The organism is Dethiosulfovibrio faecalis, from assembly GCF_021568795.1.
In the GTDB taxonomy this organism is placed as follows: domain Bacteria; phylum Synergistota; class Synergistia; order Synergistales; family Dethiosulfovibrionaceae; genus Dethiosulfovibrio; species Dethiosulfovibrio faecalis.
Genome location: NZ_JAKGUE010000003.1, coordinates 1 through 115,343 on the forward strand (window position 1 = coordinate 1; position 115,343 = coordinate 115,343).

At 55.8% G+C, this 115,343-nt stretch carries 103 protein-coding genes (1 of these 103 running past the window's edge); 33 read left to right on the forward strand and 70 right to left on the reverse strand.

Going from position 1 to position 115,343, the window contains the following annotated elements; genetic code table 11:
* Positions 1-64 precede the first annotated feature (64 nt).
* Complete coding sequence (locus L2W58_RS03580; RefSeq protein WP_236101646.1) at positions 65-364, reverse strand: hypothetical protein; 300 nt, start codon at positions 362-364, stop codon at positions 65-67.
* Positions 365-384: 20 nt separating this feature from the next.
* Complete coding sequence (locus L2W58_RS03585) at positions 385-1,197, reverse strand: 4Fe-4S binding protein (protein WP_236101647.1); 813 nt, start codon at positions 1,195-1,197, stop codon at positions 385-387.
* Positions 1,198-1,286: 89 nt separating this feature from the next.
* On the opposite strand from L2W58_RS03585, the gene L2W58_RS03590 reads away from it, so the two are divergent.
* From L2W58_RS03590 to L2W58_RS03600, 3 genes are all read left to right on the forward strand, one after another.
* Entirely contained in the window at positions 1,287-2,564 is a 1,278-nt protein-coding gene (locus L2W58_RS03590) for a cation:proton antiporter (protein WP_236101648.1), read from the forward strand.
* Positions 2,565-2,598: 34 nt separating this feature from the next.
* Positions 2,599-3,687: a prephenate dehydratase gene (gene pheA, locus L2W58_RS03595; RefSeq protein ID WP_236101649.1), complete on the forward strand. Its 1,089-nt coding sequence runs from the start codon at positions 2,599-2,601 to the stop codon at positions 3,685-3,687.
* 65 nt (positions 3,688-3,752) lie between these two features.
* Entirely contained in the window at positions 3,753-5,849 is a 2,097-nt protein-coding gene (locus L2W58_RS03600; protein WP_236101650.1) for a diguanylate cyclase domain-containing protein, read from the forward strand.
* Between the two features lie 26 nt (positions 5,850-5,875).
* Here L2W58_RS03600 and L2W58_RS03605 read toward each other — a convergent pair whose 3' ends face one another.
* The 18 genes from L2W58_RS03605 to L2W58_RS03690 form a co-directional block, all read right to left on the reverse strand.
* The gene (locus L2W58_RS03605; RefSeq protein WP_236101651.1) at positions 5,876-6,352 is read right to left on the reverse strand and encodes a putative PDDEXK endonuclease; all 477 of its coding nucleotides are present in this window, start codon (positions 6,350-6,352) and stop codon (positions 5,876-5,878) included.
* A 204-nt stretch (positions 6,353-6,556) separates the two neighbouring features.
* A complete protein-coding gene (locus L2W58_RS03610; RefSeq protein ID WP_236101652.1) occupies positions 6,557-9,733 on the reverse strand; it encodes a type I restriction endonuclease subunit R in 3,177 nt (1,058 codons plus the stop codon).
* On the reverse strand, positions 9,730-10,863 hold the full coding sequence (locus L2W58_RS03615) for an abortive infection family protein (RefSeq protein ID WP_236101653.1): 1,134 nt from the start codon (positions 10,861-10,863) through the stop codon (positions 9,730-9,732). The genes L2W58_RS03610 and L2W58_RS03615 overlap by 4 nt, the downstream gene beginning before the upstream one ends.
* Complete coding sequence (locus L2W58_RS03620; RefSeq protein WP_236101654.1) at positions 10,860-12,095, reverse strand: restriction endonuclease subunit S; 1,236 nt, start codon at positions 12,093-12,095, stop codon at positions 10,860-10,862. The genes L2W58_RS03615 and L2W58_RS03620 overlap by 4 nt, the downstream gene beginning before the upstream one ends.
* Complete coding sequence (locus tag L2W58_RS03625; RefSeq protein ID WP_236101655.1) at positions 12,085-13,635, reverse strand: class I SAM-dependent DNA methyltransferase; 1,551 nt, start codon at positions 13,633-13,635, stop codon at positions 12,085-12,087. The genes L2W58_RS03620 and L2W58_RS03625 overlap by 11 nt, the downstream gene beginning before the upstream one ends.
* 26 nt (positions 13,636-13,661) lie before the next feature.
* Positions 13,662-14,666: a virulence RhuM family protein gene (locus L2W58_RS03630; protein ID WP_236101656.1), complete on the reverse strand. Its 1,005-nt coding sequence runs from the start codon at positions 14,664-14,666 to the stop codon at positions 13,662-13,664.
* Between the two features lie 289 nt (positions 14,667-14,955).
* A complete protein-coding gene (trpA, locus tag L2W58_RS03635) occupies positions 14,956-15,732 on the reverse strand; it encodes a tryptophan synthase subunit alpha (RefSeq protein WP_236101657.1) in 777 nt (258 codons plus the stop codon).
* Positions 15,729-16,916 carry a tryptophan synthase subunit beta gene (trpB, locus tag L2W58_RS03640; protein ID WP_236101658.1) on the reverse strand — a complete coding sequence of 396 codons (1,188 nt, stop codon included), beginning with the start codon at positions 16,914-16,916 and terminating at the stop codon, positions 15,729-15,731. The genes trpA and trpB overlap by 4 nt, the downstream gene beginning before the upstream one ends.
* Before the next feature lie 2 nt (positions 16,917-16,918).
* Positions 16,919-17,542, reverse strand: coding sequence for a phosphoribosylanthranilate isomerase (locus L2W58_RS03645; RefSeq protein WP_236101659.1), 624 nt, complete (start codon positions 17,540-17,542; stop codon positions 16,919-16,921).
* Positions 17,539-18,285, reverse strand: coding sequence for an indole-3-glycerol phosphate synthase TrpC (locus tag L2W58_RS03650; RefSeq protein ID WP_236101660.1), 747 nt, complete (start codon positions 18,283-18,285; stop codon positions 17,539-17,541). Before L2W58_RS03650 ends, L2W58_RS03645 begins: the two co-directional genes overlap by 4 nt.
* Positions 18,282-19,307 carry an anthranilate phosphoribosyltransferase gene (trpD, locus tag L2W58_RS03655; RefSeq protein WP_236101661.1) on the reverse strand — a complete coding sequence of 342 codons (1,026 nt, stop codon included), beginning with the start codon at positions 19,305-19,307 and terminating at the stop codon, positions 18,282-18,284. Before trpD ends, L2W58_RS03650 begins: the two co-directional genes overlap by 4 nt.
* A complete protein-coding gene (locus L2W58_RS03660) occupies positions 19,288-19,899 on the reverse strand; it encodes an anthranilate synthase component II (protein WP_236101662.1) in 612 nt (203 codons plus the stop codon). Before L2W58_RS03660 ends, trpD begins: the two co-directional genes overlap by 20 nt.
* Positions 19,896-21,368, reverse strand: coding sequence for an anthranilate synthase component I family protein (locus L2W58_RS03665; RefSeq protein ID WP_236101663.1), 1,473 nt, complete (start codon positions 21,366-21,368; stop codon positions 19,896-19,898). The genes L2W58_RS03660 and L2W58_RS03665 overlap by 4 nt, the downstream gene beginning before the upstream one ends.
* A 309-nt stretch (positions 21,369-21,677) precedes the next feature.
* Positions 21,678-22,826, reverse strand: a complete 1,149-nt coding sequence (locus L2W58_RS03670; RefSeq protein WP_236101664.1) for an RNA-binding domain-containing protein — start codon at positions 22,824-22,826, stop codon at positions 21,678-21,680.
* Positions 22,814-25,462 (reverse strand): TrlF family AAA-like ATPase, encoded by a 2,649-nt coding sequence (locus L2W58_RS03675; protein ID WP_236101665.1) that lies wholly within the window; start codon positions 25,460-25,462, stop codon positions 22,814-22,816. Before L2W58_RS03675 ends, L2W58_RS03670 begins: the two co-directional genes overlap by 13 nt.
* Positions 25,463-25,572: 110 nt before the next feature.
* A complete protein-coding gene (locus L2W58_RS03680) occupies positions 25,573-26,532 on the reverse strand; it encodes an SPFH domain-containing protein (RefSeq protein WP_236101666.1) in 960 nt (319 codons plus the stop codon).
* Between the two features lie 8 nt (positions 26,533-26,540).
* On the reverse strand, positions 26,541-27,035 hold the full coding sequence (locus tag L2W58_RS03685) for an NfeD family protein (RefSeq protein WP_236101667.1): 495 nt from the start codon (positions 27,033-27,035) through the stop codon (positions 26,541-26,543).
* 44 nt (positions 27,036-27,079) lie between these two features.
* Positions 27,080-27,589, reverse strand: a complete 510-nt coding sequence (locus L2W58_RS03690; RefSeq protein WP_236101668.1) for a GAF domain-containing protein — start codon at positions 27,587-27,589, stop codon at positions 27,080-27,082.
* A 77-nt stretch (positions 27,590-27,666) separates the two neighbouring features.
* Here L2W58_RS03690 and L2W58_RS03695 point away from each other — a divergent pair, with 77 nt between their 5' ends.
* Both L2W58_RS03695 and L2W58_RS03700 read left to right on the forward strand, forming a co-directional pair.
* Complete coding sequence (locus tag L2W58_RS03695) at positions 27,667-28,983, forward strand: Na+/H+ antiporter NhaC family protein (protein ID WP_236101669.1); 1,317 nt, start codon at positions 27,667-27,669, stop codon at positions 28,981-28,983.
* A 46-nt stretch (positions 28,984-29,029) separates the two neighbouring features.
* Complete coding sequence (locus tag L2W58_RS03700) at positions 29,030-29,242, forward strand: type II toxin-antitoxin system TacA family antitoxin (protein ID WP_236101670.1); 213 nt, start codon at positions 29,030-29,032, stop codon at positions 29,240-29,242.
* A gap of 151 nt (positions 29,243-29,393) precedes the next feature.
* Here L2W58_RS03700 and L2W58_RS03705 read toward each other — a convergent pair whose 3' ends face one another.
* Both L2W58_RS03705 and L2W58_RS03710 read right to left on the reverse strand, forming a co-directional pair.
* Positions 29,394-30,893: a right-handed parallel beta-helix repeat-containing protein gene (locus L2W58_RS03705; RefSeq protein WP_236101671.1), complete on the reverse strand. Its 1,500-nt coding sequence runs from the start codon at positions 30,891-30,893 to the stop codon at positions 29,394-29,396.
* Positions 30,894-30,973: 80 nt separating this feature from the next.
* On the reverse strand, positions 30,974-31,129 hold the full coding sequence (locus L2W58_RS03710) for a hypothetical protein (protein WP_236101672.1): 156 nt from the start codon (positions 31,127-31,129) through the stop codon (positions 30,974-30,976).
* A 269-nt stretch (positions 31,130-31,398) separates the two neighbouring features.
* On the opposite strand from L2W58_RS03710, the gene L2W58_RS03715 reads away from it, so the two are divergent.
* Positions 31,399-32,613 carry a dicarboxylate/amino acid:cation symporter gene (locus tag L2W58_RS03715; protein ID WP_236101673.1) on the forward strand — a complete coding sequence of 405 codons (1,215 nt, stop codon included), beginning with the start codon at positions 31,399-31,401 and terminating at the stop codon, positions 32,611-32,613.
* Between the two features lie 185 nt (positions 32,614-32,798).
* On the opposite strand, the gene L2W58_RS03720 is transcribed toward L2W58_RS03715, so the two are convergent.
* The 4 genes from L2W58_RS03720 to L2W58_RS03735 form a co-directional block, all read right to left on the reverse strand.
* Positions 32,799-33,230 (reverse strand): hypothetical protein, encoded by a 432-nt coding sequence (locus L2W58_RS03720; protein WP_236101674.1) that lies wholly within the window; start codon positions 33,228-33,230, stop codon positions 32,799-32,801.
* A 310-nt stretch (positions 33,231-33,540) separates the two neighbouring features.
* On the reverse strand, positions 33,541-34,677 hold the full coding sequence (locus L2W58_RS03725) for an AAA family ATPase (RefSeq protein ID WP_236101675.1): 1,137 nt from the start codon (positions 34,675-34,677) through the stop codon (positions 33,541-33,543).
* Positions 34,678-34,832: 155 nt separating this feature from the next.
* Positions 34,833-36,005, reverse strand: a complete 1,173-nt coding sequence (gene iadA, locus L2W58_RS03730; RefSeq protein ID WP_236101676.1) for a beta-aspartyl-peptidase — start codon at positions 36,003-36,005, stop codon at positions 34,833-34,835.
* Positions 36,006-36,743, reverse strand: a complete 738-nt coding sequence (locus tag L2W58_RS03735; protein ID WP_236101677.1) for a GntR family transcriptional regulator — start codon at positions 36,741-36,743, stop codon at positions 36,006-36,008.
* 169 nt (positions 36,744-36,912) lie between these two features.
* On the opposite strand from L2W58_RS03735, the gene yfcC reads away from it, so the two are divergent.
* Entirely contained in the window at positions 36,913-38,433 is a 1,521-nt protein-coding gene (yfcC, locus tag L2W58_RS03740; RefSeq protein ID WP_236101678.1) for a putative basic amino acid antiporter YfcC, read from the forward strand.
* Between the two features lie 63 nt (positions 38,434-38,496).
* Here yfcC and L2W58_RS03745 read toward each other — a convergent pair whose 3' ends face one another.
* The 10 genes from L2W58_RS03745 to corA form a co-directional block, all read right to left on the reverse strand.
* The gene (locus L2W58_RS03745) at positions 38,497-38,937 is read right to left on the reverse strand and encodes a MarR family winged helix-turn-helix transcriptional regulator (RefSeq protein WP_236101679.1); all 441 of its coding nucleotides are present in this window, start codon (positions 38,935-38,937) and stop codon (positions 38,497-38,499) included.
* Positions 38,928-39,401, reverse strand: a complete 474-nt coding sequence (locus L2W58_RS03750) for a methyltransferase family protein (RefSeq protein WP_236101680.1) — start codon at positions 39,399-39,401, stop codon at positions 38,928-38,930. The genes L2W58_RS03745 and L2W58_RS03750 overlap by 10 nt, the downstream gene beginning before the upstream one ends.
* A 98-nt stretch (positions 39,402-39,499) precedes the next feature.
* On the reverse strand, positions 39,500-41,227 hold the full coding sequence (locus L2W58_RS03755) for an ABC transporter ATP-binding protein (protein ID WP_236101681.1): 1,728 nt from the start codon (positions 41,225-41,227) through the stop codon (positions 39,500-39,502).
* The gene (locus L2W58_RS03760) at positions 41,221-42,969 is read right to left on the reverse strand and encodes an ABC transporter ATP-binding protein (protein ID WP_236101682.1); all 1,749 of its coding nucleotides are present in this window, start codon (positions 42,967-42,969) and stop codon (positions 41,221-41,223) included. Before L2W58_RS03760 ends, L2W58_RS03755 begins: the two co-directional genes overlap by 7 nt.
* 54 nt (positions 42,970-43,023) lie before the next feature.
* The gene (locus tag L2W58_RS03765; protein ID WP_236101683.1) at positions 43,024-43,500 is read right to left on the reverse strand and encodes a MarR family winged helix-turn-helix transcriptional regulator; all 477 of its coding nucleotides are present in this window, start codon (positions 43,498-43,500) and stop codon (positions 43,024-43,026) included.
* A 145-nt stretch (positions 43,501-43,645) separates the two neighbouring features.
* A complete protein-coding gene (locus L2W58_RS03770; protein ID WP_236101978.1) occupies positions 43,646-44,269 on the reverse strand; it encodes a transglutaminase-like domain-containing protein in 624 nt (207 codons plus the stop codon).
* Positions 44,270-44,302: 33 nt separating this feature from the next.
* Positions 44,303-47,383, reverse strand: a complete 3,081-nt coding sequence (locus L2W58_RS03775; protein WP_236101684.1) for an efflux RND transporter permease subunit — start codon at positions 47,381-47,383, stop codon at positions 44,303-44,305.
* Entirely contained in the window at positions 47,368-48,531 is a 1,164-nt protein-coding gene (locus tag L2W58_RS03780; RefSeq protein ID WP_236101685.1) for an efflux RND transporter periplasmic adaptor subunit, read from the reverse strand. Before L2W58_RS03780 ends, L2W58_RS03775 begins: the two co-directional genes overlap by 16 nt.
* A complete protein-coding gene (locus L2W58_RS03785) occupies positions 48,506-49,123 on the reverse strand; it encodes a TetR/AcrR family transcriptional regulator (RefSeq protein WP_236101686.1) in 618 nt (205 codons plus the stop codon). The genes L2W58_RS03780 and L2W58_RS03785 overlap by 26 nt, the downstream gene beginning before the upstream one ends.
* Before the next feature lie 178 nt (positions 49,124-49,301).
* Complete coding sequence (gene corA / locus L2W58_RS03790; RefSeq protein WP_236101687.1) at positions 49,302-50,381, reverse strand: magnesium/cobalt transporter CorA; 1,080 nt, start codon at positions 50,379-50,381, stop codon at positions 49,302-49,304.
* Positions 50,382-50,482: 101 nt separating this feature from the next.
* Between corA and L2W58_RS03795 the strand changes: the two genes are divergently transcribed.
* Complete coding sequence (locus L2W58_RS03795; RefSeq protein WP_236101688.1) at positions 50,483-51,826, forward strand: NAD(P)/FAD-dependent oxidoreductase; 1,344 nt, start codon at positions 50,483-50,485, stop codon at positions 51,824-51,826.
* 250 nt (positions 51,827-52,076) lie between these two features.
* Here L2W58_RS03795 and L2W58_RS03800 read toward each other — a convergent pair whose 3' ends face one another.
* The 7 genes from L2W58_RS03800 to ord form a co-directional block, all read right to left on the reverse strand.
* Complete coding sequence (locus tag L2W58_RS03800) at positions 52,077-53,138, reverse strand: alanine/ornithine racemase family PLP-dependent enzyme (RefSeq protein WP_236101689.1); 1,062 nt, start codon at positions 53,136-53,138, stop codon at positions 52,077-52,079.
* An 18-nt stretch (positions 53,139-53,156) separates the two neighbouring features.
* Positions 53,157-54,521, reverse strand: coding sequence for a GlmL-related ornithine degradation protein (locus L2W58_RS03805; protein ID WP_236101690.1), 1,365 nt, complete (start codon positions 54,519-54,521; stop codon positions 53,157-53,159).
* 4 nt (positions 54,522-54,525) lie between these two features.
* A complete protein-coding gene (oraE, locus tag L2W58_RS03810; protein ID WP_236101691.1) occupies positions 54,526-56,730 on the reverse strand; it encodes a D-ornithine 4,5-aminomutase subunit OraE in 2,205 nt (734 codons plus the stop codon).
* A 4-nt stretch (positions 56,731-56,734) separates the two neighbouring features.
* Positions 56,735-57,097 (reverse strand): ornithine aminomutase subunit alpha, encoded by a 363-nt coding sequence (locus L2W58_RS03815; protein WP_236101692.1) that lies wholly within the window; start codon positions 57,095-57,097, stop codon positions 56,735-56,737.
* Positions 57,098-57,181: 84 nt separating this feature from the next.
* Positions 57,182-58,591 carry a 2-amino-4-oxopentanoate thiolase subunit OrtB gene (gene ortB, locus L2W58_RS03820; protein WP_236101693.1) on the reverse strand — a complete coding sequence of 470 codons (1,410 nt, stop codon included), beginning with the start codon at positions 58,589-58,591 and terminating at the stop codon, positions 57,182-57,184.
* Positions 58,588-58,896, reverse strand: coding sequence for a 2-amino-4-oxopentanoate thiolase subunit OrtA (gene ortA / locus L2W58_RS03825; RefSeq protein ID WP_236101694.1), 309 nt, complete (start codon positions 58,894-58,896; stop codon positions 58,588-58,590). The genes ortB and ortA overlap by 4 nt, the downstream gene beginning before the upstream one ends.
* A 37-nt stretch (positions 58,897-58,933) precedes the next feature.
* A complete protein-coding gene (gene ord / locus L2W58_RS03830) occupies positions 58,934-59,983 on the reverse strand; it encodes a 2,4-diaminopentanoate dehydrogenase (protein WP_236101695.1) in 1,050 nt (349 codons plus the stop codon).
* Positions 59,984-60,512: 529 nt separating this feature from the next.
* Between ord and nhaC (L2W58_RS03835) the strand changes: the two genes are divergently transcribed.
* Positions 60,513-62,012, forward strand: coding sequence for a Na+/H+ antiporter NhaC (gene nhaC, locus L2W58_RS03835; protein WP_236101696.1), 1,500 nt, complete (start codon positions 60,513-60,515; stop codon positions 62,010-62,012).
* A 3-nt stretch (positions 62,013-62,015) separates the two neighbouring features.
* Positions 62,016-62,480, forward strand: a complete 465-nt coding sequence (locus tag L2W58_RS03840) for a hypothetical protein (protein ID WP_236101697.1) — start codon at positions 62,016-62,018, stop codon at positions 62,478-62,480.
* A 54-nt stretch (positions 62,481-62,534) separates the two neighbouring features.
* Here the strand turns inward: L2W58_RS03840 and L2W58_RS03845 are convergent, their stop codons facing one another.
* The 3 genes from L2W58_RS03845 to L2W58_RS03855 are packed head-to-tail and all read right to left on the reverse strand — an operon-like array spanning position 62,535 to position 66,356.
* The gene (locus tag L2W58_RS03845; RefSeq protein ID WP_236101698.1) at positions 62,535-63,824 is read right to left on the reverse strand and encodes a nickel-dependent lactate racemase family protein; all 1,290 of its coding nucleotides are present in this window, start codon (positions 63,822-63,824) and stop codon (positions 62,535-62,537) included.
* Entirely contained in the window at positions 63,821-64,909 is a 1,089-nt protein-coding gene (locus L2W58_RS03850; RefSeq protein WP_236101699.1) for an Ldh family oxidoreductase, read from the reverse strand. The genes L2W58_RS03845 and L2W58_RS03850 overlap by 4 nt, the downstream gene beginning before the upstream one ends.
* Positions 64,910-64,925: 16 nt before the next feature.
* Positions 64,926-66,356, reverse strand: a complete 1,431-nt coding sequence (locus tag L2W58_RS03855; RefSeq protein WP_236101700.1) for a sodium:solute symporter family protein — start codon at positions 66,354-66,356, stop codon at positions 64,926-64,928.
* A gap of 500 nt (positions 66,357-66,856) precedes the next feature.
* On the opposite strand from L2W58_RS03855, the gene L2W58_RS03860 reads away from it, so the two are divergent.
* The 3 genes from L2W58_RS03860 to L2W58_RS03870 are packed head-to-tail and all read left to right on the forward strand — an operon-like array spanning position 66,857 to position 69,697.
* The gene (locus L2W58_RS03860) at positions 66,857-67,744 is read left to right on the forward strand and encodes an ABC transporter ATP-binding protein (RefSeq protein WP_236101701.1); all 888 of its coding nucleotides are present in this window, start codon (positions 66,857-66,859) and stop codon (positions 67,742-67,744) included.
* 1 nt (position 67,745) lies between these two features.
* On the forward strand, positions 67,746-68,417 hold the full coding sequence (locus tag L2W58_RS03865) for a hypothetical protein (protein ID WP_236101702.1): 672 nt from the start codon (positions 67,746-67,748) through the stop codon (positions 68,415-68,417).
* Positions 68,417-69,697 carry a DUF4857 domain-containing protein gene (locus L2W58_RS03870; protein ID WP_236101703.1) on the forward strand — a complete coding sequence of 427 codons (1,281 nt, stop codon included), beginning with the start codon at positions 68,417-68,419 and terminating at the stop codon, positions 69,695-69,697. Before L2W58_RS03865 ends, L2W58_RS03870 begins: the two co-directional genes overlap by 1 nt.
* Before the next feature lie 71 nt (positions 69,698-69,768).
* Here the strand turns inward: L2W58_RS03870 and L2W58_RS03875 are convergent, their stop codons facing one another.
* The 9 genes from L2W58_RS03875 to L2W58_RS03915 form a co-directional block, all read right to left on the reverse strand.
* A complete protein-coding gene (locus L2W58_RS03875) occupies positions 69,769-70,671 on the reverse strand; it encodes a hydroxymethylglutaryl-CoA lyase (RefSeq protein WP_236101704.1) in 903 nt (300 codons plus the stop codon).
* Between the two features lie 2 nt (positions 70,672-70,673).
* Positions 70,674-71,645 (reverse strand): shikimate dehydrogenase, encoded by a 972-nt coding sequence (locus tag L2W58_RS03880; RefSeq protein WP_236101705.1) that lies wholly within the window; start codon positions 71,643-71,645, stop codon positions 70,674-70,676.
* Positions 71,646-71,665: 20 nt separating this feature from the next.
* Positions 71,666-72,688, reverse strand: a complete 1,023-nt coding sequence (locus tag L2W58_RS03885) for a TRAP transporter substrate-binding protein (RefSeq protein ID WP_236101706.1) — start codon at positions 72,686-72,688, stop codon at positions 71,666-71,668.
* Between the two features lie 121 nt (positions 72,689-72,809).
* A complete protein-coding gene (locus L2W58_RS03890) occupies positions 72,810-74,102 on the reverse strand; it encodes a TRAP transporter large permease (protein WP_236101707.1) in 1,293 nt (430 codons plus the stop codon).
* A 2-nt stretch (positions 74,103-74,104) separates the two neighbouring features.
* Complete coding sequence (locus L2W58_RS03895; protein ID WP_236101708.1) at positions 74,105-74,593, reverse strand: TRAP transporter small permease; 489 nt, start codon at positions 74,591-74,593, stop codon at positions 74,105-74,107.
* A 76-nt stretch (positions 74,594-74,669) separates the two neighbouring features.
* On the reverse strand, positions 74,670-76,091 hold the full coding sequence (locus L2W58_RS03900) for an aldehyde dehydrogenase family protein (RefSeq protein WP_236101709.1): 1,422 nt from the start codon (positions 76,089-76,091) through the stop codon (positions 74,670-74,672).
* A 34-nt stretch (positions 76,092-76,125) separates the two neighbouring features.
* A complete protein-coding gene (locus L2W58_RS03905) occupies positions 76,126-76,953 on the reverse strand; it encodes a sugar phosphate isomerase/epimerase family protein (protein ID WP_236101710.1) in 828 nt (275 codons plus the stop codon).
* A 20-nt stretch (positions 76,954-76,973) separates the two neighbouring features.
* Positions 76,974-77,750: a type I 3-dehydroquinate dehydratase gene (aroD, locus tag L2W58_RS03910; RefSeq protein ID WP_236101711.1), complete on the reverse strand. Its 777-nt coding sequence runs from the start codon at positions 77,748-77,750 to the stop codon at positions 76,974-76,976.
* On the reverse strand, positions 77,747-79,522 hold the full coding sequence (locus L2W58_RS03915) for a thiamine pyrophosphate-binding protein (RefSeq protein ID WP_236101712.1): 1,776 nt from the start codon (positions 79,520-79,522) through the stop codon (positions 77,747-77,749). Before L2W58_RS03915 ends, aroD begins: the two co-directional genes overlap by 4 nt.
* A gap of 344 nt (positions 79,523-79,866) precedes the next feature.
* On the opposite strand from L2W58_RS03915, the gene L2W58_RS03920 reads away from it, so the two are divergent.
* Together L2W58_RS03920 and L2W58_RS03925 are read left to right on the forward strand one after the other, a co-directional pair.
* Positions 79,867-80,595, forward strand: coding sequence for an IclR family transcriptional regulator (locus L2W58_RS03920; protein WP_255700382.1), 729 nt, complete (start codon positions 79,867-79,869; stop codon positions 80,593-80,595).
* A gap of 22 nt (positions 80,596-80,617) precedes the next feature.
* Positions 80,618-82,063 carry a sensor domain-containing diguanylate cyclase gene (locus L2W58_RS03925; protein WP_236101714.1) on the forward strand — a complete coding sequence of 482 codons (1,446 nt, stop codon included), beginning with the start codon at positions 80,618-80,620 and terminating at the stop codon, positions 82,061-82,063.
* Here L2W58_RS03925 and L2W58_RS03930 read toward each other — a convergent pair.
* On the reverse strand, positions 82,060-83,682 hold the full coding sequence (locus L2W58_RS03930) for a Na/Pi cotransporter family protein (RefSeq protein ID WP_236101715.1): 1,623 nt from the start codon (positions 83,680-83,682) through the stop codon (positions 82,060-82,062). The genes L2W58_RS03925 and L2W58_RS03930 overlap by 4 nt on opposite strands.
* Before the next feature lie 170 nt (positions 83,683-83,852).
* Here L2W58_RS03930 and L2W58_RS03935 point away from each other — a divergent pair, with 170 nt between their 5' ends.
* The 14 genes from L2W58_RS03935 (at position 83,853) to L2W58_RS04000 (ending at position 96,693) form a co-directional block, all read left to right on the forward strand.
* Positions 83,853-85,025 (forward strand): MalY/PatB family protein, encoded by a 1,173-nt coding sequence (locus L2W58_RS03935; protein ID WP_236101716.1) that lies wholly within the window; start codon positions 83,853-83,855, stop codon positions 85,023-85,025.
* A 38-nt stretch (positions 85,026-85,063) separates the two neighbouring features.
* A complete protein-coding gene (locus tag L2W58_RS03940; protein WP_236101717.1) occupies positions 85,064-85,321 on the forward strand; it encodes a (2Fe-2S) ferredoxin domain-containing protein in 258 nt (85 codons plus the stop codon).
* A complete protein-coding gene (locus L2W58_RS03945; protein WP_236101718.1) occupies positions 85,318-87,078 on the forward strand; it encodes a [Fe-Fe] hydrogenase large subunit C-terminal domain-containing protein in 1,761 nt (586 codons plus the stop codon). The genes L2W58_RS03940 and L2W58_RS03945 overlap by 4 nt, the downstream gene beginning before the upstream one ends.
* Positions 87,075-88,250 (forward strand): SpoIIE family protein phosphatase, encoded by a 1,176-nt coding sequence (locus tag L2W58_RS03950; protein ID WP_236101719.1) that lies wholly within the window; start codon positions 87,075-87,077, stop codon positions 88,248-88,250. The genes L2W58_RS03945 and L2W58_RS03950 overlap by 4 nt, the downstream gene beginning before the upstream one ends.
* Positions 88,251-88,316: 66 nt before the next feature.
* Positions 88,317-89,033 (forward strand): fibronectin type III domain-containing protein, encoded by a 717-nt coding sequence (locus tag L2W58_RS03955; RefSeq protein WP_236101720.1) that lies wholly within the window; start codon positions 88,317-88,319, stop codon positions 89,031-89,033.
* Between the two features lie 188 nt (positions 89,034-89,221).
* Positions 89,222-90,373 carry an ABC transporter substrate-binding protein gene (locus L2W58_RS03960; RefSeq protein WP_236101721.1) on the forward strand — a complete coding sequence of 384 codons (1,152 nt, stop codon included), beginning with the start codon at positions 89,222-89,224 and terminating at the stop codon, positions 90,371-90,373.
* An 87-nt stretch (positions 90,374-90,460) separates the two neighbouring features.
* Positions 90,461-91,342, forward strand: a complete 882-nt coding sequence (locus tag L2W58_RS03965; protein WP_236101722.1) for a branched-chain amino acid ABC transporter permease — start codon at positions 90,461-90,463, stop codon at positions 91,340-91,342.
* A gap of 2 nt (positions 91,343-91,344) precedes the next feature.
* Positions 91,345-92,205 carry a branched-chain amino acid ABC transporter permease gene (locus L2W58_RS03970; protein ID WP_236101723.1) on the forward strand — a complete coding sequence of 287 codons (861 nt, stop codon included), beginning with the start codon at positions 91,345-91,347 and terminating at the stop codon, positions 92,203-92,205.
* Positions 92,202-92,972: an ABC transporter ATP-binding protein gene (locus L2W58_RS03975; protein WP_005659993.1), complete on the forward strand. Its 771-nt coding sequence runs from the start codon at positions 92,202-92,204 to the stop codon at positions 92,970-92,972. Before L2W58_RS03970 ends, L2W58_RS03975 begins: the two co-directional genes overlap by 4 nt.
* Entirely contained in the window at positions 92,969-93,700 is a 732-nt protein-coding gene (locus L2W58_RS03980; protein WP_420827983.1) for an ABC transporter ATP-binding protein, read from the forward strand. The genes L2W58_RS03975 and L2W58_RS03980 overlap by 4 nt, the downstream gene beginning before the upstream one ends.
* Positions 93,701-93,870: 170 nt before the next feature.
* Positions 93,871-94,212, forward strand: coding sequence for a hypothetical protein (locus L2W58_RS03985; RefSeq protein WP_236101725.1), 342 nt, complete (start codon positions 93,871-93,873; stop codon positions 94,210-94,212).
* A 2-nt stretch (positions 94,213-94,214) separates the two neighbouring features.
* The gene (locus L2W58_RS03990; protein WP_236101726.1) at positions 94,215-95,225 is read left to right on the forward strand and encodes a helix-turn-helix transcriptional regulator; all 1,011 of its coding nucleotides are present in this window, start codon (positions 94,215-94,217) and stop codon (positions 95,223-95,225) included.
* Positions 95,226-95,289: 64 nt separating this feature from the next.
* Positions 95,290-96,300 (forward strand): helix-turn-helix transcriptional regulator, encoded by a 1,011-nt coding sequence (locus tag L2W58_RS03995; protein WP_236101980.1) that lies wholly within the window; start codon positions 95,290-95,292, stop codon positions 96,298-96,300.
* A gap of 48 nt (positions 96,301-96,348) precedes the next feature.
* On the forward strand, positions 96,349-96,693 hold the full coding sequence (locus L2W58_RS04000) for a hypothetical protein (RefSeq protein WP_236101982.1): 345 nt from the start codon (positions 96,349-96,351) through the stop codon (positions 96,691-96,693).
* Between the two features lie 79 nt (positions 96,694-96,772).
* On the opposite strand, the gene L2W58_RS04005 is transcribed toward L2W58_RS04000, so the two are convergent.
* From L2W58_RS04005 to L2W58_RS04020, 4 genes are all read right to left on the reverse strand, one after another.
* Positions 96,773-97,147: a PH domain-containing protein gene (locus tag L2W58_RS04005; protein WP_236101727.1), complete on the reverse strand. Its 375-nt coding sequence runs from the start codon at positions 97,145-97,147 to the stop codon at positions 96,773-96,775.
* Between the two features lie 45 nt (positions 97,148-97,192).
* On the reverse strand, positions 97,193-97,981 hold the full coding sequence (locus L2W58_RS04010; protein ID WP_236101728.1) for an ABC transporter ATP-binding protein: 789 nt from the start codon (positions 97,979-97,981) through the stop codon (positions 97,193-97,195).
* A complete protein-coding gene (locus L2W58_RS04015; protein WP_236099084.1) occupies positions 97,960-98,796 on the reverse strand; it encodes an ABC transporter permease in 837 nt (278 codons plus the stop codon). Before L2W58_RS04015 ends, L2W58_RS04010 begins: the two co-directional genes overlap by 22 nt.
* A 72-nt stretch (positions 98,797-98,868) precedes the next feature.
* Positions 98,869-99,954 carry an ABC transporter substrate-binding protein gene (locus tag L2W58_RS04020; RefSeq protein WP_236101729.1) on the reverse strand — a complete coding sequence of 362 codons (1,086 nt, stop codon included), beginning with the start codon at positions 99,952-99,954 and terminating at the stop codon, positions 98,869-98,871.
* A gap of 34 nt (positions 99,955-99,988) precedes the next feature.
* Here L2W58_RS04020 and L2W58_RS04025 point away from each other — a divergent pair, with 34 nt between their 5' ends.
* Positions 99,989-100,693: a DNA-3-methyladenine glycosylase gene (locus L2W58_RS04025; protein ID WP_236101730.1), complete on the forward strand. Its 705-nt coding sequence runs from the start codon at positions 99,989-99,991 to the stop codon at positions 100,691-100,693.
* Here L2W58_RS04025 and mdoH read toward each other — a convergent pair.
* The 8 genes from mdoH to nhaC (L2W58_RS04065) form a co-directional block, all read right to left on the reverse strand.
* A complete protein-coding gene (gene mdoH, locus L2W58_RS04030; protein WP_236101731.1) occupies positions 100,677-102,791 on the reverse strand; it encodes a glucans biosynthesis glucosyltransferase MdoH in 2,115 nt (704 codons plus the stop codon). The two genes, L2W58_RS04025 and mdoH, sit on opposite strands and share 17 nt — an antisense overlap.
* Before the next feature lie 4 nt (positions 102,792-102,795).
* Complete coding sequence (locus L2W58_RS04035) at positions 102,796-103,143, reverse strand: hypothetical protein (protein WP_236101732.1); 348 nt, start codon at positions 103,141-103,143, stop codon at positions 102,796-102,798.
* The gene (locus tag L2W58_RS04040) at positions 103,127-104,758 is read right to left on the reverse strand and encodes an OpgD/OpgG family glucan biosynthesis protein (protein WP_236101733.1); all 1,632 of its coding nucleotides are present in this window, start codon (positions 104,756-104,758) and stop codon (positions 103,127-103,129) included. Before L2W58_RS04040 ends, L2W58_RS04035 begins: the two co-directional genes overlap by 17 nt.
* A gap of 160 nt (positions 104,759-104,918) precedes the next feature.
* A complete protein-coding gene (locus L2W58_RS04045; protein ID WP_236101734.1) occupies positions 104,919-105,356 on the reverse strand; it encodes a sulfurtransferase in 438 nt (145 codons plus the stop codon).
* Between the two features lie 72 nt (positions 105,357-105,428).
* Positions 105,429-106,775: a Na+/H+ antiporter NhaC family protein gene (locus L2W58_RS04050; protein ID WP_236101735.1), complete on the reverse strand. Its 1,347-nt coding sequence runs from the start codon at positions 106,773-106,775 to the stop codon at positions 105,429-105,431.
* A 13-nt stretch (positions 106,776-106,788) separates the two neighbouring features.
* Positions 106,789-107,856: a uroporphyrinogen decarboxylase family protein gene (locus L2W58_RS04055; RefSeq protein ID WP_236101736.1), complete on the reverse strand. Its 1,068-nt coding sequence runs from the start codon at positions 107,854-107,856 to the stop codon at positions 106,789-106,791.
* Between the two features lie 168 nt (positions 107,857-108,024).
* Positions 108,025-109,197 carry a beta-aspartyl-peptidase gene (gene iadA, locus L2W58_RS04060; RefSeq protein ID WP_255700372.1) on the reverse strand — a complete coding sequence of 391 codons (1,173 nt, stop codon included), beginning with the start codon at positions 109,195-109,197 and terminating at the stop codon, positions 108,025-108,027.
* On the reverse strand, positions 109,197-110,600 hold the full coding sequence (gene nhaC, locus L2W58_RS04065) for a Na+/H+ antiporter NhaC (protein WP_236101738.1): 1,404 nt from the start codon (positions 110,598-110,600) through the stop codon (positions 109,197-109,199). Before nhaC (L2W58_RS04065) ends, iadA (L2W58_RS04060) begins: the two co-directional genes overlap by 1 nt.
* A 165-nt stretch (positions 110,601-110,765) precedes the next feature.
* Here nhaC (L2W58_RS04065) and L2W58_RS04070 point away from each other — a divergent pair, with 165 nt between their 5' ends.
* Positions 110,766-111,713 carry a hypothetical protein gene (locus L2W58_RS04070; RefSeq protein WP_236101739.1) on the forward strand — a complete coding sequence of 316 codons (948 nt, stop codon included), beginning with the start codon at positions 110,766-110,768 and terminating at the stop codon, positions 111,711-111,713.
* Positions 111,714-111,770: 57 nt separating this feature from the next.
* On the opposite strand, the gene hcp is transcribed toward L2W58_RS04070, so the two are convergent.
* On the reverse strand, positions 111,771-113,438 hold the full coding sequence (hcp, locus tag L2W58_RS04075) for a hydroxylamine reductase (RefSeq protein WP_236101740.1): 1,668 nt from the start codon (positions 113,436-113,438) through the stop codon (positions 111,771-111,773).
* Between the two features lie 142 nt (positions 113,439-113,580).
* On the opposite strand from hcp, the gene L2W58_RS04080 reads away from it, so the two are divergent.
* Complete coding sequence (locus tag L2W58_RS04080) at positions 113,581-114,279, forward strand: Crp/Fnr family transcriptional regulator (protein ID WP_236101984.1); 699 nt, start codon at positions 113,581-113,583, stop codon at positions 114,277-114,279.
* A 67-nt stretch (positions 114,280-114,346) separates the two neighbouring features.
* Here L2W58_RS04080 and L2W58_RS04085 read toward each other — a convergent pair whose 3' ends face one another.
* Positions 114,347-114,763, reverse strand: a complete 417-nt coding sequence (locus L2W58_RS04085) for a hypothetical protein (RefSeq protein ID WP_236101741.1) — start codon at positions 114,761-114,763, stop codon at positions 114,347-114,349.
* A gap of 173 nt (positions 114,764-114,936) precedes the next feature.
* Here L2W58_RS04085 and L2W58_RS13155 point away from each other — a divergent pair, with 173 nt between their 5' ends.
* On the forward strand, positions 114,937-115,343 hold the start of the coding sequence (locus L2W58_RS13155; RefSeq protein WP_236101742.1) for a winged helix-turn-helix domain-containing protein. The gene runs 2,095 nt beyond the window's last position; 407 of the gene's 2,502 nt are visible here — the first part of the coding sequence; its start codon is at positions 114,937-114,939; its stop codon lies beyond the right edge, outside the window.

Here is a 115,343-nt window from a genome sequence, read left to right on the forward strand (position 1 = left end):
GACACCGCAGGAGATCTACTTCGGAAAGGAAGACCTATAGCAGTCTGACCTAAACTAATCTAGGCTAAAAAATGGTCTTGACAATGGGGTCCACCATAAAGTAACCTCCTCCTAATGCGGAAAGCGCGGTAACGCCGCCTACTAAAATAGCTAACACCCACGATACTGATTTATTCTTTTGGAACACGATCATCGCAGCCACCGATGCGAAAAAGAGGATAAACTGGGCTGTCGTCGCAGCTTCGTGCATATGAACACCTGCGACAGCCAAGATTACGACGTAAAAATTACCTCCTCCCTTTCCCACCATGGTCATAACGACAGCGACAATCAAGATAAAGAAACTTACGACAGGCAAGCTCATCGCCTAAAACTCCTTAATTATTATTTTTTCGACGGTGTCGGCATAAAAAACTCGGGCTCTCGACGGGAGGAAAAGTTGTCCCACATCTTCTTTCCCAGAGAGGCCACAGGCTCCAGCCTCAGCACCCTGGCACCGGTAGGACAGGCCTTCACGCAGGCGCAGCAGAAGGTACAGGCCACTCCGTCGGTTGCGTTGGGGTCCTTCGGATCCACCGCCCCTACGGGGCAGACCGCGGCGCATTTTCCGCAATGGACGCACGTCTCCACGTCGGTTACGGGAGAGCCCTCCGGCATGGTGGAGGGAACCTTGTAGGGCCTATTCCCCGGCAGATCCACCTCTGGCAGCTCGGAGACGGAATCGGCGGCGCCAAGCATCTTGGCCACCTTGGCCCCGAATGACCGTATCACGGGCAGATCGTAGCCGTCCGGCCTGCCTATGGCGGTCGGATATTTTTCGTCGGCGAAGGAATGCTCTCCGATGAAGGCCGCTCCGGCTATCACCTTGAACCCCTTCTCCCTCAAGATATCCCCGAGCTCCAACAGTGCGTCGTCGTAGTGTCTGTTGCCGTAGACCACCACGGCTACGGCGGGCCGTCCGTCTCCCCGGAGTTTCTCCAGCAAAGCCCGCCCCTCTTTGGCGATCCTGCCGGAATATACCGGCATCCCCACCAGCAGGACGTCTCCCTCGGGAAGCACGGCCGTCTTTCTAACCTTCGGCGATGTTACGTCCACAAGGGAGAGGTTCGATTTCATCCCCTCCACGATCCCCTTCAGGACCCTCGTGGTCGTCCCGGTGGGAGAATAGCTTACGACAGTCGCTGTATCGAACTTCAAGATAAAGACCCCTCTCTTGTTGATAAAGATTCTCCAGTATCCTACACCCTGAAGGTCCTATCGTCACCATCGTCCTTCCATGATGTAGAATGGTCGGCAAAACCACGAGAACGGAGGACGGCTATATGGACTTTCCCTTTATGCAGGACCCCTTGCTCGGCATGGGACTGGTGATCTTCTTCGGCTACTTCCTGGGACACCTGGCTGTGAAGGCCGGGCTTCCCAAGATAACTGGCTATCTCGCCGCGGGATTGATACTGAACCCCACCGTCTTCGGCCTGGTTCCCCAAAGTGCCATAGCGGGAACTAACACGATGGTGAACGTGCTACTGTGCGTCATAACCTTCGAGATCGGGGGATCTCTGGCTATAGATAAAATACGCTCCCTCGGCAAAAGCATCGTGGCAATGACGGTTCTGGAGGCGGAAGGGGCCTTTCTGGCGGTGATACTCGGGATGATTCCCTTCTGCGTGCTCTTCGGGTCCCATTTCGGCATCTCCGGAACCCCAGCGGTGCTGGCCTTTTCCATACTGATGGGTGGTTTGGTCTCTCCTACCGACCCGGCGGCGACGATAGCCGTGGCCCACCAGTACGGAGCGAAGGGACCTGTGACCTCGACCATACTGGGAGTATCCGCCTTCGACGACGGCTTCGGAATAATAAACTTCGGTCTGGCTCTGGCTCTGGCCAGGACGATAATGGGAGGAGGAGAACTCTCCCTTTTCTCGGTGGTGATCTCGCCTCTCTGGACTATACTCCTCTCCGCCGCCGTGGGATGCGTCTTCGGCATAATGGTCGACCGAATGAGCTCGAAGGCCCTGGACAGCGAGGGAGGCGGAGGACTCACCATAGTGCTCGTAGGAGGGCTTATGGCCTGCTTCGGTGTAGCGGAAGCGCTGAAAGCCGACGAACTTCTGGCCACCATGGTCATGGGAATATGGGTGGTCAACGCCAACAATCGCTCCGACGAGATCTTCGACTTCGTCCAATCCACCCTGGAGGAGCCGGTATTCCTCATCTTCTTCTGCGTGAGCGGAATGACCCTCGACATGCCGTCGCTTCTGTCCTCCCTGGCCTTCATTCCGGCGGTCGTGCTCCTAAGGGTGTTGGGCAAGGCGGCGGGAATCTACGGAGGGGGCGACCTCACAGGGGTGGACGGCAAAACCTGTCGATACGTGATAGGAGGGCTAATCCCCCTGGGCGGCATAGTGATCGGCCTGGCGTTGACCCTAAAGAGATTTCCAGAGATGGCCCCATTTGCGGACACTCTGATAAACGTCATCATAGGCTGCACGGTAATACACGAATTCATAGGCCCGATGACGGCCCGATGGGCACTGAATAGCTCCGGCGAGATAGACAAATAGATCTCGTAGACGCGAAAAACTCCGGAAAGAACAGGTGATAGAGTTGAAGGACAGGCTGGACGAACTCAGGACGACCATAGACGAACTGGACAAAGGCATAGCGGAGCTGCTGGCGAGACGGGTGGAGACGGCAAAAGAGATAGGCAGAGCCAAAGGAGACGGCCCCGTCTACGACCCGGCCAGGGAAGAGCGGATCATACGCCGTTTCAGCGATATGAACCCCGACTTGGACCGGGAGTCCCTGTCCACCATACACAAAGAGATAATATCCCTCTGTCGATCGGTCCAGGGCAGGCCGACCGTGGCCTGTATGGGCCCCGAGGGATCCTACTCTCAGCAAGCCATGGAGAGAGCCCTGGGATCCTCTATAGACCCTCTGTTCGTGTCCGGTCCCAGAGAGGTGTTCAGGGCGGTCGAGACCGGCAGGGCCTCCCTCGGGCTCGTGCCGGTGGAGAACACCGTGGAGGGAACGGTCTACGCGACCCTGGACGGATTCTCCGAGACAGGACCGGAAATGACGGTGATCCAGGAGGTGAGCCTTCCTATAAGACACGTCCTTGCCTCGGCCTCGCCTCTCTCGGAGATAAAACGGGTGGTCTCCCACCCCCAGGCCCTGGCCCAGTGCAGACTCTGGCTGGAGGAAAAACTACCGGGGGCGAAAAAGGAACCGGTGGCCACCACCAGCCACGGAGCGGCCATAGCCTCGTCCGAACCGGGAACGGCGGCGGTGTGCAGCGCCAAGGCGGCGGAGGTAAACCGAATAGATATACTTGCCAGGGACATACAGGACAGATCCCACAACAGGACCAGGTTCTGGGTGGTAGGCCCCAAGGGTTCGACCAGATCCGAGGGGGAGAAAACCTCCATACTCTTCTCCGTTCCCCACAGGCCGGGATCCCTCCTGGGAGCGCTGGACCCTCTTCGTACGGCAGGGGTGAACCTGACTGCCATACAGTCCCGCCCAATGCAGGGCAACCCCTTCGAGTACCTGTTCTTTCTGGACATGATGGGCAGTTCCTCCAATCCGGAGATATCCGACGCCCTGGAAGCCATGAGGAAGTCCTGTTTATCCATGAGGGTGTTAGGATCCTACCCCTCCGATGTCATCGTACCTAAAGAATAATAGGTGTAGAATAAAACTAGAACGAATATTGCCAGAGAAAAAAGAAAACCATTAGGAGGAATCCTATGTTCATCCTATCTAGAAGCGTAAAAAACACCTTTATAGTGATAATGGTCATTCTGATATTAGTGACAACCTTGCCTATCGCGATATTCGTAAAAAACGAAAGCGACAGAGAGACCGACCTGGCGCTAACCACTTTAAATAACGCCCTGGAACTCCAGACGAACTATATGACCCGCTGGTTCGACCTAAACATAATGGAGGACATAAAGGCAGCATCGAAACTCCGTTCCGTCCAATCCCTCGATCTCGATGCCATGGCGGAAGACCTAAAGGCAATGGCCGAAGACAGAACCGACCTGGCCAAACTGCTCTATTTCGATCGAGACGGGAACCCCGTATTGGACAGCGAGAACGGAGATATCTCCGAAGAACAGTTCAATATATCGGACCGAGAATATTTCAAGGCGGGACAGGAAGGACTTCCCTATATAACCTCGGTCATCCAAGCAAAAGACGAAAAATCGGTAAAATTTATCGGTTTCTCTGTTCCCTTAATCATAGATGGGATATTCGAAGGAGTCATATTGGGCTCCGTGAGACTCTCCAATCTCATAAATCTGACAAAAGATCACATTTTCGGAGAAGGGGGATCTTTCCGGCTTTTCGACTACAACGGAGTTCCCTTAGGAGAGAACTTTTCGGAGGCAACCCCTTGTTTTTCCCCCGATGAGGTAAAAGACGAAGAGGGACTTTTAATCGACAACACCTCGGATAGCGGAAAGAAACAAATGCTCAAGATAGCGCCTCTTGCCCACGGGAATCTTTTTGTAGGTGTGGTCTTGGATATGGACGAGATCAAAGCCGGATCAAGTCGCATAGCGAAAACACATATCAAAATACTGATATCATCCGTGGTATTAGGAATGATCTTCTTCCTGTTGCTATCTCGCAGCGTCACCATATCCATAGATAAAATTCAACGACAGCTCTCCTCGGCCTCGGAGATGAACTACGCTCCGACCCCCATCCCCCCATCGGGCATGCCACTGGAGTTAAAGCGGATCTGGGAGAGCGTGGAATACCTCAAGGATCAGGTTTGCAAATCCATCCAAGAGGTCAGGGAGATGAGCGTCAGGGACGCCCTGACGGGGCTCCATAATCGACGATACTTCGAGGAGGAGATGTCCCGGCTCAGTCATGGAGACCAGGATCCCGTGGCGATCGCCATGTGCGACGTCAACGGACTAAAGCTGGTCAACGACGCCCTGGGACACGAGTGGGGTGACAAACTCATAAACAAGGCCGCAACGGCGTTGAAAGACGTATCCCAACCGGGAGACACCGTGGCCAGGCTGGGAGGCGACGAGTTCGCCCTTCTGGTGCCGAACAGCCCGGAAGAAAGGGACATCGGGGCAGACTTGAAGGCGAGCATGGCGACGGTTAACTTGGACGAGGGAATACCACTTCAGATGGCATGGGGGATAGCCATAGGCAACGCATCGAGAAGGTCCATAGAGGAGATCGCCAAGGACGCCGACGATAGTATGTACGCACGCAAGGAAACCCAGAGAGACGACGCCAGAGACGCCATACTGACCTTCTTCCTGAGGATGATATCCACAAGGGAGGGCCGCAAGGTAGGACACATGGAAAGATGCCGTTACATCATGGCGGCCTTCGTTCCGACCATAGACGAGGTGGACGAGATCTTCCGTAAGAGGATGATCCGCCTGGCCGGGATACACGATATCGGCCTGGTAGGGGTTAATCCCAGCATACTGGGCAACACCGGCCCACTTTCCGAGGATGAGAAAAAGGAGGTCCGAGCCCATCCTGAGATAGGCTACCGGATCGCGATAGCCGCCCCCACCCTCTCGGACCTGGCCGACGCCATACTGCACCACCACCAGAGATGGGACGGAACCGGCTACCCCTTCAGGAAGGACGCCGTATCGGGAAAGGGCATTCCTCTGGAAAGCAGGATAATGAACCTGGTGGACTCCTACGAGGCAATGACCCACCGATACTACGGGAAATCGATGACCCACGAGGAGGCAATGGAGGAGATACGCCGCTGTTCCGGAACCCAGTTCGACCCCGAATGGGCCGATCGGTTCCTGGCGTTTCTGAAAGAAAAAGGTCCCGGAGTGCTATGACTCCGGGACCTCTACAGAAAAGACCATCAAAACTCCTTAGGCAAGGTTTTTAACAGGTTTGACATCGTCGTTATTTCATATCCATCCACTACAAACCTCTTAGTTGGGGTCGGTATGTTTAATGAGTTATTCAATATCATAACATACCCGTCCCGCTGATTTGGCCTAGCGGCTATCAAGATAGACAGAAAGCTCAAAGACGGGAATTTCGCTTTGAATTTTTTCTCTGATTCTTTTGCCTGGTCTACCCAGGATAAAACGTAAGGGTTAAAATCCGGAAAAAACCAATCTAATGAAATTTCCTTTCTGTATTTGCATTCCACTATCAGTGGATGCCTTTCTTGGTTTTTAAAATATATATCGCCATATTCCGTTCGAAAATTTCCAGAAGCCTGTGCCCTATGACATTCATGATCAGTTAAGCCAAAATGACTCTGAAGAGTTTTTGCTATTTTTGCTTCAAAATAGTTACCTCTGATTTTATTCTTACTAGGAATTTTCATCAACTCCTACTTCGCAGATGCTAACCATAGCCAAATATCACGCAGCTTATCAAACGGTGGATCCGGAGCCCATCACGGCGAACCGTTTCCAAAATGGAAACAGTTGCTTCCCGCTCCAATTCCTAAAAATCATTATAGACCAAGAGACAAGGGCCTCCGCCGTTTATGGCGAAAGCCCTGCTTCTTGAACACTTAACAACCTCTTCAAGCCGTCGCCCACTCTTTGCAGAGGACTTCCGCCTGTTCTAGAACGGTCTGGGTCGCTTTTTCCTGTTTGTCCGGTGGATATTTGTATTTCCGCAGGATCCTTTTTACGATAACCCGTATCTGGGCACGGGCATTTTCCCGGACGGCCCAGTCTATGCCTACGTTTCGTCTGACCGCCTCGACCAACTCATGGGCGATAGCCTTCAACGTGTCATCCCCCATAACCTTCACCGCACTGTCGTTTACCTCAAGGGCATCGTAGAAGGCGACTTCATCGTCGGTCATGTTCAGCCTTTCGCCACGACGCAGAGCCTCCCTCATATCCTTGGCCAAATTGATGAGTTCCTCTATCACCTGTGCGGCCTCGATAGCTCGATTCTGATATTTTCGAATGGCCTTCTCCAACATCTCCGCAAAGGACCGCCCCTGGACGACGTTTTTACGGGACCTTGCCCTGATCTCGTCGTTTAGGAGTTTTCTAAGCAGCTCCACAGCCAGATTCCGGTGAGGAAGTTGCCGAACCTCCTGGAGAAAGTCATCGGAGAGAATCGAGACATCCGGTTTTTTCAGCCCAACGGAATCGAAAATATCGATAACCTCGTTCGACGTAACAGCCCTAGATATCAGCTGACGAATAGCGGTGTCCATCTCCTCCGGGCTCTTTCCCTCGCCCTCCACCGTAGCTTTTGCCAGACCGGATCGGACCTCCTGGAAAAACCCGACATCGTCACGAATTTTAAGGGCTTTATCATGGGGCACGGCGAGGGCGAAAGCCTTGGAGAGAGCGGTAACCTCCGCCAAATAGCGTTTTTTGCCGTCATCCAACTGAAGAACGTGCTCCATGGCGGCGGCGATACCGGCGATACGCCTTCCTGGCTCCGCCCCGACAAAAGAGATGTAGTCGAAACCGTAAAACATGGACGAAACGACATCGAACTTCTCCAACATCACTTGGACGGCTTCTTCCTGATCGATGGCCGCCTTACCTCGCCCGCCCGCTTCGGTGTAGTCGACCAGGGCCTGTTTCAACTGCTCCACAAAACCGAGATAGTCGACGATCAGACCACCAGGTTTATCCTTGAACACTCGATTGACCCGGGCTATGGCCTGCATGAGGCCATGCCCTCGCATCGGCTTGTCGACGTACATGGTGTGCAGAGAGGGGCAGTCAAAGCCCGTCAGCCACATATCCCGAACTATAGCCACCTTCATAGGATCGCTCGGATCCTTGAACCTCTTTGCCAGGGCCTCACGTTGAGCTTTGCTCCGAATATGAGGCTGCCATTCGGCACAATCCGATGCGGAGCCGGACATGACGATCTTCACCGTCCCTTTATCGTCGTCCTCGCTGTGCCAATCGGGGCGCAGCTTTACGATAGCATCGTACATCTCCACACAGATTCGGCGGCTCATACAGACCACCATAGCCTTGCCGTCCAGCACCTGTAGCCTGGCATCAAAATGGGCTACCAAATCCTCAGCGACAAGTGCGATTCGCTTTTCCGTCCCTACCATCGCCTCGAGGGCGGCCCACTTGGTGCGCAGCTTTTGTTTGTAGGACTCTTCCTCTCCCTCGGTAATCTCATCGAACTCCGGATCTATAGTCGGTTTTTCCTCTTCTCGCAGTTCTATCTTAGCGAGCCTGCCCTCGTAGAAGATAGGTACGGTTGCGCCATCCTCCACAGCCCTCAAAATGTCGTATTTATCTATGTAGTCGCCGAAGACCGCAGGAGTGCTGCGGTCGCCTCGTTCGATAGGGGTGCCGGTAAACCCGATGAAAGAAGCGTTAGGCAGAGCGTCATGCATGTGTCGTGCAAATCCATCGATGAAGTCGTACTGACTGCGATGAGCCTCGTCGGCGATAACCACGATATTCCGGCGACTGGATAGCTCAGGGTATCGCTGCCCCTTTCCTCCGGGCAAAAATTTCTGGATCGTGGCAAAGACAACCCCTCCGGAGGAAACCTGAAGAAGCTCCTGAAGATGCTCCCGACTTTCGGCCTGAGCCGGTGTCTGCCGCAAAAGGTCACGGCAGGACGAAAAGGTGCCGAAGAGCTGATCGTCCAAGTCGTTCCGATCGGTTATCACCAGCAACGTGGGATTTTCCATGTCGGGATGGCGAATAATCTTACCGGCGAAAAAGGCCATCAAAAGGCTCTTGCCGCTTCCCTGGGTATGCCAGATCACCCCGATACGGCGACCACCGAAATGAGCGGATCCAGACCCGGAGGATACCCTGAGCCCACGGAGTTTAAAAGGGTTATTGGCGTCGTGTTCCGGGAAGCGAGCGTACAGCAGGTTGGGATTGCCATCGATACCGCAGGCGGATAACGTGCATTTAACCGCCTTGTTCACCGCATGAAACTGGTGATAGGCCGCCGTTTTTTTGACGATCGAAGCCCCATCGTCCTCGAACACCACAAAGTTCAGCACGAGGTCTAGAAACCTCCGCTTTTCGAAAATCCCCTTGAGCAGAACCTCAAGCTCCAGAGAACCTCGAGGAGCGACATCTTCGCCGTCTACGGTGCGCCACGGAGCGAACCGATCCCATCCGCTGGAGAGAGTTCCGCTTCGGGCCTCCAATCCATCGGATACGATGAGCATTTCGTTGTAGATAAACAGGCTCGGAATATCTTTTTTATAGGTCTGGAGCTGGTTGAAGGCATGACGGATGGTGGCCTTTTCGTCCGCAGGGTTTTTGAGCTCGATGACGCTAAGAGGCAAGCCATTCACGAAAATAACCATATCGGGCCGTCGATTTCTGCGATCCTCGACAACGGTAAACTGGTTGACCGCTAGCCAGTCGTTGTTCTCCAGATCCTCGAGATCGAGAAGCCATACCTTATCGTGAACCTCGATACCATCCTGCATATAGGACACGTCCACCCCATCGGTGAGCATACGATGAAAACGACGGTTGTTCTCGATCAGGCGGGGAGATTCGGTTAGAGTGATTTTCCTGACCGCCTCCTCGACGGCCTCGGCGGAGAGATGAGGATTGATGTTCTCAAGGGCGGCCTGAAGCCTTCCGACAAGTACGACCTGATCGTACCCCCGGCGCTCACAGGCTGGACCATCGGGACCGATGTCCGGCCCGAATGCCGTTTGCCAACCTAACGAGAAAAACCATTCCAGGGTGGTCTGCTCTAAAATGTTTTCGTCAACTATAGTCATCTCATGTCTCCCGGGATATGTATTGTTAGCCATGCGACAATTTGCTCAACACTACTCTCGTCAATTTCCTCTAAACCAAAAATTTTTATTAATTTTTTAACAAAAAGACGAACTTTAGTCTCTCTAGAGTTGCGTTTATTCCAATCAATAACCGCGAGCTCTTCCATACCACGGAGCAAGCTGTAAGTAAGATTTTCGACTTGAGCGGCAGAAGTATCATTACCCCTCAAGAGATCATGAATAATAAAATCGTAAAGAGACGAAATCTGATCTGTATATTTCCCTTGATAACTGGTGACAACTTGAGGTTTCCGGGATAAAAATTCCTTTTGATCGACAGCTACTTCCTCTTGATTTATTGTAAAACCTGGTTCTTCAGGAGAAACCTCTTCTGTTTCCGACATTTCCTCTTCTTCGGTTTGAATCACAACACCCCCTAACGCATCCAAAACATCAACATATGCCTGACGATCTAAACAGTACAGCAGCTCGCTTGCCGGAACACGAAGATTAAAACCATCTCGAAGAGTTCCCGCTTGAAAAGACAAATCCACAACGCCATCTTCGTCTACTTCAGCCTCAATCTGGGTCGCCGCATCAATTCGCTCATTCAAATGAGAAAAACGAGTGTGCGGCTCCCGGGTTTTCAGGAGAAACGGATCTTTACCATCATACGCCTGCAAAATTACGAAAATAATAGTGTCAGCTGATAAAAGATATACTTTAGAGTGTCTTTCATTAATAGCATCAATAAAACCATCTTTGCCGTGGGCTATACCGCCTTCTTGGTTACGCACTTCGTTCAATGCATCAGCTAATTTGTTGTAAGCCGACAAAACCTTGTCAAAAACGCTTGCCCCGCGCGTGTTTTGCAGCCCTAAGGATTCAAGCACGACAGTTAAATACGTCTGGGTTGATGGCCTGTTTGACGGCACAGGGTATCCCAATTCATTTAAAACAGTAATGCATACTGACTCCACAAAAGATTTACACAATTCAATCATACTACACCCTTTACATTCAAAGGTGGTTACAAGATCGACATAATGCTCCTGTAGATTAGGAGCATCCGGCCAACGGCTTGCTGCCGCCTTGAAGGCAGGGGCAATATCGTCAAGAGATCTTGTCATAGTTTAGCCTCTTCGACAAAATTATCTGCATCGGGGACTCGAAGTTCTCCGGAGATGAGCTTGGGGAGCAGGGTATCTCGAAGGGAGGCGAGAGATTTTGACTCAAAAAGATTTTCATACCATCGATCAAAAATAGACCCCACAGAATTATTAAACATAGCAAGAATGTCTTCAGGGGGCTGTACAACCAAGATTTGCTTCATATCTCGTCCAGTAAAGTGCCCGAGCCCCGTAGTTTGTTTATTTCTCGCAATTTCAGCAAGCAAGGAGCGTATAGATTTTAGAAGGTAAAAGATAAAGTGCTTTTCGATTTTTTTATGAGGAAGAACACGAAAGATATGTTGATTCAACCAAGCGGGACCCCCACACCAGATAAAAGTATCTATAGAAGTATCAGGATTCCCAGACCAAGACAACAAGAGAGATCCATTGCTGATTCTATACTTGTCGTCAAGCTCTGTCTTTGTGAATTTGGTCTGGCCAGAAATTCCATTTTTTAATTCAGCAATTTTTATTATAGGTAATGCGTCATTTTCATTTGTAAAATGAGAACTGCGATAAGCAGCTCCATTTACGAACCTTGCAGAATCATATAATGAACGTGTTTTCCACCCCTTCGGGATCTCTCCGAGCTCCGAATCATCGAAACTATCGGGGAAGAGCGAGGCGATCTCGTCAGACAGACCTGTCGGGCGGCCTTCGACCTTTGCACGGACCGGATCGAAATCCACGAACCATGACTTGAAGATAGTCCGAGCCATAGTTTCTAGAGTATTGTTCATCCGCCGGTTCAGTTCAATCCTGTCGTCCAGCGAGCCTAGGATGTGAGCGATAGCCTGTTGTTCGCCTAATTCAGGAACAAATATCTTGCGTGCGTGTACATCATTCCTGTTTAAGCCAGGTACCGCACTATCTGCATTCATGGAACAAAGACCAAGAGACTTAAGCAAATAATAGGTGTAGCGCAAATCCCTATATTCCGCTCTAATAACATAAAATGTCGTATCAATAGGCCAGAAAGGCTGTGTCGTATAATGTACCGTACCAACAGTACCTTTTCTGCCAATCACAATCCCAGGCCCTTCTATCAAGGGTTTATTATGAAAACCAACGGAACCGTTTGAACCATAGACGCGGTAGGAACCACTTCCTCTTTTTTTCTTAGGAAGACTCTTCCCATAAGCTAAAGGGCAAAATTCGCCTACTGTTGTTTTCCGCCACTCACTCCCCATACCCCAAGACCTCCAAATTCCTCCTGATCACTGCCTCCAGCCGGTTGGCCTCGGCGAACTGATCGTAGAGGGTGGCGGAAAGTTGGGCCATCTTTTCCTCGAAGGGAACGCCGTCGTCCTCTACCTCCGCCGCCCCCACGTAACGTCCAGGGGTCAACACATAGCCCTGTTCCCTGATCTCTTCGATAGAGGCGCTCTTGCAGAAGCCCGGCAGGTCCTCATATTCACCGGTGTCTTCCTCGCCCCGCCAGGCGTGATAGGTCCTGGCGACCTTGTCGATCTCTTCGTCGGAAAAATCTTTATGGGTCCGGTCGATAAGGCTTCCCAGGTTACGGGCATCGATGAAAAGGGTGCTCCCGCTCCTATCCCGGAACCTCCCGTTCCTCTTGCTGCGGGTCAAAAACCACAGGCACACCGGAATCTGAGTCGTGTAGAAAAGCTGTCCCGGCAGGGAGATCATGCAGTCAACAAGGTCCGCCTCGATCATGTTCTTGCGGATCTCCCCTTCGGTATTGGTGTTGGTCGACATGGAGCCGTTCGCCATGACGAAACCGGCGATTCCGTTGGGCGATAGGTGATGGATAAAGTGCTGAATCCAGGCGTAGTTCGCGTTGCTCACCGGTGGAATGCCGTATTCCCAGCGTGAGTCTTCCCTCAGACGTTCGCCCCCCCAGTCGCTCATGTTAAAGGGCGGATTTGCGAGTATGAAGTCGGCCCTCAGATCTTTATGCAGATCGTTATGGAAACTGTCTCCATGGTGGGGACCAAGGTTGGCGTCAAGTCCTCTTATGGCCAGGTTCATCATAGCCATACGCCAGGTTGTGGGGTTGGACTCCTGTCCGTATATGGCGATGTCGCCCAGGCGACCGCCTCGCTCTTCGACGAAACGTTCGCTTTGAACGAACATGCCGCCGGAGCCACAGCACGGGTCGTACACCCTTCCCTTGTAGGGCTCTATCATCCCGACAAGCAGTTTAACCACACATTGAGGGGTGTAAAATTCCCCGCCACCTTTGCCCTCAGCTGCGGCGAAACGACCGAGGAAATACTCGTATACTCGGCCGAGAACGTCTTTTGATCGAGATTCATCGTCTCCAAGTCCGATCTTGCCAATTATGTCGATTAGCTCCCCCAGACGGTATTTATCCAGAGAAGGACGTGAGTAGTCTTTGGGAAGAACTCCCTTGAGGGTCGGATTTTCCTTCTCTATAGCCACCATAGCGTCGTCTACTATTTTCCCTATGGTCGGTTGCTTGGCGCTGTTCTGTAGCCTTTTCCAGCGGGCCTCTTGGGGAACCCAGAAGATGTTGGCCGCCGCGTATTCGTCCCGGTCCTCCGGGTCGGTGTACTCGGTTTCCTTCATGGCCTCCAACTCGGCGTACTTGCTCTGGAAGGCATCGGAGATGTATTTGAGAAAGATCAAACCCAGAACCACGTGTTTATACTCCGAAGCGTCCATATGTCCCCGAAGCTTGTCGGCAGCGGCCCACAGCTGATTCTCAAAGCCAAGGTTGGCGCCGTTCGTCTTTTTTTCCGCCATATTTCTCCCTCTTTCCCGTCTATTAGCTATAGGTTATCGTCTCTTTCTTGTGCATCTCGAATACGCTTTATTTCCCGATCAAAGTCCGAGACAAACTCCCGGTCCTGTCTCTCTCTATATACGTCGTATTCCTGCTCGGCCTTCAACCTTGCGTTCAATGCACTTATCTTTCCCCTGTCTTCGAGGATAGGATAGCTGGAAAGCTCCAGAAAGCTGTCCAGAAATCGGGCCCAGTCCTTCATTTTCATGACAATCTGCCGCTCAGCCCGATTTTCCGCAAGGTCTAGGTAGGCGGCCACGATTCGATTCAATTCCCTTATATGAGCCTCGCTGAGATAATTTTTGGCGACGGACACATCGGATTTCAGGATTTTTCCGTCAGGAGCGTGCTTCCAGGTTGTCAGCCCCATATTTACTTTTTCCGCATCCGCCGAATCGTAGATGATTTCAGCGGCGGTTTTCCCGGTTATGGCCCAGTGAAGTTTATTTTGAACAGTGGCGAAAAACTCCTGTGTAACAGGGGCTTTTCTGTCGTAGTCCACCGAGAGGGCATAAATGTCGGTGATTTTTTGGTAGAATCGACGCTCGCTGGCCCGGATTTCCCTTATTCTCTCCAGAAGCTCGTCGAAATAATCCTTGCCGAAATGTTTTCCCTGTTTCAGTCGTTCATCGTCCAGAACAAAGCCCTTGATGATGAACTCCTTCAGGGTTTTTGTCGCCCAGATACGGAACTGGGTGGCCTCATAGCTGCTGACCCGGTATCCTACGGCGATAATGGCGTCAAGATTATAATATTTTGTGCTGTAATTCTTACCGTCGGCGGCAGTTGTTTCCAAAATGGAAACAACTGCTTCCTCGTTCAGTTCACCGGAGACAAAGATATTTTTTAGATGCTTGCTGATAGCCGGTATCTTTACATTGAACAGTTCAGCCAACGCTTTCTGCGTCAGCCAGAAATTTTCGTCGTGAAACAAAACGCCGACTTTCTTATTTCCTTCCGGGGTGTTATAGAGGATTATATCGTCATTCATAATCCCACCTCTTTCCCGTTTTATTAGCCCCACGCCGTTGATCAGACACGATTATAGATAGCTGTCTGCTTAACCGATTATGATGATATCACTGTTGCACAAAATAAACCAAGAGGTAGGGCTTCTGCCGTTTAGCACAGTCCCCACCTCTTGTACGTCAATCACATCTCGACAAAACACAGCGTTGTTTATTTAATCAATATCAGCAGTTCTATCGACAAAAAGTCGTTTTTTGTGCCAGAATCAGTTAAAAATATCTATCTTAGTTATGCTATCGTTGAACAAAGGTCTAGCCGATGGCCGAGGCTATCTCACCTATCAGCTTGGCTCCGCAGGCCACTCCCTTTGGGCCTCCGCCGGAACCGTGAACCGCCTTCACCACGGCGCTTCCTACCACAACGCCGTCCACCAGAGGGGCCACCTGTGCGGCTCTCTCCGGACCGTCTATTCCGAACCCCAGCGCCAGAGGCACCGAGACGTTACGCCTCACCCTTTCGATGTAGCTCGCCATTCCCTCGTGAAGGCTTCCCTGCCCCGTCACCCCCAGCAGGGACACGCAGTAGATGAACCCCTCGGCCCTGCGGCCTATCTCGGCCAGCCTGTCATCGGCTATGTTGGGGGAGACCATGAGTATAGGGGTCACACCGCGACTTTTAAGGGCCTGGTGAAGTTCGTCTCCCTCGTCGAAGGGCAGGTCGGGAACTATCACCGCCGCCACACCGGCGTCTGCCAGATCTGAGGCGAAACGGTCCACCCCGTAGGACATGATCGGGTTGAAGTATCCCATCAGTATGATCGGCACCGCTACCTTTCCGGCTATCTCTCCGGCGGTTTTCACCACCGATTCCAGGGTGGTGCCGCAGGCCAAAGCCCTCTGCCCCGCCTCCTGTATCACCGGGCCGTCCGCCAACGGATCGGAAAAGGGCATGCCCAGCTCAACCGCGTCGGCACCGGCCTCCACCATGGCCTCCACCAGGCTGACGGTGGTCTCCAGGTCCGGGTCTCCCGCCATCACGAAGGGGATCAGAGCGGTTCCCCCGTCGAAAATCACCTTAAGGTCTCTCATATCCGATCGTCCTCCTTCAGAAGAAACGGCCTCACCGAATCCATGTCCTTGTCGCCCCGGCCGGACAGGTTCACCACCACTATGGTGTTTTCGTCCAGCTCCGGAGCCATAACCGAGACCTGGGCCAGAGCGTGGGAGCTCTCCAGGGCCGGTATTATCCCCTCCAGGAAACAGAGTTCGCCGTAAGCAGCCACGGCCTGGTCGTCGGTTACGGAGACGTACTCAACCCTGCCGCTGTCCTTGAAGAAGCTGTGCTGGGGTCCCACTCCGGGGTAGTCCAGCCCGGCCGATAGGGAGTAGGGCTCTATGACCTGACCGTCGTCGGTCTGAAGCAGATAGGACCTGCTGCCGTGGAGGACGCCGACCCGGCCCTCCGACAGTGTGACGGCATGCTCTCCCGTCTCGACCCCGTGTCCTGCCGCCTCGACCCCTATCATGCGGACCGACTTGTCCTCCACGAAGGGATAGAAGATTCCCATGGCGTTGCTTCCCCCGCCCACGCAGGCAACGACGACGTCGGGCAGACGTCCCTCGTCGGCCATGATCTGCTCTTTGGTCTCGTCGCCTATGATCCTCTGGAAGTCTCGGACCATGGACGGGTAGGGATGGGGGCCTACGACCGAGCCTATTATGTAGTGGCAACCCTCCACGTGGGCGACCCAGTGTCTTATGGCCTCGTTGGTGGCGTCCTTCAGGGTCTTGTTTCCCGACGACACCGGGACCACCTCGGCGCCGAGTAGCCTCATTCGGTCAACGTTCATCCTCTGTCTCTCTATGTCCAGCTCGCCCATGAAGACGGTGCATTCCATGCCGAATCTGGCGGCGGCGGTGGCGCTGGCGACGCCGTGCTGTCCCGCTCCGGTCTCGGCTATTATCCTCTTCTTGCCCAGACGGCGGGCTATGAGTGCCTGGCCCAGGGCGTTGTTTATCTTGTGGGCTCCCGTGTGGTTCAGGTCCTCCCTCTTGAGGTAGATTTTTGCGCCCAGAGCGTCGGAAAGCCTCTCGGCGTAATACAGAGGGGTGGGGCGACCGCTGTATTTGTTCAGCAGTACCTTAAGCTCCTCCTGAAAATCGCCGTCGGTCCGCACCTCCTGGTAGACCCGATCCAGTTCCTCCAGGGCCGGAAAAAGCGTCTCCGGCACGTAGCGACCGCCGTATGGGCCGAAATATCCCTTTTTATTCATGATTACAGCTCCTCTCCCTCAAGGGCTCTGACGATCTCGACCGCCCGAGCCATCTTTTTTCCGTCCTTTATTCCCGGGGCGGTCTCCAGGGCGCTGTTCAGATCCACCGCCGGAGGCATCGCGGTCCTGACCGCCTTTTCCAGATTGTCCGGTCCGAGCCCTCCCGCCAGTATCCACGGTCGGCCTGTTTCCCTGCCTCGAAGCATCTTCCAGTCGAAGGGACGGCCCGTTCCTCCGGTGGCCCGGCCGACCCTGCCGTCCAGCAGAAGCCAGTCCGCTCCGCCGTAGGACAGGGCCTCGTCCAGGTCCTCTTTCGAGGCTATGCCGAAGGCCTTGATCGTCTTTATGGGCACCGAAGCCACGATCTCGGGGCTCTCGGAACCGTGAAACTGGACGCAGTCGAAAAGGCGGCTGGAGACTATCTCCTCAAGCTCCGACTCGGACGGGTTCGCCACCACCGCGACGGTGGAGGAAAAGGGAGGCAGGCCCCCTACGAGACTCGACACGTCCTCCAGGGAAACTTTTCTCGGGCTGTCCGCCAGTATGAATCCCAGGGCGTCCACCCCCAGGGAAAGGGCCGTCTCCACGTCCTCCCTGCGGGTGAGGCCGCATATCTTGATCTTCACGGCGCTCCCCTCAGCTCGGCGACAATCGAGGCGGGATCGTCGGACCTCATAAGCGCCTCTCCCACCAGAACGGCGTCCACCCCGGCGGCCTTCAGCCTTTTCGTGTCCTCGCCGGAGCCTATGCCGCTCTCTGCAACGACTACACGGCCGTCTCTGGCACCGAGGCGGGCCATCTCTCCGATAAGCCGCTCCGAGACGGAGAGGTCCACGGAGAAGTCCCTAAGATCTCTGTTGTTGATGCCCACTATTTTCGCGTCGGCCTCCAGTGCCCGATGCAGTTCTTTTTCGTCGTGGACCTCCACCAAAGGCTCCATGCCTAGTTTCGCCGTCTGGGAGATCATCTCCTTCAGTCCGTCTCCGGGAAGTATGGCGGCTATGAGCAGCACGGCGTCGGCCCCTATGAGACGGCTCTGTTCCAGCTGAACCGGATGGATCAGGAAATCCTTCCGAAGTATGGGCAGATCCGTACCGGGACGTAGGAAGCACAGCACATCCTCGCCTCCCAGAAAGAAGTCCCTGTCGGTCAGTATGGACAGTGCGGCGACTCCGCCTCTCTCGTAGGCCTCCACCTTTGCCGGAAGGTCGGCGTCCGGGGCGAAGGCTCCCTTGCTGGGGGATCCTCTTTTTATCTCCCCTATGACGGACATTCCCGAAACCGCCAGGGCCTCGAAGAGGGATTTTCTGGGAGCGGTCAGGGCCGCCACCTCCTCCGCCTTCCTGGCGACGATGCGGTCCAGTATCACGCCGCACCCTCCAGAGAACGGGCGGTCTCGGCGATCTCCTCGAGCTTTTTCCCCGCCAGGCCCGAGTCGATCACCTCTTTCGCCATGGAGACCCCCGCGGCGATAGACTCCACCCGACCTGCCACGAAAAGGGCCGCTCCGGAGTTCAGTAGGACGACGTCTTTTTTCGGGCCCTCCTTTCCCTTCAGTATCGAGAGGACTATCTCCCGGTTGACCTGGGCGTCTCCTCCGGAGGCGAAACCTATCGGGGCGGAGGAGAGCCCCACCGACTCGGGGGTTATCTCCATCTCTATAAGCTCGCCATCGTCGAAAAGGCAGGCCCTGTTTGGTCCGGAGAGGGACAGCTCGTCCATTCCGCCGTGGCCGTGGACCACCATGGCCCTCTTCATCCCCAAGGAACCCAGGACCTCCGCCATGGGAGTCACCAGCTCCGGCGAGAAGACGCCCATGAGCTCCCGGTCGGGCATGGCCGGGTTGGTGAGGGGACCGAGGACGTTGAATATGGTCCTCACCCCCATGGCCTTTCTGATAGGGGCCACGTTTTTCATGGCTCTGTGGAAATTCGGAGCAAAGAGAAAACCGAAGCCGGTCCTGTCGATGCATTTCGCCACCGATCCGGGAGAGGATAAAAAGGGAACCCCCAGGGCCTCCAGGACGTCGGCGCTGCCGCATCTGCTGGAAACGGACCTGTTGCCGTGTTTTGCCACGGCAACCCCGGCGGAGGCGGCCACTATGGCGGCGGCTGTGGATATGTTGAAGGTTCCGGTGCAGTCTCCGCCGGTTCCCACTATGTCCAGAAGAGGCGCTCTCGGAACGGAAACCGCCCTGGCCTTGCCCCTCATGACCTTGGCGGCGGCGGCGATCTCCTCCACAGTCTCGCCCTTGGCCCTCAGTCCGGTGAGAAAGGCGGCGACCTGAGCCTCCGGCGCCCTGCCGTCCATGATTCCGTCCATGGCCTCTTCCATAGCGTCTTTCGTCAGGTTCTCCCTGCGGAGCAAGGTCTCAAGCGCAGTTCTCAACATAGCGGTCGCATCTCCTCTCGTTTTTGCCGGACGTCAGTCCGCAGAAATTCTTCAACAACAGCCTTCCCGCCTCGGTAAGCACCGCCTCGGGATGGAACTGGACTCCGTAAAGCGAGTACCTCTCGTGTTCCATCGCCATGATCGTTCCGTCGCCGGTCCTGGCGGTTACCCGCATCTCCGGCGGAAGAGTTCTCTCCTCGACGACCAGAGAGTGGTATCTGGTGGCGCCGAAGGGCGACGGAAGCTGCTCGAAGATCCCCTCCCCCCGGTGAAACACCGGCGACACCTTGCCGTGACAGGGAACGTCCGCTCGGACCACCGATCCGCCGAAAACCTCGGCCATGGCCTGATGACCCAGACATACGCCCAAAACCGGGATCTTTCCGGCGAAGGTCCCTATGGCGTCCTTGGATATTCCCGCCTCCGAAGGCGTTCCGGGACCGGGAGAGATCACCAGCCGGTCCGGCGCCATGGCCTTCAGATCACTCACGGTGGGGCCGTAGTTTCGGACCACCTCCACCCGGTCGAAGGAGGAAAGCATCTGGACCAGGTTCCAGGTAAAGGAATCGTAGTTGTCTATCATCAAGATCATCTCTTCGACCTCTTTTCCGCCGCTCTCTCAAGCGCCTTGAACAGGGCCCTGGCCTTGTTCTCCGTCTCCATGTACTCCATCTCGGGAACCGAGTCGTAGACTATGCCCGCCCCGGCCTGGACCGTTATCCTGTTGCCCCGTCGGCTCATCGTCCTTATGGCTATGCAGGTATCCATGTCGCCGTCGAAACCGACGTATCCCACCGCTCCGGCGTAGGGCCCCCTCGGGGCGGGCTCGAGATCCTCTATGATCTCCATGGCCCTTATCTTCGGGGCACCGGAAACGGTCCCGGCGGGAAAGGACGTCTCCAGTAGATCCAGGGCGGTCTCGTCGTGCCTTATACGACCCTCCACCTGCGACACCAGGTGCATCACCTGGGAATAGCGCTCCACCCCCAGAAGCTCGGTTACCTCGACGGAGCCGAAGGAGCAGGTGCGGCCCAGATCGTTTCTGGCAAGGTCCACCAGCATGACGTGTTCGGCCCTCTCCTTCTCGTCGGTGCGAAGCTCCTCTTCCAGCTCAAGGTCCCGCTCCTCCGAGGAGCCCCTCTTTCTGGTCCCCGCCAAAGGTCGGATAAGGGCTCTTCCCCTCTCAAGCTTCACGTGCACCTCCGGAGAGGAACCTATCAGCTCCAGTCCGGGAAACTCCATCCTGAAAAGATAGGGCGACGGGTTTCCCTCACGGAGCGCCCGGTATATTTCGTCGGAGGAGAGATCCGTATCGGCGGAGAAGGCCTGCGACAGCACCACCTGACAGACGTCTCCCGCCACTATGTGCTCCTTGCCTTTCTCCACCATCTCCAGAAAATTTTTACGGTCCATCTCGGCCTCTATAGGGCCCACCTTTGCCGGACCGGTCGGGAGTTCCGCCGGAACGACGGTATCGATCGTTTTCGCCAGATCTCCAAGAAAATCGACTGCCGACCGGTACAGATCTTCGACCTCTTTTTCCGAGGTCCCGGAAGGGATGCGGACGTTTCGGATCAGGAAGATCTCGTCGGTCTCGTGGTCCACTGCCACAACCGAGGTAAAACCCATGAGAACCGCCCTCGCCGTGTCCTCTTTCCTTAAACGGCGGTCCGTTCCGTGAAACAGGGGCTCCCAGGCCTCGGCCATGCCGTAGCCGAAATACCCCGCCACCCCTCCGGAGAAGGGAGGGAGCCCCTCCAGCTTCGGCCTTCTCACGTCGAGGTAGGAATCAAGCTCGGCCCTGAGGGACTCGCCGCCGTCGTCAACGGAGAAGGCCCTCTCGGGGTCGACCCCGACGAAGGAGTACCGTCCGGAACCTCCGCTCTCCAACAGAAAGGCCCCAAGGGCCGAGCGGTTCAGCCCCTGAAACAGATCGGCCGGATCGATCCCGTCGGCGGGACCTCGCCAGACCACCGGCACCATATCGTGTTCTTCAGCCATGGACCTGAAAAGGTCGACAGACGTGACGTCTCTACTCGGGACTTCCGTGAAAGCGCTCATACCCTACCTCCTTCGTTTTGATGAAAAAACATAATAAAAAAGGGAGAGGTCCCCTGCGGGCCTCTCCCTTTTTTATTGCTGAAAATACGGCGAGAGGCATCAAAAGTGAATCCCCTTGGGGGATCCGCCTCCAATGCCTCTCGTTAAAAAGTGATGCTATCTATGGGCAATGGCGGCAGACTAGTAGGTCTGCCACCACCAGTTTTGTCCTGAAAGAATTCGTTTCATGATAATCGCTCCAGTCGATTCGTGATTGTTGGGTAGTTTATACTCCGAATGAGAGGGTGTCAAGGGGAAATCTTTCGAAACCTAACGACGCAATATAATACACTTGAAGACATTACCATCACGATCATCGATAAATTCAATATCGGGATACTGCGCCAAAGCACGTATAATCCCGGATCCAAAACCACGGTAAGGCAAAATCTGATAGGCGAACGAAGCCAACACAGGATTACGGGTATTGGAGTTTCCAGCCTTGATGTTCTCCACCGTCAGATTGTTAGGCAGATGTCCGGGACTGATTATCTCTATCCTGTCGGAGAATACAAACACCCTCACAGGAGCGGATATAAAATAATCTCTATGGACAAGGGCATTAGCCACAAGCTCTTCTAAGACAACCCGAGGTACTTCAGGTTTTCCTATACTGTTGACGCCCTGCTCTCCTTGAATATGTTTGATGTTTTCCAATATGAAATTTATAGTTTTTTGAAAAATATCGGATATTTTCCCGACAATATCTCTACTATCGATGTATTCTTCCGTAGCAATGCTGGTGCCAGGGAAAACCGCAGCTTTGACTATGTAAGCAGGGAGATGCATTTCTGGAAAACTAGAAAACAACAACGTCCCCGTAATATTCAATAAGCCATCTTTACCAAGGTTGAGATTGGTTATAAGCTGATCCAGAGGAACTTCCTGGTCTTCAAGAGATTTACCATATCGTTTTTGAAAAAAATCCTTGAAATAAGACATATCAAGATCAGCTATGGTGACTCCATCGACTAGAGTTACGTCCGCATGAATCATACCGGATTGCTTAAACAATCGCTGTATCTCCTCACGAGAAGTAGCCTTACGTTTGTCCGCACCGTTTTTAACCCAAATCACGCCATTTTTATCTTGATAAGGCTTGTTGTTTCCCTTAGGGACATTCACGACAAGGATATGCTTCCCATCGATCGTAAAAATTTCCGTCAAAGGATTGATGGAAGGCCTCACATTCTGACTGGCCGTATTGGATAAAAGCTGATTGAAACTCTGGATATCCTTTTGTTCTAATCCTACGATCTCTCCATCATCGTCGACACCTAAGAAAAGCTTGCCTCCCAAAGAGTTACTGAAAGCGACGAGCTCATGGGCCAAACTATCGGCATTCACTATTTTCTTTTTAAACTGATTCTTGCTATCCTCACCTTGCGTAAGAACCTGTAAGATATCTACGATTTCCATATTTGATAAATCTCCTTACGACGGTTGAAGGCCTCTCTGCCACCTTCCATAATGCGAATTACAGTCTGTTGAATCCCACGATCATCGATGCTGCCGGACTGGACCTGAACTGAATCTTCAGCAAAAGAGCAGCCATGAACCAGCTCCGCGTCGCCAAGAACGGGGATATTAGGGTTATGGGTGGCAAAAATGAACTGAACTGTCGGCTTCATCTGCCTTATCAATTTTATAACATCCTCGTAGATCGTCTGATTATCCAAGTCATCTTCCGGCTGATCTATTATGACTAAATCGTTTTCCCTTTGACTTAAAACGAACAGAATCAGAGCGGAAGCCCGCTGCCCCAAAGAATGATTTTTCAACTCTTTATCGTGATATCTAATAGTAAACTTATTAGGTCTCTGCCATGTCAGAAGAGTTTTCAAGTTGTCCATAAAACGATCTACCAAGTTTTGCGGATTACTTCCGAAAAAAGCCTTTGCATTTTCGAAATCCTTATATATATCGATAAAATCGACATAACGATCCACGATCCCCCGATAAGTGCTTTCTCTAACTCCACTGCCTTTGAAGATCTCTTTCATAAAGGAGAGATATTCCTGCGAATCCTCCTTGTATCCAAACTCTATCGATAACGGAGAATCCTCAGAGATGATTTCGCCCAGTTCTGATTTTATAACGTTGAACTCCTCAAGCCAGAGGTCGTTCAACGCAGCAAGCTCGGTCAAAAGAACGTCTCGCAATCCAGCCTGTCGATCGATTTGTTTCTCAAATTCGGCAATAAACTGATTAGCCCTAGACAACCTCTGTTTTAACTTTAAAAACTCATCGGTGCTGATGTTTTGAATGCCGCTGTCATGCAACTGAACGGACAGCTTTCGTTCTACATCGGCAAACTCCTCTAACATGCCCCTGCGGATACGTAAAAAGTCTTCCTTGCATTCGGACAAAGATTTTCGAGCATTTTTTTCCTCTCTTAGCCACTCCTTGATACGAGTGACAAAAGACACGTACATCTCGTAATGTTCATAAAATCTATCGAATAAGCTACCGTTATTCACCGACACATAACCTTTAAAATTACGAATCTCGTCTTCGTTGCGGGCAAGCAAATCCTCCAGGTCGAAGACAAAAGCCTCGACCAAACCGATACCTTTTTCAAGGATTTGAGCGTCCTTGTCAAAATCCAATCTTTTCTTTAGTTTTTCCTCGACACCGTTATCCCGATAAAGCTTTAGGCGATACTCTGTGTCCTTCCGAATTTCTCTCTGTTCCTCTATCTGCTCCTGGACACCGTCGACTTTAAGCATGTGGTCTACAGCTTCCACGACTCTGCGCTTTTGTCCCTCGATCTTACGACGAACTTCCTCCAATCGGGATCCTAAAAGCTTATCCACCAAATCTTTCTCAAAACCATGACCGGTATTGGATAGATCTTTTTGTCCAAAATAGATAGGTTTATGGACCACCGTCTCTCTGATGGAAACCCCAGGTTGTAGCTTACCGTCGATCAGGACATCGGAATAGGTTTCCCCCCAGACCCGTCGAATCGTGTAGAGTTGCCCATGTCGATCCACGGCTTCGATCTCCACTTTTCCTCCGCTTCCCAAAGCAAAGCCAACCAACTCCTCTTTGTATCTCTGATCCACGGCATTCTTTCCAAAAGGGATGTCAAGACAATAGCGAAGGACTTCCAGCACAGAGGACTTGCCGCTACCTCTGATACCGATCAAGGTATTCAACTCCGGCGAAAAGTTAAGCTCCTTGCCATTTAATATTCCTCCGGTAAAGCGAACGCACCGAATATGGGAATGGTCATGTAGTACCGGCTCGGAGGACACTCGACTTCCTTTATCGATCAGAGCAAATTTTACCGCATCAAAAGAGAGGGCACCAAGTTTGAGAAAACAGCGCCTTCCTCTACCGATCTCCTCGATGGACTTACAGTCCGAGCCCTCTACCTCTGCGGGATACCAGTCACCAAGCCAGTCTTTTATCTTGGTACGACAGACCGAGTCTTCCTTATGGTACGTTCTGACCTTTTGAAATCCAAGACAACGTCGCCTTACCGATTCATATCTACTCTCGGCAAAATCCTTAAGCCTCCCACCGGACATCTCTTTCCACAAGCCGTTGCTTTGCTCAACATGGGCAAAAATCAAAAAGTAGTCCCGTGCGGTCTTATCCAGCTCCTCCACTGCCTGAAGAATCGTCTTATCGCTACGACCGTTTTCGTGCTGGTACTCCGACTCCGCTTTCCCGGGAAACATGCTCGAGATAAAAGGCGATATATAGTCATTCCCATTTTCCAACCATCTGTCTTCAAAAACGATCAGGGTATGAACGCCGTTTGAACCGTCGCTGGTCGATAACTCAACTCCTGGGAGCAGACAGATACCCTCCTTTTTCGCCGTTTTCCTGAGGGCTTTGAACTCTGACAGGTTAAATTTATTATGGTTCGTTATAACTCCAAGACCGATACCTGCTTGAACTAAACCATCGACGTAATTTGAGTAATAATAGTCCTCGTCTTCGGTGTAGATAAACTCCTTATCGACATTGGTATGGAGATGAAAATCAGCTCGAAGCCAGGTAGAGCCATAACTAAATAAATCAAACGAACTTTCTTTATTCATTCGGCATCCCCCTGTTTAAAATACTTAAGCCCTTCTATTGAGCAATATTACATCGTCGAGAAGCAAGAAACACCTCTCGACGAAAAATCGAAAATCCATCGCACAAGAGATTACGCCCGCTCCTTGAACAACTCCTTCATAGCCCCTACGGAACTCAGTATGGACGACGCTTCGTACGGCAGGTAGACCATCTTGGTCTTGTCTCCGGCGGACATTTCCTTTAGAGACTCCAGATATTTCAGGGCAACCAGATAGGACGTCGGATCCTTGCTTCCGGCGTGGGCCGTCAGGGCCTCGGAGATCTTGGACAGAGCCTCGGCCTCTGCCTCGGCAAGCCTTATCCTGGCGTTGGCCATTCCCTCGGCCTCCAGCTCGATAGCCCGTTTCTTTCCCTCAGCTCGGTTAACCTCGGCGTCCCTCTGTCCATTGGCCTCGGTTACAACGGCCCGCCTGGTTCTCTCCGCCTCCATCTGGCGCTGCATGGCGGTCTGTACCGACTCGGGAGGATTTACGTCCTGGATCTCAACCCTGGTAACCTTCACTCCCCAGACGTCGCTGGCCTCGTCAAGAGTGCTCCTGAGGCTCTCGTTTATCTCGGACCTTTTACTGAAAATCTCGTCCAGCTCCATCTCGCCCATTACGCTTCTCAGAGAAGTCTGGGTAAGCTTCTCCAGGGCCATAGGCAGGTTCGCTATCTCGTAGATGGCCTTGAAAGGATCGCTGATCTGAAAGTAAAGCATTGCGTTAATCTCCATGACCACGTTGTCCCGAGAGATTATGTTCTGCTTGGGAAAGTCCAGGATCTGCTCTCTCATATCCAGACTGGACGTCTTGCGTAAACCTCTTCTGAAAACCCACTCCGTCGCCTTGGGACGATCCAGCACGGGAAAGATGAAGTTGACCCCCGGCGAAAGGACGCGATGGAACTTGCCGAGACGCTCCACCACGACCCTGTGGGCCTGAGGAACTATCTTTATCCCCGATAGGAGGATCACCACCGCGAAAAAGGCGAAGAAAACCAAAACCGCAAAATCCATGGAATCCTGAACCACCCATATTATCTCCTGCATACCAAAGGTCACCTCCGCTCGTCTTCTTCGGAAACCCTGCCGGACTCCCGTATCATCACCTTGGCCCCCGAAACCCGAACGACCTCCACTTCCGTCCCCTCGGGAACGGAACGTCCATCCACATGAAAGGCCCACCACTGGGATCCTCTGAGCTTGACGTATCCTCCGCCGGTCTCTCCGGACGGGATGGCCTTGACTACCACGCCCAGAGAGCCGACCATGCCGTCCACGTCCGACTTTCGCTCCTTGGCCCCGTAAAGATGGCGCACCACCGACGGACGGATCAGCCACAGTCCGGCCAAAGAGGACAGAGCGAAGACCGCCAACGCCAGGCGACCGTCAAGAGACGCCCCCGCTAGGGACGGCCATACCAACCCCAACGCCAAAGGAGGAAGACAGGCCAAGGCAAAACATCCCAACACGAACCCGGGAGAGGCTATCTCTCCTATGAAAAGCACGATAGCCAGAACGGCCCAAAACTGCCACAGTGACAAAAACGCCATATCTCCACCGCTCCTCTACTTCACAAACACCGATGATCCCTACGTCAGCAAAGATCGTCCCAGGCCACGTACTTATGCAGAGTCTCCACGAATTTTGAAAGCCCTTCCCCGTCCTCCGATGAAAAACGTTTCCGAAGAGGACTGTCCAGATCCAGGACCCCCAATACCCGGCCCTCCCGCATCAGAGGAAGGACGATCTCCGAGGCGGATGCCCCGTCGCAGGCGATATGCCCGGGGAAAAGCTCCACGTCCGGCACGATCTGAATTTCTCCGGTTCGAGCCGCCGCACCGCAGACGCCTTTGTCCAAAGGAATGCGGGTACAGGCCGGTTTGCCCTGAAATGGCCCCAGAACAAGGGAGTTTTCCTTTTCTCTCATCAGATAGAACCCCGCCCAGTTCAGATCGTCCAGAAGCAGATAGAGCAACGCCGCGGCGTTGGCCAGATTTGCCAGGGGATCGGGCTCCTCGCAGATCAAGCCGAGAAGTTTGGCGTTTACGTAGTTGTAGAGCTGCTCCGACGTTTCCGTCTCTATTTTCAGGATTTCCTTGGACATAGACAAACACTCCTCTTTTACTGTGCTAAGCTAGCTGAAGATCAACGGACAAACCCTACAGAATCGGCGGTCATAACATGGACATTATAACCCTGTTGCTCTTCATTATAGCCCTTACGACCTGCATCGCCCTGGACATATCCATTCTGCTGGCTCTTTCGGCGGGATACTGCATATTCTTCGTTCACGCACGGTTCAGAGGCTATTCGACTAGATCTATACTCAAGATGTCCCTCGAAGGCCTTTATACCGTCAGGAACGTCGTCATGATCCTTCTCCTGATCGGGGTTCTGACGGCCCTGTGGCGAGCTTCCGGCACCATCCCGGCCATAGTCAGCTACTCCTCCAGGCTGGTGAAACCCTCTCTTATGGTACTGATGACCTTTCTGCTCAACTGCCTGGTATCGTTTCTGACCGGAACCGCCTTCGGAGCAGCCGCAACCATGGGAGTCATATGCATGACCATGGCTCTTTCCATAGGGATAAACCCTGCGATCGCCGGAGGAGCGATTTTATCGGGAATCTACTTCGGCGACCGATGCTCGCCGGTATCCACGAGCGCCTTGCTCGTCGCAGGAATTACCTCGACGAACCTGTACAGAAACATCGGCGCCATGATGAGATCGTCGGCAGTTCCCTTCCTGATAACCTGTCTGATCTATGCCGTGGCGGGCTTCCTCCTGCCTCATCAGCCGATGACGGATAAAGCCATACAGACCGTCTTCGAGAAAAGCTTCAAACTCGGCTGGATACCGCTGCTTCCGGCCGTAATCATACTGATAATGTCGTTTTTTCGGATCAACGTGAGATACACCATCGGAGCCAGCGTTCTCTGTGCCGCCGCGATCTACGTTATGTATCAAGCCCGGGAATTTTCATCCCTTCCCGGGCTCGTGGTCTACGGCTATAGGGCGACAGATACTCAGCTTGCGGCCCTCATGGACGGTGGAGGCATTCTGTCTATGCTCAGGGTGGTGGCCATAGTCTCCATCTCCTCCTCCTACGCCGGAATCTTCGAGAAAACCGGCCTGTTGAACTCGCTGAAGAGACAGGTCAACGGCCTGGCCGACAGGATCTCGCCCTTCGGCGCCATGCTTCTGGGTTCGGTCGTCTGCGGAGTAATAGCCTGCAATCAGACCTTGACCATAATGCTAACCCATCAGATATGCCAGGGCCTGAACATCGACCAAGAACGGTTAGCCCTGAACCTGGAGGACACAGCTGTCCTGACCGCTCCTCTGATTCCCTGGACCACTGCGGCGGCGGTGCCTCTGGTGTACATATCCGCACCGACGACGAGCATTCTGGCTGCCTGCTATCTGTATTTGGTACCGCTTTGGGGACTGGTCGGAGGAAGGACGTTAATAAAAAAAGGAATTGGCCTGAAATCTTGATCTGTTGTTATCGTACCGCACAATATCGTTACAGGAGGCGAGATAGATGGATGCCATGAAAAGCGAAAAACTCGAGGTTAGACTGACTCCGAGACAGAACAAACTGATAAGACGTGCCGCCGAGATAATGGGAACTCCCGTATCGAGGTTTCTCATAGAGGCGGCACAGGAAAAGGCGGATAAAGTGATCCGTGAAAACATGAAGGAATCCCTCTGTAGAGTCGTCCCCTTCAGCAAGGATAATGTCATATGGCGGTAAACTCCGATAACGACCTTATCGGGTTCTACACGCTAAGTGCCTTTAGCGTCCCGCTAAGATCCCTACCTCCTGTTGCCTGCTGTATTGCCTGGCCGTCTTGCGGTGGATCAGTCCATGCAGGGAAAGGGGATAGATGGTTTTAAGTGTACACCTAAAACCACCTCTTTTTATGTAACTTCATGATCAAGGGCAATCCAAAAAACAACAGCATGGAAAAAGCCGAAACGGTTCCGGTTCCGACATCGCAACCTCCGGTTCCATCGCCGTCGGGTGTGGGAGTTTCCGCCTCCGTCCGAATCGAGCAGACTCGGAAGGTCACCACGCCGTTATCGGGGTTGAGGTCGAAGGATCCGTTGTCCTCCACGGTGTTTCGCCAGGTCCGAAGCCCCTCTCCGGTCTCGTAGAAGTCGGGAGGGTTCACCCCTTCCGGAAGAGCCTGACCGGGCCGGATCTCGAACTGGATTCCCCGCTCGGGAAGAACGTAGCCCTCCGGCGTCAGGTTTTTCACGTCCTCGGTGCCTGTCCCATCCTCTTTCGCCAGAGCGAAGGCGGCGTAGTAGCGGACGTATCGCGGCCAGGAGGCGGTGAACTCTATCTCCAGCCCTCCGTTTCCCGAAACGTCCTCTAGAGGAACGTTTTCATAGGCGAAAGCGTTGTAGAGAGAGGCGTTCATGCCCTCCAAAGAAACGGCGAGGTCGCCGGAGATGCCACTGATATCTCCAGAAAGAGCCTCTCGCACCTCTCCATACAGGGTGCTGCCCGAATTACCCAGATCCTTCTCGACGACGATCACGTCGGCCTCTCCCGAGGTGGCGCGAGGTTTCGGAGACAAACCAGAGGCCATTCCCGCAAGAGCCACCGAGCTTCTTCCCGGAGACGTTCCGACTGTGTTGGTTCCGTCGTCGATAAGGGTATATCCGTTGTTTCCGGCGATCTGATCGGGGGTATTGTCCTGGATGACGCATCCCTGGCCGAGAACGGTCTGGCTGGAGGAGTAGAGCCGCAGACCTCCTCCGTAGACACTGGAGTTGTTCCTCACGGTACATCCATACATGAAAAGGATATAACCGTTGACGATGCCTCCTCCGCTGCCGGAGGAGCGAGTGGAGCTTACGTTGTTCTCCACCACGCAGTCGTGCATGGTGACAATCCCGAGATACCCGTTATGGATTCCCGCCGCGTCCGCCGTATAGAAGCGGGAGAGGGTGTTGTCTCTCACGGTGCAGTTGCGCATGGTGATATTCCCGGTATTGTATATGCCTCCTCCTCCGATGCAGTTCGTTACGGAGCAGTCGTTCAGGTAGAGAAGTCCGTGGTTTGTGAGCCCCGGATAGTCGGAGGCAACGCCGTCGGTGGTGAAGACCAGATCGTAGAATTTCCAGATGCTGCCCTCGGATGAGAGGGTAATTCCCCTTCTGGTTCCGGCCTGACGGATCGTCGTGGGGTTCCCCCGCAACGTGAGGGATTTCGGGATGTAAAGGGAAGACGTGAGGGTTACCGTATCCACCTCTATGGAAATGGTCTGTCCCGAATAGGCCTTTCCCACCGCATAGCGCAGCGTGCCGGCGGAACCGTCGTCGGCACCGCTGGTGACCGTCAGGGAAGCGGCTTCGGCGGCGTCTCCCAAACAGACCAATCCCAGGAAGAACAAAGTATATAAGATCCGGTAAAAACAGATCTTTTTTACGTGCATTTTACACATGAAGAGACTCCTTTCCCTGATCTCACCTCTCAAGAACTGATGATATCTCCCAGGTTCATCCCTTCGCCTCCGGAGAGATTCTCCAGGGTCGAATCCTCTAACTCGTCGGGATTCTCTTCCTTCTTTTTCTTCAACAAAGCCTCTTTGTCCAAGTCCTTGCGATCTTCCTGAGCCTTGTCTTTCACGATTTCTCTCTCCTTTCGAGTATAGATTTCTACAAAGTCTTTACCTTATACATGTTCATGCATTAAGGATACACCTTTACACCGTGTCAACGTCAAGAAGAGAAGAACGCCGATCTATCCCTCGTCACCTCGCCGATATATATAGAGAGAACAAAACCATATCAGTCAGATCTTGACCGTAAAGAAATAAACATTATAATTATTAGTTGCAAACTGTGTGTTTTGTAAAAAATCAACTCTTATCTTTCTCCAAAAGGAGCGTGCGACAGGTGAAGAAAAACGGCGGTGTAACTCTCATAGTGGTCCTTATGGCCGCTATAGGTATTGGGGCTTTTTTCGGCCTACATGCGGGAGAAAAAACGATGAGAACCGTGGTGGCAATCAGAGGGTTACTGGCACAGATAATCTTCTTTACCATCCCTCTGGTCATTTTCGGATTCATAGCTCCCGCCATAACATCTCTTAAGGAAAAAGCCAGTGCTATGTTGGGCACCATGTTGATCATGGCGTATCTATCCGCCGTTGGAGCGGCGGCTTTTGCGGCCATAGCCGGATATTCCATAATTCCCCATCTGGACATTCCTACCCAGATAGAGGGGCTCAAGGTTCTGCCCAAGGCTATTTTCTCGATAGACATACCCCCCATAATGCCCGTAATGACCGCACTTGTCCTGGCCATACTTACCGGAGTGGCTACAATATGGGGCGACGCTAAAAACATCGAAAAGATTCTCTACGAATTTCAATCGATGGTTCTATCCATCGTCAAGAAGATCGTAATACCGTTGCTTCCCTTTTTCGTAGCCGCCACTTTCGCCCAGATGGCCTATACCGGAAGGCTTACCCAGCAGTTCCCCGTCTTTTTCAAGGTTATACTCATAGTCCTCCTCGGACACTTCATATGGCTGTTCTTTCTCTACGCCCTATCGGGAATGGTCTCTCGCAAAAACCCCTGGGAGGTCATCAAACATTACGGGCCGGTATATCTGACCGCCGTAGGGACCATGTCCAGCGCTGCGACTCTGCCCGTGACTTTGTCCTGCGCCAGAAAATCCAAGGTTCTGCCCCAGGAGGTGACGGACTTCGCCATACCTCTGGGGAGCACCGTCCATCTTTGCGGATCCGTGCTCACCGAGACTTTTTTCTGCATGACCATATCCAAGATGCTGTACGGGACAATGCCGACTCCCGAGACATTGACCTTATTCATCTTGCTTTTCGGTATCTTCGCCGTAGGCGCCCCCGGAGTTCCGGGCGGAACGGTCATGGCTTCGCTGGCCATAGTCCAATCGGTGCTGGGATTCGACGCCGACGGAGTCGGCCTGTTGTTGGGGATCTTCGCCTTACAGGACAGCTTCGGCACGGCCTGCAACATCCTGGGAGACGGCGCCCTGGCTTTGATGCTACGCGGACTGTTTTACGATTCCGACGGCAACGCGAGGAAAAAGGAGCTGAAAAACGAGGAACTGGCTCCCTCGGCGTAGATTCCCTCGATAGAGCGGCCACAAACACAACGAGGATCGCCTTAAAAAGGCGATCCTCGTTTCATCCGTTTCTTATCAGGTTTCTTCACAACCACTATGTGCCAAGATAGACTTTGCCTTGAGCATCAGAATCACTTCCCTTGCCTTCTATTTCGGAACGGCACTGTAGACGTTGTGATAGTAAGTTACTCTTTCATCGCAATCCTGATCGCTTCCTCAAGATCTTCCTTGAAGGCGTTGAAACTCGGCATGTCTATTCGAATGGGATCTATCGTCCCGTTTCGGATCAGATCATTCAAAAGTTCCGACGTGCCCTCTTCACCTAAAGCTTCCCGCAAAACCTTTTTAGGCGCTCCCTTCTCGCTCGAATCGTTGCCCGAAAGCTCCTCAAATCTAGCACAATCACGATAGCTCTGCCCCTCCTGGACAGCGCAGAGTAACCAGCACTCGGATTTTGTCTTGGGGACCATGGCAACCCCCGTCCGTAGACCAGCTAGTTTGAATCCTGAAACTATGGACTTTCGTTTGTCGTCCCACTCCGATCTAGGAGAGGATCTGGTTCCATCGCAATCCCTGAAAAGGATCGCCACGACCGATTGGCCCTGATCCTCCTTCATTTCAAGTGCATATCGTCCTAGCAGAAAGGCGTTTTTTCGAAAATAGGCGTTGCCTTTACCAGCTTTCGATCCCGAAAGGAATATCTTACGTCCTTTTTCTTTTAGATCCCCAAGCCCCTTTTCGGAGACGTAGGCCATAATATATGTTTCTAAGGGAGAGTAATTCAGGATAATATCAGCCAGTTTATCCACAAACAAAGCCATCGGTCCCGGTCTAAAGTCATCTTTTCCCAGACCGCAAAATCGCTCGCCGGAGGAACAGCTTCCCATATCGCTTGGTCCCTCCCCGCTCAGAAGGAATAACATCCGCCTAGCTCTCCCGAATCTCTACAGGCTCTCTTAAGTCCGAATCCAGAAAGACCTCGCCAGGGCCGAGCAAGGTGAGTTTTTTCTTCACATCGGGAAGATCGAAAAAGCGGGTCGATTTGGTGTGTCCATCACGGTTTTTATAAAGCAGTATCACCGAGCGTTCGGCAACCTCATCGCTCAGATAATTCAATATCATAGGGCTGTGGGTCGTCACTATAACCTGACGATGAGACTCTACCATCCGCTGTACTAGCCTTTCCATCACCTCTGGGTTTATACCGTTTTCAATCTCGTCGAACAGAAGTATCCTGTCACCTCGGGCCAAAAGGGCGAAGATAGTGGCTAGACGAAGGGTTCCATCGTTCATGTGATGGGCCTCTGTAACTAGCTCTTCCTCGTATCTTTCTTTAAACTTCAACTCCTTCCAGCCACTACGTAGGGATTTTGTCTCTATATCCATTAGGTGAGGATATATCTCCCGCAGGGCATCGACGAGCTCCCTTCTCTCTTTCTCGATCATACCGTCGATAAAAGCCGATAGGCCCTCTCCTCCAGGTCCAACCTCCTCCACAGATCGGGCCCTTTCACGCATCTGAGGAGGCGAGAGCAAGTCCATGGACTTGATCGATCCTATAAGTCTTTTAAGCTCCAAGAGTTCGGGCTGTTCATCCAAGGAGGAGTCTTTTAGCTGAGAGAGGATCGACCCCTGATAATCAAATTCGATGCGGCGAAGTGAGCCAGACCCTATTCGGTAATGACCGTCCTTAACCTCCATGAAAACGTCACCGCTATCGCTCTTCACCGACTCTTTAGTACAACGAAGAAACGTCTCTGCACAGTTAAACTGGCAGTCCCAGACTATTGTTATTCCAGCCTCAACCTCTGCCGTTACCTTAAAGGAAATAACCCTTGCTAGGGCCCTCTGACCCAACCGAGAAGGAATGTCCTTCCAGTTCCAACGTCGCGACCTAGCCCAATCAGAAAGTTTGCCCCTCATCATCTGGCCGATAAAATCGATGGCCTGCAGCACAGTGGATTTTCCCGATCCGTTTAAGCCGATCAGACATGTAAAATCGCTCAACTCAAGTTCCATGTCGACTAGACTCTTAAATTTCTTTATCGATATACTTTTTATCATCTAAAGAACCTCGTTTCTATGAGACATCACCTGCAATCGTGCTTATTTCATTCTACAGCAAAAAATCGATAGAGAGGCCTAGCTGGCCTCATTCCAAACACAAGGAGGATCGCCTTAAAAAGGCGATCCTCCTTTTATTCGCTTTTCTTATCGATTTACCTCTCGAACTTCCCCTTGACTACGGCCTTTCCGGCCTGGACCATCTTCCGTCCCATGGCGAACACCGAGTCCACCGAGAGGTCCTCCCGGTTCAGCAGGACGACGTCTCCGTCGTTCCCCTCGGCTATTCTTCCCTTGCCGGGCAGTCTGTAGATCGAGGCGGGAGTGGAGGTTATCACCTGAACGGCTGTCTCGAGAGGTATGCCCTCCTGTAGCACCGAGTCCCTGACCTCGGGCAGGAGCGACCTTGACGTCCCGATGGACAGGCCGGTAAAAGTCCCGTCGGAGTCGAAAAAGGGAAGGCTTCCCTGACCGTCGGAACTGAAGCTTATCCGCTCCGCCGGAACCCCCGAGTCCAGCAGTCTCTTGAGCCCTTGGCTGCACTTGATCTCGCCCTCCTCCAGAAACTGTGGGGTGGTGCTGGTCGTGAGGTCCACCTGACCTCCGGAAAGCCCGTATTCTATGGCGTCCTCGAAAAGATCGGGGTTTCTGTTGACGTGGGTCGGAAGGAACTGCCCCAGCCCCAGCTCGGTGGTCTCCACCACCTTTCTTATGGGGGATAGCAATGCCGGACCGTCTCCCATATGGACGTTTATGACCCCCGACTTGCCTCCTATCATTCCGCCCACGTGGGCCGAGGCAGCCAATTTGGAGAGCTCCTCGAAGGTAGGCTGAGACGAACGGTGATCAGAGATGGCCACCTCTCCTACCCCTACGAACAGGTCTATCAGTATCAGATCGTCCTTAACCGAGCCCATGAGAGTTTTTACCGGAATCTCGTAGGATCCGGTTAAAGCCCATGCTGAAATCCCCTCTTCCCTCAGGGATCTGGCCTTGGCGAGAAGCTCTCCGAGATATCTACAGGTGGAGTCGGTTCCCAAAACCCCTACGACCGAGGTCACCCCGGCCTCTGTCAGATCCGAAAGAGCCGCCTCGGGAGTTCTGGATGAGAACCCCCCTTCTCCGCCTCCTCCGGCTATATGAACGTGACCGTCCACGAATCCGGGAACCGCTATCTTGCCGGATCCGTCGATCACGTCCATATTGGGCAGATCTCTTCCGGGAAAGGAGTTTCCCACCCAGACGATCTTGCCTCCAGCCATCAGAATGTCGCCTACGCCCAGCCTGTTGGGGCAATACAGTTCAACGTTTTTTATAAGAGTAAACAACTAATCGATCTCCTCTGCTCGTATCCTGCCGGAGAGAACCCTGGCCGCCCTGTCACCGTCCAGGGAAAGCCTGAAAGCCCTGGTATCCCTGATATGGTCGAGGGCGGAGGATCTTGCTTTTTCCTGATCCCTGTTCTCTATGGCGTCGATTATTTTCCTGTGTTCCATCGGGGTGTTAGTCTGTCCACTGTCCGCCGGAGCCTTGAGAGGCTGAAAGCTGCCTACATACATTATGTATAGACGAGAGCGCCAGAATATAGGATGGAAGGCCCTCTCGAGATAGCTGTTGCCGGCGATCCTCACTATCGAACAGTGAAATTCCAGGTTTATCGTTCGATACTCTCTCGGAAGATCCGACAGAGCGAAGGACTCCTCTTTTTCGTTGAGCTCCCTCAGATATGCCACGTCGTCCAGTGTGGCTTTACGGGCCGCCAGAGACGCCGCCTCTCCCTCCAGCAGTGCTCTCATGAAGAAGACGTCCTCCATGTCCTGGGCGGAAAGAGCGGGAATACGATATCCCCTCTTCCCCGATTCGCTCTCCAGAAAGCCGGTTCCCACCAGAAAGGTGAGGGCTTGCCTGATCCCGGTCCGCCCCATATTCAGTTCCGACGCCAGGGCGGTCTCGTAAATCGGTTCTCCCGGCATGAGCCTCAGGTCCTCTATCCGATCCAAGATATAGTCCAACACTGCCTGGGATGACGGAGAGAATTCCCCGTCGCTGGCGGATGGCCAAATCATACATGTCACTCCTTCCTCGTCCTTGGGGTGGACAACGAGACGGCTACTGTGATATGTTGTATCCATATGGTACATTATGTCGACATAATGTCAATATCGTATCAATATTCAAAGAGACAAGCCCCGCATTCAAAAGGGGCATCTTTAAATGACAGGAGTTGAACAGTACATGTCGTCCAAGAAAGACCCTTCATGCAAGACCATGAGGTTGCCGGATACTTATGTCATCATCTTTTTCGTAGTCCTTCTCGCCGCGGTCCTTACCTATACCGTCCCGGTGGGGACCTACAAGACCCAGGAGATAACCTACGAGATGGACGGAGCGACCAAGACGAGAGAGGTTCTGGTCGCCGACAGTTTCGAGCTTCAAAGAGACGAGCAGGGCAACCCGGTAAAGAAAGGGGTGGCCGTTTTCGAACCCTACGGAGAGGTCGGGCTTCTCAACTACGTGTTCGAGGGGTTCGTCTCCGGAAGCAAGTGGGGATCTGCCGTCGGAGTGATGGCCTTTATCCTGGTCATAGGTGGAGCCTTCGGAATAATCATAAGGACCGGAGCGGTCGAGGCCGGAATTCTCCATGTCTTGAGCAAGTTCAAGGGCATGGAGAGGGCGATCATCCCGGTCATGTTCGTCCTCTTCTCCCTGGGAGGAGCCATCTTCGGTATGGGAGAGGAGGCTATTCCCTTCGTCCTGATACTGGCTCCCGTCTGCGTGGCTCTTGGATACGACGCCATCACCGCTGTGATGATAACCTACGTTGCCACCCAGATAGGCTTCGCCACCTCATGGATGAACCCCTTCAGCGTCGCCATAGCCCAGGGGATCTCCGGCATTCCGGTGCTCTCCGGAGCGGGGTTCCGCATGGCCATGTGGGCAGGCTTCACCCTTGTGGGAATATTCTACACCATGAGGTACGCAGAGAAGGTCAAGGCAGATCCGACATCGTCTCTCTGCTACGAGACAGACTCGTATTTCCGGGAAAACGTGGAAAAAGGCAAGGAGGTCGAGAGTCATTTCGGCCTGGGACACATGCTGGTGGTGCTGGCCCTCTTCGCAGGAATAGCCTGGGTGATATGGGGAGTCATGACCAACGGCTACTACATTCCGGAGATAGCCACACAGTTTTTCGTGGTCGGACTGGTCTCGGGAGTTATAGGGGTTCTGTTCAAACTCAACGACATGGGGATAAACGATATCGCGGTCAGCTTCAGAGAGGGAGCCAAGGACCTTCTGGGGGCAGCCATGGTCGTGGGCATGGCGAAGGGGATAGTCCTAGTCCTGGGAGGAGATACACCGACGGATCCGACGGTTCTAAACACCATACTGAACTCGGCCGGAAACGCCATAAGCTCGTTCAACACGGCGGTATCGGGATGGCTTATGTATCTTTTCCAGTCCGTATTCAACTTTTTCGTCGTCTCCGGCTCGGGCCAGGCAGCCTTGACCATGCCTCTCATGGCCCCTCTGGCGGACCTGGCCGGAGTAACCAGACAGGTTGCGGTTTTGGCCTTCCAGCTCGGCGATGGCTTCACCAACCTGATAGTTCCAACCTCGGGCTGTCTCATAGCTTGCCTGGGAGCCGCCAGGATCGATTGGGGAACCTGGGCCAGGTTCCAGATCAAGTTCCAGGCTATTTTGTTCGTCCTGGCCTCTATGGTAGTGGTCGGGGCCGTCTTGACCGGTTTCAACTAGAAAGACTCGGATAAAGGCGAAAAGAGCGGCCGCTCCCTAGATGGGGCGACCGCTCTTTAAGGGCTAGATTCTGCTCCCCTCCAACGCCGCTCGAACCTCTTTCAGAAGGTGGATTGATTTTTCAACACGGTCCTCGTCGGCAGAGCCAAGCACCTCCTCTATAAGGCGATCCTCCTCGTCTCTGGCTTTATCGAAGGCGGCTTTCCCCGTCTCGGTGTACGTTATAAGGTAGGATTTACCGTGTCTCGGATTGTCCTCCTGTCGGACCATTTCCTTTTTGAGCAGCTCGTTGACCAGATTCTGCTGAGACTGCCGAGACAGCCCGTTCTCCCTGGCCATGTCGGACACCGTAGCGGGGCCGATCTTTGTCAATTGACGAAGGATCCTCCTCTGGGCTCCGGTAAGCCCCGTGTCTTTGTGAATCTTCTCGGTGGCCTTCTCCATCGCTTTGGCAAGCAATGCGACCTCCCTCAGCAACCCGTGCCAGCCTCTGTCTACAGCCATCGAGGCGTCCTCCTCCTGTAGTTCAGATATGCGTCTCCGAAGCGTTTTTCCATGTACCTTTCTTCCTCCGGGATGACAACGTGATGTATATACACACAGAATGGGAAGGTACCCAACAGTACCCACAGGCTGTTCAGGATCAAAGAGAGCGACAGCCCCAACAGGCAAAAGGACAGGTACATAGGGTTTCTGGTAAACCTGAAGATCCCGTCGGCGACCACTGATTCGGCGGGCCTGTCCGTCCTGACGTTCGTATGCTCCCTCCTGAAAGCCGTACAGGCCATGAACATCAGACCGATCGAGACGGCCAGAAGCGCATATCCCGAAAGAGACGAGAGGAAACCTAAGCTATCCGGAAGAAACCTCACATCTGCCGCGTAGTCGAGAAGCCCTCCCACGGCCAACCCCGCGTAGAGCACCATCGGAGGCCTTATAGGTATGCTCGGCGATCCCTTTTCTCTCATATCCAACCCCTCCTTGAAATCGATCTGTAGGGGCAGGATACATCATGTCAACCACATTGTCAATTTGACATTGTGAATGACATTAAAGGATCTGAGACCTACACGGCACACTCCCAGTCCCTTGCCTTCTCCTGAGCCTCCCACAGCTCGCTGTAGAGACCTCCCTTTTTGATCAGATCGTCGTGTTTTCCCGTCTCAACTATCCTACCGTCCTTCAACACCACTATTCTGTCGGCGTTTCGGATCGTCTTGAGGTGATGAGCTATTACCACCACCGTCTTGCTGGCGGTGAGGTTGTCGATGGCCCTCTGTATCTTGACCTCGTTTATAGGGTCCAGACCGCTGGTCATCTCGTCCAGGATCACCAGAGGAGCGTCCCTGAGCAGAGCCCGAGCTATGGAGATCCTCTGCCTCTGTCCACCGGAGAGGCCCACTCCGTTCTCCCCGACCGGGGTATCGTAGCCCTTCGGCAGCCCAGCTATGAAGTCGTGTATCATGGCCTTCTTGGCGGCCTCCACGACCTCCTCCCTGGAGGCGTTTCTTCTACCTATCCGGATGTTCTCGAAGAGGGTGTCCTCGAAGAGAATCACGTTCTGCATCACGACGCTGACGTTGGACAGAAAGTCGTCGTAGTCGATTTCCCTTATGTCCACTCCTCCCGCCAGTATCCGACCCTTCCTCACGTCCCAGAACCGGAGGATGAGATTGGCGATAGTGCTCTTCCCACCTCCGGACGGACCGACCAGGGCGATCAGAGAGTTGCCCCTCACGTCCAGGTCCACGTCTTTAAGCTCGAAGTCCTCCTTGCCGTAGGAAAAGTCGACGTTTTGAAAGCAAAGGTCCATGCCGACGGGGTTTTTTCTAGGGGATGCCGGTTTTATGGTGGGAGCGTTCAGCACCTTGGAGATTCTGCCGTAACTGTCCTTTCCCTTTATGAAATTGACCCAGTAGTTCTCAAGCTCCATGAAAGGCCTGTAGAACTCCCGGCTGAGGACGACGAACAGGATGTAGTCGAAGACCTTCGCACTGCCTCCGAAGACCAACAGGGCCCCCACCGTCACCATAACGCCGTAGGACAGATCCAGAAACAGAAAATATCTGCCCATATATCCGGCGACCGATCGGGAAATGGCCTTGCTGCTTTCGCCGAATTTCACCATGCTCTTTCCGAGCTTTCTCTCGAAGGACGAGCTTGCACCGAAGGCCTTGACCAGAGGGATCCCCTTGGTGTACTCCACGAAGAGACTGACCACGTCGGCCAGGTCGTTCTGGGTCTCTTTCTGCAATCTGCCGTTGGACTCTATCCCGGAGTACATCACGAACAAAGCGACGGGGATCAGTGACACCATGGCCAGCCCCATCCTCCAGTCCACGTAGAAGAGTCCGGCCCCAACGATCACCGCTACGACGACGCTGCTGACCGTCTTGGACCAGAAGTGGACCACCACCGGCTGGAGGTTCCCCACGTCCTTCTGGATGACCGTGTTAAGCTCTCCTATTCTTTCATCTGTGTAGAACCCCAGATAGATCCTCTTCATGGTGCGGATGAGCCTCTCCCTGACTGTGGCGACCGTGTCGAAACCGGCCTGATGCTGGGCTATCTCCGCCACCAGGTTGGCGATTCCCTTGGCCACGAACAACCCGACGAGCTCGAAGGCGAAACGCCACAGATCCAAGGGCATTCCCATGCCTACCTGTCTGAGTCCGTCCAGGGCTACCATGGTTATCCCTACGTTCAAAAGGGATCCCACGGTGAAGGACGCCATGGCCAGCGACATACACAGTTTGGACTCCCCGGTCAGATCCTTTATCAAAGCCGCTAACATGCCTTGACCTCCTCTTTCAATCTCCACCGATCGGCATCGATCCGGGAGTCGAACATCTCCCGGTAGAGACGGCTGGTCTTCAGCAGATCGTCGTGGGAGCCTCTGCACTCCACTCTGCCGTCCTCCATCACAACTATCGAATCGGCGTTCCTGATGGCCTTCAGGTTATGGGCTATTACTATGACCGTTTTTTCCTTCGTCAGGCTGTCCAAGGCCATCTGAATGAGGTGCTCGTTGTAGGGATCTATGGCGGCGGTGGCCTCGTCCAGGATGACGATGGGGGTGTCCTTCAATATCATTCTGGCTATGGATATCCTCTGTTTCTCCCCGCCGGACAGCCTGGACCCTCCCTCTCCGACCACGGTGTCGTACCCGTCGGGAAGATCCATTATCCTGTCGTGGATCCTGGCCTTTTTCGCCGCCGCCACTATCTCGTCTCTGTCGGCGTCCTCTTTTCCGAGCCTTATGTTCTCCTCGACCGAGACGTTGAACAGAAACACCTCCTGCTGGACCATGGAGACCAGGTTCAGCAGGTTACCCTCGCTCATCCGTCCTATCTCCATTCCGCCTATGGTGATGCTTCCCTCGTAGCCCTTCCAGAATCCCATGAGCAGACCGGCCACCGTGCTCTTTCCCGCACCGGAGGCTCCCACTATGGCGTTCACCGATTTTTCCCTGAAAAGCAGGTCCACCTCGTTCAGCACCTTGCCCCTCTCATCGTAGCCGAAGCTCACCTTGTCGAAACGGACGTCTCCGGGCCGGACATCCTCCACGGAAACCGTCCTTTTCTCGTCCGGCACGTCAAGAATCGAGTTTATACTCTCCGTAGATCTCTTGAAGATCGTGCCGGTATATTGGATGACGTGCAGCTTCAGGAAAAATCCCGTAAAGGCCCCTACCAGGGCGATAGTCAGAAGATATTCGTAGCCGCTCAGACGGCCGCCTTTCATCAGATAGCAGGCGGTTATCATGGCGGCGGCCACGCCGGACTCCATCACCAAAAGGATGAACCCCATTGGTATGTGCAGACCGAGGGAGGCCTTCTTTATCCACCGGGCGTTGGCCCTTACGTCCGCCAGCATCCTCTCAGTCTTGGACTCGTCACGGCCGAAGGCCTTTATCACAGGCATCGTGGAGATGTACTCGACCAGATCCCCGGTGGTCTTCTTCATGCTCTCCTGAAAACGCTTCATTACCTCCGAGTTGGTTTTCTCGACGAGCTTCATCAAGACCATGGCGAAGGGTATCGGAAGGATCAAGGCTACGCCGAGACGCCAGTCCAGAACGGTGAACATCATCAGAATTATCGCCACCGGCAGGGCCACGGCGTTGATAGCCTCGGGAAGTCCGTGGGCCAGATAAAGCTCGACCTGTTCCACGTCGTGACTGACTACGTTGACCAGATCTCCGCTCTTTCGCCTCTGAAAGAAGGAAATGGGCAGCCCCTTAAGACGGTTCAGAACGGCCAGTCTTATGTCCGAAAGGCAGGAATAGGCGACGTCGTGGACCTTCCACACCGACAACCCGTAGAAAAAAGCCTTAAGAGCCAGACTCGCACAGACTAGCCCACCGTACAGCCATATCTCCTTCGCATCCTTAACGGAACGATCCATCAACCCCATGACCAATCTCAGGGAGAGACAGAGAGGCACTATGCCGAACAGGGCGTTCAACATGACCAAGGTCCCCCCTGCCATGGCTTTCGACCGATATTTGCTAATTACGTCGTTGCTTTTACCCATCGTTTATCTCCTCTTTTGCTAGACAGGCGAACAATAAAACAAGAGGGATCCCCGCTACAGGATCCTCTCGCTCTCCTCGTTCAGCACCTCGAGGAACCTTCGGACGACCAACGCGTCCCCGTCCTCGCCCTTTTTCAATATGTCGTAGACCTTTCCGAACAACTTCTCGGAGAAGACCTCGTGGCCCCTGTAGGCCGTCCATCCCCTCTCCGTAAGCTCGAAGAAAACCTCCTTACGGTTATCTAGAGCCCTTGTCTTTACTATGTAACCCTTCTCCAGGAGTTTCTTGACGAACTTGGAGACCGAACTCTTGGATACCCCCAGCAACTCGGCCAGCTCCGTCAGGTTGGAGTTCGGATTTCCTCCTACGGCCACGATAGTGTGGATCTCGGTGGAGTAAAGAAGATCGTCCGTACCGAAATCCTTCGGTTTGCTTTCCAACTCCTTGAACCTGTTATGGACGCTGAACATAAGCTCGGCTATCTCCCTGTAGATTTTGAGTCTGTCCTCCATGTTCCCATCGAACTCCATTCATTAGTTAGTAGCAGCTTACTTCGCTCCGACAACATAGTACGCCTGGCTAACTATTTTTGTCAAGCCATCGTAGATAACATTGGAGGTAAGAAAAAAGGAATACCCCCTTGTCGTAGAGTCAGAGGGGTATTCCTCGCAGAGATCAGGAACGAACTTTTTCTCTCACCCATTTACTGGAGATATCGCAGAGGTAGGGGACCATCTCGGCAAGCCAATCGGGAACCTCTTCCAGATGCCTTTTCAGAGGAAGCAGGTCATCGGCAAAGATAGGCTCGGCTCCCTCTACCGCCGTGCCCTGTTGAGCTCCGACCACGCCTTTGGAGGAAAACTCGATGCTGTTATCCCTTCGCTCTTCGTATTTGCCGAAGTTCAACCGCTTTTCCAGAAGTTTTGCGTGCAGAGGGGCGTCGAAGGTAGCCTCCATGGACACCCATTCATCCGAAAGTCGAACCTCCGGGTAGGTGTGCAGGAAGCTATCGGGCCACAGTTTATAGGCTCCCGGATGAAGAAGGTCCTCCAAGGCCTCCTTCCGAACCTCCATGAAGTGCAGTCTGGATGGGATACCCGCGGCTTTCGCCATATCCTTCAGGAGAACCGCCTTGTTCATGCAGGAACCACGACCCATCGTAAGGACCTCGTCGGAGGACACCAGCATTCCGGACATCATGTCGAAGACTATCTCGTCTCTCACGAAAAGATATATTTTTTCCATCTTCTCGACGTCCGTAGAACAATCCTTCACCAAATTCTCCGTTATAGTAGTCACCTTGTTCAAGATAAAAACCCCTTTCTTTAGCTGTTATATTTGATCGTTTCGAACAGCCTTCGTGCCGACAAAAAAACCGATCAGCCCGAAGAGTCGGGAAAAGACGCTTCTCTCCGGATACAGGACCCTGTACATGGCGGGAACCACGAACAGGGTCAGTCCGGTCGAGGCGCACAGACCGGATATCATGGCCCAGGCCATGGGAGGCCAGAGGTTGGACGAGGAGAAGGCCAGAGGAAGCAGCCCGGCCGCGGTGGTTCCGCTGGTCAGCAATATGGGACGGAGCCGCTCCTCCACCGCCTTCGTAAGAGCTTCGTGAACCGAAAGACCTTCCTTACGTCGAAGCTCCACCACGTCCAACAACACTATGGCGTTGTTCACCACTATTCCGGCCAGGGCTATCACCCCCAGCAGAGACATCAGGCCGAAAGGTTCCCCGGACAACAGAAGCCCCGGGACGACTCCCAGAGAGGCCAGAGGAATCGTGACCAGTACCATGCCGACCTTGCGGAACGAACGAAACCCCGCAAGAAGAATGCCTACGAGGACTATCAGTCCGAAAGGAGCTGCCAGACTGAAGGAACCCTGGGCCTCTCCGGAGGCCTCCGCCTCGCCTCCTATCTCGAAGCGGACGCCTTCTGGAAGGAGACCTCCCGACAGAATCGGCGACAGCCGGTTCATTACGTCGCTGTAGACGTAACCGTCGTCCAGGTTGGCCTGAACCGCCACGTATCGTTCCCTGTTTCTTCGGGATATAGCCGAGGGATGCCAGGCTATAGAGGTGGGAGCCACGGTCTGGAGGGGAATGCCGGCGGAGGACGAATCCATCAAGACCGAGGAGACACGATCTGCGCCGAAAAACACCCCCTTCTCGGAGCGTAGGACTATAGGCACCGGCTCCTCTTCCTGGCGATATTCACCGGCGGGCAACCCCAACGTCCGCCCCGAAAGGGCCTGAGCCACCCGATCCCTGTACAGGCCGTAGCGGAACGCCGCCCCGGAGGACACGTCGAACTCCAGAGACGGGTTGCCGTTTCCCAACGTATGTCTCAAGTCCACCATTCCGGGAACCCGTTTCATCGCCTCCATGACCTTCTCCGCTCCGAGCCTCAGGTCTTTAAGGGAGTTTCCGTACAGCCGGATCTCGACCGGCGCGTCCACGGGAGTTCCCAAAACCAGCTCCTGTACCACCGAGTTCGCCTGGGGAATATCCTCTCTCAGGTAGGAGCGTATCTCGCCTACGACCGAGTGGTTTTGCGACTGAGACGCGGTGAAGAGTATCATCTGAGCCCTGTGGGGATTTCTGGGAGCAGGAACTATGTTGGCGTAGAACCTGGGAGCCCCTCTGCCTATGAAAGAGGCCACCCGTGAGACAGAGGAAACCTCGTTTTTCAGATGCCGTTCCACCTTTGCCACTATGCCGTCTATCGCGTGGATGTCCGCACCTTCCGGAAGAAACAGATCCACCATGACCACGTTTCGGTCGGCACCGGGGAAGAAATTCTTGCGGACGTGCTTGCCGTAACCTCCGACCACCAGCAAAAGAGAGAGGCTCATCAACAGGATCGGTACAGCGTGTTTGGAGGAGAAGGCCCCTATGGCCCTGCCGAGATCGAACCGCCCGCCGTCGTCTGCCGTGTTTACTCGGCTTTTTCTGAAGGCCAATGCCGCCAGAGTAGGGGTGACGACCATCGCCGCCAGCAGGCTAAGGAAAAGGGTCAGGGTGACGACCTGAGGAATGGCCCGAAGGAACTCGGCGGCCTGTCCGTGAGCCATCCAGAGGGGCAGAAACGCCGCGACGGTCGTCCCCGTAGCGGCCAGAAGCGGCGACCCCAGCTCTCTCACCGAATCCACCGCGGCGTCCATTCCGGAGCTGCCGTTTTTCATCCTCACCTCAACGCTCTCCGCCATGACTATTGCGTTGTCCACCAACATGCCCAGGGCTATCACGAAGGCGGCTATGGAGATCTGATTCAGCACCCCTCCGCAGAGTGCGTAGAAACCCAGAGAGGACAGGACTATCAGGGGGATCACCGAGCTGACCACCATTCCCATTCGAAACCCGACGGAGAAACACAGTATTCCGCCGACCAGGACCATGCTCGTCAAAAGAGAGTTGAACAGTCCCTTGAGCCTAAGATCGACGTAGTGAGGCTGAAAGGACACCTCCTCTATCTCCAGGGGAGAAAGCTTTTCACTCATCCTCTCAAGGATTTTTCTCACGTCCTGGCCGAACTCGATGGAGTTAACCGGCGTAACCGGAACTATTCCCAAGCCGACCGCCGGATTACCCATATATCTCATACGATCCCGAGCGGGCTCGGAGGGACCGTGTATGACCTTGGCTATGGTCTTCAGAGGGAGGGTTCCTCCCGAAGGAAGTCTCACCGGGGTGTTTTCTATCTCGTCGATGCTCTTGAACTCCGTATGGGCCTGAAGTACGGCGCTCTTCTCTCCCATTACCAGGCTTCCTCCCGGCATGGTCCTGTTCTGCATGGACAGAGCCTGACGAAGATTCCGAGGGCTCAGTCCCATACGTTCGGCTGTGGAGTCGTCGTAGGCCACGGTTATCTGTTCACCCGGATCGGAGATCCTCAGCACCCGAGACACCGACGGAAGCCTCAGAAGCTCCTTTTCCAGGGCTATGGCACCGTTTCGAAGCTCGAGTAGATCGGCAGTTCCGCCTATAGCCACCACGATGGATTCGTAATCCATCATGCGGTCGTCCAGGACCAGACCGGTAACCTCCGACGGGAGATCGGGCCTGGCCTTTTCCATGGCCCGACGGACCTCGTCCCAGGCGGCGGTGCTGTCCATCACCTCGTCGTGAAGGTGTATGAGAAAAAGGGCGCTGCCCCTACGGGCGGTCACCTTGATCCTCTTCACCTCCTTAACCTGAGAAAGTCGACGTTCAAGCGGAATAACCACCAACCGTTCCACCGATTCGGCATCGGCCCCGGGAAAGACCGCCTGAATCATCCCGGCCCTGTAGGAGAGAGGAGGATCCTCCTCTCTCGGCATGGAGACCCAGGCCAAGACGCCCAACAAGGCGGCCCCCAGAAACAGGCTGTAGACGACCTTGCGCTGCCGTAGAATCCTTACGATCCATTCCATAACCGAACCGCCACGGGATCGCCGTCGGAGAGAAAGGCGTGTCCGCCTATCACCACTAGATCTCCTTCTTTCATGTCGCCCTCTAAAGTAACGGCATCGCCTATAGCCTCTTCGGGGCGAACCGGAACCCTTACCGCGAGGCCGTCTCTGACCACGAAGACCGAGTTGCTCTCGCCGTCTCCGTTGCATACGGCCGCCACAGGGACGAGGAAACGCCCTTTAACCGGCAGCTCGAAGACCGCCTCGGCGGTCATGCCAGAACGAAGCCATTCCACCTGAGAGAGCCCTATCTTCACCGGAAAGAGGACCCCTTTCTGGTCGTCCCCCAGGGCATCTCCCACTGAAAGGACCTTTCCGGAAATCTCCCTCTCGCCGAGCATCGGGAAATTGATCTTTAGGGTTATCCCTTTTTTCACCGAGCCCAACATGGTCTCGGGAACGGATATCTGCAACTCGACGTCCCTATTTGCCAGCTCGACCACCGGGGTTCCCGGAGTCAGATATTCTCCCGGCTCGGAACAAACCCTTGTCACCACTCCGTCGAAGGGGGCTCGGATATGGGTCTCCTTCAGCTTTCTCTCCGCCTCCTTCAACTGGCTTTTCAGGACCTCGCAGTTGGCCCGAAGCCTGCGCACCGAGGTGCTCTGTCTCTCCATATTCTGGGTGGACACTACTTTTTCCCGATACAGCCCGTTGGTCCTCTCGAGGTCGGCCTCTCCCTGCCTCAAGGCGGCCATACCCTCGGAAAGAGCCGCCTTTTTCATCGCCACGAGGTGGGAATACTCGCTCGAGTCGATCCTGGCGATCTCCTCTTTGGAACGGACTGCGTCTCCCACCTCGACCGATCTACTCTTGAGCCTTCCGGACACGAGAGGGGCTATGACCGCCTGTTTCAACGAACGGGTGACCCCGAAGAAACGCACCTCCCTGAACGACGGAGCCGACTCGACCGATAGAGCCATTACAGGAACGGCCGTCGTGCCTTCCTTTCCCTCCGCCGAAAGGGTCTCCAGGGTACTTCCGTTCTTATACAGGACGAAGAGAACCCCTATCCACAGGCAGAAACCGCATGCCAAACCGAACTTTCTCAGCAGGGAACCGACGACGGACCGCCCTTTCTCATCAGAAGAAATCCTCCTGGAAAACATGTTCATCACCTCCGATGGTACGTATCAAAAGCTCTCTAAGGGCATCGGAGGCCCTCTTACGGGCCTCATCACCCTCCCATCTGTCGACGCTGTGCTCCAGCTCCGCCACCAAAAGGACCAGATAGGTGGCGGTCTCCCTGGGCCGGGATATATCCATCTGCCCCGCCTCGACTCCCTCCTCTACCAGCGATGTGACCAGAGGAAGGAAAAGCTCTATCGCGTCATCCTTCAGCTTGTCGTGTATCTTTCGATGGATCACGTCGTGCAGGTCCATCCGAAATTCTTGCCCCTCATGGACGGTCAGAAGATATTTGACTATCCTAAACAGCCGTTCCTGAGGGGAAAGCTCCTCCATCGCGGCTATCTTCCTTGATCCAGACAGCATCTCCTCCTGCAATTCCTCCCCTAGATAGCGGAGGATATCCTCTTTCGACGAGAAATAGAGGTAGAAGGTCCCATGGGATACCCCGGCCCTATCGGTCATGTCGTCTATGGTGGTGCCGTCGAAACCCTTTTCCCCGAAGAGCTCCCAGGCTGCCTTGACGATCTCCCTCCTGCGCCTAGCTTTTTTGTCCTCTTTCTTCCCCTGCACGATATCTCACTCCCGAAAAGTATTATTCATCAAACTCTCGAACCGAATTATGACTGACTGTCAGTCATATGTCAAACACAAAAATAGAGATCCACCGAACTTAATTCGGCAGATCTCTATTTTTGCTTTCTCATATGGCACATCTGAAAACTCACGTCCGAGCGTTTTTAGAGATGTCCTATAGCCACTTTTTCCTCCTGAAGTAGGCCACCATTCCGGCTCCGACGGCTATCATAACGATCCATACGACCGGATAGGAAAAACGCCAGTCCAGCTCGGGCATATACTTGAAGTTCATGCCGTAGACCCCGGCTATGAAGGTAAGGGGGATGAATATGGTGGCTATCACCGTCAGGACCTTCATGACCTCGTTCATCCTGTTGCTGACGCTGGATAGATATGTGTCGTGCATACCTGTCAGTAGCTCTCGGGAGGCTTCGACCATGTCTATAACCTGGATCGTGTGGTCGTATAGATCCCTTAGAAACGCGTCCAGGTCGTTTCCGAAGAAGGACGAGTCCGACTTCTGTAGGTTCCCAACCGCCTCCCTGAGAGGCCAGACCGCCTTTCTGAGGGTCATGACGTCTCTCTTGAGCTCGTGTATCCTCTGGAGGTCGTCGGGCCTGGGGTCGATCAGCAGCCTGTCGTCCATATCCTCTATGACGTCTCCGATACGCTCCACCGAAAGGAAATAATGGTCCACCACAGCATCCATAAGGGCGTAGGCCAGATAGTCCGATCCGTTGCCCCTCAACCTTCCCCTGGAGGCCCTCAGCCTCTCCCTGACCGGCTCGAAAACGTCTCCCTCTTTTTCCTGAAAGGAGAGTACATACCCCTCCCCGAGGATCAGGCTGACGTGCTCGACGTCCACCGAGTTGGTCTCGTCGTTGTAGTTCATCATCTTCATCACCAGAAGGAGGTAGTCGGGAAAGACCTCCGCCTTGGGCCTCTGGGACGTGTTCATCAGGTCCTCCACCGTCAGAGGATGAAGGCCGAACCTCTTGCCCAGGGCGTCCATCACCTTCGGATCGTGGATGCCGTCCACGTTGATCCATGCGACCCCTTCCGATCGGGACGGCCTGTTAACGTCGTCGAGGGCTAGGTCTACCTTCTCGACCAGGTCTCCACGATCGTAACTGATCGAACCTATTCGGACGGCCTCGGACCTGGACTCTCCGATGAAGACCGGAGTTCCCGGAACGGTTCCCCTCTTGGAGCTCTGACGGGCAGACCACTTTTTTCTCTTTCTTTTATTCATCGTCCATTCCCCCCTAGATCATTTTATGTTATCCGGCACTTGTGCAATATACCCCATGGTGGTATATTGCCTCCAGATATTCTGGAAGGAGAGTGGTCTTGGTGGAGAGGATCGTTATTTTAGGAGGAGGCCCGGCTGGCATAACCGCCTCCAAGATGTTGAGGAAGAACAGACCGGATTGGGACGTCACCATGGTGAGGCCCGAGCCCTCCAGCCTGATCTATTGCGCCATTCCCTACGTGGTCGAGGGGCTTTTGGAGGCCGACGGGGTGTGCAAGTCGGACGACATAGTCACAGAGACCGGGACCAAGCTGATAAAGGACAGGGCGACCGAGGTAAATTTCGCCAAAAAGACGGTGAAGATCTCCTCCGGCGACGAACTGCCCTATGACAAACTTCTCATAGCCCTGGGAGCCAGGCCGGTCATGCCCCCTCTGGAGGGAATAGCCGGAGCGAAAAACACCTTTCCCGTAAAGACCGAGGAGGATCTAAGGGCCATACTGAAGGCCATAACCCCCGGCTCCCGGAAGGCTCTGGTGATAGGGGCCGGAAACATCGGCATAGAGATGGCCCAGGCCCTCAGAAAGAGGGGGCTGGACACCTATATGGTGGAGATGGCGAAACACGTCCTTCCCGCCATGATGGACGAAGATATGGTCTCGGAGGTCGAGGCAGGGCTGAGGGATAAGGGAATAGATCTGATCACCGGAGTGGGGGTAGGTTCCCTCGAGAGAAGAGGCGAGGTCGTATCGAAGGCCGTTTTGTCCGACGGAAGGGAGATCGTTCTCAACGACGAAGGAGAGGACGATATGATCATAGTCTCCGTAGGGGTAAGGCCCGAGGTGGACATATTGAAGGGAACGGAGATCCCCATAGGCCCTATGGGGATACTGGTCAACGAGAGGATGGAGACCGGAGTTCCCGACGTATGGGCCGCCGGGGACGTGTGTCAGTATCGGTCCTTCCTGGACGAGGAGATCATCGGAGGCAAGCTGGCGACCAACGCGGTTCCCATGGCCAAGGTGGCGGCCAGAAACATGATGGGAACGGACTGGACCTACGACGGTTTCGTCAACGGAGCAGCCACCGTAGTCGATCCCCTCAGGATCGGAGGGGTGGGCTTTTCCGAGGAGACCTGCTTAAAGAAGGGGATGAAGGTGGTTACGGGAAAGGGCAAGACCACCACCAGGTTTCCCATGATGCCCGGAGCCACAGAGGTGACGGTGAAGTTGATATTCACCGAGGAGGGCAAACTGGTGGGAGGCCAGGTTGTCGGAGGCGAGGCGGTAGCGGAGAGGATCGACACCTTGACCATGGCCATAAAGGCCGGTTTCTCCGTGAAGGACCTGATGTCCTTCGACTACTGCTCTCAGCCATGGCAGACTTTCTTTCCAGCCTCCAACGCGATAGTGGCGGCGGCGGAGGACGGATGGAGCAAGCTTTAAGGGCACCTCTAAAAACGCTGATCCTCGTAGAGGTCGTTCCGACGGGGCCCGTTCGAGCCCGTCTTTTCGACCTGCCGTCGTGTAGTACGAATGGGGCGACAGGAAGTCGCCACAAGCCGAGGGGGCACAGGACGTGCCCTCCGAGGCGGTCCGTACGAAACAGGCAGGTCGAAAAGACGCTCGGGCGAGACAGGGCGCAGGCGGGACGACCTCTACGAGGAGACTCGGACGTTAGTTTTTAGATATGCCCTTAAAGCAAGACCTTGGTGACGTAGGAACTGGTACTGGCGGCCAGGACTCCTCCGTAGGACAGGTCGAACTCGATCACGTCGCCTATCTTCAGGTCCCTCTCGCCGTCGGTAACGTCCAGTATCATGTGGTCGCTGCTGGCCCCGAGGATGTCGGTCTTCTCGTCCCTAGGAGATATGGCGTCGATCCTCATGTCCTGCTGGCCCACCGCGACGATGGCCCTCTTTCTGAGACCCCGGTCCTCGAAGACCGGCTCGTGGCCGAAGGCGTCCAGTCCCTTTTTACCTATGGGGATCGATGGCTTGGTCTTGAGCTCTATGACCTCGGCGGCGAAGGTGAAGACATCGCTATGGAGTCCGGGGATAACGGTGCAATCGGCGGTCTCCTTGCCTATTGTCATGGACTCGCCCAGGCGGAGCATGTTGATCCTCTCCGGCATGCCACCCGAGAGGAGCATCCTTATGGAGGACGAGTTTCCTCCGGAGACTACGTCGAGATGGATTCCGCATTCGGACTCTATGGAGTCGGCGATCGAGGCCAGCTGTCCCAGGTTTTCCGGACTGGGAAGCACCGCTCCGTAGCAACTGAGGTTGGTCCCGATTCCCTTCAGGATCAGCCCCGGCATGGACGCTATTTCCCGGGCGGTATCCACCGCCCTGTCGGGCCAGACCCCTTCCCGGAGGTCTCCGACGTCCACCATGAGCAGCACCTGGTGTTCCTTTTTCATGGCCACCGCGGCCTCCGAAAGGGCCCGGCAGGTGTCCACCTCGGATACGAGGCTCATGTCGGAGAGCTCCACCGTCTCTCGGGCCTGGGAGATCATGGGAAGCCGCAGGAGTATCTTTGGTATCGGGATATCCCTCAGCTTGACCAGGTTCTCCAGGCGGCTGTCGGCGAGCCAGTCGACTCCCGCCTCGGCCTGTACCGAGGCTATCTCCGGCATTCCGCAGTACACCTTGCTGACCGCGGCGACCTTGATGCCCCTATCGTGGCACTCCTTGGCGAGCTTCGAGGTGTTCTCCCTCAGCTTCTCCCTGTCCACTATAAGCGCGGGATATCTCATTTCCTTCCCCTCCTCTGTTCAGTCTTTCTTGTCCCAGTGCAGGCTCGAGAGCATGAGCTTCAGGGCGTCCTCGGGATAGCGTTTGGAGAGCACTCCCAGGGATGCCATTATGTAGTCGTTGTCCACCAGTATTCTAGCGTCCGACTTGGGGAAAAGCTCCAGTCCCTTGCCGTGAGTGGTGGCGGTGGAGAGTATCTTTCTGTGCTGAGGGAGTCTGGTGAGGGCCCCTCCCGTTCCTACGACGTATTTTACCGCGGTGAGGTCCTTGCCCTCGGCGATGGTCCTCTTGCCCGAGGCTCCGTAAAGTTGTCTGAGCCTTCCGGCGTGTCTCTCCATGGCGGTCAGCATGGCCTCCTGGGCCAGCCTCTCGACGAATACCTTGGCCCGGTCCGTGTCCGGTATGGCCTTGGCGTTCTCCAGAAGTTCGTCCAGGTCGGGGAAGTCCTTTATGAGCTCGTCTCGGCCCATGGTCTCGACTATGTGTCTCATGTTGACGTAGACGCCCAGGTCTCCCTCGACGGTCCTCTTGGCCTCGGGCTCGGGGCTCACCAGAAGCCGGGAGATCTCCTCGCTTCCCTCCGTGACCGAGTGGACGTCGGTGGTGGCTCCACCAACGTCGAAGACCACCAGATCGCCTATGGCTTCCTTGAGCACCTTGGCCGCTTCCATGACCGCCCCGGGGGTCGGCAGGATGGGGCCGTCTATCATGTCTCGAACGGTGGTCATTCCGGGAGCGTGGATGATGTGCTCCTCGAAGACCTGCTGAATGACCGCCCTGGTGGGCTCGACGTTGAGCTGGTCCACCCTTGGGTAGACGTTCTCCACCACGTATAGCCGGATGCCTTTTTCCTCGGCTATCTCTTTTACCTCTTCCTGGTTTTCGACGTTTCCGGCGTATATGACCGGGATCTCCAGTCCGAGCTCCGCCACGAGTTCGAAGTTATGAAGCGCCGTGTCCCTTTCGCCGTAGTCGACCCCTCCTGCCACCAGTATTATGTTTGGCCTTATCTCGGAGATCTTCTTCAGGTCGGTGCGACGCATTTTTCCCGCCGTGACGTGCTTGAGTATGCCTCCCGCGCCGAGGGCCGCCTCCTTGGCGGCTCTCACCGTCATGTCGTAGACCAGGCCGTGGACGCTCATTCTGAGCCCCCCGGCGGCGCTGGAGGTGGCAAGCATCTCGTCCCAGGAGAGATCTTCGATCCCCAGATTGGATTTCAGGTCTTCTACGGCTCCTCTCAGGCCGACGGTGACATCGCCTTCCAGTACCGACGTGTAGGACTGTCCCTGCCCGATGAAACTGGGGCAGGGACCGCCGATACCGTCGAAGGCGTTGACCACCGTGGTGGTGCTCCCTATTTCCGCGACCAACACGGCTACTTTCATCTTTTTAGTCCACCTGTCCTCTACGGTACTTGATAAGGAAGCTGGCCACGTCGATTCCCTTGGATCCTCGGCCGAAACCGGCGTCCATTCCGGCGTCCTTGGCTATCTCGTTGGTAACCTGGGTTCCGCCGCAGGCCAGTATCACCTTATCCCGGATGCCCTTCTCCACGCAGAGCTCGTGGAGCTTGCGCATGTTCTTGATGTGAACGTCGTCGTGGGTGATTATAGTCGAGGCCAGTATGGCGTCGGCGTTGGTCTCTATGGCGGCGTCCACCAGTTTCTCCACCGGGCAGGAGGTGCCGAGGTAGAGGTACTTTATGCCGTAACCCTCGATTCCGCCGTGCTTTATGTCCAGGGTCTCCTTAAGTCCGACCGAGTGCTCGTCCTGGCCGACCGTGGCAGCGACGACGAAGATCGGGTTCTCCGCTATATCCGCCCGGATCTCCTCCTCCGACAGGGTCTCCTCCTTCTCTGGGATGACCAGTTCGTTTATGTCTATATCGAACTTGACCTTGCCCTTGAACTCGACATAGGTTCCCTCGGAGGGGTGCATGGCCAGCTTGTGGACCACCGTGACGTCCTCCAGGCCCATCTTCTCGCCACACTTTATGGCGGCGAACTCGGCGGTACGCTCGTCCACCGGAAGGAAGAGGTTGACGGCGATTATTCCGTCGGCCCTCCACTCGACCTCGGGCTTGATGAGGTTGGTCTCGTAATATTTCTCCAACTCGGCGAGACGGACGTTGACGTTGTCGTGCTCGTCCAGCTCGTCGACGAAGATTATCTTGGAGGGATCCTCGAAGGTATCTCCCCCTATGGCGGCGGATGCCTTTCCGTTCAGTTCATCGGGGATGCAGTTGTAGCCGTAGTGGACCGACACGGGTGCGAAGTAGTCCGGATCCCGCTGGAAGAGCATTCCCGCTCCGACTCCGCCGTCGGCCTGGCGTGCTATTCCGTCGCCGTTGCGCTCGGGATAGTAGCCGCTGTCTACGAAGAAGCCGTCCTCGACGGCCTTGAAGTAGCCTCCGACCTCCAGGATCTCCTCCATGAAGAGGACCGCCCTCTCCTTCAGCTCACGGACGACGTCTCCCAGAGGTCCCTCTCTGTCGAGCTTGACCATCTCTCTGAATCCGTCGAGACCGTTCAGCGCATGTCTGGCCGTGTTGACCCCCGCCACGTTGTTGTAATGCCACGGCACGTTACGGCCTTCGTCGGGGGTTATGGTGGACTGGATGTCGGCGCTGGTGAGTCTGGAGATCACCAGGTTAAGGGTGTGGGTGACAGATGCCTCCCTAAGGTCCGACTCCATATACTTGGTGTTCTGCTGGGCCCTCATCTTGTAGTCGCTGAAGAAGTCCCTGAGAGCCACGGCATAGGGCAGGTCGAGCCTCATGCAGGGCGCCGGAGGAGCGGTGGGAGGCACGGTGGAGAGGGCGATGTTCTCCGGTTTCAGCCCCACCTTGCGAGAGAATATGCTGTTTATGGCGTGCTGCACCATGAGCTCCGGACGAACCTTCCAGGCCTTCATGGCGGTGGCGTTGGCATTGTGGGCTCCGTCTATCTGAAGGATGTCCGCCCAGGCCATGATCTTCTTGGCCTCGCAGGCGTCCACGAAGCTTCGGACCATGTTGACGTTCCTGTAGAGGACGTTGTACTGAGGGTCCTGATGGGCTCCGTTGACACCTTCCTCTGCGAACATGACGGCAATATCCGGCCCTGCCACGCCGGAGATGTAGGAGTGGAAGTTTATGGGACGTCCCACCTCTTCCTCGACGGCGTCGAGGGCCTTTCTGGTGGCTCTGACCTGCTTCCTGGTGACGGCGATTCCGCCGATGCCCTGGGTGGTTCCCTCTATTAGAGAGTCTATGTGAGACTGTCCGGCGGTACGTATGACCATGAGATGGTCCGCTCCGTGCCAGGCCGCCATGCGCATCCTGCGGATGTCGTCCTCGAAACGGCCGGAGGCTATCTCGGTGGTGATGACGCAGTCCGGCTGAGGGTCGATATAGCCGAATCCCCGGCTGCCGGGAAGGGGAATCGAGTTCTCGAGTCCCTCGGAGGTCTCGTGATACTCGAAGTCTCCCACGGTGCGGGCTTCGTTTCTGCCATCTCTCCAGTGCCATCCCCGGCGCTTGGGCCTGTAGTTCTCCAGGTCCTTGAGGATTTCCTTTACATCCAGCCTCTTGTTGGGATCGAGTTTCATCGTCATGGTCCTATCCCCTTTCCTCGAAGAGGGCTTCCACTTCGTCCCAGTGCTTGCCCTCCGCCAGGGCCAACCCGGCCTCTCTCGGCGATACCCCAAGCTTCTTGGAGAGACGCCAGACCACGTTGCCCGCTCCCTTGGGCATCAGTCCCTTGGCGATGACTCCCTCGACTATCGGTTTTACCTCCAAGCTGGAGAAGCCCATCCTGAGGAGGACGCTGCGCTCCACCGCGGGGGTGGTGTGGGTCCTTCCCATCTCCAACATGGGTTCGACCACCTTTTCGGCCAGCTCCCAAAAGCGGGCCTTAAGCTCTTCTTCGGAAAGGTTCGCCAGGTGTCTGCGCCTGGTCTCGAAATCGTCGGATCTTTTCATGTTTTCTCTTTCCCCCCATACTACAAAAATAGAAACACCAAAACGGGCCACGGGCCTCCTTCGGGACGCCCGTGGCCCGTGTCATCAAAGGTCGGCCAGAACGGAACGGACGTAGCCCTCGTCTGTCTTGGTCTCGGCGGCCAGGAACGAGACGTCCTCGGCCGATACCTCGCCGGTAACACCGCACTTGGAGACGGAGTTGCGGATGTAGGATCTGCGGGCCTTCTCCAGGTCGAACTCCCTGAGCTTGATGGAGCCGGGGTCGTCGGGGAAGACTATGTTCTTGCCCGGGACCTCGCTGTCGGGATCGCCGAAGAGAACCTCTATGCCGTTTTGCTTGGCGAAGCTTATCTGAGGCATAGGGTGCTTGCCCGCTCCGGTGTACTCGGTCTCCTGGACCACGATGGTCTGATCCATGTCCATCTCCTGGGCCAACACGAAGGCGGCGGTCAGGGACGTGTTGCCTGCCGGCCCCCTCTCCAGCCCTTCCAGCACGGCCAGGGCCTCGGTCATGTAGAAGACCTCGCCCTGCTTGACCAGCAGATAGCGGTCCATGTAGCGCAGAGGACGGGCGGCGTTTCTCGGCACATCCGCCCGATCGGGCCATGTGGCGAAGGGTATACCGAATCCGGTGTGGCCGGTGGTGAAGGACTTGCGGTTGAAGTCGTGATCCGAGGCCATGTGAAGCCCCGAGAGGTCCACCGAGGCACCTACTACCCTGGTTCCCTCCGACTTGGCCTTGATCAGCCCTCTGGCCGTTCCGGTGAGGTTGCCCCCTCCGGCGTTGGTGACAACCACGGCGTCGGGATCGGAGCCTATTCTGTCCCTGAACTGCTGGGCTATCTCGTAACCCAGGGTCTCCACCCCGGCGATTCCGAAGGGAGTGTAGAGGGATGCGTTGAAGTAGCCCGTCTCCTCCAGAAGGCAGAGGAAGGTGTAGAACAGCTCGGGACCTACGGTGAGCTGGACGACCTCGGCACCGTATGCCTCGCAGGCCCTCTGCTTTTCCAGTATCTCCGGCTGACCTATCATCCTACTATCATAACATTCCTGAATTATTATGCATTCCAGACCGTGCATGGCGGCCTGAGAGGCCACGGCGGCTCCGTAGTTTCCGCTGGTGGCGGCTATGACGCCCTTGTATCCGTGCTTCTTGGCGTGGTAAACGGCGGTGGCGGCCCTGCGGGCCTTGAAGCTGCCGGAGGGATTGGACGCCTCGTCCTTGACGAAGATCCTAGCTCCCTTGCCCTTCGGGGCGTATTTTCTGGCCAGGGCGGTGATGTTCTTCAGCTCCAGCAGGGGCGTGTTTCCGACCCCCGTCTCTCCCTGAATATCCTGAATCTCGTCGAGAGAGTAACCGGCCTCCTTCATCATCCTCTCGTAGTCGAAGGAGATGCCGCCGCTCTCGAAGCCGGTGTAGTCTATGCCGATGGCCTTCTTCATTATTTCGTTCTTACGGCTCATTACGGCCTCGTAGGACATGTCAAGGGTCATCTCGTCACCTCCCCCTTCATGAGCTTCTTGAGCTGGACGTCCACCTTGAGAAACTCGGGAACGAAGTCGCCGAAATCGTGGACGTAGCGGGGATCGATGGCGCAGAGCTCTCCCGTTACCTTTCTGCCCGTCATGGTCTCGACGGTCATATCGTCTCCGATCTTGCCGTCGGACTGGGCGAACCCCTTCACCCAGAGCAGAAGAGGGGTCTTCTTCGTGTCGTCCGGCACCTGAGGCGCTCTGCCCTCGGGGGTCAGGACCGTCTGGCGGACCTGGACCCAGTCGCCTTTTCTTGCCTGTTCCATGGTTGCCTTCACTCCTTCCGAACTTAGCGAGGAATAGCTAATCCTCCTCGATCATGGCCCTGACGTCGCCCATGATGGCTCTGGGCACCGGCAGGTCGAGCATGGTCTTGAGACCCGGGCGGGAGTTGATGACGTGAGGAATCATGTTGACGCACATGGCGATGGTCCCGATCCCTCCGGGGATCTCCGGCTTGTTGGCCATGTTGACGTCCGGGGTGCCCTTTATGATGACGTAGTCGCCGGTGTCGACGCCGCCGAGCTGGGGCTCTATCTGCTGGGGGTGGTCCATCTCTATCTTGACCTCGCCGTCGACCGTTCCGAAGCCCTTCATGGAACATCCGGCCACGTCTCCGGCCTTGGCGAAGCCGTAGGGAGACTTGCGGTCCACCTGGGTGACGATTGGCTCCATGGTCTGAGAGAACTTCTCGACCTTCCAGCCGATGGCGTCGGCGATCATGTTGATCGACTCGGAGAAACCGACGTGTCCGGCCAGCTCGCCGTTGGCGCTCTTGGTACGGAAATCCTCCTCTGTGATTCCTATGCCCTGCTCCTCCATGACGGCCGGACCGAAGGGGGACAGGCTGTTGACCCTGCGGGCTATGATGTGGTCGACCGACTCGCAGGCACCGGTGAAGAGGACGACCAGCAGGTCCATCATGAGACCGGGGTTGATGCCGGTTCCGAGGACGGTGACTCCGTTCGCCTTGGCCAGCTTGTCGATATCCGCAGCCAGCTCCGGCTCCTGAGCCTTGGGATAGGCCATCTCCTCGGCGCTGGAGACAACGTTGATCTTCCTCTCGACGACGAACTTTATCTTGTCGAAGGCACCTTTGACGAAGGAATCGGTGCAGAGAAGCACCACGTCTGCGGCTCCGGGAACGATGACGTCCTCGGCGGCTCCGATAAGGACGTCTGGGCGGTCTCCTCTGGGCATATCGAGGAAATCGTACATGCTCTTGCCCAACTTGGCACCGCGGCCTACTACGCCGACTATCTCGAATCCGGTCTTCTTGAGCATCATCTCCGCCATACCTCTGCCCATCGCACCAAGACCCCAAATGATTACCTTAACGTTCTCCTTACGCATCTCGTGAACCTCCCCTGAAAATTATGTCCCCATCGCAGCGACGATACGCTGTCTCCATAGACCATAGCCTCAACTTAAAACCCCAAAAATGAACTTTAGATCAAAAAAAGTACAATCTCTAGGCACAACATACACCGAATTATCGAAACTGTCCAGCCCCTTAAAAAAGGTCTATTCAAAGTTTTTTTCCAGATCTCCAGTCGCCCCCGATCCCTTGCCCCATGGGAGCTCGAAAAAAAACGGTCTCTGTCATTTCACAATAATGGGTCTATTGTGCTATTATGAATATACGTTGCGAAACGAGGCTTTTCCGGGCCGGCCTATCTCCGAATCTCCGAGAGATACGCGAAACCCCTCGAAGAGATGAGGTTATGTTTCACTCTACGTCGAAAATTCCGGAAAAAAACCCACCGTCTGGAGGTGTTACTCTCGAGGAATTGATAGACAAAGGATCCATAAAGAAAGAACGTTTTTGCAAAGGGGAAAGACAGGGGCATCTCTATATATCGAAAGGAGGCATTATATTCAAATGAATGCATCTGAAGGTCGAAGACCCAGCTTTATGGAGGCAGCGATACTGCTGATCATCTGCGCTGGTCTCATAAGCTACGGGGTTCTGAAACTGGGGGCGGACGCCCATATTCCCATCATACTGTCCGCCGTACTGGTGTCGCTCTGGGGCGCTTTCGTTCTCAAGTTTCCCTGGCAATCCATAGAGGAAGGCATCATTCAGGGAATAACCATGGCCCTGCAGGCCATTTTGATACTCATGATGGTAGGTCTGGTCATAGGCTCCTGGATACAGAGCGGAGTCGTTCCCAGCCTGATCTACTACGGGCTTGATATTCTATCTCCCAAGATCTTCCTTCTCGCCACCCTGGTTATCTGTGCCGTGGTCGCCCTGGCCACCGGTACGTCCTGGGGAACCTCCGGAACCGTCGGCATAGCCCTCATGGGGGTCGGAGCCGGACTGGGCATACCGGCACCGGTTACCGCCGGAATCATCATATCCGGAGCCTACTTCGGAGACAAAATGTCTCCCCTGTCCGACACGACCAACCTGGCTCCCGCCGTCGCAGGGACCGACCTCTTCACCCACATAAGGGCCATGGTCTGGACCACCGGCCCGACCTTCCTCATAGTGGCAGCCATAACTATATTCCTGGGCAACAAATATTCCGGCGGCACCCTGGACATAACCAAGATCCAGGCCATCCAGGCAGTCATGGCCGGAGAGTTCCACATAAGCCTGATGGGACTGGTTCCGCCTCTCATCGTCATAGGTCTCGCCGTTGCTAAGATCCCCGCTCTGCCGGGACTCTTCGCCGGGATCCTCTTCGCCTGCGGTATGTCCCTCTTCCAGGGATTCGGCTTCGGCGACGTAATAGGAGCCCTTCACTACGGCTACGAGGCCACCGTTTCCGGTCAGATAGCGGCGGCGGAGACCATCGATGCCGTATCCCAGCTCATGGCCCAGAGCAGCATCACCGGGGTGAGCCCCGAACTGGCCAAGGACGCGGGGGTTATGCTGTCCGACCTGCTCACCAGAGGCGGCCTGGATTCCATGATGTGGACCATCTCCCTTATCCTCTCCGCCCTTTCCTTCGGCGGTATCATGGAACGCTGCGGCTTCCTCGAGGTCCTTCTCCAGACCATCCTCAAGGGCGTCAAGAGCGTCGGCGGGATGGTTACCTCGGTTCTGGCCTCCTGCTTCATCTGTAACCTGTTCCTTGGAGACCAGTATCTTTCCATAGTCATGCCCGGACGCATGTTCAAGACCGCCTTCGACGAGAAGGGACTCCACGCTAAGATGCTCTCCAGGACGTTGGAGGACGCCGGTACCTTGACGTCGGTCCTCATTCCATGGAACACCTGCGGGGCCTACAACGCTTCCGTCCTTGGAGTTCCCACGCTGGAGTACCTTCCCTACGCCTTCATGAACTACCTCAACCCCATCGTGGCCATAGTCATGACCTACCTGAACATCGGGGTTTTCTGGCAGGAAGGCAAGGAGCCCAAGAAGGCCTGATCTATGCCGGAAAGGGATAGCTCAGAGGTGCTCTGCCTGTCCAAGTCCGGATACTATCCGGGCTGGATGAAGAAGACCGCCTTAGTGACGGGATTGCTGCTGACGTCGGCGGGACTCTGGAGGCTTTTCGGTCCCTCCGCCGGCGGATTCGGCAGTATCTACCCTTACGTCTTCGTCGGTCTGGGACTGGTGTACTTCTCCGGAACGACCAAGAGGATCTACCTCTCCGAGGAGGGAGTGATCCGGGAGACCGGAAGCTTTCTGTCCAAGGGAAAGCAGGTTCTGCCCTGGAACCGGGTGGTCCACGTGACATTGGTCACCAGGAAAAAGCAGTTCATGGCCTTCTTCGAGAAGGCCGGGGAGATAAAGGGGCTCAAGGTTCTCTTCGACATAGACCAGGAACCTCAGGTAAGGGCCATCCTCAAGAACAGCTGTCCCAGAACGAAGATAAACACGATAACTCAATGATAAGAGCGCCCCGGCCCAAGGTCCGGGGCGCTCTTGCACGTCTCTTTTAGATATTCACCGTTTTACAAAGGGGAAGACAGATCCTCCGTGAGGTATGACGTAGGCAGATCCTCCTTCGGGATGGAGCCTTGAGACCTCGGCCATGGCCTCCTCGACGGAGTTCACGGCGATTATCCCCGATCCCTCCAGGTCCGACCGTCTCAGTTCGGACACCAGCACGATATTCGCCTTCAGGGCCTGATCGGCCAGCAGATAGCCTACGTAGCGAGGTATGGAGAACCTCTCTCTGAGCACCTTTTCCCTCGCCACCTGGTCGGAATAACCGGTCAGTATCTCGAAACACTCGTCGCTGCCCGATCCCTCGTCGCACATGGCCAGGACCACCAGGGTACCCCCGTCTCTGACGGCCTCTATGGAGTTGAACACCGTCTTGGACGACTGATACAGTACCATGTCCTTTGGATATCCTCCCGCCGATGCCACCACCACGTCGGCCTTTCGATCCACAGTCACGCCGTTCAGGTCGTTCACCAGCTCGGTGCCTTTCAGATGTGCGGACCTCCAGTGTCCCGACACGGCGGCGGCGATCCTTCCGTCTCCACCCATTACCACGTTGAAGACGAAATCGGGATTCACCATGGAACAGGCCTCGTCCATGTCCAGGTGGAGGGGGTTGTCCTCCATGAAGGCGCAGCGGCATCTCATGTCCCTGCCGGTCTCGGGAGCCGATTTCAGCGCCAGGACATGATTGGCCTGTATAGCTTCGTATGAGGCCACCCCGGGAAGTATGGACTTTCTGCCCCCTCCCCATCCGGCCATGACGTGATAGGTTGCGGCACCGGTCAGGATAAGCCTGTCGCACTCCGTTACCATGCGGTTGACCTCCACCGGGGTTCCTCTTGAGGTGGTCCCCAGCGACACCAGCGAGTCTGCGTCCCTGCAATCGTGATCCACGATCTGAAAGCGATCCGCCAGGTCTCCCAGAAGCAGTCTGTGTTCCTCCCGGGTCTGGGATCTGTGGGTTCCGGTTGCGGAGATGAACTTTACGTCCTCCTCCTTAACCCCTCCCGCCAGTATCTCGTCCACCAGAAGAGGAAGGTAGACCGACATCCTCTGCCATGCCCTTGTGACGTCGGAGACCACCACACAGACGGTCTCGCCCGGAGAGAGCAGGTCCCTCAGCCTGGGCGAGTCTATCGGGTTTTCAAGACCGTCCAGGACGACTTCCTCCTCGGATACATCTCGAGGCGTCGGAGGTTCCAGCACCGATTCGAGTTTCAGATTTTCCGGAAGGCTCAGGGGAAGCTCCCCTTTTCCGTAGGACAGAGTGAACTCCAAGCTCATTTCAGTTTCTCCAGTTGAGGCAGGCCGAACTCGTCGGAGTACCGTTTGAGCATGTCCTCCGTGGCCAGATCCAGCTCTATTCCCTCTCGAACGGCCCTCTCTCTGGCCTCCCTCTCCTTCTCGCCGTGGACGAATATCCTGTCGTGACCGTCGGCCTTCTCGCTGCGCCGGACCGACTCCAATATGGAGGATACGCTGCCTTTTATGGCCGACTCGTCTCCGAAGACGTCCAGCCTGGTGGCGGCGAAATAGTGGGTTATGCCGCTTCCGCTGCCCGGTTCCTGAAACGTCTCGGGGCTCCATCGTCCCAGAGATAGAGCGGAACATAGAAACTCGACCATCAGCCCGAGCCCGTACCCCTTATGGCCTCCCAGCTCCTCTCCCTCTCCTCCCAGAAAGAGGTGTCCCCCCAGAGAGGACTCGCTCTTGAAGAGTTCCTCTATGTGGGATGCGTCGTCCGTGACCCTGCCGGTCTCGTCGACCACCCATCCCAGAGGCATGGGCTTTTTCCTCCTGTCGTAGACCTCCACCTTGCCGTGAGCCACCACAGGTGTCGCCATGTCGAGGAGAAACATCTCCTCTCCCGATCCCGGGACGGCCACCGCTATTGGATTGGTCCCCAGCAGGCGCTCCTTGCCGAATGTCACTATGCAGCATTTTCTGGTGTTGGTCATGGCAACCGCCATACAGCCCCGTTTTGCCGCCCGTTCCGCCCAGAGACCGGCCATTCCGTAGTGGTTCGAGTCGCGGACCACGCAGGAACAGGTTCCTATCTCCAGCGCCTTGTCCACGCAGCGGTCCATGGAGAAAGCCGCCACGGAGGGGCCTATGCCGGATTTTCCGTCGACCACAAGGGAGACCGGCGTCTCGTGGACCACCTGAGGCTCCCTGTCGGTGAAGGCGAATCCCCCCTCAAGGTTTTTCCTGTAAAAGGCCAGCCTGGCCACCCCATGGGACGGGACTGCCCTAGCGTCCGCCTCCACAAGCACCTCGGCGGTTATTCGAGCCTGAGATTCGGTATAACCCAGCCCCTTTTCAAGTATGTCCATCACGTGTCTAGTTAGTCCGTCGTACGAAACTCTCACGGTCGTATCTCCTTTCCTATGCCCTGTCTTCTCCGATTATCCTTCCGGCGGGTCGTCTGTCTACCAGAGCTACCATCAGGAACACCGCTATGCACACAGGCCACTCCAGGTATATCACGTGGGAGACCACGTGGGTAGCGGGAAAGAAGGTCCATCCGGCCCATACTATCAGAGAGGCCAGTATTGTCCAGAAGCCCGACCCCCTGCGGCACAGGGAGGGAACGAAGAGATCCGCCAGTATGAGAAGGGTGAAGGACGCGGTGACAGCCAGAGCGGAGGTAAGGGTCTTGAGGATTCCCACCACGGATAGGGCCAGGAAGAAGGTAAGGACGCTGACCACGACCACGCAGATCCGGGAGAGGAAGACCTCCCGTTCGGGATCGAGCGCCTTCTTCTGAAAGAAAAGAGGTTTCACCAGGTCCTCCAGTGTGAGGGTGGCGCTTCCCAAAAGCAGGCCTACCGCTGTGGAGATATCGGCGGCCCAGAGACCGGCCAGAAGCAGCCCTCCTATGGCGGGGCTTATTGATGTCACCAGGGCGGGCAGGGCCATGGCGGAGTTCTCAAGTCCGGGAAACTTGGCGGCTGCCATGACGCCGAAGAGAGCGCAGAGAAAACCTACCGGAAGGATTATTATCCCTCCGAGGATGAAGCCGTTTCGGGCGGATCTGCCGTCCCTGGCGGCGAAGGCGATCTGGTTTATGGCCTGCACCGAGAATGCCTGGGTTATCATGACCGCCATCCAGGCGCATACCATGGCGGTTCCCATGCCGGAGGTCCAGTCAAGCCAGACGTCCGAGGGAGGAAGCTCGGCCATTATGGACTCTAAACCTCCGAAGGTTCCGGATACGCTGACCAGAGCGGCGATTATCCCTCCGTATATGACCACCACGTTTATGACGTTGACCAGACCTCCGGCCAGATATCCGCCTATAAGGGTGACCCCGATGAATATGGCGGCGGTGGCCATCATCCCGGTCTGGAAGGTGAATATGTCCGGAAGAAGAGCCGTGAGAACCGCTCCTCCCGCCACGTACTGAAGGGAGGTTATGACCATCTGGATGACCAGCTGGGCTACAGCTCCGAGAACCCTGGCTCCGGGACCGAACATACGTCCCATCATCTCAGGCACGGTACGGACGTTCATCTTGCGGAAGAAACCCGCCGCCACGAGGCCTACGACGATTCCCGCCACACCCCAGGCGGCGTTGTACCAGCCGGCGGACAGGCCTTTGGTGTAGGCGTTCTGGGCAACTCCGACGGTGGAGGCCCCTCCTATGGCTAGACCGGCCAGCATGGCGGCCACCACGACGGGAGGCAGGTTGCGCCCGGCCAGGAGGTAGCCCATGGCCCCTTCGACATGACTCCGTCTCTGTATCTGAAGGGCCTTGAGAGACACCCCGAAGAGAAGCGCTATGTAAGCTATCAAGATAATAAGTTGAACGTTCATTTTCGACATCCTTTCGCCGCTTTCAGGCTTCCCTCTAGGGTTCCACCCGTCCTCTTCCACCAAACGCTTTTTTCTATGTCCCCTCTCCTCTCTGTCGCTTCGCAGTTGTGCTGAAATAAAACAGGAAGCATAAAAAAAGGACCGATCCCAGAATGGGACCGGTCCCGGAGATTTCAACGACGTCTAGACGTCGGTCCTCCCCAGAGGTCCCACGCATCTAAAGTAATAGCCGTACCAAAAAAGGCGATTGTTCGATACAGACGTCGAAATCATGGTTTTTCCTTTCCGCGGCTCGCAGCCGCAAAAAACGGTTGAGACGATATATACCACCTCTCGGGGGGTTTTGTCAACGATAAAAAACATAACCCTCCGGTGGAAAAGTTCTACGATACTATCTTCCACCCATTTAGTAACACGATGAAGCTTTTTAGAGGCAAAAAACGCCAAATCGTGCTACTATGCCCTAGTTAGCTAAAGCAAACAAAGGAGAGCGAGAAAAGATGAAAAACGTAATAGAGGTATCGGGTCTCTGTCATCGCTACGGATCCCGTTGGATATACAGAGGGCTCGATGTATCGATTTCCCCCGGCAAGGTCTACGGACTTCTTGGTAAAAACGGGGTCGGCAAGACCACCCTTATAAAGATCCTCATGGGATTTCTCCGTCCTTCCTCGGGAAGATGTACCGTCTTCGGCGAGGACTCCCACGACCTGAAACCGGCCACCAGGGCCAGGATAGGGCTTCTTTTCGAGGGACATCTGGCCTACGATTTTATGACCATATCCCAGATAGAGAGATTTTACGCACCTCATTATCCTCTATGGGACAAATCGAGATACTACGATCTGGTCGACCTGCTGGGGCTAAAGCCTAATCACAGAATAGGCGATATGTCCTGCGGCCAGAGGTCCCAGGTGGTCCTTGGTCTGATAATGGCCCAGCAACCGGAACTGCTGATATTGGACGACTATTCCATGGGACTCGACGCCGGATATAGAAGGCTTTTTCTGGACTATATGTCCGAATATCTGAGAGAGACGGGACGGACGGTGTTCCTCACGTCCCACGTGATACAGGACATGGAGGGTTTCGTGGACCAGGTGATCTTTCTCGAGAGAGGCGGAGCCGTCAGGTCCACCTCGATAGAATCTTTCAAGGGTACCTTCCACTGTTATGAGCTTCCCAAAAACGAAGGATCTCGAGTACCCGAACCGAAGGGTCCGGTAAAGAACGTCGAGACCCACGGCGACCGATGGGAGCTGTTCGGCTTCGCCGGTCCGAAGGAGATTGAGACGGAGCTCGACGCCCAGGGAGTGAACCCCTCCGGCCTGACTCCCCGAAATATGACACTGGAAGACGCCTTCATAGGCTACACCGGGAGGTATTGATATGGTTCGATCGATAATATACAAGGAGCTTCTGAAGACCTGGAGAGGTTGGGCGGCCCTAATGTTTCTGAATATGGCCGTCATGGCCTATATAGCCGCCGAGACCCGTAGTATGTTCGTGATGGACCATCCCGAGATAGTCTGGCACAGAGTGATGTATCTGGGATCCATCCACTTCGGGAGTCTAAGGTCCATTCCCCTCTTAACGGGAGCGCTCCTCGGAGCGGCCCAGTTTCTGCCGGAGATGAGGGACGAGAGGTTCAGGCTGTCCCTTCACCTTCCGGTGGAGCTTCACAAGGTCGTAACCGCACACGTGGCATTCGGGTTGTTCGCCCTCGGAGCCATCCTGCTGACCGATATGGGAATACTGGCTGTCCTGACCGCCAGCTACTTTCCCCTGGAGGCCGTGACCATGTCCCTCTGGACCGCCGCACCCTGGTGCCTGGCCGGTTTCGTGGCCTATCTCGGGACGGCCCTGGCTTTGCTGGAACCCAAGTACCACTTGAAGGCGGCTCTTATAGCTGTGGCGATAGCCCTCTCGGAGCTGTACATGTATAGGACCGCTCCCGGTTCCTACCGAACGATTCTACCGATACTGGTCCTGTTATCCGCGTTACTCGTTCCGGGAGTTCTTCTTCCGGCCTACAGATTCCGCTTCAGGAGGCTTTCTTGATGAGAAGGATATCCGCCGCGTCCCTGATCCTCCTCATAATCTCGGTCTCGTCCATATATCTTCCCATGGGGTACAGAAAGCTCTTCATACCGGATACGGAGAAGACCCATCTGCTCTTCAGCCCCGTGACTAAAGAATTCGTCTATCGAGAGCAGCTGATAGGGGATATACCGGAGGAGGTGAGGTCTAAAGCGGACGATCATCATTCGGAGATCGCCTACGGAGACCAAAAGGGCAGCTACTACGGCAGGCTCGAGTTCGAGAGGATGCTGCCTTTCATCTATTCGAAGAACATGGATATGCTGGGCTTTCTGCCGATAGAGATAGACGGCCGATCCTTCGACATCGAGGAGATAAAGAGGGGCAGACAGGTAATGGAGATGACCCCGGAGAAACTTCGGGAACACAGCACCAGGCCGTCGGTATGGCCCCTTCTGGAGACCGACTCGGGACAGGCGAGACTGGTCCTTCCCGACGACGTCTTCAGGATGACCGACGACAGGATGGAGTTCGTCAACGCCGACAGCAACCAGGTGGACCGGAAGCTTACGGAGAAATTCACCCGGGCACTATCGAAGGAGGGATTCTCCTTCCCCGCCCGTTCCGTAAATTCCAGGGCAACGGTGCTGAAGCCATTCGACGACGGCGTGTTCATAGTGGACCACGACTACGACGTGTTTCACATCAAGAGGGTGAAGGGGGAGCCTTTCGTCAGAAAAACCCCTATCGACCGGGACATAAAGACGAGGTACGTTCTCGTCTCGGAAAACCTGAGGAAGGTATATCACGGCCTCCTCATAGGGCAAGACGGCCGAGCCTGGCTGCTGGGATTCGACGATTACGAGACCATCCCCCTTCCGCTAGAGGGCTACGACCCAAACGAGATGGACCTGAAGATACTGACCGACCCTCTTTACGTGACCGCCACCTGGTCCGACGAGACGACCATACACGGCCTGGCGATGGATCGCTCCTATCGGCCCGTGGCTTCCTTCGACCATACCATGTCCAGGGCAGCGGACACGAGGGCGAAGAAGATCTACAGAGCCCTCTTTCCCTTTTCCCTAGACCTCGGACACAGACGAAGAGGAAATATGGAGATATCCTTCCGACTTGGAGACAGGACTGCCGTCGTAGGGATTGTCGCAGCTCTGACGGCACTCCTTACCGTCGGTTCGTCGATCCGGAAGAGACGTCCCAAGCCCTACGAGATCGCATTGATCGCCCTGACCGGCCTATACGGCCTTATAGCGGTCTTTCTGGTGGACCCGGAGAGATAGAACCGGAAATACTTCATCAACAAAAGCCCCCGAGGAAACACCTCCTCGGGGGCTTTTCATGGACGACGATCTCAGCGACAGACCCTGAGCATGGAGCTGTCTCCGGGATGGCCGACGAATTCCTCCACCTTCCGTGCCACGGCCAACACCTTATCCAGATCGAAACCGGTGCGGACCCCCATGGTCTCCAGCATATTGACCACGTCCTCGGTGGCAACGTTTCCGGAGGCTCCCGGGGCAAAGGGACAGCCTCCCAGACCGGCGAAGGATGCGTCGAAATGGGACACACCTGCGGTCATCGCGGCGTAGATATTGGCCAGCGCCATACCCCTGGTGTTGTGGGGATGGACCGTCCAGGTAACGTCGGGATAACGGCGGATCAGGTCGGTCATGTATTCGTAGACCTGGCTGGGATGGGCCATGCCGGTGGTGTCGGACATGGATATCTCCCTTATCCCCAGGTCCAGATAGGCGTCCACTATGGGGTATATCTCCTCCAGAGGTATGATCCCCTCGTCGGTGTATCCGAAGGCGGTGGAGATGGCTCCGCTGAGCTCCCTCCCTCTGTCGGAACAGAAGGCGGCGCATTTTCCGAAACCGGTTATGACCTCTTCCGGCGTGGCGTTGCTGTTTTGTCTCGAGTGGGTTCGACTGGCCGAGACGCTCACCTTGACCTTGGTAACCCCGGCCTCGCAGGCCCTCTCGACTCCCTTGAAGTTGAGGGCCAGACCTCTGTACTCGACTCCGTCGATCTTCCTGAGCCTTTTGACTACCTCGTCGGTATCGGCCATGGAGGGAACCGCCTTGGGATGGACGAAGGACCCGACCTCGATGCTCTTGGCCCCGGCGTCGATTATTCCCTCTATCAGGGCCAGCTTGTTCTCCACGGACAGAAGGGTGCTCTCGTTCTGAAGTCCGTCCCTGGGGCCTACCTCGCAGATGACGACCTCGCGGGGAAGAGATGGAGAGGACATGGCTATCCCTCTTTTCTGGTCAGGTGCTCCAGCATGGTCTTGGTCATGATCTCCACGTCGGGCTCCTTTCCACCGGTCCAGCGGCGGAAGGCCTCCGCGCCCTGCCAGATGGTCATCCAGTATCCCATCAGGGTCCTGGCACCTCTGGCCTCGGCTTCGCGGAGCATCTTTGTATCGTGAGGAACGTAGACGAGATCGCACACCATGTGACGGCTCTCCAGATAGGAGGTATCGAAGACCGTGGCGTCGGTGTTGGGTGCCATTCCGACGGACGTTCCGTTTATGACCAGCTCGTTTTCCTTGAGAAGGTTCGGTATGTCCCCCGCCTCGGTGGACTGCACCTTGCAAACTCCGGCCCGATAGGAGTTGAGGTCGCTGGCAAGCTTCTGGATTTTCTCGTATCCCGACGCCCTTCCCCAGAGGGTTATGGAGCTGATCCCGGCGGCGCAAAGGGCGAAGGCAACTCCTCTGGCGGCTCCACCGGCTCCGAAGAGAAGGCAGTGTTTGCCGGTGGGATCGTATCGCCCCTGCTCCTTAAGCCCATGGACGAATCCTATTCCATCCGTATTGGATCCGCATAGCTTGCCGTCCTTCCAGTAGACGGTGTTGACGGCGTTGCAGAGAGAGGCTATCTCGTCCAGCTCGTCCAGGTATTTTATTATCTCCTGCTTGAGGGGCATGGTGACGTTGAGTCCCTTGAAGCGCATGGCTGCCAGTGCCGGAACCACCTTGGGAAGTTCCTCCGCCGTCACCTCGTAGGGGGTGTACACCGCGTTCATCCCCAGGGATTTGAAGTTGGAGTTGTGCATGGCCGGTGACAGAGATTTTCTGACCGGACTGCCAAGAAGGCCGAAGAACTCCGTGTCGGCCCAGAAAGTCTTTTCCTTAAGCATGATGATCGATCCTTCCCTTCGAAAGAGCTTTTCGGATATTCCGTTCAAAGAGTCGGTGTCCGGACCGATCGGACCGGACACCGAGCTGCACTGAGATGGGTCTACTTCTTAGCCGCTTCGGTGGCTTTGACTATGGAGTCCACCACGTCGTCTCCCACGTTCTTACGGATCATGTTCTCTACCGTGGCGGCTGCCTTCTTCAGATCCGCCTTGAGCTCGGCATTCGGATCTTGGATGTTCATGCCAACCTTCTCGAGGGAGGCCAGCATCTCGTCGTTCTTGGACTTGGCCAGGTCGAAGAGGAAGTCGGAGGCCTCTTTCATGCTCTCGTCGATGATGGCCTTGTAGTCGTCGGGCATGCCGTCGTACATATCCTTGTTCATCGTAACGCTGAGTATAAACGCTATGTGGTGGGTGTTCGTGAGGTATTTCTGCACCTCGTAGAACTTGCTGGCCCATATGATCTCGTAGGGGTTCTCCTGAGCGTCGACCAGTCCCTGCTGAAGTGCCACGTAAAGCTCGGCGAAGTTGAGAGGGGTGGGGTTGGCTCCGAGAGCCTTCCAGAAAGCCATGTGATACTCGTTCTCCATGGTACGTATCTTGAGTCCCTTGAAGTCGTCTATTTTCTCCAGCGCTCTGCTGCTGGTCGTCTCTCTGTAGTAGATGGGCTCGAAGAGGAGCAGTTTGAGGCCCGCCTTCTCGTACCATTTGTTCAGCTCGGCCCTGAAGGGTCCGACGAAGGTCTTTCTGGCCACGTCGAGATCGTCGAACAGCATGGGGATGTCGAAGACAGCCAGTTCGGGTATGAAGGCAACCTGGGGAGCGGTGGTCTGAGCTACCATGGAGATGTCGCCGAACTGGCAACCCTCGAGGATCTCTCTGTCGCCGCCTAGCTGGCTGTCCAGATAGATGTTGACTGTGATGTTGCCCTCGGATTTGGCCTCGACGAGTTCCTTTATCTTCTCGGTAGCCAAAGCCCTGGGAGTGCCTCCTGTGGAAGGATAAGCTCCTGCCAGCTGAAGAGTGTACTTTTTCGCCGCCATGCTCTCTCCGGCAAATCCGAGAAGAACAGTCAGAGCCGCCGCCAGACCTAGGAACATGAAACCACGTTTACCGTTGATCATTTATTGCCCCTCCTTTGTTTTCGTCGATCGTAAAAGATCTACCTATAAACCTTCGGAACAAAACGACACAGTAGAAAGAACCCATCTCTCACCTCCAAACGGTTTAAGATCGTCCCAGCCCTCACCCGAGCAGAACCAGACTGAGCTGAGGAATGTAGGTTATCAACATAAGGGCTACTATGAAGGCCAGTATGAACGGTATGGCCTTTATACCGACCTTCATGACCTGTTCCTTTATAAGAGGAGCCGCCACGAAGAGATCGACCCCGAACGGCGGAGTCGCCATGCCTATCGCCAGGGTGACCACCATGATGATGCCCAGGTGTACCGGACTGACGCCCAATGCGACGGCGGAGGTGAGCATCATGGGTGCCAGTATGGCTATGGCCGGTCCGACATCCATGAACATGCCCAGGATGAGCAATATCACGTTGAGCGCGAAGAGGAAGATGTACTTGTTTCCGGCAAAGTTGGTCAGAACGAAGTCCCTCAACACCGCGGGGGCCTGTAAGAGGGCCAATACACGGCCGAATACTATCGCCAGAGAAAGAAGGACCACTATCGGAGCGTAGGACTTGACCGTGTCGGTCAATATCTCCCCCAAAGAACCTAAGGTCAGACTCTTATAGATGAAGATGCAGACGATAAGGGCATAGAACACCGATACAGCCGCCGCCTCAGTCGGGGTGACGATGCCTCCGTAGATGCCGCCCAGGATGATGACCGGAGCCAGAAGGGCCCAGAAACTCTCCTTCAGGAGCACCCAGAGACCGCAGGATCTGAGGATTTGGACCTTTGCGGATATCTTCTCCCTGTCCTCTCCGTGAACCTTGGCGTAGATGTAGGCATATACCATGAGGCTCAGGCCTATCAGTATGCCGGGAATTATCCCGGCTATGAAGAGACTGCCGATGGAGACGCCGGTAACGACCCCGTAGGTGACGAAAGGGATGCTCGGAGGGATTATGACCCCGAGACTCCCGGCCGTCGCGATGAGAGCAGCGCTGTAGACCTTGTCGTAGCCCAGGGAGGTAAGAAACGGTATGGCCATCCCGCCCACCGCCGCAGTGGTGGCGACGCCGGAGCCCGATATGGCTCCGTAGAAAAGACAGGTGACTATGGCGGTCATTGGTATTCCCGCCGGGAAATCCCCGATGAAATAGGCAAAGAAGTTGAACAGCCTCTCGGAGATCTTTCCCTTCGTCATTATGTTTCCGGAAAGTATGAAAAGTGGAATGGCAAGCATGGGAGTGCTATCGAGAGCGCTGACCACACATCGAACGACGTACTGTACGTTGGCGGTAAAGGCCGAGTCCATCAGGGACGGAAGAATGGTGGAGAAACCGAGAGCCACCGCAATGGGTATACCCAGGAGAAGACCACCCAGAAGGATGAGAATCATGGATAAAATCATGTCTAAAGCTCCGCCTTTCCGCTCGAATCCCTAATATCGGCCCTGAAACGCTGGATCGCCCTGAAGGTAGCGAGGAGAAATCCCACTACGGCGGCCATATAGATCCATCCCATGTGTACCTTGAGAGCCGGGCTGGTCTGACTGCTTCTCATAACCCTCTGGACCGCCGGCACGGCAGCTATGGACAGATAGCCGAAGAAAGCCACCACGGTCAGATTTCCCAGATTTGTCATCAGGTTTCTGAGAGGTTTGGGAAGGGCCTCTATCAGGGTATCGACCCTCAGTATGTTTCTCTCTTTGATGCTGTAACCGATGCTTACGAGGGCAGACCATATGAAGGCGTAACGGGAGGCCTCCTCCGCCCAGGAAAGCGAGTTGTTGAACACGTATCTCATGATCACCTGTAGCATCATGACGCTGGCGATCACCACCAGGAGCCCGCTTAAAACGTACTCCTCCAGGTGATCGTTCAGCCATCGAATTATCTTCACCTGTATCACCTCCGCTGGGTGGTTGGGCGACGACGGAGCCCGAAGGCCGGGTCGCCGCTCAAACAGCTACAGTAGTCTACTGCGGTTTCTTTTTAGAGGGATCGAAGAACTCCCCGAAGAGTATCGCCTCGTCGGGCTGGTCCTTCACTATGGGACGGGCCACCCAGGTGCTCTGCATATAGTGTTTCAGTGAGATGTTCTCCGACACCATGTTACCGCCCCATACGCCGCATCCCATGCTGGATGTCATGGGCATTCCGTTCTCGGCGCTGCCGGCGTTGGCCTTGGACTGGGGCTGACGGACCATTATGCGGGTGACGGGAGCCCTCAGTGCAAGACGGTCGATATGGTCGTCGTCGTGGCTGTAGATCCCGCAGGAGTGGCCTCTGCCTCCGACCTTGTAGATCTCGTCCATCATCTTCAGGGCGTTCTCGAACTCGCCTTCGTAACGATGCAGTGTCAGCAGGGTGGTAAGCTTCTCCCCGGAGAACTTGTACTCCTTGCCGATCCCGTCGCCGACGACCATTATGAACTTGCGGTCCTCCGGGATCTCGAAACCGGCGGCCTTGGCCAGCTTCTGAGGAGCCACGGCGACGGTCGCGACTATGCGGTGCCCCTCCTCGTCCCACATGGCCTTCTTCAGCATCTCCCTCTGATCGTCGGTGGCCAGATAGCCGCCCTCGTTCTTCAGGGCCTCAACCATGGCGTCGTATATCCCGCCGTAGATAACCAGGTTTCCGTCGGCGGAACATCCGGAGCCGAAATCGGATGTCTTGCTGATCCTGGTGTTTCTGGCTGCGATCTCGACGTCGGTGGTCTCGTCGAAGATCATGGTGGCGTTTCCGGCGCCGGAACAGTAGGCGGGCTTGCCCGAACTGTGGGCCGCCTTGGTCATGGCGGGGCCTCCCGTGGCCATTATCAGGTCCCCCATGGTCATGATCTTGTTCACCATGGCCATGTTGGGGGACTCGACGCACTGGAGGAAGTCCTCCGGTTCGCCTATGGCCTTGAGGGCCTCTCTCATAAGACGAACGACCTCGAAGGTGGTCTTCTTGGTCCTGGGGTGGGGCGAGAATATGACCACGTCCCTGGCCTTCAGGGCGTATATGGCGGTGACTATGGGGGTGAGCTCCGGGTTCGTCATGGGGATGAGGGAAACTATCAGCCCCGCCGGTTTGGCGTAGCGGGCCAGCCCCTTCTCGGGATTGAACTCCACCATTCCGACGCTCTTCTGTCTCAGTGCGTCCCTTAGAACTCCCAGGATCTTGTGTCTCTTGCCGTAACGTCCGTTCCAGTCTCCCGCTCCGCTCTCCTCGACTCCCATCTTGCCGAGTCTGTCGAAGTTCTCCGGATTTCCCGCAGCCCAGGCGACGGCGCGGCACATGCGGTCGACCCTCTCCTGATCGTAGTTCTCTATGATTCCCTGAACCCGGCGGGCCTTCTCTACAAGTTTCTCCAGCACCTCGAGCTGTTCCGGAGTTATCTCTTTACTAGCCATAACAAATCTCTCCTTGCGATACTGATTTTTTAGCCTACAGAATTCCGTTTTCGACCATGTAATCCTTGGCCGTGGACAGACAGCGCTTGGCGTGTTCCATAGATCCCCAGCTTCCCTCTCTCTTCAGATGGGGAAGCTCTATGGAGAGGACCACGTCGTCCGGAAGACGGCGGACTACGCCGGCTATGTCGATGGCACCTTCGCCCACGTAGTAGCGTTCGTCCCTTCCGGTGTGTATCAGGCTTTCCTTGTCGTCCCAGTCGGGGATCTCCGCCGGGCCGTCGCAGATATGGGCCATGTGGAAGAGCTCCTTAGGACAGTCGTCCAGCTCCGCCGGATCCACCCTGGACCTGTACAGGTGAAGGGTGTCTACCATGATTCCAGCGTTGTCCCTCTTTACCGTGTCGAGGACCTCTCTGGTCTCCTTCAGGGTGCGGATCGACGCCCAGGTGACGAACTCCAAATTCACCGTGATGCCGTATTGTTTGGCCAGATCGCACAGAGTGGCGAACTGATCCAGATAGAAGTCTTTTTTGTCGGTCCATATGCTGCTTATGACGTTCTTGACTCCCAGCTCCGCCGCCGCCTCGAAGGGGCCCTCGTAGTTCCGGACGTCGACTCCGTCGGCGATCTTGGCCAGCTCGATATCGTTTATTGCCACCCCGGTCTCGTCCATGGCCCTGCGGGTCAGGTCGAACATCTCCCTGTTCCTGTAGATATCGTAGTCGTTCTCGCCCTTGACCCCCATGGTTATGGATCTTATCCCCACGCAGTCGTAGCCCAGGGTGTGGGCGTTGTAGATCATCTCGGGTGGAGCCCATCCGAGAACGGTAAGCTGAGCCAGAGAATACCTGTGTGCCATCTTCTTTTTTGCCTCCTCGACTAACGATAAAGTAGATCGAAGGCCCCGTGCATCCGCTCCACCGGGATCTGTCCCGGGGCGGACTCGGCGCTTCCGACCGCGAAGGTGAGGTCCGATCCGTAAAGCCCTCCGGCCAGACGGCTGACCTGTCCCAGAGCTCCCATGGACATGGTTATCAGGGGAACGTCGGGGAAGTCCCTGCGGACCGCCAGGGTGGCCTCGAACACCTTCAGAACGTCCTCCTCCGATCTCGGCATCAGAGCCACCTTGGCGACGTCGGCGCCGAAACGGATCTGGGTGGCCAACTGAGAGTAGATGAAGGAGAGAGAGGGGGTCCGGTCGAAATCGTGATAGGAGACTATAAGCCCTATTCCCGCATTCTCCGCCAGAGCCTTGACCTCCGAGAGCTTCTCGTAGCCGTAGGAAAGTTCCTTGTCCACCAGCTCGACAAGCTTCTCCGAGATCGCCCCTATGTATATGCCGTCCTTGGCCGACTCGGACACCTCCTTGATACCGCCCTCCCAATGTCCGCGACAGGTGAGGATGATGGGAAGATCTCCCACGGCGGAGCGTACCCTGCGAAGGAGGTCCATCGACGAGTCAAGATCCTCGACCACGTCCCAGGCATCTATTCGCAGCTCTATGATGTCCGGATTTATGGAGGAGAGGTTCTCCACCTCCGCCATGACGTCCTCCCCGGTCGAGCCGACCAGGGGGACGCATACCAGGGGAACCTCTCCGCCCAACAGGGCGTTTCGGACCTTCAAGGGCTTTCCGGGAAGAGGACGAACCATCATTCCCACACCCTTCCGGGTTTGCTGCCGCCTCTCTTGACGTAGATATCGTTTATGTTCCAGCATCCGGCTGTGACCACCGGGGCGTTCTCCATGCTGACGTCTATGAGATAGGGCTTGTTGGACGCCAGGGCCCTCTCCAGAGCGGGTTTGAAGTCCTCGGCGGACTCGACCTTCTCTCCCTCTATGCCGTAGGCCCTGGCGATGGCGGCGAAGTCGGGAGAGTAGGGCTCGCCTTCTCTGGTGAAGAGGGTTCCGAAGTGATGCTCGTAGTGCTGATATTCCAGTCCCGCTATGGTGCCGAATGCGCAGTTGTTCATGACCACCCATACCACGGCTATGTTCTTCTCCGCAGCAGTGGCCAGAGGCGACACGTTGGTCCCCATTCCTCCGTCTCCGATGAGAGCGACCACCTTCTTGTCCGGGCAGGCCACCTTGACTCCCAGGGCGGCGGAGGGACCGTATCCCATGGTGCAGAGGCCGCCGGGTGCCACGAAGGTTCCCGCCTCGTAAATGGGGAACTGCTGTCCGACTCCGTTTTTGTTCCAGCCGACGTCGGCGACCACGTAGCCGTCCTTGGGAAGGGCCTCTCGAAGGTCCGCCAGGATTCTCTCCGGTCTCATGGGGAACTGTCCGGAGATCTGAGCCTCCACCAGAGACGCCCGGTAGGCGCTCTTGGACTCGGAGATCGACTCGGCCAGGCCCGGTCTCTTCACTCCATCGGGATATATCCTCCTGGCGGCGTCGAGAATTGCCTCGAGGGCTTTCCTGGCGTCGCAGATGGCTCCTATCTCGGTCTTGTAGTTGCGTCCGATCTCCTCCTGGTTTATATCTATATGGACGAGTTTCGTCGGAGGGATGTTGAAGGTCTCGTCCCTGTACCAGGAACTGCAATCGGCCTCGGAAAGGCGGGTACCGACCGCCATCATGACGTCGGCCTTCATCGCCATGGAGTTGTTGAACTCCGTTCCCCAGAAACCGGTCATGCCGACCGCCATGGGGTGGTCGTCCGAGATGGACCCCTTGCCCATAAGGCTGTAGAGTACGGGAACGGTGAGATGCTCCGCCAGCTCGGTGAGGGCCCTGGAGGCCCCGCTGGATATTACCCCGCCGCCGGGGTAGAGTATGGGGTTCTTGGCTTCGCCCAACATCCGGGCTATCCTCTCGGCGTCGGAGATGTCCATTCCGGGCTTGGGCAGCTCGGGCATGTTGTCGTAGCGGCGCTGGAAGAACTTAACGTCCAGCTCCATGGAGAAGATGTCCATAGGTATCGACACCAGCACCGGACCGGGACGGCCTGTGACGGCGAGGCGGAAGGCTTTGTCCATTATCTCCGGCAAAAGCTCGGGGCGGTCCACCCTCCAGGCCCTCTTGACGAAGGGCTTGTATATCTCGAACTGGGTCGCGTCGCCGTGCATGTTCACTTCCTGGTGAGGATGACGACCGTAGTAGCTGCTGGGGACGTCTCCCGCTATGACGACCATGGGGATGGAGTTCAGACCGGCCTCGGCCACCCCGGTGGTGGCGTTGGTAAGTCCGGGCCCGAGATGGGTCATGAGAACTCCCGGAACTCCCTTGTTCTTGCCCCTGGAGTAACCGTCGGCGGCGTGGGCCGCTATCTGCTCGTGCCGAACCGAGATGTACTCGATCCGCTCGCTCTCCCTGAAGGCGTCCAGGAGGCCTATGACCGTGTGGCCGCACAGGCCGAAGACCTTCTCCACCCCTCGGGACTCAAGAAAACGAACTAGTTGAAAGGCTACCAAATCTCTGTTCAATGGGATCTCCTCCTGAACTTTAGTTACTTGCCGTCCTTCCCGAACAAGATCTCGTCGGGATTTTCGTGCGAAAGGGCTTTACATAGAACGAGATTCGCTCTAAAATCCCACTACGTGGTAACGAATGCTGTGCAATGGAATGTACCTGAAACATACATCACTCTTTTCTCCATGTCAAGGAATTCGCACACTTTTTCAAAAGCTATCCGCTTGATCTTTCCGAAATCGACGTTTAGGATCGTAACGTTCCGGGTAAAACGAGGCTAAACCGAGAAAAGAGCGGAACGAAAGTCATATGGGAGGGGTTTATCATCAAAGAAGGGAACGAAAAATCCGTAAGGGTTCTGGACAGGGCGATATCCATTCTGGACTGCTTCACCCTGGACGACACCCATCTAACGTTGAAGGAGCTCTCCGAGAGGGTAGATCTCTCCACCAGCACCGTCTCCAGATTGCTCAATTCCCTGGTCGCGCTTAAACTTCTCCATAGAAACGACAGGGACAAGTCCTACTGTCTGGGGCCGAAGCTCTACCACTACGGCTTTCTGGCCAAGGACAACATATCGGTGGTTAAACACGCCTACCCCCTGATGAAAAGGATAAGGGACAAGACCAAGGAGGCCGTTACCCTCTACGTCTTGGAAAACGACTACAGGGTATGTTACGAACACGTGGAGAGCCTGCTATTCATGTCGTGCGTGGTTAGGGTCGGAGACCGCTTCCCCCTCTGGGCCGGTGCCGGAGGAAAGTGCATACTGGCCTATTCGGACGAATCCTACGCTCTGAAGGAGGCAGAGAAGGCCTACCCCATAACCGGGACGACCATAACGGACCGGGAGTCGTTTCTGTCGGAGCTGGCGTCCATAAGGGAGAGGGGTTACGCCATAAGCCACGGAGAGAGAGAGGAAGGGGTCATCTCCGTAGCGGTCCCCATATTCGAGCCGCCCCACAGGATATTCGGCTGTCTTTCCGTGGCGGCCCCTACCGTCAGGTTAGACGAGAAGGCCATAAAGGAGCTCATACCGGAGCTAAAGGACATTTGCTCCAGGATATCCATGAACCTGGGCATATAGAAAGTCGAAAAACGGAGGTCTCATGAATCGTATCGCCGAAAAGAAGCACCTGATCCTGGCGGCCCTGCTGTTATTTCTTGGATTCGTCGCCACCAGCGTCGCCAACTATACCGTGTCTCTGTACTCGTTAAGGAAGGAGATCGTCAACAACGACCTTCCCTTGACGGGGGATACTGTCTACTCGGAGATACGAAGAGACCTCCTGATCCCCATATTCATATCCTCCTCCATGGCCCACGACACCTTCGTCAGGGACTGGGTGCTGGACGGAGAGAGAGACCCCTACAGGATGACCCGTTATCTGAAGGAGATACAGCTCAAGTTCGACGCCATAACCGCCTTTTTCGTCTCCGACAAAACGGAGATCTACTATCATTCCGACGGAATACTGAAGAGGGTGTCTCCCGACGCGGAGAGGGACGTGTGGTTCTACAGGGTCAAGCGGATGAAAAACCCCTACGAGATAAACGTCGACATAGACATGGCCAACGAAGACGCCATGACGATATTCATAAACTACAAGGTCTTCGACTACGACGGCAACTTCATCGGAGCCACGGGGATAGGCCTGACGGTCAACGCTGTTACCAAGCTGATAGCCCAGTACAGAGAGAGATACGACCGGGAGATCTACTTCACCGACGGAGAGGGCACCATAACCCTCCGTGCCTCTGACGACGGAACCGACGACAGAAGGACCCTGTTCGACCGCCTGGAGAGGGACGAACTGGCCAGGGAGATCCTGTCCCGAAGGGAAGACGTTCCCATCTCAAGGACCTTCGACCGGCAGGGACACACCATACACCTGGACAGCCGCTACATCCCCGAGTTCGACTGGTATCTGTTCGTGGAGCAAAACGAGGACGACGTAACGAAAGCAATAAGACACACCCTGGCAATAAACATCGTGGTGGGAGGACTCATAACCCTCGTCGTCACCTTCCTGGTAGCCCTGATAGTCAGAAGCTACGAGCGCAGGGTGGAGAGGCTGGCCTCTGTGGACGAGCTGACAGGCATATGGAACCGCCGGGCTTTCGACCTGGCTTTCGCTCATTTCCTGGAGAATTTCGAAGATCACTGTTCCCTGACCATGATGGACATAGACCACTTCAAACACGTAAACGACACCTACGGTCACTTAATGGGAGACAGGGTTCTGGAACACGTGTGCGACGTGGTGACCAAGGCCATAGGGCCGGACGACGTCTGCGGGCGTTGGGGCGGAGAGGAGTTCATCGTCCTGCTCAAGGACAGAAAAAAAGGAGACGCCGCCAAGGCCGCGGAGAAGATCCGCCGGGCCGTCGAGACATCACCCTACGAGGACGGAGACGTTACCGTACCGATCACGGTCAGCCTGGGAGTGGCGGAGCACCGCCCCGGCGAGTCCAGAGAGACCACCATCGCCAGGGCGGATCAGGCTTTATACAGAGCCAAGGAATCGGGACGGAACAGGACGGAGACGGCCTAGGCCTCTCCGTGGTGGAGCCTGTGCATATCCCTCACTATGAGGGACAGGTTGTGGGCGTGGTCCCCTATCCTCTCGAAATTGCTCAGTATATCTATGAAGACCACTCCGGCGGAGGGGGAGCAGGTTCCCTCGTTCAGACGGTGTATGTGGCTCTTGCGAAGCCTCTGCTCCATCTCGTCGATCTCCTCCTCCAGAACCTCGGCCACCTCGTTGGCCTTGGCCAGGTCCTCCTTCTCTATGGCCTCCAGACCGAGGGAGAGAGAGCGTCTCACCAGGTCGTACATCTGCTCGAACTCGGCCATTCCCGTCTCGGAGAAGAACAGCTTGTGCTCTCTCTTGTACTCGTACATCTCTATGAGATTCTGGGCGTGGTCGCCTATCCTCTCTATGTCCCCCAGGCCGTTGACGTAGGAGGACAGCACCTGGGAAAGGTCGCTGGAGACGTGATGCTCCCATAGCTCCGAGGCGTAGTTGGCTATCCTGTGGGTCATCTCGTTGACTATCTTCTCCGTCTGGTTGACCTGGTCTATCATCTTGGGATCGTCCTCTACGAAGGCTTTGTGGACGTCTCCCAGCATATCGAGGGCGATGTGTCCGAGCCGAAGGACCTCCTTTCGGACCGCGTCGGCCGCGGCGGCGGGGGCGGCGGATATGAGCTTAGAGTCCAGATAGAGGGGGCCCGTATCCATCTCCTTGGCGTCGGAGGGTATTATCCTCTTTATCAGAGCCACGAAGGGCGTGGTGAAGGGCAGGAAAATCAGGGTGTTGGTGATGTTGAAAAGGGTGTGGGCGTTGGCTATCTGCCTGGCTATATCGTGGGAGGTGGCCAGCACCACGTGTTTGTATAGAGGCATAGCGGCCAGGAATATACACACCCCCAGCAGGTTGAACAGCACGTGAGACGCAGCCGCCTGCTTGGCCGAGCGGCTGGCGCCGATCGAGGCCAGTATGGCGGTTATGGTGGTCCCCAGATTGTCCCCCATGAGTATGGGAATCGCCGAGTCCAGAGGAAGTAGACCCTGAACCGCCATGGCTATGGTCAGGCCGACCGTGGCGGAGCTGGACTGTACCAGCATGGTAAGCCCGGTACCGGCCAGTATGCCGAGAAACGGGTTGTGTCCGAAGGCCAGGAATATGTCCTGACGACCCCGGAGAAACCTCATAGAGTCCTCCATGGTGGTCATCCCGAGAAAGAGCAGGCCGAACCCCACCAGGCCGTTTCCGAGATACTTCTGTCTCTTGCTCTTTCCGAAGACCGCCAGAATCATCCCAACTCCCACTATGGGAAGTGCGTAGTCCTTTATCTTGAAGGCTATGAGCTGGGCCGTAACGGTGGTGCCTACGTTGGCCCCCATTATCACCCCGACCGCCTGCTTCAAGGTCATCAGACCGGCCTGGACGAAGCTGACCGCCATGACGGTGGTTCCACTGCTGCTCTGTATAAGGACCGTCACCAAAGCGCCTATTATGACACCCTTGACAGGCGTGCTGGTCAAGGAAGCTATAAGCTGCCTGAGCCTGTCGCCCGCCAGATCCTGAAGGGCGTCGCTCATCAGCTTTATGCCGTAGAGAAACAGCCCTATTCCTCCCAGAATCTGGAAAAAATTCGCCGTGCTCACGTCTACCAATCCCCCGATTGAAATAATTACGACACGAAAAAACCCAGCATATTCTAAGGGAAAATCCCCTAAAGCGATACAAAAAAACTCGGTTTATCTATTTTCGAGATATAATGGCTCTTCGTAAGGCACAGAAAAAGCACCATGGATCAAAGGAGCTGACAATAGAGATGAGAAAATACGACTTCGACGAAATCATAGAACGACGTGGCACCAACTGCGAGAAGTGGGACGGCCTCGAGGACACCTTCGGCAGCAGGGATCTCACCCCTCTTTGGGTGGCCGACATGGACTTCAAGGCCCCTCCGGAGATAATAGACGCCCTCAGAGACCGGGTGGAACACGGTATATTCGGCTACACCCGCTATCCCGACAGCTGGTACGACGCCTTCAGAGACTGGGTCGGCAAGAGACACGGCTGGGAGATAGAGAGAGACTGGATAACCCATTCTCCCGGAATCGTCACGGCCATGGGCCTTTCCCTGATGGCCTTCACCGAGCCGGGCGACAAGATCGTCATCCAGCCTCCAGTGTACCATCACTTCGAGGAGGAAATACGGCTCAACGCCAGAACCCCCTTGACCAGTCCTCTTAAATACGAAAACGGCCGCTTCACCATGGATCTGGAGGACCTCAAAAAGAAGCTCGACGGGGCGAGGATGATGATCCTCTGCAACCCCCACAATCCGGCGGGCAGGGTCTGGACCGAGGATGAGCTCAGAGCGGTGGCGGATCTCTGCGTCGAACACGACGTCGTGCTGGTGAGCGACGAGATCCACTGCGACGTGATATACAAAAGCCACGTCCATCGCCCGATAGCTACCGTCTCCCCTGAGATAAGGGAAAAATGCGCCGTCTTCATGGCTCCCAGCAAAACCTTCAACATAGCGGGCTTCAAGGCCTCGGCCGTGGTCATCCCGAACGAGAAGCTGAGGGAGAAGTTCAACTCGGTACTGGATTCGGTCCACGTCGGAGGCGGATCCTGCATGTCCATACCGGCCTTCGAGGCGGCCTACAGACACGGCGGTCCCTGGCTGGACGAACTGCTCGAGTACCTGGAGGGCAGCCTGGACATGATAGAGGAGTTCCTCGTCAGGGAGATCCCCTCCGTCAAGCTGGTGCGTCCCGAGGGAACCTACGTACCTCTGGTGGACTTCAGAGCCCTGAACATGTCTCCGGAGGAGCTGCACGAGTTTCTCATAAACGCCGGAGTGGCCATGAACAGCGGAGCCATGTTCGGCAACGGCGGAGAGGGTTTCGCCAGGTTGAACATCGCCACCCCGAGGTCCATACTACAGGAGGGGCTGAAAAAGGTAGCCTCGGCAGTTAGGTCGTTGGGCTAGAGTAAATCCGATCGATAAGGGGAAAGGGGAGTCGGGCGGTGATCAGCCACACCATAGTGATATGCATGGGCAGTTCCTGCTTCTCCAGAGGAAATCAGGAAAACCTCCTGGAGATAAAGACCTTTCTGAAAGACAACGGCCTGGAGGACCAGGTACTTCTGAAGGGCAGCAGATGCGAGGGTGAATGCCTTAAAGGCCCTAACGTAACCGTGGACGGAAGGCTTTTCAACGGGGTGAAGAAAGAGGACATCCTTTCCATCCTGGAGGAGACCCTTCTAGGAGGAGCTAAACCATGATCCCCGTAACCGCGGACCCCGGAACCTTCCCCATATACACGGTCAAGAACGACTGCCAAGACTGCTACAAGTGCGTCCGGGCCTGTCCTGTAAAGGCCATAAAGATCGAGAACGGACACGCCCAGGAGATATCGGACCACTGCGTCCTCTGCGGAAGATGCGTAGAGATATGTCCGGTAGGGGCGAAGAGGATAAGGGACGACAGACCAGAGGCGGAGAGACTTCTGAGATCGGGAAAACCGGTTTACGTTTCAATAGCTCCCTCCTGGGTGGGCGAGTTTCCCGACGTGTCTCCGGGAAGGATGATCCGTGCCCTGAAGGCCCTGGGGTTCGCCGAGATCGGTGAGACCGCCCTGGGAGCCCAGGAGGTAACGGCGTCCCTGGCGGAGTTTCTCAGGGACGCCGGACCGGGGTTGTATCTGTCCACCGCCTGCCCCAGCGCGGTGGAGTACGTCAGACGGTATCTTCCCCACCTTACAAAATGCCTCACCCCGGTGCTGTCGCCCCTTCTGGCCCACTGCAAGCTGATCCGGCGGGCCGCCGGACCGGATGCCCCTATAGTTTTCTTCGGTCCCTGCATAGCCAAGAAGGTCGAGGCCGACGGCCACGGCGACATGCTGGCCTGCTCCCTGACGTTCAAGGACCTGAGGGCCTGGCTTGAGGAGAGGGGCATAGACCTGGATCGTATCGACGACGGTCCGGAGGACTTCTTTCCCGTCAAGGCCGACGAGGGAACCCACTACCCCATAGAGGGCGGGATGATAGAGACCATAAAGGCATCGGGAGAGTTTCCCGACGTCCGTTTCCTGACCATATCAGGGATGAACTCCCTTCAGAGGGCTCTGGACAAGGTAGATCCCCGGGGCTTTTCCGTTCCGGTTTTCATGGAGTGCCTGGCCTGCCCGGGAGGGTGCATCAACGGCCCGGGCTCTCAGAAAAGCCATTCCAGCCTGTCTCGATGGATGAACGTCAAGGACTTCGCCGGACCTCTGGAGAAGGCCCCTGCCCGCACTGTCTCGGTGCCGGTGGACGAGCCCTACCTACCTCAGAGATCGGACGAGGGGAACGTGACGGAGGAACAGATAAAGCTGGCCCTCAGGATGATAGGCAAGACCTCCGAGGAGGACGAGCTGAACTGCGGCGGCTGCGGCTACGACACATGTCGTGCCATGGCGAAGGCCCTGGTGCTGGGACGGGCGGAGGTCACCATGTGCGTCTCCTACATGAGGAAGAAGGCCCAGAAGAAGGCCAACGCCCTCCTCAGGAGCATGCCCTCCGGCGTCGTCATAGTCGACCACGATCTGAGCATAGTGGAGTGCAACGAGAGGTTCGCCAACCTGATGGGTCCCGAGACCGCCGGCCTTTACGACCTTTCCGACGGCCTCAAGGGAGCGAGACTGGCCCGGATAGCCCCGACCTTCGCCCATCTGGTAGAGGGCGTGCTGGACACCGACGAGGACGTCCACTACGACCATTTCAGGGCCGGGGAAAAGCTCTTCGAGATAACGGTGTTCTCCATAGAGCCTCATCTGACGGTGGGAGCGGTGATACTGGACGTCACCCGCCGGGAGATACGGAGGGACCAGATAGCCCACAGGGCCAACGAGGTCATAAGGAAGAACCTGGCGACGGTGCAGGAGATAGCCTGCCGCCTGGGAGAGCACATGGCGGACACCGAGATACTCCTCAGGGACATCGCCGAGGGTTACGGATCGGAGAACGACCCGGACCCTAAACCCAGGGGGCGGACCTCTTGAACGGGCCTCTCTTTCTGGAGGTGGACGTGGCACAGAGGGCCAAGGAGGGGCAGGGTATCTGCGGAGACTCCTTTTTAAGTCACCGCATGCCCGATAAAAACCGGGTGCTGTCGGTGCTCTCGGACGGACTGGGCAGCGGGGTGAAGGCGAACATACTTTCCTCCATGACGGCCACCATGGCCCTCCGCTTCGCCGCCAGCGACATGGACTTTCTCCACTCGGCGGAGATCATGATGGAGGCCCTTCCGATCTGCCAGGTCAGGAAGATAAGCTACGCCACCTTCACCGTGGTGGACAGCGTCCTGAAGGGATGGACCAGGATGATAGAGATGGACAACCCGTCCTCCATAGTCATCCGGGACGGAGAGGTCCTTCCCCTGTCGTACCGGGAGGTCGAGTCACCGAAGTGGAACGACAGGAAGATAAGGATGTCCGAGATACTGACCCAACCGGAGGACCGCATAATAATCATGTCCGACGGCATAACCCAGTCAGGAATGGGCACCTACTCCCACCCCCTGGGCTGGGGAGAGGAGGGATGCCGCTCCTTCGTGCTGAAGACGGTCCGACGAAGGCCGGACATATCCGCCGGAGATCTGGCGGTCAGGATAATGGAGGAGGCCATCTCGAAGGAGCCGTCCAGGAGGAGCGGCGACGACATGACCTGCGCCGTGATGTACTTTCGCAGGCCCAGGAATCTCGTACTCCTCACAGGGCCTCCCTTCTCGAAGGATAGGGACGGAGAGTACGCTACCATTTTGAAGGAGTTCGAGGGAACCAAGGTGATATGCGGAGGCACCACGGCGGAGATAGTGGGCCGCAGACTGGGCAGGTCCATAGAGACCGACCTGGAAAGCTGGTCTCCCGGAGTTCCGCCCCGATCCTCCATGGAGGGGGTGGACCTCATAACCGAGGGGATACTTACCCTGACCGAGGCCAAGAAGATACTGGAGAGCCAGAGAGGGCTGGAGGAGGACAACCCCGCGTCGGAACTGGCCCGACTGCTGCTGGACAACGACGTAATAAACTTCGTGGTGGGAACCAGGATAAACGAAGCCCATCAGGATCCTACCCTTCCTGTGGAGATAGAGATAAGGCGCAACATAGTAAAGGCCATGGCGACGGTGCTGGAGGAGAAACACCTCAAGGAGGTCTCCATAAGGTACTTTTGACGTCCGATAGTTTTCTGCTAATATATTGTCGGGACAGGATGAATTAAAAAGAAAAGAGGAGATGCAATGATCTGCCCGATAAAGAGATGGACTTTATTTATTTCCATTTTCGCGTTTTTCGCCTTCTCAGGACTTTCCGAAGCCGCATCGTTGGACGCGGTCTTTCCCGCCAACAACGCCAGCGACGTCGAACCCGGCACCATAACCCTTACGTGGGAGGCGATGGACAACGCCACCTACAGCCTGTCTTTCGGAACCGGCGCAGGCTCCATGTCTCCGATATCTCTCAGAGATAACTCGCTGCCTATGGCGGACGTCTCGGCAGCGTCGGGAACCTCCTATTACTGGCAGGTCTCCGGAACAAGCGCCAGCGGCGACGTCGTACAGTCTTCGGTATGGCGCTTCACCACTGCGGAACTCGAGGCCGGAGAGCTGGAGGCTGTCTATCCGACGGATAAAGGGACGAGCATCCCCTACGGAAAGGTCACCCTGAGGTGGAAATCCTCCCTACCGAACATGTATTTCGACCTTTATTTCGGCAAAGACGCCTCTTCATCCGAGAAAATAGCGTCCAATCTCCAGGATCCCCTGTTCGACGTTCAGGTTTCGGAGGGAAGGGAATACCTCTGGTGGGTCGTGGCCAAAAACTCGGAGGGGCTTGAGGCATCTTCGTCCATATGGTCCTTTAAAACAAAGGGAGACGACTCCATCGGAGGAGGTTGCAACCTCTCCTCTTTAAAACACGGCATGGTTTTGATGCTTCCACTGCTGTTTTTCCGCTGAAACCGAATACCCGTTTTCTGAACTTAAAAACAGAACGAATTGAAGACTGGAGGGCTCTTTTTCGAAAGAGTCCTCTTAACTTTCTGAAATATTAGCCTTCGGAGCTTTGTTTCGCACCGTGAATCTGGTACAATATTTTATGTGAAACTCTGAAGTATCTTTATCATCAGAAAGGGGAGAGAGTAAACTTGAGGAAATTATTTGTTCTCTGTATGGCCGCCGCTCTTTGCTGCACGATGGCAGCCGGAGCCATGGCGGAGGAAACAGTCAAGATAGGGTATCTAGCAGCTCTGACCGGCGACTGGGCAGCATACGGTCAGACCGAGAAGAACACGGCACAGTTGGCCGTAGACGAGATCAATGCCAAGGGCGGCATCGACGGCAGGAAGGTCGAGCTGGTCGTCTACGATTTCAGAGGTCGTCAGGAAGACGCGGTCAACGCAGTCCGTCGTCTTCTCGAGGAAGATAAGGTATCGGCCATAGTCGGAGCAAACGCCAGCGGCATAAACATAGCCACGGCGGCTCTGGTCAACAGGGCCGAGGTTCCCCAGATCGGCACCGTCTCCACCAACCCGATGGTAACGGTCGACAGAAAGGGCAGAGTCCGCCCCTACAGCTTCAGAATATGCTTCACCGATCCCTATCAGGGCAAGCTCATAGCCTGGTTCTCCGCCAAGGAACTCGGCAAGACCAAGGCCGCGGTGCTCTACGACATAGCCAGCGACTACGCTCAGGGACTTAGGGAGTTCTTCATAAAGAGCTTCAAGGAGTACGGCGGAGAGACCGTCGCTGACGAGGCCTTCAAGGGCGGCCAGGACGTGGACTTCCGGGCCCAGCTCACCAAGATCCGGGAGGCCGGAGCCGACGTACTCGTCCTTCCCAACATGGGCAAGGAGATGGCCCTCATAATGAAGCAGGCCAGAGAGCTCGGCATGGACGACCTGGTATTCGTCGGCGGAGACGGCTACGCCGAGTTCATGTGGGAGATCGCCGGCAAGTCTATGGAGAACTCCTACTGGATCAACCACGTCTCCCCCAGCGACCCCAACATGGCCAAGTTCTTCGAGGACTACAAGGCCAAGTACAACGACGAGTGTAAGGAGTTCGTCAACGGCATCCTCGGATACGACGCCATGTACTGGCTCTTCGACGCCATCGACAGAGCCGACTCGACCGACCCGGTCAAGATAGCCCAGGCACTGGCCGACACCAAGGACCTACAGCTCCACCACGCCACCATAACGATGGACGAGTTCCACAACCCCCTCAACAAGGACGGCATAGTCCTGATAGCCAAGGACGGCAAGGGACAGTTCTTCAAGAAGATCAAGCCCGAATAAAAACGGCGAAATAAGCTTATCCCGAGACGGGTGTGCCGGGAGCACACCCGTCTTTTCATCAAGACCTCACGAGAGGAGGCTGGGAATGTGGCAACGCTGATACAACAGATAATAAACGGTCTATCCCTGGGCTCCATCTACGCCCTCATAGCCGTCGGCTATTCCCTGGTTTATTCCATACTTATGTTTTCCAACTTCGCCCACGGCGGTTTTCTTATAATAGGTGGCTATTTCTGTTATTTCGCCCTGAACTCGGCGGGGTTCAACATCTGGATAGCCGGATTCGGAGCCCTGGTAGGAGCGGGCTTCGCCGCCGTAGCGACCGAAAGACTGACCTACAAACCCATAAGGGAGAGGACCTCGGTCACCCTTTATCTTCTTATAGCCTCGATGGGAATGAACATAGTCATCGAGAACATATTCGTCATAGTGGCGGGAGGTCGATTCAGAGCCCTGCCGCCGGTCATACCGACCACTCCGGTTCACCTCTTCGGAAACGCCACCACCAGCGCACTGGACCTGATATCGCTGGTAACGGCATTCGTCTTTCTGGGAGGGCTTCAGCTCTTCCTCACCAAGACGAAATGGGGACTGGCGATCAGGGCGGCTGCCTGCGATCTAAGGGTCGCGGGATTGATGGGGGTCAACACCAGCAAGCTGATCTCCATAGTATTCTTCGTCGCCGGGCTTCTGGCGGCCGTGGGAGGGATATTCCTCTCCGTCCGCTACACCCTGTATCCCCAGCTGGGAATGATCACCATAAAGGCCTTCGTGGCGGCGGTCATAGGCGGTCTGGGGTCCCTTCCCGGAGCCGTCGTCGGCAGCCTGATCCTGGGACTGTCGGAGATGCTCACGGCAGGCTTCCTTTCCAGTCAGCTCAGAGACCTGGTCGTGTTCTCTCTGCTGGTAGTAACCCTCATAGTCCGTCCAACCGGCCTCTTCGGCAAAGACGTCAAGGAGAAGGTGTAGCCATGTCAGCATATGCCGAAGGTATTTTCATACTGTTGCTCATAAACGCCATAGCGGCCATGGGAGTATCGCTCCTCACGGGGTTCACCGGGATATTCACCCTCGGTCACGCAGCCTACCTGGCCCTGGGATCCTACACCACCGCCATACTCACGCTGGACTACGGCATCGCCTGGCTACCGGCAGTCCTGGCCGGTGGAATAGTCGCCATGGTGGTGGGCTATCTCATAGGGCTTCCCACATTGAAACTGATGGGAGACTACTACGCCATAGCCTCCATAGGTCTGGCCGAATCCATAAGGCTCATACTGGAAAACTGGCAGAGCCTGACCAACGGAGCCAGAGGTCTGGCGGGAATAGACACCTTCACCACGCTGCCCGTGGCGCTGTCTTTCTTCATAGTCATGGCGATAGCGGCGTTCTGTCTGATAAACGGACGGTTCGGCCGCTCCCTCAAGGCCTGTCGGGACGACCACGTCGCAGCGGCACTTCTCGGATTCGACGTAGCCAAGATAAGGGTGGCCAGCCTGTCCATATCGGCCCTCTACTGCGGCCTGGCCGGAGGGCTCTACGCCGGGTTCATATCCTTCATACAGCCCATGATGTTCGACATGCTCAAGTCCACAGAGATGACCGCCGTGGTGGTCTTCGGAGGACTGGGCTCCATGAGCGGCTGTATCCTGGGAACTACCGTCATAACCATGGTCACCGAGCTGTTCCGACCCATATCTCAGTACAGGATGCTCATCTACGGCCTGGTTCTGGTCCTGGTGATGGTCCTCCGTCCCGAGGGAATGATGGGACAGCACGAGATAGGAGGCCTTTTGAAGCGACTTTTCAGGAGAGGCGGTGATCGCTCATGACCGCCATACTCGAACTGGACAACCTCAACAAGTTCTTCGGAGGCGTACACGCCGTCAGGGACGTGTCGTTCTCCCTGGAAAAAGGGGAGCTGGCCGGGCTCATAGGCCCCAACGGCGCGGGAAAGACCACCATATTCAACCTGATAACCGGCGTCTATCCCCTGGACTCGGGGCACATCGTCTCGAACGGCAAGGAGATAAACGGGCTGAGGACCTGCGACGCGGTCGGACTGGGCATAGCCAGGACATTCCAGAACCTGCGGCTCTTCAAGGGCTCCACAGTGCTGGAAAACGTCATGACCGCCGGACAGAGACACCACCGCTATTCCTTCCTAGAAGCGGCCACCCATCTGGGACGGTGGAAGAAGACGGAAAAGACCATCCGGGACGAGGCCATGGAATATCTGGAAAAGGTAAACCTGGCCAAAGACGCCGACAGGATGGCAGGGACACTTCCATACGGACATCAGAGAAGGCTGGAGATAGCCAGAGCACTGGCCCTAAGGCCCGAGCTTCTTCTGCTGGACGAACCGGCGGCGGGAATGAACCCGGAGGAGGTCCAGGCCCTTAACGGTCTTATAGTGGGCATACACAAGGAGTTCGACCTCACCATACTGGTCATAGAGCACCACATGGAGCTGGTGATGGAGATTTGTCCTCACGTGGTCTGTCTGAACTTCGGCGCCGTCATAGCCGAGGGGCCGCCGGAGGAGATACAGGGCAACCCGGAGGTCCTCAAGGCCTATCTCGGCGAGGAGGTGGAATGATGGACGGCAAAAAACCGCTTCTCTCGGTCAGAGGACTGGAGGTAAGCTACGGAGCAATAAAGGCCCTGCTCGGAGTGGATCTGGACGTTTACGAGGGAGAGATCGTCTCGGTCATAGGGGCCAACGGCGCCGGAAAATCCACCTTGATGAACGCCATAATGGGCGACGTGCCCAGACAGGCCGGCGAGGTCTCTCTGGAGGGCAAGCCTCTCTCCAGCAAAAGCTTTCAGGTTGTTCACCAGGGAGTATCCCTCTCTCCGGAGGGACGAAAGGTATTCGCGCCGCTGACGGTGGAGGAAAACCTCATGATGGGCGCCTTTCCCAGACAGGACAGGTTGGAGATACACCGAACCCTGGCCCACGTCTTCGAGCTCTTCCCCAGGCTGGAGGAGAGACGGCAACAGTACGCCGGGACCCTCTCAGGAGGGGAACAGCAGATGCTGGCCATAGGAAGGGCCCTCATGTCGGCCCCCAGGGTGCTCCTGCTGGACGAGCCGTCTCTGGGACTGGCTCCCATAGTGATAAAGGACATCTTCAAGGAACTCAAGACCATAAACGAAGGAGGCATGACCATCCTGTTGGTGGAACAGAACGCCAGACAGGCTCTCATGCTGTCCCACAGGGCCTACGTCCTTCAGACCGGAAGGGTCACCATGGAGGGACCGTCGAAGGAACTCCTGGCCAACCCGGAGGTCGAGGCCGCCTACCTGGGAACGGGGCATCACTAAAAAACAGCATAAAAATCGATAAGCGCTATAAAAAGAGCCGAAAACCCCACATGCATGGGGTTTTCGGCTCTTTTCGCTCAAAAAAAATTTTTCACGATCCCTCCGACCTATCTTGTCGCACCTAATAGGTACAGTAGTGTAGACGACAACATATTTAAGGAGGGAAAAACGTGAATCGGACAACTCAATTTCTCGATCCTTCCATTAAGAAAAATATAATAAAGGAACTATCCGAACTGTCCCGAGAGATGAACTCCACTGAGGGACCGCTCAGCGGCGTCATAAAGTCGAAGATAGACCATAAGATAGAGTACTTCCGCAAATGGATGTCCGGAGACATACCGTCGGACTCGGGGCAAATATTGATGGAGACCGAGACCATGGAGCTACTGGTCGAGGTAGCCATCAGGAACTGCCGCTCCAGCCTTTCGGATACAAGCTCCGATAGGATAAGAGAGCGTTGCAGCAGGATATCCAGAACCGTGAGACATATAGCCGGGCAGGTCTCTTAAAGATGGGAAAAAGCACATCCTCCGCCAGAGCCGTAAGGCTGAACAACATAATGAGACAGCTTCTCTTCCACAGAGAGGTCGACGGGGATGCGTTGCTGACGACCTCCTGCGCAAACACCAGGAGGACCTTCGAAAGGGATCTTCAGTTCCTGCGGACCGAACACGGTGCAGACATAGTCTACGATCCTTGGAGAAAGAGCTACCGTCTAGAGAACAGGGGGTCCTTCGTGCCGACCTTCCCTGTAAGCGAAAGGGAGGTGATGGGCCTAATGGCGGGCATAAAAATGGCCTCCCACGCCCTTCCCTATCTGAAGGACGAGATGGCGTCCCTCTGGAGCAGGATCAAGGCGGTGCTTCCAGAGGAACTGGGCCAGAAAGGGGAGGCTATGGGAGATGCCTCCGTGTGGGCCCTTCCTGTGACCTCGCTGGACCCCAGGATCTTCGAGAGTCTCGTCGACTCCATCAGGACCAAAAGTACGGTCAGACTGGTTTGCTCCACCGCCGGGACCGGCGATCTGATCGTGTCGCCCTGGGAGCTGTTCTTTCAGGGCGACTACTGGTACCTGTGGGGAAGCCACGACGACCGCCCCGAGGGATACACCTACCCCCTCCACGAGATAAAATCCCTGATCGTATGGGACCGGGATAATTACGCCATTCCGCCCGACGCAGGGAATTTATGTTCCGCTTGCTGGACCGGCCCTCCCGGAACGATTCAACACGAGGTGAGCATACTGGTTCTGCCTCCACTTTCCTCGGTGATCGACGCCACGCTGTGGCATCCGACACAGAGGATAACTCGCCTTTCCAGAGACGCGGTGCTACTGGAGGTTACTGTGGGATCCAACGCCCTGGACACGGTGGCCCGTTGGATAATGGCCAGGGCCCCTCTGGCCGTACCGCAATCGCCGGAAAGACTTGTGAACAATGTGGAGAGGATGCTATGCGGTTTGAGGCGAAACATGGACAGAGATTACGGAGATCTCACCGATCTTGGGGAAGCGGGAGACTGATCGGCCATTAAGGTCTAAAATGGGGATGTATGCACCCAAACGCCGAACGGAAAGGACCTTGTCGATGCCCAAAGAGATCGGATCAAACAGGATAAAAAGGCTGAACTCCATAATGGAGAAACTCTGCTCCCGCACGGTGCTCCCGGGGAAGGATATCAGGGAAACCGCCGAGTCGGTCTCCGCCAGAACCCTACAGAGAGACCTCAGCTATCTAAGAAACGAGTTCGGAGCCGACATCCTGTACGACCCCTCTTCCGACTCGTACAGTTTAAAGAACAGAGGCACCTTCGTGCTCCAGATACGACTGAGGGAATCCCAGATACAGGGGCTGGCGGCCGGCATCAAGATGGCCTCCCATTTTCTACCCCATATGGAGGAGGACCTGAAGGACCTCTGGGCCAAGATGGCGTCCATATTGCCTCCGGACCTGGTCCGAAAGGGCGAGACTCTCGGCCTGGCCTCGGTGGTATCCACCCCGGTATCGTCCATGGATCCCAGGACCTTCCACCTTCTGATAAAGGCGATACAGGAGGAAAAACCGGTCCGTTTTTCCTATCGATCGCCCTACGACGACGACCCCGACGACAAAGACAGGTTCGTGTCTCCATGGGGAGTCTTCTTTCAGGCCCACGCCTGGTACCTATGGGGAAGCCATCCCAAACTGCCCCAAGGGGCGACATACCGCATATCCCGAATAGACAAGGCCCTACTGTGGCCCGACACCGACTACGAAAGCCCTCCGGAAAATCAGGGTCTTACCGACTACGCGTCCTCATGCTGGTACGCCTACAGAGGCGGCAAAGAGGTGGACGTTAAGCTCAGGATAGATCCACCACTCTCCCGGGTCATACCGGAGACATCCTGGCATCCCAGCCAGACCTTCGAGGAAAGAGAGGACGGCTCGTCCACCATGACGGTCAGAATCCACGAAAACGCCCTGGAATCGGTGGCAAGGTGGGTCCTGGCCAGCGCGCCCTTCGTGACCGTCGAAAGCCCCATGAAACTGGCGGATCAGGTGGAAAAGCTGCTTAACCGATTACAGGACAAAACGACGACGAAAGTATTGCAGAACTAACTTTTTGAGGGTAAAATCGGGGCATATCGTGGAAAGACGGTGATTGACATGGGAAAGGAGCTGCTGCTCGGCTCTCTGGCCTTCGGCCTATTCGTGGTGTGTCCCAGGATGGCCGGGATGATGCACGTCATATCGGGGCAGGAAAGCCTGTCGATGATGAAGACCGTCCTGGTCGGGACGCTGTTTTCCGTGCCTCTGTTGATGCTGATGGTTTTGGTGTTCGGCAAGTTCGGCGTCTGGGGAGCTCTGGCGGTATGCGTTCTGACCGATCTGGGAGCCGCTCTGGTTATGGGGTCGGTGAGTCCCAGGGCCGGGGTGGAGACGGCCGTGATAGCCCTGTTCGTCATACTGGGAGTTAAGGTGGCACCGCTTATCTCGAGGGCTTTTTTCTGACATCGAGTTAAAAGGCGGGCCCGGAATCGGGGAAACACCGCGATCCCGGGCCCGCCTTTCCGTTACGCCCGACCGGTTTCTACAGCACGGCGGCGCCGAGTATCCGATATATGTCCTCTATGCTTGAATCCTTTTTGAACTCGTAGGTAAGAGGTATGTCCTGCCCTCTGACCCAGATCTTGAGCTCCGCGTCCAGATCGAAATGCCCGGCGCTCTCCTTGGAGAAACAGACTATGCTGCCGTATGGAACGGTCAGATAGGATACCTTTTTCCCGGTCATACCCTGCTTATCCATGACTATGAGCCTCTTGTCGGTGAAGACGAACATGTCCCTGACCAGCTTGTAAGCCGCCTGAACATCCTCGCCCTCGATCAGCATGGATGCGAACTCCTCCCGAACCCTTTCCAGATCGGTCTCGGTAGCGTGTCCCATCAAACCTCTTATAAGTCCCATGAACGTCCTCCTGATCTAAGGAATATAGTTCCATTCTATACCATATCAGGAACGGCACCCCACCTCCCGGTCCAGCATGGAGAGCACCTCGTAGGCCAGTTCGCCGAATCGGGGATCGGAACGACGCCTCGGCCTCTCTATAGGAACCGTGATGATCTCCCTGATCCTGCCGGGCCTGGCTGACATGACGACTATCCTGTCCGCCAGAGAGACCGCCTCGTCGACGCTGTGGGTCACGAACAGGACGGTCTTTCTGTGGGCCTCCCATATCCTCAAAAGCTCGCCCTGGAGCAGTATCCTGGTATGGGCGTCCAAAGCACCGAAGGGCTCGTCCATCAGCAGAACCTCGGGATTGTTCACCAGGGCCCTGGCGATGGCCGCCCTCTGCCTCATCCCGCCGGAAAGCTCGTAGGGATAGGCGTCGGCGAACTCCGCAAGCCCTACGAGGTCGAGATATTCCTCGACCAATCCTCCGTATGATTCGGGCTTCTCCCCTGCAAGCTCGGGCCCAAGGCCCAGATTCCCCGCCACGGTGCGCCAGGGAAGAAGGGAGTATTCCTGGAAAACCATGCCCCGCTCCCTACCGGGACCGGATATCTCCGACCCCATATAGCGGGCCTCGCCGCCCGTAGGGGTCTCCAGTCCGGCCAGTATCCTCAACATGGTCGACTTGCCGCAGCCGGAGGGACCCACTATGCATATGAACTCGTTCGGATCGACCTCCAGATCGACCGGAGCCAGAGCCTTGACCAGATCTCCCTTTTCGGTCACGAAGGTCTTCTCCAGCGAGGACACGGATATAACCGGAACGGTCATCTCGACAGCCTCTGCCATCCGAAACACCGGGCCTCCACGACCCTGAACCCCCAGTCCATAAAGGCTCCGACCAGACCGATGCTCACCATCCCGGCAACTACAACGTCGGTCCTCGCCACGGTGTAGGCGTGGGTTATGAGATATCCCACCCCGGAAAGGCTTCCTGGCAGCATCTCCGCCGAAACGAGACACATCCAGGCTACCCCCAGCCCCACCCTCATTCCCGTCACGATGGAAGGAGCGGCGGCTGGAAGAAGCACCTTGACGAAAAGGTCCCTCTCGGAGGCACCGAGAACCCTGGACGACTCCACCAATATCTTCGGCACGTTGGAGACCCCGTATATGGTGTTGCTGAGAACGGGGTAGAACGCCCCTATGAATATGATGAACAGCATCGAAAGCTTGAGGTTGTTGAGCCATATATACCACTGCCCCTCCTCGATCCCGACCAAGGTGGCGAAGCTGGCCACTCCGAACCAGGCAAGCACCAGAGGAACCCAGGCCAGAGGAGGAATAGGCCTGAACAGGCCGAGGAACATGTTCAAGAGACCGTAGATTCTTTTGGAAGCCCCCATGATCAATCCCAGAGGGATCGCCACTACGACGGCAAGAGAGTACCCCACGAGAACCCTCACAAGACTCACGGCGACGTTTCCTGCCATGGATCCCATGCTTATGACGTCGGTACCGGGATGGAACAGAAGGGTTCCTACCTCCCTCAACCCCGGAAGAATCAGGTCGTTTCCGACCTGCACCGCCACCACGTTCCATAAAACGAGAAAGATAAAAGGAACCACCATGGGAGCAAACAGAGCCCCACCAGAACGTATCATCCGCAGAAACCCCTTTCAAAAAAAGCCCCCTCGGCAAAAAAGCCGAAGGGGATCGTCGTATATCGAATGGACTTATCTCACGAAGGAGAAATCGAAGAGTCCCTCCTGGACGTCCTCAAGCCGTTTTCCGGCGAACGAGCCCTTGAACTTGCCCATCTTGTCCAGATAGGTCATGAACACTCCCGCTCCGGTTATCCAGTTCTCCGAGGGATCGGTGGTGTAGACTATGGTCGACTTCTTGGCGGCCTCCGCCGGTATGCCGATCCAGCCGGCTCCCAACGTGGCGGCCTCTTCCTTGTTGTCGTTGCACCATGAGCAGGTCTTGGTCATGAGATCGACGAAGGCCTTGACCACAGGTCCGTCCGAGGCGATGGTCTCCTCCCTGGCTGCCACCACGCAGCAGGGGAAGTTGGACCACTTGCCTGCCGGAGGAAGATCCCTCAGGTCCATGAGGACCTTGCCGGCGCCTCTGAATGCGGCCATCTCAGGGAAGGGATCGGGGCCTACCCAGGCGTCCACCTGTCCGCTCGTAAGGGCGGGGATAAGGTTGGAGGTCGACTTGAGGTCAACCAGGAATACGTCGGCGTCCTCTCCCATCTTCTGGGTCACGGAGATATCGTTGTCGAACATGGCGCTTTCGAATATTATCCTGGGAGCACTGGTGGGGGAGTGATATCCCACCTTTATCGGTTTATCCGAGTTCCTCAAGGCGTCCAGAAACTCGTCCCACGAACCGTAGGGACTGTCAGAGGGCACCACGAGGCCTATTCCGTCGGCGTGAAGAGGGCAAAGCACCTTGACGGGAGTTCCCTTGTCCCTGGCGGTCATCATGGCCGGCAGAGATCCCATGCCGAGATCGATATGTTTCTGAGCGAAGAGAACGGCCGTCTCCGATCCGCTCTTGGCCACAACGACGTTGAGCCTGGCGACCTTCTCTCCGTCTACGAAGAGATCGTATTTCTCCTTGGGGACGACCTGCTCCAGCCAGATACCCTGATCCTTGAGCCCTTCGCATTTGGACATGGCCACCATGAAAGGCTCGTGGTGGGTGGTGAAGATGTAGCTCACCCTCACAGTTGGAACTTCGGCGGCCATGGAGGGGGACAGGGCAGCCAGACCAAGTAACACCGACAGACAAAGAACCACAAATTTTTTCACACTAAAAGCTCCTTCCCGACACGAGGTGATTGTTATGCGAAAAGATTATAATGTGTATTCTTGCTTCGGTCAAAATCCGGAGGCATGTTTTTCCCCGTTAGACGTAAGCTTCTACGAAAGGTCCTGTTTCGCCGTGGCCAGAGAGCTTCTGGGATCCCTGCTTGTGAGCTTCGCTGGGGGAGAGCCTACGGTCGGAAGGATAGTGGAGGTGGAGCCCTACATCGGAGCCTACGACAGAGCATCCCACGCCTGGCCCATGAAGAGGACCCCCCGCACCGAGGCCATGTTCGGTCCCGGAGGGAGGGCCTATATATTCTTCGTCTACGGCATGCACCATCAGCTGTGCGCCGTGACAGGGCCGGAGGGAACGCCGGACGCTGTGCTGATAAGGGCTCTTGAACCCATCGAGGGGATCGACGTCATGACCCGTCGGAGAAATCAGCCCCTGAAAAGGCTCTGCGACGGCCCAGGGAAGCTGTGCTCCGCTCTGGCGGTCACCTCCGAGCTGTACGGGATCGACCTGACCGACCCCTCGTCGCCCCTCACGATAAGGAAGGGAGAGCCGATCGGAGACGACCGGATCCTGGCGGCCCCCAGGGTCGGTGTGGCCTACGCCGGACCATATGCCACGGTTCCGTGGAGGATGTACCTTAAGGACTGCCCTTGGGTCAGCGTGAAGGACCGCTCCGCCGTGCCCTACCAGTCGCTTCCGAAAAACACCTTCACCCCGCAGGACTGAAGCCTATTCCCCATTCGGAGGCCTTCAGGTCGTCCTCCAGGGTCCATACCCGGCGGTGAAGCTCCGCCAGGGCGGCGGGATCCTTGAGAAGCTCCATCTTATCCCCGGAGCCAAGGGAGCCTGGGCCCTCGGCGATGGCCCTATCCACCAGGGGAAGCCTGTCGGGCCTTATCCTCGTTCCCTCATGGCCACAGGACGCAAGCAGTGAAATATGGAGGCCGTGAACCCTGGGATCGGTGACGGCTCTGAGAAAACCCTGTCTTTCCGAAAAGGAAAACGGGCTGTAGGGAGGTCTCTCTCCGTCGATATGGTCCTTCACCTCCGCCAGCTCTCGGGGAAGCCGAATCTCCTCCGGGATGACCAGAAGGCCTAACCGTCTGAGAGATCTGCCCACCGAGACCCTGCTGGTGAAGACCGAGAGGGGGACCGAAAAGGCCAGAGACAGGACTATAGGGGATATCCAGGGGAAAAACGACGGATTGACCAGATACAGCAGCCCTCCCCAAACGATCCCCAGAAGGGTCGCCCACCAGTGGACCGACGCCGCGTCGACCCAGGCGGTTCCTCGATCGTCCCTGGACTGGGTTCCCCATCCGACGTCCTTTCCCAGCAACGTTCCGATCACGAACAGGCTGTGGTGGATCATCCTTATAGGAGCCAACAGGGTCGACAGCAGAACCTCTACCAATATTCCACCGGCGAGCTTGCCTCTTCCTCCGAAGGAAGAGGCTCCGGGATCCTTCAACAGCACCAACGAGAAGCTGAGCAGCTTCGGCAGAAACAGAAGCACCGCCGTCGAACCCAGCAGAGCCAGAGCCCAATGGGGATGCCAGACCGGCCACTGGGGAAATAGGGTCTTGGTCTCCAGGAAATAGCTTGGCTCCAGTACGACCTCCGCCAAAGCCTGCACCGAGCTTATGAGGAGAAAGACCAGCCACAACAGAGCGGATCCGTATGACAGAACCCCGTTCAGAAACAGGGCCCTGTGGGTCGGGAAGAACCCCCTGGTGAACATCAGCCTCATATGCTGGAGGTTCCCCTGACACCACCGTCGATCCCTCTTTAGCTCGTCCAACAGGGTTGGTGGGGTCTCCTCGTAGCTTCCATCCAGATCGTAGGCCAGCCACACACCGTAACCGGCCCTTCTCATGAGGGCGGATTCCACGAAATCGTGGCTCAGTATGTCGCCGCTCAAAGCCCCCTTTCCGGACAGCCTGGGAAGCTGACAGTGCTTCGTGAAGGGCTCCACCCTTATTATGGCGTTGTGTCCCCAGTACTGACCGTCTCCCAGCTGCCAGAAGTGTATCCCGGCGGCGAACATGGGCCCATAGACCCTGTTGGCGAACTGCTGGGCTCTGGCGATGAAGGTCTCCCTGTTAACCCCGGCGGGAGGGGTCTGAAGTATGCCTATATCCGGACGATCCTCCATTATCTGGACCATCCGAACCATGGTTCTCCCGGCCATGACGCTGTCGGCATCGAAGACTATCATGTAACGGTAGTTTTTCCCCCATCGACGACAGAAATCCGCTATATTGCCGCTCTTGCGCTTGGCGTTGCTTCGCCTCTTTCTGTAGAACACCCTGCCGAAACAGTCCCTGTCGCTGCAAAAACGGTGCCAGGCCGCCTCCTCCTCGACCCAGACGTCCGGATCGGTGCTGTCGCTCAGGACGAAGAAATCGAAACGGTCGGACGAACCGGTCCTCTCAAGGGAATCGTAGACAGCCTCCAGACCGGCCATGACCTTCTTGACGTCCTCGTTGTAGACCGGGATGAGAACGGCGGTCCGGGCGGAGACGTCGGCTATGGACAGATCCCGTCCCCGACAGTGATTGGAGGGAGAATAACGGTTCTTCCCAGCCAAAAGCAGCACGAATCCCATGAAGGCGGTCCAGAAACCGACGGATATCCAAGCGAAGAGGACCCCGAAGAGGATCAGCAGCAATACCTCCAGAGGGGTCCCTCCCTTCGAGGGAAGCACCGAGGCCATGGTGCGACAGGCCGCCGCGGTCGGGAACAGTATAAGGGCCAGCAGAAGGGCCCTTCTCCAGGCGGCGCTCCGATACCAGAGATTCGGAGAAAGGTTCTTCATCGACATCGGCCTATCTCCTCAGACCGAACAGATCGTCCCGCCAGGACCTGAGAGCCCTGACGATGGCGGTCTTCCAGGGAACCAGGTCCATCTCCTCCGAGACCATCACGGCCCTGTTCAGAGGAGGAACCGACGCTCTGGGTATCGATTTTTCCGTACCGATCGAGTCCTTCCTCTCTTCCAAGACATCCCAAAGGGATTCCATGGCCTCCTTCGGAGAGGACGCACCGCTTCGAGATAGCCCCTCCAGTGCCAGATCCAGGGCCACCTCTGCCGGGACGTCCAGGGACCCGGCGTATAACAGCGCCCTATCCCTGGTCATTCGACGAAGCTCCTCGGATTTAAGGACGCCACTCATAGGTCCAGGTCTCCGTGAGGGGTTCGGTCAGGTTCTCCCCTTTTTTCAGCAGTGCGGACAGCTCTACGACGGGGCGGTTTCCCATCGAGGGGAACAGCGCCCTGAGTGACTCGTCGACGCCGGAGGTCACCCTGAAGGAGAGTCTCCAGCCCCCTGTAACGTCGTTTTTCACTAGCTGCTTGTCCACCAGCTTGGCTCCATCCCCGACGTAGACTATGCTGGACAGAGGTCCGTCCTCGGGGATATCGTCCAGGAGCCCTCCCTCGAAATCCACCACGAAGCGAACCGTCTTGGGGTCCCCTCCGTCGGCCATTCTGGTGGCTACCACACGTCCCAGAGGGTGGACCGCCTCTCCGGGAGCCATCCAGCTCATGCGATAGGAGAAGTAGAGCTTTTTCGGATAGGTCGGGGCCTCTCCCTCGGCTGCTTTCATCTTGTCCGGTATCCAGTAGGCCACCACGTTATCGTGGATCTCGCTGTTCGTGGGAATCTCCACCAGCTCGACCCGACCCTTTCCCCATCCCTCGGCAGGCTCTATCCACAGAGACGGACGTCTCTCGTATCGGGCCTCCAGGTCCTGATAATGGTCGAAATCGGCGTCTCTCTGGACCAGTCCGAAACCGCCGGGATCGGCCATCTCGACGGAGGACAGGGAGAGCCGTCTCGGATTGCACAGTGGACGCCAGAGCCACTTGCCCTCCGAGTCACAAGTCAGCAGGCCATCCGAATCGTGGACCTCGGGACGGAAGTCGCCGGGCCGTCCGTTGTCGTTTTCTCCGTACAGGAACATGCTGGTAAGGGGGGCTATCCCCAGCTTGGCCACGTCCCTACGAAGAAACAGATCGCATGAAACGTCCAGCTCGGTGGTCTCCCCGGGATCTATCACGAAACGATAGGCTCCGGTCATTCCGGGACTGTCCAAAAGGGCGTAGACGGTCATAACGTCATCGCTAGCCTTCGGCCTGTCCAGCCAGAACTCCCTGAAATAGGGAAACTCCTCGCCGGACTGCAACGCCGTGTCCACAGCCAGTCCCCGAGCGGAGAGCCCGTACTGAACCCCTTTCGCCACCGCCCTGAAATAACTGGCGCCGAGGAAAACCGCCACCTCGTCCTTGTAGTCGTCTTTGTTGAGATGGTGATGGACCCTGAAGCCTGCGAAATCCATGGAGACCGCCGCAACCCTATCGGCCAAGGAGCTGTCGCCGTATTCGAACATATCGGAGGAGAAGGCCACAGGCTCGACCCTTCCCTCGTCCACCACGTTCACCCTGACGAAACGATTGTAGAACAACCCCGGGTGAAAGAACTGGACCTCGAAAGGCAGATTATCCCCTCTCCAGAGGGACTCTTCCGGGTTAAAGCGGATCTTTCTCCAATCGTCGTAGCTGAGATCCAGCAGAAAACCCGGCACGACCCCTTCCGGATCCTCGAAATCCGAGGAGGCCAGCTCCTCCGCCATATCCCTCAATACACGGAAGGAGAAGACGTCGCCGGACAGATCTCCCGACGTCGCCTCCTCCGCTATAGCCGGCCCCGAGACCGACAGACAGGCCGCCCCTAAAAGGGCCGACAGTATTATCCTACGGAAAAACTTGAGTCTTTCGATAAAAATCAAATGAGACTCCCCCTAATCTTAAAGGATGGCCTACATAGTACATCGACACATCCCGCAAGGACAAGGGTATTATTTCCTATATAGGTAAAACTACGGACCAACCGCCGTCGGGGTCCTTTCGACGACGATCTTGAACAAATATCCAGTTACGGAGTATCGACTACTTCGCTATCGGTTCGATCGGATTGGAGGGATCTTTCTGCCAGTCGATTATGCCTCCCTTGTAGTTCTTCACCGACTCGTAGCCCATCTCGACCATCTTCTCGGCTATGACCCCGCTTCTCTTGCCGCTGTTGCAGTAGGTTATCACGGTGACATCCTTCGTCAGACCCATGGAATCGAGCTGGGCCTGGGTCATTGAGTCGAATTCTTTGTCGAAAACGTCGATGGCTCCAGGGATATGGCCTCCCTTTATGCCTTTCTTGGGAGATTCACCGTTGAAAACCTTCGGAGATCTCACGTCCACCAGAACGAATCCCGGCTTGCCGACATGCTCCTTGACGTAAGTCTGATCGACTATTCCCACCGAAGACGCAAAGGCCACGGAGGCACAGAGAACCGCAAAGACACACATAGCGATATACTTCAGATTTCTCACAAAAACACTCCCTAACGTAATATTATTTATTACTTTAAGGATTGTATCCTTTGTCTACTACCCCGTCAAGGATCAGTCGGGGTCCGCCTCCAGCGGATGCCTTCTGATATAGCCGTCCGCATAGGGAACGAAGATAGATATTATGGCGAAGATCGCCAATATATACTGGTACCAGCAGGACGATATGAGGGACAGGGGGTTCGCTCCGCTCCCCATAAGCGAGGCGGCTATCAATATCTGGGCCCCATAGGGCAGAAGCCCCTGAAAGACGCAGGAGAATATGTCGAGCAACGAGGCGGTGCGTCTCGGGTCAACGCCGTGTTTCAGGCTGAGCTGCTTCGAGAGCTCCCCGTTGATGAGGATGGACACCGTGTTGTTGGCAGTGGCTATGTTCGTCAGGGAGACCATCCCAGCTATGCCGAGCTCCGCGGTCTTTCGATTCCCTATCACCTGGCTGACCTTGCCGAGTATCCAGTCTATTCCTCCCCCCCGTTCGACCATCCTGGCCAGACCGCCCATGAGCATCGACAGCAGGAATATGTCCATCATTCCGGTAAAGCCTCCGTAGATGGCCTGGGAGTACCCCAACATGGAGAAGGTGTGGTTCCAGAGCCCTATGGCCCCGGAGAAGAGGATCCCTCCGGTCAGGACGACGAAGACGTTCATGCCTCCCAGAGCCGAGACCAGAACGAAGATGTAGGGAAGAACCTTCACGAAATCGTAGCTGTATTCCCCGGCCGGCACGACCGTCTCGGGAGATCCGTATATGACCAGCAGCACTATGGTCACGACCGCCGCAGGAATGGCTATGGCGGCGTTGACGTTGAACTTGTCCTTCATGCGAACTCCCTGGGTCCTTGTGGCGGCAATGGTGGTGTCCGATATTATGGAGAGGTTATCGCCGAACATACACCCGCCTATTACGGCTCCAACCGCAAGGGTCACGTTGAGACCACCGGCCTGGGCTATCCCGACCCCGATGGGAGTCATGGCCACCACCGTCCCGACGGAGGTCCCGGTTGCCGTGGCTATGAAGGCCGATATCACGAAAAGTCCCGCAGAGGCGTACTTGGGCGACAGAACCGCCATGCCCATATCCACCACCGCGTCGACCCCTCCGATCTCCCTGGATACCGTGGTGAAGGCTCCGGCCAAAAGGTAAATCAGGCACATTATGACTATGTTGGAATCCCCGCATCCCTTGACGAGCATGTCGAACTTCTCGTCCACGGTCCCCTTAACTATAAAAAAGGCCGCCACTATCCCGATTATCACCGCCACAGGCGACGGCAGCTGATAGAAGGCCTTGTCCACTCCCTTGGCGGCCAGTATGACCCCCGTGGCGAGATAGACGAACACGAACACCAACAGGGGCAGAAACGCCAGACCTCTGCCCGATTCCTTCTTTTCCGATATCATTCCACCGATCCTCCTAATCCTCTAACAGCTCGGGACGAATCGGCAACCGGCCGTATTCGCGTCCTGCGTCCATTATCGCCTTGATGTTCTCCATGGGAGTACCCTTGGGAATCTGACAACCGGTGCAGAGGATGAAGCCCTTGGGAGAATCCCAGGCCTTCCTTATGCACTCCCTGGCGGACCGGAACACGTCGTCCACGGTCCCGTTGGCCACCACGTCCACCGGAGGGATGTTGCCGGTAATAACGACCCTGTCCCCCATCACGTTCTTGGCGTCCTCCAGGTCCTCCACGTTGTCTATGGAGAAGTTCCCTATACCGGCCTCGACGCAGTCCTCCCACAGATCCCGGCTCTTCCCGCAGATATGCATGGTTGGCCTGCCTCCGGTACACTCGGCCACGTGGGCCACGTTGCGCTTCATGTAGGGCAGGGAGAAGCTCCTGAACTGCTTGGGACTTATGACGCTGGTGGAGGACACGGGATCGCAGAACCCCACCCCCAGTCCCAGCTGGGCCACCGCCTCTATGTAGCGATCGTTCGACTCGGTTATTACCTCCATCACCTGATGCACCTTCTCGGGGGCCCTGACCATCCACTTGAGCAGATTCTCCGTCCCCACCACGGAAGCGGCCACGCTGAAGGGCCCTGTCATGGAAGCCCCTATGTCGGCCACGTCCCCCAGGGTGTCCTTTATGATCTCCAGGGCCTTGAGCAACAGAGGGAGCTTGCCGTCCCTGCGGGGATCCGCCGGCTCGAGGCGGTCCACGTCGTCGAAATCCTTCACCACCGGCTCCAGCAGATAGCTGATGTTGTCCTCCGGATAGCCTATCTTGGACCCCATGGCCTCCGCCATTCCTCTCAAGGTTGTGGATATGCCTATGCTGTCGTGGTGCAGATAGTCGAACAGGGCTATCTCCAGCTCGGCCATCCTCTCCGCCGAATGGTAATATTCCTTGGTTGTCACGCCTATGAACTCCGATTTTGTGACCCCCATGTCGGGAACCACCGGGATGCGGTCCATAGGCTCCCCCTTGGCGAACGCCGTCATCCGTTCCTTCGGAGTCATCTCATCCTTAAACACTAACTTTCACTCCTTTTCCCCATAAAATTATCTCCTTTAGTTATTGTCTTTATTACTCGGAGGAGTTTACTGTATACGGTCAAAACCGTCAAATGACAAATTCATACGAAAAGCGGAGGCAGATCCCCGATGATCTGCCTCCGCTTTTCGAATCTAATTTTTTACGTTCTAACTCTCGAAAACTCCCTTTACCGCTACCTCTCCGTCCTCCATCATCACCCGGCCTCGAGAGACCACGTGACGGATGGACAGATCCGGGGTCAACACCACGAGATCCGAGTCGTAACCCCGTTCCAGACGGCCCTTTCCTCTCAGCCCAAGGCCGTCCGCCACGTTGGAGGTGACCATGGCTACAACGGTCTCCAGAGGGGCCAGACCGGCGTCCACCGCCGACTTCATCCGTTCCATAAGGGATCTGGGAGAGCCCATCGCCATTCCGATCAGCCTCTTGCGATCGTCGAATCTGGGCAGGCTTCCGTTTCCGTCGGAACTGAGGGTTACCGAGGAGAGATCGGCGCCGGCCCTCAAAAAGGCCTCTATGGCGGCAAGAGCCCGACCGTCCGCGGTTATGTCCGCCCTGCCGCCGCAGAGGACAAGGTCAACCGCCTCCTTCAGGAGGTCGTCCGTCCGACCCACGTGGGTGGGGACGAAATGGCCCGGCGGCACCTCCAATCCTCGAAGGGCCTCCCTGATCGGGCCGAGTCCGGAGCTCTCAGACCCCATATGGACGCAGACAACCCCGAACTTGCCGGACAGCATTCCCGCCGTCCTGACGTCCGACACCAGTCGCCTGATCTCCTGGACCGAGGGGTGGGAGCAACGGTGATCCGACAGGGCCATCTTGACCCCTATCACCTTGTCTATAAGGACCATGTCCCTCATTGTCGATCCGGTCATGGTGGGAGAGGGTATACGATATGAGCCGGTGTATATCCAGGTGCTCAATCCCTCGGCCTCCAACCCTCTGGCCTTAGCCAGAAGCTCCTCCAGAGAGCGAGACACCCCGTCGGTACCGAGCAGTCCGACCGCTCCCGTGACCCCGGCCTTCAAAAATGACGAAAGCTCGGCAGGAGGGGTTCTGAACTCCGGGCCTCCCTCTCCTCCGGCGCCGTTGAAATGGTTATGCTGATCTATGAACCCCGGAACCACCTTGCAACCTCCGGCGTCCAGCACCTTTAGGTAGGGGAGACAAATCCCTATAGATCCCTCGTCGATCGGACCATCGATTACGACGATCTTACCCGACACGGAGAGGAGATCTCTCCTAATCCAGGTGGAAGCCGAGGTCATGAGTTCCCCCCCCTTGACTAACAGAGGGGGGAGACATAAAGGCTCGTTCATCAAATATCACCTTTATCGTTGCGGTAGATTCCTATGCCGGTAAAGCCGTAAAACCAGGCGAATAGAGCTCCGGCGTAACACATGACCGCCCAGGGCAGATACTGCAACACCGGGACGTCCAGCACCGAGGACATATATATGCCGGCGGCGGACCAGGGAACTATCGCTACCGTGACGGTACCGGAGTCCTCCAGAGTCCTGGAAAGGACCTTCCGATCGATCGACAGGTCGTCGCAGAGATCCTTGTACATAGTTCCGGGCATTATTATGCTCAGATAGGAGTTACCGGTTCCCAAAGCGGTTATTATCCCCGTAAGGGACACGGAAAAGATGAACTTCCCAACGCTGTTCTTTATAAACCTCTCCCTAAGAGCGGTGGTAACGGTCCTTATGGTACCGGAGAACTCAAGCTGCCCCGCAAAGATATAGGCGAAGAACACCACGGCCACGGCACCGGCCATGAAGGAAAGCCCTCCTCGATTGAGCAGCTTGTCGACCGCCTCCGCACCGGTGGATAGAGACGGTCCCTTCGCCATGATACCGACGATTTCTCCAAGAGAATGTCCCTGCATCATCGCCAGAGGTGTGGCCGCTATCATGGAGACCCAAAGGACCGGCAGAGTAGGATATCGCATATAGGCCAGGACCAGCAGCAACACGGGCGGGATCAAGACCACCGGTCCCAGTTTGAAGCTGCCCTGTATGGCCGAGAGGATGACCTCTATCTTGGACATATCCATCTCTCCACCGCTTCTGGATCCGACTACGGCGTACAAGGCCAATCCGATTAAAAACGCCGGAAGAGTAGTCCACATCATCGACTTGATATGGTCTATCAGATCCGCCTCTGCCGTCGCAGCCGCAAGCACCGTCGTGTCCGAGACCGGACTGAGCTTATCTCCGAAATAAGAGCCGGCCACCACGGCTCCGGCTGCGGCAGGAAGAGGAACGCCCAAGCCATAGGCGATACCCATAAAGGCCACCCCGAAGGTGGCCGCCGACCCCCACGACGTACCGGTTAAAACGGAAGACATAGCGCATATTATCGCCGCCGAGGCAAGGAAGGTCTTAGGCGTAAGTATCTGAAGCCCGAGGTATATCAGATAAGGCACCGTACCAGAGGCCATCCAGACCGCTATCATAGGACCTACCGTCAGGAGAATAAGGATGGCTCCGGAAGCCCTGGCTATCATGGGGATTACTCCTCCATCAAAAAGTTCACCCCAGGTAAAACCGTATCCGAACACGTAGATAGCCGAGGTCACCACGGACACCATCATTATCAATATGGCGGTATCGAAACCGAGGAACAGCTTTCCTGCTATCATCATCAAAAGAATGAGGACTAAAATAGAAACGGCTCCCTGTAACCCTACCTCTCTGCGCTCTTTTTCACCACTCAACAAGACCAACCCCCTTATTTTATGGACACACACAATGAACACTTTTTATGTGTCCATAAAAGTATAATGCCGCCAGATTATGCTGTCAACGGTAAAATAGGGCGGTGATTTCGTCATGTAAAAGATGTACAATACGGCAAACGTAGTATATTAGGAGGTATATTCATGGACAGTTTATACGTTGGGGCCGCCAGAGACCTTATAACGGCCTGCATAGATCTCCAGAAGTTGAATAAATACATCAGAGACCACGAAGGAATGCCTCCGGCTTTCTTTATGGCAATACCGGGAGAGTCGGCGCCTCTCATGACCAGCCTGGCGGTGGACGACAACGACAAGATATCTCTCTCCCTCGGCAGGGGATATCACGATCTGGACGAGGAGTTCAGCAGGGATCCGGAGGGAGTATCGGCCTTTTTCTTCACCTGCACCATCGGAACGAAGAGCTCCCTGTCCGATCAGGCCCTGGAGTGGTACGACTCGATAGAATACGAACCGGACGGAATCCTGTACCCCGAGCCTCTGGTCTACGACGATTTCTTCGACAGCGTGAGATGTCCCCAGGCTGGAGAGATTATCTGTTTTCTATACGCGGTAAAGGCTGTAATAGAGCTCTGCAAGAGAGGAACTATCATGACCGAGGACTTCAGGGAGAGAAGGCCCATCGTCTTCGTCTCGGGCCATCCCTCCTGCCCCCTAATAGGAATAGGCGAGGAGTTGTTCCATCGGAATACCTTCGCAGAGGTGGAGGCCCTTCCGTCCATGGACCGGTCGATCAGGGAGCTGCCGGTTATCGATACCGGCTGGACCGTGGGAGCCAAGAAACTGGGAAGGGACGAGAGAGGCGGGCAGACCTTCATGGTCGTCGAGCTGGAGGGAGAGACCACCTCGGGGAAGAAGATACCTGTGAACGGAGGCGGCCTCATCTCCCTGTGGAAGACCCTGGAGACCCTCTTCTCGACGGGAGCCATGGGGAAGCCGGGCATACCGGCCAGGCTAAGGATATGCCACCCCGGCCTGGCCCCCATGGCGAAGACCTTCATAGGAGACATGGTGGAGGTGACCCAGGCGGATCCCACCGACTCCATGGCTGTACTTTTGAATCTCGAGTGAGGAAAAAGACGAAGGGAGCCCGTTTAGGGGCTCCCTTCGCGGTTCATCCGATATGGATCACCTGCCCGCCATGATGGCGGCCACGTCCTCCTCCACCGTTCCGATTCCCCTTATGCCGAAGTTGTCCACCAGCACCTTGGCGACGTTGGGCGAGAGGAAGGCGGGAAGGGTCGGTCCGAGGCGGATGTCCTTGACCCCCAAAAAGAGCAGGGCCAGAAGAACGGCCACGGCCTTCTGTTCGTACCAGGCGATATCGTAGGAGATGGGCAGCTCGTTGATGTCCTCCAGGCCGAAGGCCTCCTTCAGCTTGAGGGCGATAACGGCCAACGAATAGGAATCGTTGCACTGACCGGCGTCTAGCACCCTGGGAATGCCGCCTATGTCTCCCAGGTTCAGCTTGTTGTAGCGATACTTGGCGCATCCCGCCGTCAGTATAACGGCGTCCTGGGGAAGGGCCTCGGCGACCTCCTTGTAGTAGTCTCTCGTCTTGTGACGGCCGTCGCATCCGGCCATGACGACGAAGCGCTTGATAGCGCCGCTCTTCACGGCTTCCACGATCTTGTCCGCCAGAGCCATCACCTGATCGTGGGCGAACCCTCCGACTATCTTTCCCGTCTCCAGCTCTGTCGGGGCCGGACAGGACCTGGCCTTCTCTATCACGGCGGAGAAATCCTTGGGCTTTCCGTCCTCCCTGTCGGGGATGTGGACCACTCCGGGATAACCGGTCATGCCGGTGGTGAAGAGCCTGTCCTTGTAGGTGTTGCCCGACTTCAGGGGCACAAGGCAGTTGGTGGTCATGAGAATGGCCCCGTTGAAGGCCTCGAACTCGTCGTTCTGAAGCCACCAGGAGTTGCCGTAGTTCCCCACGAAATGGTCGTACTTCTTGAAGGCAGGGTAGTAGTGGGCCGGAAGCATCTCCCCGTGGGTGTAGACGTCCACGCCGGTCCCCTCGGTCTGCTTGAGCAGGTCCTCCATGTCTCTCAGGTCGTGGCCGCTGATAAGTATGGCCGGATTTTTCCGGACCCCCAGATCTACCTCGGTGATCTCCGGCTTGCCGTAGGTCTCGGTGTTGGCCCTGTCCAGCAGGGCCATCGTCTGTACAGCGAAATCGCCGGCCTTCATGACCATGGCGATCATCTCGTCCACAGACAGGTCCTTCGTGGTGGAGTCCAGGGCCTCCATGAAGAAGCCGTAGATCTTCGGATCCTCGTAGCCCAGAACGGCGGCGTGGTCTCCGTAGGCGGCGATCCCCTTAAGGCCTATGACCAGAAGCTCCCTGAGGGAACGGACGTCCTCGTTCTCCGTCGCCAGCACCCCCACCGAGAGTGCCTTGTCGGCGTACTCGGATATGGAGCCGTCCCAGGTGGCGCAGTCCGGAACGGAACCGTCGAAGCTCCGCCCCTCCTTTTCCTCGTAGGCGGCCTCGAAGCGAGCTCTCAGGTCGTCCCTTCTCTTGATGGCCTCTCCTATGAGCTCGACGAAGCGGTCGTCGTCCCAGTTGGCGTTGGTTATGGTGGCGAAGAGTCCCTGGGCTATGAAGAGCCCGTCGGATTTATCCAAAACCCCCAGATTTTCGGCTTTCTTCCCCCAGACGGCTATCCCCTTTAAGACGTATATCAGAAGATCCTGTAGGTTGGCGGTGGATTCGGGCTTTCCGCAGACCCCCCTGACGGTGCAACCCGAGTTCTTGGCGGTCTCCTGACACTGGAAACAGAACATGGACATTCTTTCATCTCCCCCTCTGTGTAAGGTTATAATAAGCACGGGAAAACTTATCCCCGCACATCGTGCTTATCATAATGGACTATGAAAAAGCATATATCCTTGACCGGTATCAAGAAAAAGAGGGGGGATTCGCCAGGTGACCATGGAAAAGGCCATGGAGAGGATTCCCGGGTTCAACGGACTTTCCCGGGAGGAGAGCGAAAAGATACTCTCGATCTCCATACTCAAGAAGGTGAGAAAAAAGGAGATAATATTCTCCGACGGGGAGGTCGGGGAGGGGTTCTTCGCCGTGCTCAGAGGCAGGGTGAGGGTCTACAAGATGTCCGAGGAGGGGCGAGAGGTTATACTCCACGTCTGCGGCCCGGGAGACCACTTCGGCCAGGTGTCCATGTTCGCCGGGAAAAACTACCCCGCCTGGGCCCAGGCCATGTCCGACTCGGAGCTGCTGCTATTTCCTAGAAGAGCCTTTCTGGACCTGTTGTCCAGAGAGCCTCAGATAGCCCTGTCCATGATGTCCGGCCTTTCCTCCAAGATGAGGGAGCTGACACTACAGGTGGAGAGCCTGGCACTCAAGGAGGTTCCGGGGCGACTGGCGTCGTATCTCATCATGCTGGCGGAGGAGAAAAAATCTCCCGGAAGCCTGCATCTGGACATTCCGAAATGGCAGCTAGCCTCAGTTCTGGGGACCACCCCGGAGACCCTGTCTCGGATATTCTCCGACATGACCGATCGAGGGCTGATAGATCTGGACAGGAGGGACGTCACGCTTCTGGACCACACCGCCCTGAGGGAACTGGCGGAACACGGCAGATTCTACGACGACAGGGCCAAAAAAGAATAGGAGACGACTCTTTCGAGCCGTCTCCTGAAACAGGAAGGTCCCCGTGAAACGGGGACCTTAACTCGAATTATTTCTCCTCTATGGAATCGATCATACCCTCCAGCTGAGGATGATCCCCTATGACCACCAAAAGAATGTACTCGGAGTCGTCGCCGCAGAGCACGGCGTAGCAATCGACGCCGCTGTCGTTCTGGAAGCCGAACATGTACACGTCGTCCTCCACCTCCGGCTCGGAAGCCTTGAACTGATTAGCGTAGGCGTAGGCCAGGTCCTTGATGGCGGTTCCGTCGTTTTTCTCCACCGTCACTGTAAGGGCGGCGGACTTGTCGCTCGCCAGGAAAGTAACTGTGGTCCCGTCCTCGGAGGCGTCCCATCCCTGGGGAACGTCGATCGTAAAACGGGGAAAATCCATGGTGGCAGCGAAGGCACTCATGGAAAGGGCGAGAACGAGCACCATCGAAAGCAGAAAACATCTCTTCTTCATAGTAAAAGAAACCTCCTTGATTACGGCGTCGACGCCGTTTTTTCACACGATAAAATTCTACATTCCGGACGACAGGGTCGTCCATAACCCGAGGTCGAGGTTTCAGCGGGAGACGAAAAATTTTTTCGAAAAACGCAGCTCCATCGACAACACCCGAAAGGAGAGCTCCGCCGGTGACGAGAGACCGTCTATTCTCACCCCCTAAATACGGAACCAACACTATATACAGAAAACGCATGGGAGCCTTTCTCGACGAAAACATCGCTAAGAAAAGAAGATGGGTCTATGTAGAGGCCCCCTCGGGATTCGGAAAGACCGTATCCATATCTCGATGGATCAGCCCCCTCAGAAACAAGCTGGCATGGATAAATCTCTCCAGCGACGACGACGTTCCGGAACGTTTCGTGCGAAAGCTGGTGAAGGCCATGGCCTTCGCTCAGAAGTCCAACAGAAAGCTCGCCAAGGCCGCCGACTCGACAGGTCCACCTCGGGAGGTGCTGTACCGATCCGTCTCCTCCCTGCTGGACAACGACAAGAACTACGTCGTGGTGGTAGACGACTTTCAGCACATATCCGACGG

What these genes read in the sequence shown, in the direction of transcription:
- L2W58_RS03605 (WP_236101651.1), bottom strand. Translation starts at nt 6,352, where the DNA reads ATGAAAATTCCTAGTAAGAATAAAATCAGAGGTAACTATTTTGAAGCA.
- oraE (WP_236101691.1), bottom strand. Translation starts at nt 56,730, where the DNA reads ATGACGATGAAACTCGATCCCAACAAGAGGCTGGATGTAAAGGAAATC.
- L2W58_RS04085 (WP_236101741.1), bottom strand. Translation starts at nt 114,763, where the DNA reads ATGAAGAAGAGATGTTTTCTGCTTTCGATGGTGCTCGTTCTCGCCCTT.
- trpD (WP_236101661.1), bottom strand. Translation starts at nt 19,307, where the DNA reads ATGTTGAGAACTGCGCTTGAGACCTTGCTCCGCAGGGAGAACCTGACG.
- L2W58_RS03980 (WP_420827983.1), top strand. Translation starts at nt 92,969, where the DNA reads ATGATGGACGGCAAAAAACCGCTTCTCTCGGTCAGAGGACTGGAGGTA.
- L2W58_RS03695 (WP_236101669.1), top strand. Translation starts at nt 27,667, where the DNA reads ATGGACATTATAACCCTGTTGCTCTTCATTATAGCCCTTACGACCTGC.
- L2W58_RS03665 (WP_236101663.1), bottom strand. Translation starts at nt 21,368, where the DNA reads ATGAGCGCTTTCACGGAAGTCCCGAGTAGAGACGTCACGTCTGTCGAC.
- L2W58_RS03700 (WP_236101670.1), top strand. Translation starts at nt 29,030, where the DNA reads ATGGATGCCATGAAAAGCGAAAAACTCGAGGTTAGACTGACTCCGAGA.
- L2W58_RS03780 (WP_236101685.1), bottom strand. Translation starts at nt 48,531, where the DNA reads ATGTTTTCCAGGAGGATTTCTTCTGATGAGAAAGGGCGGTCCGTCGTC.
- L2W58_RS03800 (WP_236101689.1), bottom strand. Translation starts at nt 53,138, where the DNA reads ATGAGATATCCCGCGCTTATAGTGGACAGGGAGAAGCTGAGGGAGAAC.
- L2W58_RS03890 (WP_236101707.1), bottom strand. Translation starts at nt 74,102, where the DNA reads ATGATTTTATCCATGATTCTCATCCTTCTGGGTGGTCTTCTCCTGGGT.
- L2W58_RS04015 (WP_236099084.1), bottom strand. Translation starts at nt 98,796, where the DNA reads ATGATACGTTCTGGTGGGGCTCTGTTTGCTCCCATGGTGGTTCCTTTT.
- L2W58_RS03615 (WP_236101653.1), bottom strand. Translation starts at nt 10,863, where the DNA reads ATGACAAGATCTCTTGACGATATTGCCCCTGCCTTCAAGGCGGCAGCA.
- L2W58_RS03860 (WP_236101701.1), top strand. Translation starts at nt 66,857, where the DNA reads ATGAAAAACGTAATAGAGGTATCGGGTCTCTGTCATCGCTACGGATCC.
- L2W58_RS03590 (WP_236101648.1), top strand. Translation starts at nt 1,287, where the DNA reads ATGGTCGGCAAAACCACGAGAACGGAGGACGGCTATATGGACTTTCCC.
- L2W58_RS03975 (WP_005659993.1), top strand. Translation starts at nt 92,202, where the DNA reads ATGACCGCCATACTCGAACTGGACAACCTCAACAAGTTCTTCGGAGGC.
- mdoH (WP_236101731.1), bottom strand. Translation starts at nt 102,791, where the DNA reads ATGTCGATGAAGAACCTTTCTCCGAATCTCTGGTATCGGAGCGCCGCC.
- L2W58_RS03870 (WP_236101703.1), top strand. Translation starts at nt 68,417, where the DNA reads ATGAGAAGGATATCCGCCGCGTCCCTGATCCTCCTCATAATCTCGGTC.
- ord (WP_236101695.1), bottom strand. Translation starts at nt 59,983, where the DNA reads ATGCGTAAGGAGAACGTTAAGGTAATCATTTGGGGTCTTGGTGCGATG.
- L2W58_RS03620 (WP_236101654.1), bottom strand. Translation starts at nt 12,095, where the DNA reads ATGGGGAGTGAGTGGCGGAAAACAACAGTAGGCGAATTTTGCCCTTTA.
- L2W58_RS03955 (WP_236101720.1), top strand. Translation starts at nt 88,317, where the DNA reads ATGATCTGCCCGATAAAGAGATGGACTTTATTTATTTCCATTTTCGCG.
- L2W58_RS03745 (WP_236101679.1), bottom strand. Translation starts at nt 38,937, where the DNA reads ATGGCTGTAGACAGAGGCTGGCACGGGTTGCTGAGGGAGGTCGCATTG.
- L2W58_RS03900 (WP_236101709.1), bottom strand. Translation starts at nt 76,091, where the DNA reads ATGGCTAGTAAAGAGATAACTCCGGAACAGCTCGAGGTGCTGGAGAAA.
- L2W58_RS03580 (WP_236101646.1), bottom strand. Translation starts at nt 364, where the DNA reads ATGAGCTTGCCTGTCGTAAGTTTCTTTATCTTGATTGTCGCTGTCGTT.
- L2W58_RS03935 (WP_236101716.1), top strand. Translation starts at nt 83,853, where the DNA reads ATGAGAAAATACGACTTCGACGAAATCATAGAACGACGTGGCACCAAC.
- L2W58_RS03660 (WP_236101662.1), bottom strand. Translation starts at nt 19,899, where the DNA reads ATGATCTTGATGATAGACAACTACGATTCCTTTACCTGGAACCTGGTC.
- L2W58_RS03875 (WP_236101704.1), bottom strand. Translation starts at nt 70,671, where the DNA reads ATGTCCTCTCCATCTCTTCCCCGCGAGGTCGTCATCTGCGAGGTAGGC.
- trpB (WP_236101658.1), bottom strand. Translation starts at nt 16,916, where the DNA reads ATGAATAAAAAGGGATATTTCGGCCCATACGGCGGTCGCTACGTGCCG.
- L2W58_RS03670 (WP_236101664.1), bottom strand. Translation starts at nt 22,826, where the DNA reads ATGGAAATCGTAGATATCTTACAGGTTCTTACGCAAGGTGAGGATAGC.
- L2W58_RS03995 (WP_236101980.1), top strand. Translation starts at nt 95,290, where the DNA reads ATGCCCAAAGAGATCGGATCAAACAGGATAAAAAGGCTGAACTCCATA.
- nhaC (WP_236101696.1), top strand. Translation starts at nt 60,513, where the DNA reads ATGAATGCATCTGAAGGTCGAAGACCCAGCTTTATGGAGGCAGCGATA.
- yfcC (WP_236101678.1), top strand. Translation starts at nt 36,913, where the DNA reads ATGTCGTCCAAGAAAGACCCTTCATGCAAGACCATGAGGTTGCCGGAT.
- L2W58_RS03945 (WP_236101718.1), top strand. Translation starts at nt 85,318, where the DNA reads ATGATCCCCGTAACCGCGGACCCCGGAACCTTCCCCATATACACGGTC.
- L2W58_RS04080 (WP_236101984.1), top strand. Translation starts at nt 113,581, where the DNA reads ATGGAAAAGGCCATGGAGAGGATTCCCGGGTTCAACGGACTTTCCCGG.
- L2W58_RS03680 (WP_236101666.1), bottom strand. Translation starts at nt 26,532, where the DNA reads ATGCAGGAGATAATATGGGTGGTTCAGGATTCCATGGATTTTGCGGTT.
- L2W58_RS04005 (WP_236101727.1), bottom strand. Translation starts at nt 97,147, where the DNA reads ATGGGACTTATAAGAGGTTTGATGGGACACGCTACCGAGACCGATCTG.
- L2W58_RS03600 (WP_236101650.1), top strand. Translation starts at nt 3,753, where the DNA reads ATGTTCATCCTATCTAGAAGCGTAAAAAACACCTTTATAGTGATAATG.
- L2W58_RS03905 (WP_236101710.1), bottom strand. Translation starts at nt 76,953, where the DNA reads ATGGCACACAGGTATTCTCTGGCTCAGCTTACCGTTCTCGGATGGGCT.
- L2W58_RS03690 (WP_236101668.1), bottom strand. Translation starts at nt 27,589, where the DNA reads ATGTCCAAGGAAATCCTGAAAATAGAGACGGAAACGTCGGAGCAGCTC.
- ortB (WP_236101693.1), bottom strand. Translation starts at nt 58,591, where the DNA reads ATGACCCTTGACATGTCCTACGAGGCCGTAATGAGCCGTAAGAACGAA.
- L2W58_RS03815 (WP_236101692.1), bottom strand. Translation starts at nt 57,097, where the DNA reads ATGAAAAGATCCGACGATTTCGAGACCAGGCGCAGACACCTGGCGAAC.
- L2W58_RS04000 (WP_236101982.1), top strand. Translation starts at nt 96,349, where the DNA reads ATGGGAAAGGAGCTGCTGCTCGGCTCTCTGGCCTTCGGCCTATTCGTG.
- L2W58_RS03755 (WP_236101681.1), bottom strand. Translation starts at nt 41,227, where the DNA reads ATGTTAGCGGCTTTGATAAAGGATCTGACCGGGGAGTCCAAACTGTGT.
- corA (WP_236101687.1), bottom strand. Translation starts at nt 50,381, where the DNA reads ATGAATAAAAGAAAGAGAAAAAAGTGGTCTGCCCGTCAGAGCTCCAAG.
- L2W58_RS03720 (WP_236101674.1), bottom strand. Translation starts at nt 33,230, where the DNA reads ATGAAGGAGGATCAGGGCCAATCGGTCGTGGCGATCCTTTTCAGGGAT.
- L2W58_RS04010 (WP_236101728.1), bottom strand. Translation starts at nt 97,981, where the DNA reads ATGGCAGAGGCTGTCGAGATGACCGTTCCGGTTATATCCGTGTCCTCG.
- L2W58_RS03990 (WP_236101726.1), top strand. Translation starts at nt 94,215, where the DNA reads ATGGGAAAAAGCACATCCTCCGCCAGAGCCGTAAGGCTGAACAACATA.
- L2W58_RS04025 (WP_236101730.1), top strand. Translation starts at nt 99,989, where the DNA reads ATGCGAAAAGATTATAATGTGTATTCTTGCTTCGGTCAAAATCCGGAG.
- ortA (WP_236101694.1), bottom strand. Translation starts at nt 58,896, where the DNA reads ATGGAACAGGCAAGAAAAGGCGACTGGGTCCAGGTCCGCCAGACGGTC.
- L2W58_RS04035 (WP_236101732.1), bottom strand. Translation starts at nt 103,143, where the DNA reads ATGAGTGGCGTCCTTAAATCCGAGGAGCTTCGTCGAATGACCAGGGAT.
- L2W58_RS03685 (WP_236101667.1), bottom strand. Translation starts at nt 27,035, where the DNA reads ATGGCGTTTTTGTCACTGTGGCAGTTTTGGGCCGTTCTGGCTATCGTG.
- L2W58_RS03675 (WP_236101665.1), bottom strand. Translation starts at nt 25,462, where the DNA reads ATGAATAAAGAAAGTTCGTTTGATTTATTTAGTTATGGCTCTACCTGG.
- L2W58_RS03970 (WP_236101723.1), top strand. Translation starts at nt 91,345, where the DNA reads ATGTCAGCATATGCCGAAGGTATTTTCATACTGTTGCTCATAAACGCC.
- L2W58_RS03725 (WP_236101675.1), bottom strand. Translation starts at nt 34,677, where the DNA reads ATGATAAAAAGTATATCGATAAAGAAATTTAAGAGTCTAGTCGACATG.
- L2W58_RS03765 (WP_236101683.1), bottom strand. Translation starts at nt 43,500, where the DNA reads ATGGAGTTCGATGGGAACATGGAGGACAGACTCAAAATCTACAGGGAG.
- L2W58_RS03750 (WP_236101680.1), bottom strand. Translation starts at nt 39,401, where the DNA reads ATGAGAGAAAAGGGATCGCCGAGCATACCTATAAGGCCTCCGATGGTG.
- L2W58_RS03805 (WP_236101690.1), bottom strand. Translation starts at nt 54,521, where the DNA reads ATGAAAGTAGCCGTGTTGGTCGCGGAAATAGGGAGCACCACCACGGTG.
- L2W58_RS03885 (WP_236101706.1), bottom strand. Translation starts at nt 72,688, where the DNA reads ATGATCAACGGTAAACGTGGTTTCATGTTCCTAGGTCTGGCGGCGGCT.
- L2W58_RS03630 (WP_236101656.1), bottom strand. Translation starts at nt 14,666, where the DNA reads ATGAATGACGATATAATCCTCTATAACACCCCGGAAGGAAATAAGAAA.
- L2W58_RS03625 (WP_236101655.1), bottom strand. Translation starts at nt 13,635, where the DNA reads ATGGCGGAAAAAAAGACGAACGGCGCCAACCTTGGCTTTGAGAATCAG.
- L2W58_RS04070 (WP_236101739.1), top strand. Translation starts at nt 110,766, where the DNA reads ATGGACAGTTTATACGTTGGGGCCGCCAGAGACCTTATAACGGCCTGC.
- L2W58_RS03855 (WP_236101700.1), bottom strand. Translation starts at nt 66,356, where the DNA reads ATGAACGTTCAACTTATTATCTTGATAGCTTACATAGCGCTTCTCTTC.
- L2W58_RS03845 (WP_236101698.1), bottom strand. Translation starts at nt 63,824, where the DNA reads ATGAGCTTGGAGTTCACTCTGTCCTACGGAAAAGGGGAGCTTCCCCTG.
- L2W58_RS03865 (WP_236101702.1), top strand. Translation starts at nt 67,746, where the DNA reads ATGGTTCGATCGATAATATACAAGGAGCTTCTGAAGACCTGGAGAGGT.
- L2W58_RS03925 (WP_236101714.1), top strand. Translation starts at nt 80,618, where the DNA reads ATGAATCGTATCGCCGAAAAGAAGCACCTGATCCTGGCGGCCCTGCTG.
- iadA (WP_255700372.1), bottom strand. Translation starts at nt 109,197, where the DNA reads ATGAACGAGCCTTTATGTCTCCCCCCTCTGTTAGTCAAGGGGGGGGAA.
- L2W58_RS03610 (WP_236101652.1), bottom strand. Translation starts at nt 9,733, where the DNA reads ATGACTATAGTTGACGAAAACATTTTAGAGCAGACCACCCTGGAATGG.
- L2W58_RS04050 (WP_236101735.1), bottom strand. Translation starts at nt 106,775, where the DNA reads ATGATATCGGAAAAGAAGGAATCGGGCAGAGGTCTGGCGTTTCTGCCC.
- L2W58_RS03840 (WP_236101697.1), top strand. Translation starts at nt 62,016, where the DNA reads ATGCCGGAAAGGGATAGCTCAGAGGTGCTCTGCCTGTCCAAGTCCGGA.
- L2W58_RS03735 (WP_236101677.1), bottom strand. Translation starts at nt 36,743, where the DNA reads ATGATTTGGCCATCCGCCAGCGACGGGGAATTCTCTCCGTCATCCCAG.
- hcp (WP_236101740.1), bottom strand. Translation starts at nt 113,438, where the DNA reads ATGTCCATGTTCTGTTTCCAGTGTCAGGAGACCGCCAAGAACTCGGGT.
- aroD (WP_236101711.1), bottom strand. Translation starts at nt 77,750, where the DNA reads ATGATGGTTCGTCCTCTTCCCGGAAAGCCCTTGAAGGTCCGAAACGCC.
- L2W58_RS03775 (WP_236101684.1), bottom strand. Translation starts at nt 47,383, where the DNA reads ATGGAATGGATCGTAAGGATTCTACGGCAGCGCAAGGTCGTCTACAGC.
- trpA (WP_236101657.1), bottom strand. Translation starts at nt 15,732, where the DNA reads ATGAGAGACCTTAAGGTGATTTTCGACGGGGGAACCGCTCTGATCCCC.
- L2W58_RS03760 (WP_236101682.1), bottom strand. Translation starts at nt 42,969, where the DNA reads ATGGGTAAAAGCAACGACGTAATTAGCAAATATCGGTCGAAAGCCATG.